Raw genomic sequence first — 84,709 nt, 5'->3', positions numbered from 1 at the left:
CACCGAACTCCACGACGCCTTCGTCTCCCTGGCCTGCAGCCTCATCTGCTGGAGACGCCTCAACAAGCCCGAATCATGATCGTGTTACGAGCTCTAAGCACATTATTGCGGGATCACGTCACTCATACGGGAGCGACCCTGTATCCTCCGCTGACGTCACGAGCGGCGTGACGTCAGCGGATCGGTGAACTCAGCGTGAAATGAACAGGATCGAGCGGTCCCCCGTCAATGGCGTGAAACAGGGATCATGGGGAGTTCGCTGGGCTGGGGTATTCCTGCTGGGAGTTCACGCACCGTCACGCCTGGGGCGGGGACCAGCTTCCACCGGGAGGCCACGGTCGCCACCGCGGTCAGGATCTCCGCCACGGCGAACGCATCGCCGATGCACTTGTGCTGGCCCGCCCCGAACGGGATGAACCGGTGGGGCCGCGGCTTTTCGTCCCCGTCTTCCTGCCAGCGGTCCGGATCGAAGGCCGTGGGATCGCGGAACAGCGCGGGGTCCCGGTGCAACGCGTACGGACTGTAGGCCAGTTCCGCCCCGGCCGGGATGGAGACACCGCCCAGGGTGAGGGGCTCCAGCGACCGCCGGGTGAAGAGCAGTGGCGAGTGCAGGCGCAGAGCCTCCTGGAACACGTTGTTCGTGTACGTCAGCCGGGGTAGGTCGTCGGGGCGGACGGGGCGCGGACCCACCACCGCGTCGACCTCGGCGTGGAGGCGCTTCTCCACCTCCGGGTGCCGGCCGAGTTCATGGAAGATCCAGGCCAGGGTGGTGGCCGGGGTCTCCGTCCCCGCGAACATGATCGCGATGACCTCGTCCCGCACCTGCTCGGTGCTCATCCTCGCGCCCGTCTCGGCGTCCACGCTCGACAGCAGCAGGGACAGGAGGTCGTGCCGGTCCTCCTGCTCGGCGCCGTACCGTGCGATCACCTGGTCGATGACGCGGCGCAGGCGGGCGGCCGCCGTGTCGAACCGCCGGTTGGGCGGGACGGGCAGCCGGTCCAGGGACTTGGGCATGACCACACGCAGCAGCATGCCCTCCAGGACGATGGGCAGCGAGCGGTGCACCTCTGCGATCGCGGCCCCGCTCAGGCCTCCCGAGAAGGTCATCTCGGCTACCGAGGACAGGGCGTACCGTCGCGTCTCCGTGAGCATCGAGACCTCGCGGCCCGCTGTCCACGAGGCGCACATCGCCTCCGCCGCCCGGCCCATCACCGCGGTGTAGTCGGCGATGTGGTCGCGGTGGAAGGCCGGTTGCACCATGCGGCGCTGTTTGCGGTGGAAGTCTCCATCGGTCGTCACGATGCCGTTGCCGAACATCGGACGGAGCCGCTCGAAGATCCTGCCGCGGCCGAACTGCTGGGCATGCTGGACCAGTACGGCGTGGACGTGGTCCGGGCTCGTGAGCACGTGGACGGGCCAGGTGCCGATGTCGAGGCGGACTATGTCGCCGTGCTCGCGCAGCGATTCGAGGAAGGCGATCGGCTGCCGCCACAGGGGGATCGCGTGGCCCAGGAGCGGTAACCGTCCCGGGGCCACGGGGGCGTGGACCACAGGGCCGGGATGTTCCGCGTGGGTCATGGACCGACTCCCTGTCATGCCACCGAGACCAGGTCCGGGCGGATGTACGCAGACTCCAGCCCGGCTGCGAACCGTTCGTCGCTGTACCGTGTGCACTCGTAACGCTGCCACAGATCCGTGCCGATCATCCAGTCCTCGTAACTCCGCACGCACCGGGTGACCGCAGCACGTACGGCCGGGTCCGTCTCCCCCTCGGCGTCCATGACTTGAAACAGACGCCGTTCCGCTGCCACGTAGTCCTCGATGCGGACCTGGATGCGGCCCCAGGCCGCCTGGACGGCGTCCGGGAGGGAGCGTCCCTCCCATGAGGAGATGAGCGAGACGAGGTTGTTGTTGTCCCCGCAGGCGTGCTCCTTCGGCAGGGAGAACACGTCGTTGCCCCACGAGATGATGTCGACGGCGCTCTCGACGACCGCCTGGAAAGCGGGGAGGTCGTGGATGCGCTGTGGCACCTCGATTCCCAGCCCGGCCTCGACCATGTCCATCATCGGCAGCAACTGGGAACTGTGCCGGCGCATGAGGACGTAGTCCTGGATCGAGGGACGACCGCCGGTGCCGCGATTGCCCGCCTCCTGGTCCAACGAGCGCAGCATCAGCGGGACATGGGCCCGGTACCGGGCCGCGGTTCCCGGGGTCATCCCGGCGAGGATCCGGTCGCACAGGTCGACGAATCCCTTCACCAACGGATTGCGACGCGATGACGCCCTGGTGGTCCTGCCCGTGTCCAGATACTCCGTGATGGCATCGGTGACGGGCCGCCAGGCCGCAAGTTCACCCGTCCTGATGAGATGGTCGTGCTGATCGTCGAGGACGAACGACCAGGCCATCCACTCGGCGAGCAGGACGATGGTGTCGTACGGCACCTCGCCGCTCACCCGGCCGGCAAGGTGCCCGCAGCCGATGGCGGCGAACTGCTCCGCGGCCTCGGTGACGAGCTCGTGGCGCAACGCCCATGACGTGGCCTCGGTGTTGGCCCGCGCGGCCAGTGGATGCTTGGAGTTCCCGAACGGGAGATGGAAATCGGGAACAGGGAATGGGTCGAGCCGGGCCATTGATCCCCCCACGGAAGAGTCGGATTCGCCAATACCCGCTCAATGTACGATCGTGATGGCACGTGCGATTTCAGAGCACCCTGCTGCTGCGGTGCCGCCACGGCTCCACAACCGCGACTGTTCGGAATGAACCGGTCGCCAAGTGGCCAGATCTCGCCCACGCACGACTACATCAGGCCACCCGTGAACTAATTAACTCGCAGGGCGCAGCGCACTGTCAATGTAGGAAGTGGGGAGATGCCGAATTCGCGGTGTAATTACCGAAGGAATATTCACGGCAGATATGCGGGGGGCATAGTCGCCCGAGCGCAGGTTCGCGCGAGGGGCGCGGGGGACTCCCCGGACGGGGACCCGGTCGACGCACGACCCGACCCGGAGCTGCTCATAGACCTCTTCAGGCCACTGATGCGAGCGCGGGCGCGCCGGCGCGGGGAGCGCAGGTGCGCAGCGTGGGGCGGCTGCTGCGCGCGGGGCGCGCGACCTCCTGTGTGACCGGGCCCTTGCCCCATCCGGCGGACGTGAACTCCACTGGGATCAACGGCTCTTGCACATGGCGGAAACGACCCGGCGGTGCCAAGTCGAGGGACCGTGCAGCGGGTTGGAGGATGGCCGAAGACCGCCGTGCACGTACTGGACGCTCCCTACACTGCGGAGGGACGCGGCCGTCCGGGAAAGGGCGGGGAACATGATCGAGCACCATGCGGCAGACCCGGGGGACGGTCAGGAGGACGATGTTCTGGGCCCTTACCTGGAGGTCCTGCGAGCACGTCTGAACGGGGAGCGGTTCGAGGTGCTCATCAGGGCCGTCCAGGCCACCTGTGCACTGCTGGCCGACGGACGGGAGGCCGTCCTCGAGGTGCCGGGCGAGACCGACCTCGCCCCCGATCTGCAGCGCGAATACCTGTCCCTCATGGCGGTCATGATCACGGGCCACCTCGACCACCGTCTCGTCGAACTGGCCGCCCCCGACGGTGGCAAGGGCTGGGCGGTCGTGGACAACACCCGCCCCGACCAGCAGCACACGCCGGCGGGGTCCTTGCCGCCCTGTGATGCGGCCGAGCAGGCCTGGATCGCCAGGGAACTCGACGGTATCGCCCGTGCCACCGACGACACGGGCAGCGCGCAGGGCAGCTGACCACGCCCCCACACCCGGGCCTGCACGGCGCCGGGAGCGCCCGCCCTGCCGTAGAGGTCCCAGGCGACGAAGTCGCCCTTGGAGTTCTTGAAGCCGAAGGCGATCGCCCGGCCCCGCCGTGCACTTGCCGGTTCTGCCCGGCACCCTTGCTGCCCTTGCCGGCGGGCGGGAAGTCGACGATCGTGCCGTCGCCGTCCCTTTCGGGTTCGGCGCGCCGAACGAACTGCCGGGCGAGTAGGGGAGTGCTCCGGAGGCTGGCCGAATCCGCTGCACGGCGCCCGCCGAAGGCCTACCGGGCCGAAGGGCAGGACCGCGTGGTCCACCTGCCCGGGCTCCACGCAGCCGACGGTCACCAGCAGGCCCCCGACCAAACCCGGGATCAGCAGGGCGGGTCGGCCCTCGAACGGGTTCGGCTGCCTCCGCCGGGCACGGGAGGCAACGGGCCGCCGAAGCCGGGTGGTTGCCCCGGATGCCGTGACCACCACCGGGCCACGGCGGTGACGGCGGCAGTGGCTGCGACTGCGGTTGCGCGTACGGGTTTCCGGGCGTCGGTCCGGAACCAGGCGACGGTGCCTGGTAGTTGGTGCCATAGCTGGGCTGAACGGCGGGCGGCCGACCAGCTTCCTGCAGTTCACCGAAGTCGCGACCGGCCATGGGCCAAGTGCGCGGCAGCCGCGGTTCGCGCCATGGGGTCAGCCGCCCAGCCGTTCGTGCAGGAAGGCGGTGACGTCCGTCCGGGCCTTCAAGGCGGGGTGGCCCGCCGGGGTTTCGCGGACCTCCAGGGTCAGCACGGCATGGGCCAGGCGGCCGAAGCCGTCGTCGTTGCCCGGGTCGGAGCTGAGCCGGATGACCTTGAAGGCGTCCCCGAGCCGGGAGCGCAGGGTGTCGAAGCGCTCCTCAGGGGCCATCCAGTCCCCACTGAAGCGAAGCCCCATGACGCAGAGGCCGTTGTTGCGGGTGCGCCCGACGACGCGCTGGAGCTCGTCCTCGGAGACTCCGGCGTCCGCGCGCCGTGCGGCGGTCAGGGCGATCGGGGCCGAGGGCTGGCTCATGACGGGGGCCAGAACGGAGTCGTCCACGGCGGCGGCCAGGGCGAAACCGCCCGTGAAGCAGAGGCCGATGACTCCGACCCCGGCGGCAGGGGTACGGGCCGCGAGGTCGCGGGCGAGGGCACGGAGGTAGTCGGCGACGGGCCGGTGGGCGTTCGTGGCGAAAGCCCGGAACTCCGCGGAGACGCAGATGCGGGCGAAGACGGCCGCGGTCCGGGCGACGGAGACGGGCTTGCCCGGCGTACCGAACAACGACGGCATCACGACGGTGAACCCCTCTCCCACCAGGTGCTCGGCGAGGCCGAGCACCTCGGGCGTGATGCCGGGCAGCTCCGGCAGGAGCACCACGCCGGGGCCCTCGCCCTTCTCGAAGCAGTCGTACGTGAGCCCCTCGGCGGAGAAGGGGGCCCGGCGCCATCCGGCGAGGGTGGCGGTCGGTGCGGTGCCTGTCATCGCTCCTGCTTTCGGTCGGCGTCGAGGGTGGTCGGGTCCTGGCGTCGGCAGCCGACTGTACGCCGCGTCCATGCCAAGCATTGCGCCGGGCGACTTCTGCGGGATCCCGTTGAGTCCCACCGTGCAGGCCGGCACGCACGTGTCATCGAGCACGTCGCGCCGCCCCTCGCCGTCGTGCGACGGAGGGCGCGGGCGGGGTGCGTCAACCGGGAGGAGGCGGAGTCATCCTCCCGGGCGCGGCCAACCCCGTCGGGTGAACCGGGCGCCTGCCGGATCCGCCGACGGCCGCGTGGGCAGGGCCCGCGAAGGGGCCCGGGCCGGGGTCCGCACGCGGGCTGACACGCGGAAACGAGCGTCCGGCCGCGCGGAAAGGATCACATTCGGTGCCACCATTCCCCCGCACACAGCGGGCAAGGCTGCGAAGCCGCTGCACACGGATGAGAGGTAGGAAAGTGGCGCCTCAGGTGGTCGACGAAACGGCTCAGCGTCTCCCCACGCGGAAGGGCCCGGATCCCGCCGCCCAGAGCGCGGCCCCGGTCGTACCCGCTCAGGCCGCCCCCGGACCGGCCCCGGTCCCGGCTCCGGAGCGGATCGACCCCGAGCTCCTCATCGCCGCGTCGGTCCTGCTCGCGGACGCGGCCCTGACGGCCAAGCAGTCCGGCGCGGAGCTCACCGGAGCCCTGTTCAGCTGGCGGTTCGGGCTGGAGGCGCTGCAGCGCCCCGGCTGGGCGCTCGGTACGGCCGCCTCGTGCGCCCGGGCGCTGACCGCCTCCAACGGACTCGGGTTCGGGGCCAACGGCGGCCTGATCGGCGAACTCGCCCGGATGGCCGGGAGCATGACGTACCGCCGTCCCGCCAAGGTCGCCATGGCCGTGGACGCCTTCGCCCTGCGGATCAAGGCTGCCGCGGCCGATCACCCGGGCCTCGCCTCCCCGGCCGCACGCCGCCTCACCGACGCCATGGTGGCCGGGAACCGGCTCGAGGCACTGCGGGCGATGTACGCGCTGATCGAGCTGCTGGGCGTGACCCGCGCCCTGACCACGGTGAGCCCCGTGATCATGGAGCTGATGGCCCTGCTCGGCCTGCTCGACGAGAACCCGGTCAACGACGACTTCTCCTGGGTGACGCTCGCCGGCGGCGTGCCGACCACCGATCCCTTCCTCGGGCTGCCGAGTTCGGTCCTCAAGTTCCTCAACCCCGGGCCCGGCCGCGCCGAACGCACCGAGCCGGACCCGATCCTCGCGAAGGTGCTCGCCACCTCCCGCAACGACATCGTCAGCTACGTGGGCGACATCGGAGCCCTCGGCAACCACGGCCTGGTGCTGCTGCGCCGCGTCGCGTGCGCCGATGGCGCCGTACGGTACGTGCTCCTGCTGCCCGGCACGAGCTTCGGGCTGCTGAGCAACAGCACCCCACAGGACCTCGTCGGCGCGTTCGACGGACTGCTGCGCACCGACACGACGTACACCCGTGCCGCGAAGAAGCTGCTCCGGCGGGCCGGGTTGCCCACCGGCGCGGAGCTCATGATCGTCGGGCACAGTCTGGGCGGTATGACCGCCATGAACCTCGCGAGCGACGTGGAGGTCTCCTCCACCTACCGGGTCACGCACGTGGTCGCGATCGGCTCCCCGATCGACGGCAAGCGGCCCGCCGACCACACCACCCAGGTGATCAGCCTCGTCAACAAGCACGACGTGATCCCGGGGCTGGACGGGCGCGGACCGGCCTCACCCAACGACATCCCCGAGAGCTGGGTCGAACTGGCCTGGCTGGACGAGTCGTACGACTACCCGCTGTCGCACGCGCCGCAGGCGTACTCCGACGCGCTGCGCGGGGAGTTCACGCACCACCGGGACCAGGTCAACAAGCTGATCAGCGCGTACGACGGCGAAGTCGTCGGCAACCAGCCCTACATGCTGCGCGACAAGTGACCCACGAGGGAGACCGACCGATGACCACTGCCGACAGCCCGGCCACCACGGCGCGACGTCCCGCGACGGCCTGGCCCCTGGAGAACGCCGTGTTCAGCGCGGCGATGGCCGCCCAGCGCCTGCCGTGGGCGGACGCCCCCGCCCGCGCCCTCGGGCTGGACATGCTGACCCGGGACGGCGTGACGCGCGCGCTGCTGGCGTTCCTGCGGCGCACCCGCTCCGGCCGCCCGGTACAACTGCGCACCCCCTTCGGGCCGTTCCTCCTGCCGCTGGCCGCAGCCGACGCCGCGGGCCTGCTCGCGGCGGCGGACGAGGCGGGGGCCCTCGCACCCGCGGTCGGCCTCACGGCCGGCGGCCGGCGGTACGGGCTTTCGCCGCACGTGCCGCTGCCCCGGGACGCGGCGGTTCCGGCCGGCGAGCTGGGCGCCCTGCTGGCCGAGTACGTGGACCGGGCGGTCCCGGCCCGGCGCGGGGACGGCACGCTGGAGTGGCACCACTGGCAGCGCGGCATGCAGCGGCTGGCCCGGCGCGTGGTCGCGGGCGCCGCAGCCGTCGAGGACACGCTGCTCAGCGAGGTGCTCGCGGCGGCCACGGCGGCTGCGGACAGCAGGTCGTACGAGGGCCGGGCCGAGGCGCTGCGGCGCCGCCTGGCACCGTACCTCGCCGACCCGGACCCCGCCTCGCTGGCGGGCCGGATGACGGCGCAGGGCGCGGGCCGCGAGGGCACCGAGCCGGAGGCCGCCGGCCCGGCCGTCGCGCACGCGCTCGCGCTGGTGTCCGAGGCCGCCGCCGGGACCGTGCTCCAGGCGCTGGCCCTGCTCGCGGTGGGCGCCGCCGCGTCCCCGGAGGCGGCCGTGGGCGAGGCGCTCCGCCGCTGGCCGCCCGTCGCCTCGGCGGTGTACCCCGTACGGGCCGACTTCGTGTGGCAGGACCTGGCGGTCGAGGCCGGGACCGAGATCCTGCGGGTGCCCGGCTGGCTGCGCCGCCTGGACGGCGAGGGCAGCCCGGAGCCGGGGCCGTCGGGGCCGTCCGCGAGGGCGCAGACTTCGGGGATGCCGCCGCTGTGCGGGGCACCGACCGGATGCGCGGCGACGCGGTTCGCCGCGCTCGTCGCCGAGCAGATCGTACGGACCGTCACGGAGGCGGCCCGCCCGGTGGTGATCACCCCGCAGATCACCGCGGACCGGCTGCCGGACACGCTCGATCCGCGGACGCTCGTCGTGGCGCTCGAGGACCTCGCCGCCCGGCCGGGCGGCGGGAGCGTGACGGCCGGAATGCCGACGGCGGTGCCGGTCGCGGCGTTCGGATACGCCCCGGCGGCGTACGGCGCCCTGGCGCACGCCAGCGCCGACCGGCTGGAGCGGCACGCGGAGAGCCTCGCGGCCTGTGCCGGGAACAGCGGCTGGAGCACCGACGAGGAGGGGGAGCGGTTCCGCATGGTCCTGCTGGGCCACGCCGAGCGGTGCGCGACGGCGGCCGACGGGGTACGACGGGCAGCCAAGCGGCTGACGGACTGAGGCGACCGGACTCCGTGCACACTTCGGCAGACGCCCCCGCGGCCGGGCCCCTGCCCGCGTCCGCACCCGCACGCGGCCGCGGCGCCGTCCTCGCCGCGCCCGGCGCGTACGTCCGCCGCGCGTCCTCACCAACGCCGAGCCCCGCGGGCAGCGACCCGTCGGCGACGAGTGGATCCGCACCCGCATCGGTGTGACGAGCCGGCGCACCGCCGACGGGGAGGCCACCGCAGACCCTGGCCGTACGGGCGGGCCGGCACGCGCTGACGGCGGCCGGGGCGTCCGCCGTCGACGCGGTCATCCCGGTCACCGTCTCCCCGGACCGCCCCCTGCCGTCCGGAGTGCCGGAGGCCGTGGCGCGGCTGGCCCAGGTGGCCGCCGGAACACTGGTGCCGGGGCAGCGGGTGGCGCTCACCGCATACGGCGCGGGGCTGGCCTGGGGGTCCACCACCCTGGTCTGGCCCGAGGTGCGGGCGGTGGCGAAGGGCTGATCCGGCCCCCGGCGCCTGGGGCTACCAGAACGGCGTGTCCCGCCTGCGGCGCTCCCGGTCCACCAAGGCCTGCACGGCAGCCTGCGACGCGGCGCACGGCAGGCGGGCCGCAGCCGAGCGGGCGGCGTAGGACTCGGGCCGCCGGGGTGCGGGGATCGGCTCGCCGAGGGTCACGAGCCACTTCGAGGGCAGCGGGAAGGCCGGGGTGATCGGGAAGTAGAAGTACCGGGGTGATCGGGAAGCAGGGGAGGCCGAAGAGGCATGTCAGGGCCGGGATCTCGCCGAGCCGGGGGCACGCCTGCTCGGCGCCGATGACGGACACCGGCACGACGGGGGCGCCGGCCCGGACGGAGGCCACCGCGAACCCGGGGCTGAAAGGGGGGAGCCGGTAGCGCTTGCGAAAGGGCTTTTCCAGAGGGGAATTCGCCGCATTCGTCGACGCACGGCGCACGGACGGCTGAACCGGCGTCGCGCGGCTGCTGCCGGGGTGGGCGGCTCCGCGGCCGGGCCCGCATGCCCCTGACCGCGCCGGGAAGCGGTCCCGGGCCCCCGGAGCGACCATGGGGGTGTGGAGGCCGGATGAACGAGCAGACGCCGATCGAGGATCTGATCAGCGGCGCCGCCCAGGATGCCGGCGGGTGGCTCGGTTCGCTGACCGTCGCGCAGCTGGCCACCAGCGCGGACGGCACCATCGTCCGCTGGAACCGCGCGGCGCAGGAACTGCTCGGCTACACCCCGCCACAGATCGTCGGCCGGCACATCGCCGACCTGCTCCACCCCGGAGCCGACCGCAGCCTCGGCCGCGCCCTATGGGAGACCGCCGTGACCGGGCGCGGGGTGATGGGCACCGTGACCGCCTGGCACCGGGACGGGCACCCGCTGGAGGTGGAGATCTGGGCCGGCCCGGTTCCCGGACGGCGCCACGGCGCCTCCGCGGTCCTCGTCTTCGCCGCCGATGCCCACGCGGCCCGCCGGATCCGGGGATCGTCGGCGGTCTGGGACGGGCTGTTCGCCCGCTCGCCCGTCGGCATCGCCATCCTCGACACGCAACTGCGATTCCTCCAGGTCAACCCGGCCCTGGAGGCGATGAACGGCCTCTCGGAGTCCTCCCACGTGGGACGCCGCCTCGCCCAGGTCCTGCCCGAGGTGAACGCCGAGGACATGGAGGACGAGATGCGGCTGGTCCTGGCCACCGGGGAGCCGGTGCTGGACCGCCGCCGCACGGGCCGTACCCCGGCCGACCCGGCCCACGACCGGGTGTGGTCGTGCTCGTACGTCCGGGTGGAGGACCCGGGCGGCCGCCCGATCGGCGTGATCGCCTCCCTGCTCGACATCACCGAGCAGCAGCACGACCACATCGAGGCCGAGGCCGGCCGCCGCAGGCTGGCCCTGCTCAGCGAGGCCAGCGTCCGCATCGGCGCCAGCCTCGAGCTGGAGCGCACCGCGCAGGAGCTGGCCGACCTCGCCGTACCGCAGCTCGCCGACGCCGCCACCGTGGACGTACTGGACACCCTCGCCCGCGGCGACGAGCCCGGCCCGGGACTGGCCGGGGGCGTGGCCCTGCGGCGCCTGGGCAAGGCCCCGCTGACCGGCTCCGCCGTGATCGGCATCCTCGCCCCCCTGGGCAGGACCCTGGTCTTCCCGGCGGCCGCCCCCTACACCCAGGCCCTCGCCGCCCGCCGGCCCTTCCTGATCGCCCACCTCGACGAGCAGGTCGTCGCCCCCGCCGCCCGCCACACGAATCGGCCCGCACAGCTCCTGCCCGTCGGAGTGCACTCGTTCCTGATGGCGCCGCTGATCGCCCGGGACCTCGTGCTCGGCGTCGCCACCTTCTACCGGACCAGTCCCGTCGGCCCCTTCGGGCCCGACGACGTCACCCTCGCGGGCGAGCTCGCCGGCCGCGCCGCCATCAGCATCGACAACGCGCGCCTGTACCACCGCGAACACGAGACCGCCGTCATCCTGCAGCGCAGCATGCTGCCCCAGCACATCACCCCGCCGCCCGGCATCGAGGTCGCCCACCGCTACCTGCCGGCCAGCGACGTCAACGAGATCGGCGGCGACTGGTACGACGTCCTGCACCTCCCCGGGGGCAAGGCAGCCCTCCTCATCGGGGACGTCATGGGCCACGGCATCTCGGCCGCGGCGGTCATGGGACGGCTCTCCGCGAGTGTGCGCGCCCTCGCCCGGCTCGACCTCGCCCCCGAGGACCTGATGCACCAGCTGGAAGCCACCCTGGACGATCTCGCCGAGCCGATGATCGCCACCTTCCTGTACGTCGTGGCCGATCCGGAGACCGGCCGCTGCCGGATCACCCGCGCCGGGCATCCGCCGCCCGTGGCCGTGGAGCCCGACGGCACGGTCCACCTCCTCGACCTGCCGCCCGGCACCCCGCTGGGGGTCGGCGGTACCACCTTCACCACCACCGACCTCACCCTCGCGCCGGGCAGCCTCCTCGTCCTGTACACCGACGGCCTCGTCGAAGCCCGCGGCAGCGACATCGACGAGCGCCTGACCGAACTCACCCGCCTGCTCGCCGAACCGCACGGCTCGCTGGACCACCTGTGCGACTCGCTGATCACCCACCTGGTCCCGGCCTCCGCGGACGACGACATCGCCCTGCTCGTCGCCCGCGTCGGCACCGACCCCCACACGCTCCCGCCGCCGGCCGGGGCCTGAGCTGCACCCGGCACCCGCCCGGCACCCGCCCGGTCCGGGCAGGATGGGCGGATGGATTTCACCGAACTGGAGCGGCGCGCCCGCGCGCTCGCGGCGTCGGGCACCCGCCGGATCCTCGGCATCGCCGGGCCGCCCGGAGCCGGCAAGTCGACCCTGGCGGCCCGCCTCGCGCAGGTGCTCGGCCCCGAACTGGCCGTGGTCGTACCGATGGACGGGTTCCACCTCGCCCAGACCGAACTGGAACGGCTGGGCCGGGCCGACCGCAAGGGAGCGCCGGACACCTTCGACGCCGCCGGGTACGCGGCGCTGCTGAGGCGGCTGCGCACACCGGCGCCCGCAGCCGTCTACGCTCCGGCTTTCGACCGCTCGCTGGAGGAGCCGGTCGCGGGCAGCATCCCGGTGGACCCGGCGGTGCACCTGGTGATCACCGAGGGCAACTACCTGCTGTACGAGGCGGGGGAGTGGGCGGCGGTACGGGCGCTCCTCGACGAGGTCTGGTTCCTCGCCCCCGACGACACCGTGCGGGTCCGGCGGCTGGTCGACCGTCACGTCCGCCACGGGAGGGCTCCGGCCCACGCCGAGGAGTGGGTGACGCGCTTGGACGAGGCGAACGCCCGGCTGATCGCCGCGGGCCGGACGCGGGCCGACCTGGTGGTGGAGTAGGGGCGTACGCGGCGGCAAGGGGGCGCGCAGCGGAGCAGATGCGCCATTTCCCGAAAGATTTCCGTCGACAGCCGTGCACATTCGGGCGGCTTTTCCGATGGGGTGGTGTTGGGGGAGCAGCCGGTCCGGCCGGCTGCTGGATGTGGGGGGCAGGCATGCCCGTTCCGTTCATTTCACCGGAAGGCTTCCCGCCGACATGAATCCTGTCCAGACCGTGACTCCCGTGCTGATACTCGTCGCTTTCGATGCCGTCAGGAGACACCCACGCCACCCGGGTTCCAGGGCCCGGGCCGCGACCGCTCATACCGGCGACGACCGGCATCCCTGGAGGAGCGTATGAGTGAGGGCGAGCTCGACCCGTCCGGGGACCGGGCGGTCTCCAGCGAGCTGGCCGGCGTCCTGCCGGTGGAGTTCAGTGCGTTCCACTCCCAGCACCACCGCGCCTACCTGCGCTACGCACACCTGCAACTGGGCTCCCGCGAGGACGCCGAGGACGTCGTCGACGACGTGTTCACGTTCCTGCTGAAGGTGTGGCGCCAGGCGCTCAAGGAGGCGAGCCTGCACGGCTTCGCCTGGGCGGTGCTGCGGGAACACGTCGCGCGCAGGCTGGCGGTCCTGGGCCGGCCCGCGGCGATGGTGGAAACGGCCTGGTTCGCCGCCCTGCGCCGCGCCTCCCGGCACCGCATGGAACTGCTGGAGTCCAAGCTCGGCCTGTACGCGGCGATCGCGTGCCTGCCCGAGCGGCACTACGACGTGGTACTGCTGGCCTTCCTGCTGGGGTACGACAGCGGAACCGTCGGCCGGATGATGGGGATCTCCCCCGCGACGGTCCGGTCCCACATTCGAGGCGCAAGCCGAATCCTGAACCAGAAACTCGGGGCGGACTGGGCTCCTGGAGAGGAGAAGGGCCAGTGAGCGACACGACGGCCGACCGCGACGCCGTGCAGGGGGAGGAGCTGGCGGCGGCACTGGGGCGGGCCCAGGTGCTGGTGGAGGAGTACGCCGGCTACGACGAGGATGCCGCCCGGCGGCGCATCGCCCGCCGTATCGCGGCGGACCGGGCCCGCTCGGCGACCGGCGCCACCGGCCGGGGCGCCTTTCCGGCACCGGCCTCCCTCACCGGACCGGCGCCCCTGCCCGCGCTGGTGCCCACCCCGGCCGACGACCTCGTACTGGACGCCGCCTGCCACGTACGGGCCGCAAGACTCCTGGACGACCTGGCCTGGTTCCTGGCGGAGAGCCGCCCCTTCGCCGAACTCGCCCTGGCCGCCGGAACCTGGCCCCACGGTGCGGAACCGGCGCTCCTGTTCGGCTGCCTCCTGCACCTGGCCGACCGGATGGAGGGCGCACAGTTCTGGCTCCAGTACGCGGCAGGAGCCGGCTCGCAGACCGCGGCCCGCCTGCTCCACCTCCACCACCTCGCACGCGCCGAGGTGGCCACCGCCCGGCACTGGAAGGCGCTGGCCGAGGTGCTGCCGCCGGACGAGGGTCTGCCGCACCTGCCGGAGGTCCCGGAAAACCTGGAGGAGGCCCTCGGCGCCTCGGTCATCTGGACCTCGCCGCCGATCACCACCCAGGACCTCACCGCCCTGACGGCGGTACAGGGCCACGGCGGGCGGCCCCCCTACCGGATCCCCGCCCGGCTGCGCCGGGCCGTGACCGCCTGCAGCTGGACCGACGACCACGATCTGGGCGAGGTGTTCCTCCTCGGCCCGCAGGTGGCCGTGGCGGTGGCCCAGCACGCCCGGCTGAACCTCCTGCACCTGACGGACGAGGCGAACGCCTGGGCGCTCGAGGCCCTCGGGCAGCCGCAGCCGGCCCCGGCCGGCCGCAGCGGATCCGAAGCGCGGCCGGCTCCCGTCGCGATGGAGACCGTCCACCGGGCGCTGCGCGTCCTGGAGGTCGTCAACCGCTACTCGGGGGGCGTGAGCCTCGCGCAGATCGCCCGCGAGACGCGGTTGCCGCAGCTGGTGCTGGCCCGGGTGATGGAGCAGCTGGTCCGGGTGAACCTGGCCGACCCGGCCGGCCCCGGCGCGTACATCGCCGGCCGGGCGCTCTTACTGACCGAGACGGCGTCCGGCGACGGGCGCGGACATCTGCAGGAGGCCCTCGCCTGGGTACGGGACGCGGTCGGCGCCGCCGTCTACGTGGCCCGCTACACCGACGGTGAGGTGTGCATCACCCAGTACGCCGACGGTCCGGCGACACCGCTCGTGGAGGAGTGGGTCGACTTCCGGGCCGCCGCCCACGCCTCGGCCGTCGGCAAGGCCCTGCTGGCGCAGCTCCCTCCCGACGGCCGCAAGGACCACCTGTCGCGGCACCGGGCGGAGCGGTTCACCGCCCACACCCTCACCCGTCAGGAGGACCTCTTCCGGCAGCTCGACGGCCGCCGGCCGGGCACCCCCCTGCTGGACCTGCAGGAGTACGCCCTGGGCACGGTCTGCGCGGCCGTCCCGATCACCTCGGGCCCCAACGCCGAATGCCTGGCCCTGTCCCTCCCGGCTCCGGACCCGCACCGCCTGGTGCAGGCCGCCCGGATCCTGCAGAGCGAGGCCGCGGCCGTCCTGCTCGCGCTCATCGTGGCGGGCACCGGCCCGGGCGCACCCCGGACGGCGCCGCAGCAGGAGGAAGGAGCGGGCGAGCCGGGCGGCCTCCTCATCACGGCCACGTAGCCGGCCGTCCGGGATCCCGGACGGGAACGGTCGGGGGGACCGCCGCGGGATCCGCGGTGGCCCCCCCGACCCGTACGCCGCAGGCCCCGTACCGCTGCGTCACCCGACCGCGCCGCCCCGCTGGCACGCGGGCCCGGCGGGCGGCTTGCTGGAGCCATGACACAGGGAGCAGCGGGGACGACCCGGGAACAGAACCTGAGCACCCCCAAGGCCGCAGGCCTGGCCGGGGTCGTCTTCGCCGTCCTGCTCGCCGCGGCGATGGTGCTCGCGCGGCTCGCGCTGCCCGAAGGGGGCGGCGGCGACCAGGTGGAGATCGCCCCCGGCAGGCGGGGGGAGCTGCAATGGGCGATGGAGCTCGTCCCGTTCGCCGGGATCGCCTTCCTGTGGTTCATGGGCGCGCTGCGCCAGCACACGGGGGACGCCGAGGACCGGTTCATCGCCACCGTCTTCCTGGGCAGCGGACTGGTCTTCGTCGCCTGCCTCTTCGGCGCCGTCGCGGCTGCCGGGACCGTGCTCGAAGCCGAGGATCCCACGGGCTTCGGCCGGCATTTCGCGTACACGCTGCTCACGACGTACGGGATGCGGATGGCCGCCGTCTTCGTCCTCGCGACCTCGACCATCGGACGCAAGCTCAGGGTCTTCCCCAGGCCGCTGGTCATGGTCGGGACCGTGGCGGGGCTGCTCCTGCTGGTGGTCGGCTCCAACCTGCCCTGGTGCGAGCTCGTCTTCCCGGCCTGGGCCCTGCTCCTGAGCCTGTACATCCTGCGTGCCGCCCGCCGCACCCCGTGACACCTGCCCGGCCGTCACCCCAATGGCCTTGCCGGACGGGCCCTCCCGGTCCGCGCGCCGCACGCTGGCCGGGAGTCGGAGGGGCCAACGAAAGGACTGGACCTTGCTGAGGCTTGTCGTCGATCTCAACCGGTGCCAGGGATACGCGCAGTGCGCCTTCCTCGCACCCGACGTCTTCGCGATGCACGGAGACGAGGGCCTGCTCTACGACCCGCAGGCGGAGGACGCCCACCGCGAGCGGCTGGCCCAGGCGGTCGCCGCCTGTCCCGTCCAGGCCATCCTCGTCGACGAACTCGACATGGCCGCGGCCGCTGCCGGCGCCGGCGGCGGGGAGACGTCCGATGGCTGACGCAGCTCTGGAACGCCTCAAGGCGGACGGCCGGATCGTCGTCGTCGGAGCCTCGCTCGCCGGTCTGCGCGGCGCCGAGACCCTGCGCGACAAGGGCTTCAAGGGCTCGCTGACCATGATCGGCGACGAGCCGTACGAACCGTACGACCGCCCGCCCCTGTCGAAGCAGGCCCTCCTCGGCAAGGGCACGGCCGAGCGCACCGCGCTGCCCCGCCGTCGAGAGATCGACGCGGAGTGGCGCCTCGGCGTACCGGCCAGCGGCCTGGACATGGCGGCCAGGCGGGTCAAGCTGGCCGACGGCGACGAGGTGCCCTACGACCGGCTGCTGATCGCCACCGGCGTCCGGGCCCGGCCCTGGCCCAACCCGGCCGAGGCGGAGCTCGACGGCGTGTTCGTCCTGCGGACCCGCGACGACGGCGCGGCCCTGGCCCGGCGGCTCGACGCCGGCCCCCGCCGGGTCCTCGTCATCGGCGCCGGGTTCACCGGCTCCGAGATCGCCTCCGCCTGCCGCGAGCGCGGACTCGAGGTCACCGTCGCCGAACGCGGCGACGCGCCCCTCGTCGGCGCTCTGGGCGGGGTCGTCGGCGCGGTCGCCGCCGAGATGCAGCGGGAGAACGGCGTCGACCTGCGCACCGGTGTGATGGTCACCGGCCTCGAGGGCGACACCAACGGACGGGTCCGCGCCGCGCACTTCTCCGACGGCACGTCCCTGGAGTGCGACGTCGTGGTCGTCTCGCTCGGCGCCCAGCGCAACACCGAGTGGCTGACCGGCTCCGGGCTCGGCGCCGGCCCGCGCGGCATCGCCTGCGACGCGGGCTGCCGGGCCTTCGACATCCGTGGCATCGTCACCGACGACATCTTCGTGGCGGGCGACGTCGCCCGCTCCCCGCACCCGCTGTTCGGCTACCAGTTCCTGTCCCTGGAGCACTGGGGCAACGCCGTCTCCCAGGCCGAGACCGCGGCCCACAACATGCTCAGCGAGAGCACCGAGCGCCGCCCCCACATCTGGGTGCCTGCCTTCTGGTCCACCCAGTTCGGGGTGAACATCAAGTCGGTCGGCGTGCCCTCGATGGGCACGGAGATCATGATCACCCAGGGCTCGCGCGCCGAGCGCCGTTTCACCGGCGTCTACGGATACCAGGGCCGCGTCATCGGGGCGGTCACCTTCGACAACTCGCGCTGGCTGCAGTTCTACGAGCAGCAGATCGAGGCCACGGCCCCGTTCCCGCCGCCGTTCCCCACGGTCGACCGGCGCCCCGAAGGGCAAAAGCCCCTCCCCGCGGACTTCCCCGACCCGTCCGTGCCCACGCACGGGCCGACCATCACCCTCAGCGGATATTCGCCGGCCGACCGGCGGATGACGTTCACCCCCGCCGGGCACTGACCCGCCCGCCCTCCGGAGGACCCGGCATGAAGCAAGGCATCCTGAGCGACATCCTCGACTACTCCAACCGCGCGAACCCGTACCCGCTGTACGAGGAGCTGCGCAAGACCCCGGTGTTCCACGACGGGGGCGGCCCGTACGTCATCAGCAAGTACCACGACATCCAGAGCCTGCTGCACGACCCGCGGCTCAGCTCCGAGGCCCGCAACCTGGCCGCGACGGCGGGGGATCCGCTGGCCGGGAGCGAGGACGAAGGGGCCGCGGCCCTGCCGCCGAGCTTCCTGAAGCTGGACCCCCCGGAGCACGACCGGTTGCGCCGGATGACCAACCGGCCCTTCGGGCCGCCGCATTCCCCGCACCGCATCGACGGGATGCGCGACGACCTGAAGGGCATCGTCACCGGTCTCATCGACAGCCTCGGCGACCCGGCCCGGATCGACCTGGTCGACCAGTTCGCCTACCCGTTCCCCGTCACCATGATCTGTCGGCTGCTCGGTGTGCCGCGCGAGGACGAGCCGCGCTTCCACGTCTGGGCCGACACCCTGGCCGCGAGCCTGGACCCCGATCCGGACGCCGACCCGAAGGAGCGCGACAAGATCACCCACGACGCCCGGATGGAACTCGGCATGTACCTGGCCGGGCTGATCGAGGGGCGCCGCAAGAACCCGGGCGACGACATGCTCTCCCAACTGGCCGTCGGGCACGGCCAGGACGAGTCGATGAGCACGATGGAACTGCTCAGCACGGCAGCGCTGCTGCTGATCGCGGGCCACGAGACCACCGTCAACCTGATCACCAACGGGATGCTCACGCTGCTGCGCAACCCGGACGCCCTGAAGCAGCTGCGCGAGACGCCGGAGCTGGCGGTGCCGATGGTGGAGGAACTGCTGCGGTTCGAACCGCCGGTGCAGCTGCTGCCGCAGCGCACCCCGCTCGTCGACATCGAGGTCCGCGGGGTCACCATCCCCAAGGGATCCTCGATGTGGCTGATCCTCGCCTCCGGCAACCGGGACCCGGACCGCTTCGAGAACCCCGACCGCTTCGACCCGTACCGCAAGGACATCCAGCACCTGGGCCTCGGCAGCGGCATCCACAGCTGCTTCGGCGCCCCGCTGGCCCGGCTGGAGGCGCAGCTCGCGCTGAGCGAGCTGGCCCGCCGCCTGGAGAACCCGCGCCTGGTGGAGGACCCGCCGCCCTACCGGCAGAACGCGGTCCTGCGCGGCCCGCGTCACCTCCAGGTCACCTGCGACGGGATCCGCCCCTGACACGGGCCGCAGTCGGGAGCCGGCCGCCTGCGCGGAGGCGGCCGGCCGCGTTGATCCGGACTAGGAGAGCTTGCCGTCGTAGTCCGGCAGCTTGAAGGTGCGCTCCGCGTGCCCGCCGACCAGGTCGCTGTTGTTGTTGCCGATGTTCGCGATGATCGTGTAGCCGCGGGCCTCGATCTCGGCGCGCTTGGCCGTCTTGTAGGTGCTGACCTCGCTGAAGAGGTCGGGCAGGTCCCGGACGTACAGGTCCGAGACGGGGTAGCCGACCGCCTTGAGGTTGTGCTCGGTGAGGGAGTGGATGATCCCCGGGCGGGCGGTGACGAAGATGATGGCGACACCGTGCTCGTCGGCGTACCGGGTCAGGTCGCGGACCTCGGCGATCGCCGGGGTCGGAAAGGTCCAGAACCAGTGGAAGTCCGTCTCCAGCGAGGAGTTGTCGATGTCGAGGACGATCGCGGGCTTCTCGCCGGCGGGCGACCGGGCGATGCGCTGCTCGACGTACGGGCGGGCCGTGGCCATGACGGCGGCGATGTCGCGCTTCCACGTGCCGTAGTCGATACCGCGGATGAGCGCGTTGCCACCGGGAGCGGAGGCCGTTGCCGCGGCCGGGGTGGGGGCCGGGGCGGCCTGGGCGGAGGCGGCGGGGGCCAGCATCAGGACGACGGTGGCCGTTGCCGTGCCGGTGGCGGTTGCGAGCGTGCGGATGCGGGCGCGGGTGCTGCGCATGTGGGGGCGCTCCTCAGGGGCTTCGTTGGCTGGAATGACATGTACGGGGCCAGAATCCGCATGCTCGACCTCCCTGTCTACTGACCGGTAGTTAATTTTTGGTGGCCGGGCCGTTCACGTGGCGGTCCATCCCCCGTCGAGGGGGAGCGAGGTCCCGGTGAGGTAGCCGGCGTGCGGCCCGCACAGCCACACGGCGGCCGCCGCGACCTCCTCGGGCTCGATCAGGCGCTTGAGCGCGGACCGGGTGAGCAGCACCTCTGACAGCACGTCGCCGGGCCCGATGCCGTGCGCGGCGGCCTGCTGCTCGATCTGGGCCTCCACCAGGGGCGTGCGCACGTAGCCGGGGCTGATGCAGTTGCTGGTCACGCCGTACGGGGCGCTCTCGAGCGCGGTGACCTTGCTGAGCCCCTCCAGGCCGTGCTTGGCGGCGACGTAGGCGGACTTGTAGGCGCTGGCGCGCAGCCCGTGCACGCTGGAGATGTTGACCACCCGGCCCCAGCCGGCCGCGTACATGTGCGGCAGCACGTGGCGCAGCAGCAGGAACGGCGCGGTGACCATCACCTGCTGGATCCGGGCGAACCGCTCGGCCGGGAAGTCCGTGATGGGGGCGACGTGTTGCAGGCCCGCGCTGTTGACCAGGATGTCCACCGCTGCGGGCAGCCCCTCGATCGCGCCCGGGTCGGCGAGGTCGACGACGTGCGCCTGCCCGCCGACCAGTGCGGCGACGCTCCGGGCCGACTCCTCGCCCATGTCGACCACGTGGACGGTGGCGCCCGCCTCGGCCAGGGCGATCGCGCAGGCCCGTCCGATGCCGCTGCCGCCGCCGGTCACCAGTGCGACGCGCTCCCGCAGGAAAGGAAGTTGGCTCGTCATGGCTGAACAGTAGGGAGGGCGGGCAGCCGCGCCCATGGCGGCGCGCACCACACTCGGTGACCCAGGTGTGGTGCGCGCCGCCATGCGCATCGTGCCGAGGCGACGGCTGCCGTCAACGCCGCCCGGCGGAAAGGAAGTCGAGCACGGTGCCGCTCGCATCCAGTGCGGTGCTGACGGGGCCGAAGCCCGCGGGCGGCGGAACGGCCGAGCCGGGCCAGGTGTGGCCCGCGCCGTGCATGACGAGCAGCCGTACGGTCGCCCCCGCGGGGCCGGGCCGCCAGGTGACCGAGTCGTAGCCGGGCTTCCCCTCCTCGGCGGGATCGCCGGCCCCGCCTGCGGCGGCGAACGCCTCCGCGCTCGCCCGGGCGGACATGGTCGCGGTGATGGGTTCCTCCCCGGGACCGGCCGGCCCGGGACTGGGCAGGCCGGCCAGCGGCCGTACGGGATCCTCGGCCCCGTAGACGATCAGCACGGGGACCGGACCGGTGGGCTTCACGGCGGCGGCCCCGGTGGGGAGTTCACCGGAGACCGAGGCCGCGCCCGCGACCAGGTCCGGACGCTGCGCGGCCACCCGCAGGGCCATGGAGCCGCCGTTGGAGAACCCGGCGACGTAGACCCGGTGCGGGTCGGCCCGGCCGGTGCGCACGAGCTCGGTGACCAGGGCCTCGGTGAACCGGACATCGGCGTCCGGATCCGGCCGCTGCGCGGAGGGAGCGGTGCCGGCGCCCCAGGCCTTGCCCAGGGCCTCGGGGTACACGACGAGCATGCCGCGGGCCTCGGCGGCGCGGTCCAGGCCGCTCTGCTTCCGCAGGTTCTCGGCGTCGGCGCCGCGCCCGTGGAAGGCGATCAGGAGCGGCCGGGGTCCCGCGCCTTCGGCGGCGGAGCGGTGCATCAGGTACTCCCGGGTGCCGCCGTCGACGGTCAGCCGCTCCCGGCTGTCGGCGGCGGCGTGGGCGGACGCGGATGCGGACGCGCTCGCGCTCACGGTCGGCCCGGCCGCCGCGGGTGGCCGCGGGCCCGCCGTGCAGCCGGTGAGCGTGGCGGTCAGCGCGAGGCCGAGGGCCAGGGCGGCGGTGCACGCGGCGCGCCGGGTGCACCCGGAGCGGTGGGGGGACGGCAACGAGGCCGAGGGGTTCGTGAAGTTCGAGGACATGCCGTGAGCACAACACCGACGCCCGGCCGCCGTCCAAGATCCCTATCGGTCCAGGATCCATCAATCTCCGATATCGTTGCTGGCCGTGGACCTGATCCGGCATCTGCAGTGCTTCGTGGCTGTTGCAGAAGAAAGACATTTCGGCCGTGCCGCCGAGCTGCTCGGCATGGCCCAGCCGCCCCTGTCCCAGCGCGTCCAGCGCCTGGAGCGCGAGCTCGGCGTCCGGCTCTTCGAACGCACCAGCCGCCAGGTGACCATCACCGCGGCCGGCACGATGCTCCTGGAGGACGCCCGCCTGCTGCTGGCCCGGGCCGACGCCCTCGCAGCCACGGCCCGCCGCATCCGCGACGGCGAGAGCGGACTCCTGCGCGCCGCGCTACCGCCCGACCTCGCCGGCGAGGCGATCGCCGCGATCCTGGCCGCCTTCCGGCAGCACCACCCCGGCGTGGAGCTGGAGCTCCACGAGCTGTCCACCGCCGAGCAGCTGGCCCGCTTCGCCTCACGGGAGCTGGACGTCGGGCTCGTCCGGCACCCCTGCGACCTCGCCGGGCTGGAGCTCGGGCCGGTCCTGCGGCGCGAACTCGGCGTGCTGCTGCCCCGCGAGGCCCCGGCCGCCGCGCTGGAAGAGGTGCCCCTCGCCGCCCTCACCGGACACGGCCTGGTCCTCTTCCCGCGCGCCGAGGCCCCCGCCCTGCACGACGACGTGCTCAACACCTGCGCCCGGGGCGGCTACACCCCCGCCACCGTGCGGCAGGGCCGCGGCGCCGGCTTCGTCCGCGGTCTCGTCCTCTCCACGAACGCCGTGGCCTTCGCCCCGCGCGACACCGGGTCGGCCGATGCCGCGGGGCCGTGTGCGGACATCGTCTGGCGGCCCCTCGCCGGCTCCCCGCTCGCCTGGCGCCACAGCGTCGCATGGCCGCAGGGCCGCGGCGACGCCGCCGTCGGCTCCTTCACCGAAGCGACCTCGCGCGCCCTGTGGAACACTGCGGCGGTGACCGCCGACGTACCCGCACGGCCGCTCCACCTGCGCCCGGCAGCGGAGTACTGGCTGTGAACCACACCCTCCACCGCATTCGCGCAGCCTTCGCCGAAGCCGGCGTCACCGGCCGCCTGCACGCAGTCGACATCGATTCCGGTACGGAGATCGACGCCGGAGCGGACCAGCCGGTCGTCACCGCCAGCGTGCACAAGCTCTGCCTGCTCGTCGCCCTCCACGAGCACGCCGCGGCCGGCCGGGTCGACCTCGGCGAACAGGTCGAGTGCCCGCCGGGCGACCGCACCGCCGGCCCCACCGGACTGGCCGCCATGCTGGATCCCGTGCGCATGTCCCTGCGCGACGCCGCGTACCTGATGACGGCCGTCAGCGACAACGCCGCCGCCGACCTGCTTCTCGCCCGCATAGGCCTCGACGGCGTCAACGAGGCCACGGCCCGGCTCGGCCTCACCCGTACCCTCGCCGTCCACACCTTCCGCTCGCTCTTCGCCACCGTCCGGGAGGACGCGGGGCCCGCCGGCGCCCAGGCCCTCACCGATCCGCACGTCATCGCCCGGCTCCGCGCCCTCGACCCGGCCCACAGCAACCGCAGCACGCCCCGCGACATGACACGGCTGCTCGCCGCCGTCTGGCGCGACGAGGCCTGCATCCCCGAACACGGCGCAGCGATCCGCCGACTGCTCGGACTCCAGGTGTGGCCCCACCGGATGGCCGCCGGGTTCCCCTTCGACGACGTCCACGTCGCCGGGAAGACCGGCAGCCTGCCGACCCTGCGCAACGAGGTCGGCGTCATCGAATACCCCGACGGCGGCCGCTACGCCGTCGCCGTCTTCACCCGGGCCGCCAACCCCGCAGCCACCCTCCCCGCGGCCGACGCCGTGATCGGCACCACCGCCCGCATGGCCGTCGACGCCCTGCGCGCGACGTAGCCGGTTCAAGACCGCAGGCCCGCCCCACGCGGTGGACGTACTCCACCGGGAGTACGCCCGATCGGCCCGCCCGGCGGACGACGACGGCGCCCCCGGCGGTCTAGCGTGGCCGCATGGCGGAGCGGCGGCGGGATCACTGGGCGGAGCGGCGGCGGGATCACTGGGCGGAGCGCGCGGGCGCCGGGCGGCTGCCCTGGCGGTCCTCGCTGCTCGTGGCCGTGTTCACCCAGGCTGCCACCGGGTGGGTCCACCACCTCCAGCCCGACCGGGAGCCGGTCGGCGCGCTCGGCCGGCTCCTGCTGCTCCTCGGGCCGGCCCTGCTGCTCCTGCGGCACCGGTACCCGGTGCCCGTCGTGTACGGCGTCTGCGCGGTCACGCTGGCCTACCTCGCCGGCGGATACCCGTACGGGCCCGTCTTCATCAGCGTCGCCCTGGCCTGTTTCGCCGCCGTCGTCGCCGGACACCGCTACGCCGCCTGGGGCGCGGTGGGGGCCCTGTGGGCCGGCCATCTGCTCATCGGGCACTGGCTGTACCCCTGGCTCCCGCCGCCCGGCGACGGCCCGGCGCCGTGGGGGACCGAGGGCGGCGTCACGGCCTGGGTGATCGCCGTACTCGCCGCGTCCGAGGCCGTCCGCGTACGCCGGGAGCAGTGGGCCCGCGACCGGGCCGAGCGGAAGGCCGCCGAACGCCGCCGGGTGGACGAGGAGCGGCTGCGGATCGCCCGGGAGCTGCACGACGTACTGGCCCACAGCATCTCCGTGATCAACGTGCAGGCGGGCGTGGGCCTCGCCCTGCTCGACACGGACCCCGAGCAGGCCCGTACGGCACTCACCACCATCAAGGCGGCCAGCAAGGAGGCGCTCGGCGAGGTCCGGCAGGTCCTGAACACCCTGCGCGCCCCCGGCGAGGCACCCCGCACGCCCGCCCCCGGACTCGGCCGGCTCCCCGAACTGGTCGACCAGGCGGCCTCGGCCGGGCTCACCGTCTCGGTGGAGGGGGAGGCCGCGGCCCGGGAGCTGACGCCGGGCACGGATCTCGCCGCGTTCCGGATCCTGCAGGAGGCGCTCACCAACGTGGTGCGCCACTCGGGCTCCCGGACCGCCAGGATCCGCATCACCCGGCCGCCCGGCGTGCTCGAACTGCGTGTGGACGACGACGGGCCCGCCACCGGCGGCGACGCCGGCGGCAGCGGCGCCGGCCTGATCGGGATGCGCGAGCGGGCCGCCGCGCAGGGCGGCACCATCGAGGCCGGCCCCCGGCCGGACGGCGGCTTCCGGGTACTGGCCCGGCTCCCGCTGGGAACGGAGGAGGACCCGTGATCCGCGTACTGCTCGCCGACGACCAGGCGCTGGTACGGGCCGGCTTCCGCGCGCTGCTCGACGCGCAGCCCGACATCGAGGTGGCGGGCGAGGCCGCCGACGGGGACGAAGCCGTCCGGCTGGCGCGCGAACTGCGCCCGGACATCGCCCTGATGGACATCCGGATGCCGGTGCTCGACGGCCTGGCCGCCACCCGCACGATCACCGGGGACCCGGGGCTGACCGCGGTGAAGGTGGTCATGCTGACCACCTTCGAGCTCGACGAGTACGTCTTCGAGGCGATCCGCTCCGGCGCGTCCGGCTTCCTGGTCAAGGACACGGAACCGGAGGAACTGCTGCGTGCCGTGCGGGCCGTGGTGGCGGGAGACGCGCTGCTCTCGCCCGGGGTCACGCGCCGGCTGATCGCGGAGTTCGCGGCCCGGTCGAAAGCGCCCGGGGCGGCGGAGCTGGAGCGGCTGACCGAGCGGGAGCGCGAGGTGATGGCCCTGGTGGGCCTCGGCCTGTCCAACGAGGAGATCGCCCGCCGGCTGGTGGTCAGCCCGCTGACCGCGAAGACGCACGTCAGCCGGACCATGATCAAGCTCGGCGCCCGGGACCGGGCCCAGCTGGTGGTGCTGGCGTACGAGTCGGGGCTGGTCAGGCCCGGCTGGCTGGGCTGACGCCACTTCCGCGGTGGGCTACTCCCGCGGTCGTACCCGGACTGCCGCCGGCCGTACGACGACCCGGGCACCCTCCCGGGGCGAGTCTCGGAAGTGACAAGGCAACCCCTTCCGAGGAGCTGAACCGAGATGAACACCCTGGCGTACGAGGGGCCCGGCCCGTGGATCCTGTTCGTCCCGCTGATCTGGGCGGCCGTCGTCTTCGGCGTCGTCACGGTCCTGCGCCGTACGGTGTGGCGCGGCGGCCGCGGCCCGCGCGGACCATGGGCCGCGACCCGCGACCCGCGGCTCGTACGGCGAGAACTCGCCGATCGCGATCCTGGGCCGCCGGTTCGCCACCGGCGAGATCGACGAGGACGAGTACTGGCGCCGGCTGTCGGTCCTCGACGAACAGTTCGGCCGCACCCGTCTCGACGGCAAGGACGGCCCCGTCTGACCGTGCCGTCCGGGAGCGTCAGCGCGACGGGGTGACGAGGTCCGCGCACCCGCGGACCTCCACTCCCGTCCCGCGCATCACAGGACCCGGCGCATGCAGATCCGCGGCCAGCGGTCCAGGCCGTGTTCCGCTTCGCGGTCGCGGATGGCCTTCAGGCCGGGGCTGAGCTCCCCGTCGGCGAGGCGCTCGAAACCGCAGCGGGCGTAGTACGGGGCGTTCCACGGGACGTCCTCGAACGTGGTGAGGGTCAGCGCCGGTATGAACTCGGCTGCCGCCCGGGCCGCCAGGTGTTCCAGCAGCGACCGGCCGATGCGGCGGCGCGCACCGTCCGGATGCACGGATACCTGCTCGACGTGGAAGTTGCCGTCGACGCGGTCGGCGATGAGGTAGGCCAGCGGAGCATCGGCCTCCGTGACCGCGGCCCAGGCCAGTCCGGCCCGCTGGTAGCGGGCGAGTTCGTCGAGCGGCAGCGGTTCGTCGTCGGCGATCTCCGGCATGCCGATGCCGCGGAAGCATTCCCCGGCCGCCCTCTCGATGGCCTGGAGGAGGGGCAGTTCATCGATGTGCACTGCTCGCATACGCATGGCGCCCATTGTCCCCGCCGGGCGTGCGGTGCCTCCGGCGGGGACCGGCCGTCCACAGGCTGAGACGTGCGTCTCGGCGTGTTTCGTTTCGGCCGGATCCCGGCGGGCATCCCGCCATTCCTTCCGTCGCCCGGCCGGGTGGCCCGTACGCCGGGTTACGGTCCCGCGATGTATTCGAACACGCAGACAGTCGAGGCCCCTTCGCCCAGCCGTCGCGGCCTGCTCCGCGCCGCCGTGGCGGGCTCGGCGGCCGTCGGGTCCGTCCTCACCCTCGGTTCCGCCTTCCCCGCCTCCGCCGCTCCGGCTCCCGCTCCTGCACCCGCCGCGCCGGAGACCGCCGGGCGGCCCGTCTCCCCGGAGGAGGCCCTGCGCCGGCTGACCGCCGGAAACCGGCGCTGGCGCACGTACCACCAGGAACACCCGCATGAGTCGCCGTCCGTACGGCTCCAACTCACCCGGGCCCAGCACCCCTTCGCGATCATCCTCGGCTGCGTCGACTCCCGCGTCCCGCCGGAGCTCGTCTTCGACCAGGGGCTCGGCGACCTCCTGACGGTGCGCTCCGCGGGCGAGGTGCTCGACGAAGCCGTCCTCGGCAGCGTCGCGTACGGGGTGCTGGAACTCGAGATACCGCTGGTGCTGGTCCTCGGCCACCAGTCCTGCGGGGCGGTCCGCGCCGCCGTCCACGCCGACGAGACCGGCGGGCAGCTGCCCGCGCACATCCAGTACCTGGCCGACCAGATCCGGCCCTCCATCGACCACGGCCAGCAGGGCGAGGCCCGTATCGCCGCCACCATCGACGCGCACGCCCGGCGCACCCGCGACCGGCTCGCCGCCGAATCCGACATCGCCCGCCGCATAACCACCGGCAAGCTGGCCGTCGTCGCCGCCCGCTACGACCTCGGCGACCAGAGAGTCCGCACCCTGGTGTAGACCAGGCTCCCCGGGGGCGCTGGAGCGCCGTCGTGCGCCCCTGGTGGAGACGGCCGGCCGGCCCCCACGCTGGAACCCGGTACACCCACCAGGACGGGGGTCATGGGCGATGTCGACGTCGATGGAGAACCAGGGGAAACCGGTCACCACGCACGACATGGTGGTGGTCCACCGGATGTTCCGGCGTGAGTTCCGGGAGGCGGCGGGCCGGGTGCGCGGGGTGCGCCACGGGAGCCGCGCTCAGGTCAGGCTGGTCGCCGACCGGGTGGCGCTGCTGCTGGACACCCTGCACCACCACCACGAGGGCGAGGACCGGCTGCTGTGGCCCAAGCTGGCCGAACGCGCGCCCGGGCACCGCGAGTTGTGGACGCGGATCCAGGGCCAGCACGCCGACCTGGCGGCCCACCTCGAACGGGCGGACGCCCTCCTCGGCCCATGGACGGCCGGCGGGGCGAGCGCACGGGGAGAGGAGCTGGCCGCCGTGCTCGAGCAGGTGTCACAGGCCGTCGAGGAGCACTTCGACCAGGAGGAACGCGAGGCGCTGCCGCTCGTCCCGGCAGTGGTGTCGCAGGCGGAGTGGGACGAGATCGGCGACGCGGCCATCGCCGCCCTGCCCAAGAGCAGGCTGCTCACCGTCCTCGGAATGATCCTCAAGGACGCGGACCCGGGGGAGCAGATCCTGATCATGGCGCACCTGCCGCTGCCTCCCCGGGTGGTCTGGCGCGCGGTCGGAGAGCGCAACTTCCGACGGCTGGAAGAGCGCCTGGCGGCGGCGGTGGGGCACGGTTAGGGGCGTCGTCAAAGTCCCGTCCGGCCGGCCCTCACGGGCGGACGACGCTGCTTCGACGACCCCCCTAGCGGTAGACGCGGAGGTCCGAGACCTCGTACGACATCTCGGAGACGGCCGGGTCGGGGGCCGGGTGGTAGCGGCCCGCGCTCACCGACAGGTTCACGATGATGTACGCCCGCCAGCGCCGGCCCACCCCGCTGTGATCGGCGTACGCGCGGGTGCCGTTGACCCACCACACGACCGAGGTCGCACCGAACTTGACCTTGAGGTCGACCCATGCGCCGGGCTGCACGGCGGCGTCGCGGAAGTAGTGCGATCCGCCGCCCCTGACGTGGTTGGAGAGTTCCAGCAGGTCCGGGTTGTCGGGGTGGTACTCGAAGACGTCGACCTCCTGGCCGCCGTCCCGCCAGGTCCAGATCGCGGGCCAGGCGCCGGCCGCCTCCGGCAGTCTGACCCGGGCTTCCAGCACGTCCTCCGCGCGCAGCAGGAACCCCTCGTCGCTGCCCTCGGTGGTCAGCAGGCCGGTGTCCCAGTTGCCGTCCGGGCGCCGGGTGGCGCGGAAGGTCCCGCTGCGGCTGTAGGTGGGATCGTCGGTCAGGTGATCGAGTTTGCTGTCGCCCGGATTGACCGGACCGCCGTCGGGATAGGCCCAGGACCGCCCGGCGACCCACCGGGACGTCGAGCCGAAGTCGGCCGAGAAGACGAGTGCGCCGGGGCGCCGGATTTTGGCGAGGATTTGCGAGATCACCCTGCAGCTCTGCCCGCGGCGCGCCGTCCGCATTCCGGTGATCTCCACCCGATCGGCCCGGAACGGGGCACTTCGGGGCATCGGCGGCGCCCGCGGCGCACGCCGGTCAGGAGTCGGACCGCTGGGTCCGCTCTGCGCGCTCCGCGTGCTTCTCCTTGATGCGGACCGCTTCCTTGCGGACCTCGGCCTGGGTGGCGCGCTCCTTCTGGAGCCACTCCGGGTTCTCCTGCTTCAGCGCGTCGATCTGCTCCGTGGTGAGGGCCTCGGTGACCCCACCGCGCGCGAGGCCGGCGATCGAGACGCCGAGCTTGGCCGCGACCACCGGCCGGGGGTGCGGGCCGGACCGTCGCAGATCCTGCAGCCACTGGGGCGGCTCGGCCTGCAGCGCGTTCAGCTCGCTGCGGGTCACGACCCCCTCCTGGAACTCAGCGGGGGTGGCTTCGAGGTACACACCCAGCTTCTTCGCCGCGGTGGCGGGCTTCATGGTCTGGGTGGTCTTGTGCGACGTCATGGGGTCAAGAGTATCGAGCGTGTGCGCTACTTCTGACCACGGCCGGTAACCTGGCCGGGTGACAGGCTCGGAAGCATCTCCCTCAGCATCTCCTTCGTTCCGGCTCGCGTACGTCCCCGGGGTGACGCCCGGCAAGTGGGTGCGGATCTGGAACGAGCGCCTGCCCGACGTCCCGCTGACCCTCCTCCAGGTGTCCGCCGCCGAAGCCCCCGACATGCTGCGGGGCAGGGACGCCGACGCCGGGTTCGTGCGGCTGCCGATCGACCGGACGGGCCTGGCCGCGATCCCCCTCTACACCGAGACCACGGTCGTCGTGGTCCCGAAGGACCACATCGTGGCCGCCGTGGAGGAGGTGTCCACGGAGGACCTCGCCGACGAGATCGTGCTGCACCCCCTCGACGACACGCTGGACTGGGAGAGCCTGCCCGGGCGGCCCGCGCTCGATCGCCCCGCCACGACGGCGGACGCGATCGAGCTGGTGGCGGCCGGGATCGGCGTCCTCGTGGTGCCGCAGTCCCTCGCGCGGCTGCACCACCGCAAGGACCTCACGTACCGGACGGTCACGGACGCCCCCGAGTCCCGGGTCGCGCTGTCGTTCCCGGACGGCGACCCCACCGACCTGGTCGAGGAGTTCATCGGGATCGTGCGCGGCCGGACCGTCAACAGCACGCGCGGCCGCGGCGCCCCGACCCCGCCGCAGCCGAAGCAGCGCAAGCGCCCCGAAGCGGCCGGCGCAGGGCGTAAGCCCACGGCCGGCAAGTCGGGCGGCAAGAACCCGCGCGGCGCCTCCGGCGGAGCGAAGGGCGGGGCCAAGGGCGGCAAGAGCAGCAAGGGCGGAAAGCCCCGCCGCACGGGTCGCTAGGCGCCGATCCTGACCAGCGCCAGCGTGATGTTGTCGGGGCCGCCGGCGTCGATGGCGGCCTTCCACAGCTCGAACGCGGCCTTGCCGTCGTCGTGCACCCGCAGCAGCTCGTCGAGCTCCTCGGGCGGCACCGGGTCCGTCAGCCCGTCCGAGCACACCAGGTAGCGGGCTCCGGCGGACAGCGGCTCCGTCGAGACGTGCGGCGTGATCGCGCTGCGCCGGCGGGCGCCACCGAGCGCCTGGGTCAGCAGGGAAGTGGTGCGCTGCCCCGGCTCCAGGGGCGGATTGTCGTCCACGCTCAGCTGCCGGAGCTCCTCCGCCGTGGCGTCGAACACCCTGCTGTCGCCGACGTTGAAGGAGATCAGCGAGTCCTCCAGTACGACGGCACCCGCGACCGTGGTGCCCATGGTCGCCAGCTGCGGATCGCTGTCGGCAGCCGCGTACACCGCCTGGTTGCACAGGACGAGCGCCTCGCGGACGGCTGCCTCGCTGTCCAAGGAGGGCCCGAGCATCGCGAGTTGGCGGGCGACCAACGCGCTCGCCACCTCGCCGGCAGGCTGTCCGCCGATCCCGTCGGCGACCGCGACGACGAGCGGCGAGCCCGTCGGGAACACCAGCGTCTGCGGATTGCGGGTCACACCGGCGCACAGCGTCCACGGCCCGACGACGAGGCTGTCCTCGTTGTGGTCCCGTACCAGCCCGGCATGGCTCAACGCGCTCACGGCTATGTACGTCATCGCACCCCCATTGTCGCGCCGCACACCCGAAGCCGCGCTCGGAGCCGCGCTCGGAGCCGGACCGCCGGAGCCGCCGCCCCCGGCGGCCACCGCTTCACTCCGGCTCCCGGCCGCCGCGCAGCGTCTGCCGCTGCACGAGCCGGCTGATGTCCTTCGCGGTGACGATCCCCACCAGCCGGCCCCCGTCCAGCACCAGGACCGGCAGCCCGGTCCCCGGGCGCAGCCCGTCCAGGGCCTCGCCCAGCAGGTCGTCCGGGGCGGCGACCGCGCACTGCGCCAGCGGGGTCGCGACGTCTCGTACGCGCAGCGCGTCCCGCTGCGCGTCCTGGATCCGGGCCAGCCCGCGCAGCTGCACCACCCCGCTGGGCCGGCCGTCGAAATCGAGCAGCGGCAGTGCGGAATGCCGGGATGCCACGGCCACCTCGTCGATGAACCGCCGCACGCTCAGCCAGTCGGCACCGGTCGCCACCGGGCTGGACATGGCATCGGCCACGCGCACGCCCCGCAGCCCCGTACGCAGCACGGCGTGCTGGCGCTCGGCGCCCGCGACGAACGTGACGAAGAGCCCGGTGAAGACCAGCCACAGCCCGCTCGACGACCCGCGCAGGAAGGAGATCCAGCCCACGGCCGCCATGAGCACGCCCAGGACCTGTCCGCTGCGCGAGGCCGCCCGCTCCGCCCGCTCCCGGTCGCCCGTACGCCACCACAGCAGCGCCTGCAGCACCCGTCCGCCGTCGAGCGGCGCGGCCGGCAGCAGGTTGAAGACGCCGAGGAACAGGTTCGTCCAGCCGAGCCACACCAGCACGGCTGCGGGCACCGCCCAGCCGAGCAGGGCATGCAGCCCGAACCCCGCGCCGAGTGCGGCGCCACCGAGCACAAGGCTCGCGAGCGGCCCGCTCACCGCCACCACGAAGGCCGCCGCGGCGGTCTGCGGCCGGCCCATTCTGGTCATCCCGCCCAGCGCCCACAGGGTGACGTCCTCGACGGAGATCTTCTTCCTGCGGGCGGTCGCGGCGTGCGCCGTCTCGTGCAGCAGCAGGCTGCCCATGAGCAGCAGGGCGCCCACGACACTGGCGACGGTGTACACGGCGTTCGAGCGCCCCGGAGTCCACACGGGAAGGGTCTGGCGGCCGAGCCCGTAGGCGAACAGCACCACCAGCAGGGGCACGCTCCAGTGCATGCGCAGCGGCACCCCGACAACACGTCCGATAGGGACCGAGCCGTTCATCTTCGTCTCCTGCCGGCCCGGCAGCGGGTCCACACACCCATTGTCACTCCGGGGGGCGGACCTGCGCCGGGTGCCGCCCCGGCCCGCGGACGCGGTCGGCAGGGGGCGGCACCCGGCGGGGCTCAGCCCTCCGTGGTGGCGGCCGGAGCGGCCAGGACCTCGTCGAGCTCCCACGCGTGCCGCTTGAACTCGCGCAGGAAGTCGGTGTGGTCCTCCCACTGGCGGGCGATCCCGCGCAGCACGTCCCAGTGGTGCTCCACCGACTGGTCGATGACCCGGCGCAGTGCCGGCTCGGCTTCCGCCCGCTTCTCGAGGAGCCCCTTGACCGCGGAGGCCTCCAGCACCGCGTTGCGCAGTGCGCGCAGGGCACGGGAGGTGTCGTCCATCGCGAAACCGCGCTCGCTGCCGGTGGTCTCGTCGAACAGCGGGGTGAGCCGCGCCTCGATGAATGCGGTGATCCGCTCGAAGTGCTGCACGTCCATCGGGACTCCATCTCCTGCCGCGCACGGTGCGGCCCGGCACATCGGGTGTTGCATCAGCTTCCAGGCGTTCTGGCCCCGCCTGCGTGGACGCAGAATATCCGTTGAAGATCGACCGCAGGATCCGCGCAGGGAGCTGCGTGCGGTCCCCGGAATTCCGGGAAGGAGATCCGCGCCATTCACCGTCGCTCCGCGTCTTCCCGGTGTTACCTTCCGTTCCGTCGGCGCGTGCGTCGCACTTTCGGTTGGGGGGCGGGGAAATGGTGAGCGCAACGGCGGAGCTCGGCCATGCGGAGGGGACCGACGCTTTTCTTCGGCACATGATCTGGCGGTACCCGGACCAGCGGCAGCCCGTGGTGGCGCTGCTCGGACCCCGGCAGTCGGGCAAGACCACGATGCTTCGCTCCCTGTCCCAGGGCTGCGGCTCCACGGTGGTCCACGCCCACCTCGACTTCCACGAGAACCCGCTCGACCCTGTGTCCGCCGCGGCCTTGGTGGCCTTCCAGATGATGCGCGGCTGGGACACGCTGCGCCGCAGCCCCGTCTTCCACCGGTTCGCCCTCGGCCTGCTGGCCCTCAACGAGAACCTCGAGGCGGACCGCTCCCGGGCCACGGACCAGATCAAAGGCCTGATCCAGCAGTACACGCGCAACACCCGCCGCGGCCGGTTCGCCAGCCGGCTCGAGGAGGCCGTGGACGCCACGATGGACGTCGTGGTCACCGGAGCGCTCAGCCCGCTCGTCCAGGGGCAGGCGCGCGAAGTCGTCACCGCCGCACGGGAACGGGCCCGTCCGGTGATCGGATCGCTGCTGCAGAGCACCGCCCGCTGGGGTCTGCGCGACGCGCTGCGCTGGCACGTCGGCATCCCGGAGGCCGAGGCCGCGGGCTCCCTCGACGCGCTGATCAGGCTGAGTTCCGCGTCCCGGTCGGCCGCGGTCGGGCCGCTGCTGGCCGCGTTCCTCGCCGACGCCAAGGACCAGGCGGAACGGCACCCGGCACTGCGCTCCTCGTGCTCCTGCGAGCTGCCGGAGGAGTACGCCGGCCGGGCCGCCCGGCACGACCACGCATGGGTCCTCTTCGTGGACGGCGCCCAGACCCCGGCCGGCCGCCGGTTCCTCGCCGCACTCATCGCGGCACGCATACGCAACGAGCAGAACGAGCCGGGCTCCGGGTCTGCCGCCGACCCCATAGTCGTCCTCGCCGCCTGCGACCAGTGGCAGCCGGAATGGACGACCCGCTGGTGCGAGCCCTGGCGCACCTCCCCGCTGCCGGACACCCCGCAGCGCCGTGTTCCCCTCCTCAGCCGGGCCACCCGTACGGGCTGGACCCGGCAGGACGAGGCCGGCGCCGGACCGGACCCCGCCGCGGCGGCCCACTACTGGTATCCCGTGTGGCTCGATCCGATGTCCGAGGAGCGGGTCTGGTACCTGACCGACGACGCCGCGCCGCTCGCTGCACCCGTTGCGGCGTCCGTCGTCCACGCCCTCACCGGCGGCCACTGGGGCGCCGCCATCGCCCTGCAGGAGCAGCGCGAGAGCGCACCGCCGGACGCGGAGGCCGGCGTACCGGAGAGACCCCTGCCCGCCGCGGTCGACGCGAGCGGAAGACCGCTGTGGTCGCGGGCCCTGGAGACCAGCCTCCCCGAAGGGCTCGCCGCCCCCGCGCCGGGATGGACCAACCCGCCGCCCGTCGTCCTGGCGGCCGCCTACCTCGCCGACATGCGCACCGCCGACGACCCCCGCGTACCGCCGGACATAGCCGACCTGCCCCGCAGCCTCGAGCTGTTACGCCGCCACCTGTGGGTCAGCACCTTCTTCCACCGCCCGTCCCGGATCCGGGAGGTCGGCTGGGGCGAGGCGGACAGACCCCCCGTACTGCATCCCTGGCTGAGCCGCTGCGCGCTCACCGCCCTCTCCGCCGCCACCCCGGCCGGCGCACCCGCCGCCGCAGCGGAAGGGGAGCGTCCCGCCGACCCGTGGCAGGACGTGTTCACCCGCCAGGCCCGGGCCCTGGCCTCCCTCGCCGCCACCCACAACGGCAGCTCGGGCTTCGCACGCGAGGAACAGCAGCTCTTCTACGACCTGGCCCTGGGCCAGTTCGACCCCGTGGCCGAGGCGCTGGCCGACCGGTTCGACCGGGACCACCGTGCGTGGGTGCGCCTGCTCGACTACCTGGCGTCGGCGCCGTGCCGCCTGGTCCACGAGCAGTCCGCCCAGGAGTCGTACGCATTCCTCCTCGCCGGGATCGAGCAGAGCGGCCGGGACGTCGTGGCGGTCGCCACGGCCAAGCTCCTGGCGCTGCTGTGGCTGTACAACGATCCGCTCACCGAGCGCAGCCGGCGCTGGGACGCCCAGATCGAAGAGGGCTTCGAACGGCTCTCGCACAACTCCCGTCTGCTCGACGTCAGCGCCCTCCAGCAGGCGGGCGCGCTGTTCGCCTGACCCTCCGCGCCACGCCCTCGGCGTGGCCGGGCGCACCGCAAGGAGTCCTCATGCCCGCAGGTGTACGCAACCCACGGCTCGGCAGGCTGCGCCGCCATCCCGTGCTCTCGCTGACGGCCGCCCTCCTGCTCCTGGCCGGTGCCGTGCTCGGCGGCACGTGGGGCTACGGCGTGCTGTTCCCGCCCGCGCTGTCGTGCGGTCCCGGAATGACCGCCGCCGGCACGCCGTTGGCGTGCGTCGGCGTGAACCTGGACAGCAGGCCCTTCACGAAGGGTGAACCCGCGCGCATGCGCAAGCTGGAGGACACGATCCGCGCCGCCAACGAGGCGGTGCAGGGGAACTCCACCAGCGTGGTACTGATGCTGAACCTCTCGCCGGTCGATGACGTGGACACGCTGACCTACGAATCGCTCTACCACAACATCGAGGGCGCCATGGCCGCGGTCTGGCGTGCCAACAACACGGCCGCGTACGGCAGTACGCCCGGCGTGAAGCTGTACCTGGCCAACATGGGCAGTCAGTACGGGTCCTGGCAGCAGGCGGTCGCCAGCGTCAAGAAGAACGCCGCGGCCGAGCACATCTCGGCGGTCGTCGGCCTGGGCCAGAGCACCGAGCAGACCCGCCAGGCAGCCGCGGCCATTTCCGCCCAGCTGCACATCCCCGTCATCGGATCCACGGTGACCGGCAACTCGATGAACCTGGACCCCGCGGACCCGGCCGGCAAGCGGACCATCCCCGACATGTTCCGGGTCTCACCCACCAACTCCGACTCCGTGATCGCGGCCAACCAGTACGTGTCCGGGCTGCGCCCGGCCGTGACCTCGCTCGCCGTGGTGGCGGACAGCGTCGCCGACGACGACTACACGGCCACGCTGGCGGCGGAGGCGAAGACCCGCTTCCAGGCGCCGGACCGTACGGTGACGGTGCTCCCGTACACCTCGCCCCGGAGCCTCCCGAGCGGCGCCGGCCGCCAGGACTACCTGATCCAGCAGTTCAACCTGATGCACGCCAACCTGTGCCAGGCCGCACCGTCCGTCGTGTACTTCGCCGGACGCGGCCGCGACCTCGGGGCGTTCGTGCAGAACTGGGTGCAGGGCGCGCCCTGCGGCATCCCGCAGCTGCGCATCCTGGTCGGGGACGACGCCTCGGCGGCCATCCGCGACGACGCGGTGCTCAAGGGCCTCGCCTCCGGCCGGGTCACGGTGACGTACACCGCCCTGGCCAGTCCGGACGAATGGGGGACCGAATGCCCCGGATCGGACGCCAAGCGCAACTACGACCAGTTCTGGTCGGCGTTCACCGGCCGGCCCGACCCGTGCACGAAGCAGCCCCTGGCCACCCTGTCCGGCGCGGCACCCCTGGCCTTCGACCCCGCGGACCTCGCCAGCGGCCAGGCGATGCTCTCGCACGACGCCGCCGTCGCCGCGATCAGCGCGGCCCGGCACGACGAGGCGGGCGTCAAGAACCCGGGGCTGGAGACCGGCATCCTCCACCAGTTCTACTGCGCGCAGATGCTCCCGGGGGCGAGCGGTTGGCTCTCGTTCGGCGCCGACGGCAACCCGGTCGGCAAGCCGGCCCCCATCGTCCAGCTCAACGCGGACGGGACGACGAGGACGGTCACCCTCACCTGGCCGAGCTCCGCCCCCAACCTGAGTCTGCCGCAGCGCGGAGGCACGGGGGCCCCGGGCTGCTGAAGCGAGGCCGGCGACCGCGGACCGGTCCACTGACAGGAGGTGTCAGCGGACCGGTCCTACTCTGCGGCGATGATCGTCGAACTCAGGCAGTACACCTTGCACCCCGGCGCCCGGGACACCCTGATCGCACTCTTCGAGCGGGAGTTCGTCACCGGGCAGGAAGCGGCGGGCATCACCGTCGGCGGACGTTTCCGGGACCTGGACGACCCGGACCGTTTCGTCTGGCTGCGCGCCTTCCCGGACATGGAGCGGCGGGACCGCTCGCTGCGCGCCTTCTACGAGGGCCCGCTCTGGCAGGAGCACCGCGCCCGGGCCAACGCGACCATGGCCGACTCGGACGACGTCCTCCTGCTGCGCGGTCCGGGATTCGCCGCCCCGGCCGGCGCCGGCCCGGTCGCGGTGACCATCTGCCACCCCGCAGCCCCGTCCTTCGAGGGCGACTTCGAGCGGAGCCTGCGCCCCCGGCTGACCGCCGCCGGCTCCCCTCCGACGGCGGTCCACCGCACGGAACACGCCCCGAACACCTTCCCCGCCCTGCCCGTGCGCACCGGCGAGGACGTCCTGCTCTGGTTCACAGCCGGGGAGGCGCCGCGCCTCCCGGACCTCTCCGCATACCTGACGCGTCCGCCGCAGCACCTGAGGCTCGCGCCGGTCGGCTGATCCTGGCCACCTGCTCAAGGGCAGAGCCGGGCCACCTGCTCCAATTCGTCCGCCAGCAGCGCCGGGTCGCGCGGGCCGATGTGCGGGGCTGCCAGGGAGCGGACGCGGAAGCGGTTGTGCGGAGTCGTCTCGTCGGCCTCCCGGATCATCAGGTCCTGGAGCGCCGGCGGGATCGTCCGGTCCTCGGTGAACCGGAGGAACGTGCGCGGGACCCGGCCCCACTGCTGCGGCAGGCCCCGGGAGTCGCAGACCCCGATCGCGGCCGACTCGTCGGGTTCGAGGATGTTGAGAAGGGTCCGGACCTCGGTGTCGGAGTAGTCGGCGGCCAGCGCCTCCTTGGCGATCTGGAAGAACGCCGGGTCGCCGGTCCGCCAGTTGACCCGGGTGACCCCCAGCTCCGGCGGCGTGGGGACGGCGGTCATCTTGGGTATGGAGCTCGTGGCCGCCTCCGGGGCGTTCATCAGCTCCGCCACCGAGGCCCGCTTCGTGGGGCAGAAAGCCGAGATGTACACGAGGTGCGAGATCAGCTCCGGCACCAGGTTGGCCACGGCGTTGAGGGTGACGCCGCCCAGGCTCTGGCCGGCCAGCACGACCGGGCCGTTGCGGCGGGCCCGCCGCACGACCGCGGCCACGTGTTCGGCGGAGTCGGCCAGCGTCCTCCCCGAGAGGGGGGAGGGCTCCGTACGCAGTCGCTCCAGGTCCTGCGGAGCCTGGTACGAGAGCGGGAAGTACGCGCCGGGACCGTGCCCGGGCAGATCGACCGCGACCGCGCGCTGGCCGCGCAGCCCCAGCTCGGTCAGTACGGGTGACCAGGCGTAGGCGTTGCTGCCCGCCCCGTGGACCAGGACGAAGGTGACCGCCGCGTCGCGTGATGCACTTAAGTTACTCATGAGTAGATCGTGGCGCGCCGGCCCCCGTCCCGCGTACGTCGCCTATCCACCAGGTGGCGGCCCGCGCGCCCCCTTCCGAGTGACGCCCCCGTACGTCGAGCCGGCCCGCGCACGCCCGTGGTCGAGGATCTCCAGCGGCCGTACCTGTTGCGGCCGCAGATCGCCGGGGGCCGGACGCTTGGGAGATCACGTGCACATCCTGCTCGCCGCCAGCGCGTTCAACAGTCTCACTCAGCGTGTCCACGCTGAACTGAGGGACCGCGGGCACAGTGTGGCGGTCGAGCTCGCCCTGCCCGGCGTCTCCCTCGCCGAGGCCGTCGAGCGCCACCGGCCGGACCTCGTGCTCGCGCCGATGCTCAAGACGGCCATCCCCCGCGAGGTGTGGTCCGCCCACACCTGCCTGATCGTCCACCCGGGACCCGTCGGCGACCGCGGACCCTCCTCGCTCGACTGGGCCGTCACCGAGGGCGCGACCCACTGGGGCGTCACCGTCCTGCAGGCCGCCGAGGAGATGGACGCGGGCGACATCTGGGCCACCGCGGACTGCCCGCTGCCGCCCGTCGGCAAGAGCGACGCGTACCGCGGCGAGATCGCCGACGCCGCCCTGTCCGCCGTGCTGACGGCCGTCGACCGCTTCGCCTCGGGTACCCACGTGCCGCAGCGGCAGGGACCGGGCCGCGCCCGGCCCTACCTGCGCCAGGAACGGCGCCGGATCGACTGGCACCACGACTCCACGGAGAGCGTCGTGCGCGCGCTGCGCGCCGCCGACTCCCAGCCCGGCGTACTCGACGAACTGCTCGGCGGCCAGTGGTTCCTGCACGGCGGACACCCCGAGGACCAGCTGCGGGGCCGTCCCGGCGAGCTGCTCGCCACCCGGGCGGGCGCCATCTGCCGGGCGACCGCCGACGCGGCGGTGTGGATCCCCGAGCTCCGCGCCCGGCGCACGGCGGGCGAGCCGGCCCCCGTCAAACTCCCCGCCACCCTGGCCCTCGGCGACCGGCTGCCGCCGCTCCCCGAGCTCCCCGCGCCGCCGTACGCCGAAGAGGGCCCGCGCACCTGGTCCGACATCGGCTACCGGGAGCAGGGCGGGGCCGGCTTCCTCACGTTCGGCTTCCCCGGCGGCGCGATGAGCACCTCGCAGTGCCGGCGCCTGCTCGCCGCCTACCGGGAGGCCTGCACCCGCCCCGTCTCCGTCCTCGTCCTCGGCGGCGGCCGTGACTTCTTCTCCAACGGCATCCACCTCGGCGTCATCGAGGCGGCTGCCGACCCCGCCGAGGAGTCCTGGGCCAACATCAACGCCATGGACGACCTGGTCGAGGCCGTCCTCACCACCACCGACCGGTTCGTCGTGGCCGCCCTCGGCGGCAACGCGGCGGCCGGCGGGGCCATGCTCGCGCTCGCCGCCGACGAGGTGTGGTGCCGTACCGGCGTGGTGCTGAACCCGCACTACCGGCTGATGGGCCTGCACGGATCCGAGTACTGGACCTACACGCTGCCCCGCCGGACCGGGACCGGCGTCGCCGACCGCCTCACCGCCGACGCCCTGCCCCTCAGCGCCGAAGCCGCCCGGCGGCTCGGGCTGGTCGACCGTACGATCGACTGCGGCCCGCAGGCCTTCGCGGACGAGACCGCCCGGCTCGCCGTCCGGATGGCGGACTCGCCCGCCATCCGGTCCCGGATCGCCGGCAAGAAGGCCCGCCGCGACGCCGATGAGGGCGTCCGGCCGCTCGCCGCCTACCGCGAGGCGGAACTCGCGCGGATGCGGGAGACCTTCTTCGACCCGCAGGCCCCGTACCACGCCCTGCGCCGTGCCTTCGTACGCAAGGAGCTCCCGGACCGCACCCCGGCCCACCTGGAGCGGACCGTGCCCGGACGGCGGACCGCGCCCCTGCCCTCCCGGCGGCCCGCAGTCACTGGACCGGCCGAACAAGACAGGGCACCCGGCCCGGCCGGCTGCTAGCAAGAAGGGTGAGGCCGGCGCGGAGCACCCGCCCGTCCGCCGTCCCCGTCCCCGCCCCACCCACCCTCCCCGCATCCCTCCCCAAGGAGCGATCCTCATGGATGCAGCAACGCCGAGCACGGCGGTAGAGGACCCCACGATCCACATCCTCTGGATCAACGCCGGACTGAGCTGTGACGGCGACTCGGTGTCCCTGACGGCAGCGATGCAGCCCAGCATCGAAGAGATCGTCATGGGCGTCCTGCCGGGCCTGCCCAAGATCGCCGTGCACTGGCCGCTGATCGACTTCGAATGCGGACCGGTCGGCGGCGCCGACACGTTCATCGAATGGTTCTTCAAGGGTGAGCGCGGGGAGATCGACCCCTTCGTGCTCGTCGTCGAAGGCTCGATCCCCAACGAGAAGATCAAGCCCGAGGGCTACTGGTGCGGCTTCGGCGACGACCCGGAGACCGGCCAGCCCATCACCACCAGCGAGTGGATCGACCGCCTCGCGCCCAAGGCCCTCGCCGTGGTCGCGATCGGCACCTGCGCCACGTACGGCGGCATCCACGCGATGGAGGGCAACCCCACCGGCGCCATGGGCGTGCCCGACTACCTCGGCTGGGACTGGACCTCCAAGGCCGGCATCCCGATCGTGTGCGTCCCGGGCTGCCCGATCCAGCCGGACAACTTCTCGGAGACCCTCACTTACCTGCTCTACCAGGCAGCAGGCTCCGCCCCGATGATCCCGCTGGACGACAAGCTGCGTCCGACCTGGCTGTTCGGCGCCACCGTGCACGAGGGCTGCGACCGGGCCGGCTACTACGAGCAGGGCCAGTTCGCCCAGACCTACGACTCGCCCAAGTGCCTGGTCAAACTCGGCTGCTGGGGCCCGGTCGTCAAGTGCAACGTCCCCAAGCGCGGCTGGATGAACGGCATCGGGGGCTGCCCCAACGTCGGCGGCATCTGCATCGCCTGCACCATGCCGGGCTTCCCCGACAAGTTCATGCCGTTCATGGACGAGCCTCCGGGCTCGAAGGTGTCCGCCACCGCCAGCGGGGTCTACGGCACCGTGATCCGCAAGCTCAGGTCGATCACCGAGCACACCGTGGACCAAGAGCCGAAGTGGCGCCACCCGGGGCGGCAGCTGACCACCGGCTACCGCAAGCCCTGGTGACCCGGCCGCCCGCAGCCCCGTGTCCGTACCGCGTCCGTCCCACCACCGCTCCGCTTCCAAGAACCTCCAGCTCCCGTCTCCAAGAAGGGTCACGGCAGACAAGATGACACCGAAGACGAAGGCGGCCGGTGACGGCAGCGGCCTGGTGGAGATGGCCTGGGATCCGATCACCCGGATCGTGGGCAGTCTCGGCATCCACACGAAGATCGACTTCAAGCAGAAGAAGGTCGCGGAGTGCTACAGCACCTCGTCGGTCTTCCGCGGCTACAGCGTCTTCATGCGCGGCAAGGACCCCCGCGACGCGCACTTCATCACCAGCCGCATCTGCGGCATCTGCGGCGACAACCACGCCACCTGTTCCGTCTACACGCAGAACATGGCGTACGGAGTGAAGCCGCCCCACCTCGCCGAGTGGATCATCAACCTGGGCGAGTCGGCGGAGTACATGTTCGACCACAACATCTTCCAGGAGAACCTGGTCGGGGTCGACTACTGCGAGAAGATGGTCCGCGAGACCAACCCGGGCGTCCTCGAACTCGCCGAACGCACCGAGGCCCCGCACGCCGGCGACCACGGCTACCGCACCATCGCCGACATCATGCGCTCGCTCAACCCCATCGAGGGCGAGTTCTACCGCGAGGCCCTCCAGGTCAGCCGCTACACGCGCGAGATGTTCTGCCTGATGGAGGGCCGCCACGTGCACCCCTCCACCCTGTACCCGGGCGGCGTCGGCACCATCGCCTCCGTCCAGCTCTTCACCGACTACATGAGCCGCCTCATGCGGTACGTGGAGTTCATGAAGCGGGTCGTCCCGCTCCACGACGACCTCTTCGACTTCTTCTACGAGGCCCTGCCCGGGTACGAGGAGGTCGGCCGCCGGCGCGTCCTGCTGGGCTGCTGGGGCGCGCTCAACGACCCCGAGTACTGCGACTTCACGTACGCCAACATGACCGACTGGGGACGGAAGATGTTCGTCACCCCCGGTGTGGTCGTGGACGGCAAACTCGTCACCAACGACCTCACCGAGATCAACCTCGGCATCCGCATCCTGCTGGGCAGCTCGTACTACGACGACTGGGCGGGCCAGGAGAAGTTCGTCACGCACGACCCGCTGGGCAACCCCGTCGACGCCCGCCACCCGTGGAACCAGCACACCATCCCCGCCCCGCAGAAGCGCAACTTCGACGACAAGTACAGCTGGGTGATGTCCCCGCGCTGGTTCGACGGCAAGGACCACCTCGCCCTCGACACCGGCGGCGGCCCGATCGCCCGCCTGTGGTCCACCGCCCTCTCCGGGCTCGTCGACATCGGCTACGTCAAGGCCACCGGCAACAGCGTGGTCATCAACCTGCCGCGCACGATGACCAAGCCCGAGACGCGCTTCGAGTGGAAGATCCCGAAGTGGAGCAACGCGCTGGAGCGCAACCGCGCCCGCACGTACTTCCAGGCGTACGCGGCCGCGGTCGCACTGCACTGCGCCGAGCAGGGGCTCAAGGAGGTGCGCGCCGGACGCACCCAGACCTGGGAGAAGTTCGAGGTCCCGGACGAGTCCATCGGAGTCGGATTCACCGAGGCCGTCCGCGGCGTGCTCTCGCACCACATGGTGATCCGCGACGGCAAGATCGCCAACTACCACCCGTACCCGCCGACCCCGTGGAACGCCAGCACCCGCGACACCTTCGGCACCCCCGGACCGTACGAGGACGCCGTCCAGAACACCCCGATCTTCGAGGAGAACTCCCCGGAGAACTTCAAGGGCATCGACATCATGCGCGCCGTGCGCAGCTTCGACCCATGCCTCCCCTGCGGCGTCCACATGTACGTCGGCAGCGGCAAGACGGTGAAGCAGATGCACGTGCCCACCGGCCTGAGCGGACTGGGCGGATGAGCGTGGCTGCGACCGACGCCCGCGAGGCGGGCCGGCGGGTGGACGAGGTCCTCGACCGGCTGGCCGCCGGCGGCGACCGCGAGGCCTGCGCCGCCGCCGAGGAACTGGTGCGCGTGCTCATGGACTTCTACGGGGCCGGGCTCGCCCGGATCGTGGAGCGGCTCGGCGTGGAGCGCCTCGGCGGGCTGCTGGACGACGAGCTCGTCGCGAGCCTGCTGGCCCTGCACGACCTGCACCCCGAGGACGTCCACACCCGGATCGCCCGCGCCCTGGACTCCGTACGGGATTCCGTATCGCTGGCCGGCTTCGACGAGGCCACGGGCGTCCTGCGCCTGCGGTCCGCGCCGGGCGGCGGCTGCGGCTGCGGGTCCGCCGGCGACGCGGTGCCGCGGGGCGTCGAGGACGCCCTGGCCTGCTTCGCACCCGAGGTGACCGCGGTGGAACTGGAACCGGCCGGGGCACCGCTGCCCCTGCTCCAGATCGGCACCCGCCCGCAGGCCCCGGCACGGGCCCGGTGAGCGCGCGGCACCCCTGGGCACCGGTGGAGCCGCGCACGGGCTCCGCCGGTCCGGCCGGGCTGAGCGGCCCGCGCGGCCTGCGCCGGTTCACCGGGCCCCGGCCGCCCCGGCCCGAGCGCTGCGAACTGTGCGGGCTGGCCGTGCCCGAGGACGGCCACCGCCACCTGGTGGAGACCGAGAAGCGGGCGCTGGTCTGCGCCTGCACCGCGTGCGCCCTCCTGTTCGACCGGCCCGGCGCCGCCACCGGGCGCTTCCGCGCCGTCCCCGACCGCTACCTCACCGACCCGGAGCACCGGCTCGAAGAGGGCGCCTGGGAGCAGCTGCAGATCCCGGTCGGCGTCGCCTTCTTCTTCCGCAACGCCGCCCTCGACCGGCTGGTCGCGCTCTACCCGAGCCCGGCCGGAGCCACCGAGAGCGAACTCGACCCGGCCACCTGGCAGCACGTACTCGGCGGCGGGACACTCGCCGCGCTGCTCGAACCCGACGTGGAGGCGCTGCTGCTGCGCCGGGCCGAGGGACGCACCGAGTGCTACCTCGTGCCCATCGACATCTGCTACGAGCTGGTGGGGCGCATGCGGCTGCTGTGGCAGGGCTTCGACGGCGGGGCCGAGGCCCGCGCCGCGCTCAACGCCTTTTTCGCGCAGGTGGAGCGCCGGGCCAAGGTCCCCGCCGCGGCGGGGGAGGGGCGGGCATGACCGACTTCACCTTCGCCTGCACCGGGGTGCGCGCCGACCCGTACGCGGCCGGCCCCACCCTCGTGTTCCGGCTGCGCATCACCACCGCCGCCGACGAGCGCGTCCACGCCCTCGCGCTGCGCTGCCAGATCCGCATCGAGCCGGCCCGGCGCAGCTACGGCACCGGCGAGGCCGCAGCCCTCCACGACCTGTTCGGCGAGCGGGCCCGCTGGGGAACCACCCTGCAGCCCCTCCAGTTCGCGCAGGTCGCGGTGATGGTCCCCAGCTTCACCGGGGAGACCGAGACCGACGTCGTCGTACCGTGCACGTACGACATGGACATCGCCGCCGGCCGCTACCTCAGCGCCCTGGAGGACGGTGAGGCACCCCTGCTGATGCTGTTCTCCGGCACGGCCTTCACCGGCGCAGGGGGCTTCCGGGTGGAGCCCGTCCCCTGGGACCGCGAAGCCCCGTTCCGGATGCCCGCAGAGGTGTGGCGGGAGATGGTCGAGCAGCACTTCCCGGGCTGCGGCTGGCTGCGGTTGCCCCGCGACACCATGGCCGACCTGCTCGCCTACCGCTCCCGGCACGCACTCGCCTCCTGGGAGGCGACCGTACGGTCCCTGCTCGACGCGGCCGTGGCGGCAGAACCACCGCCCCCGGACCCCGCCTGGGCCGGCGCCGTACTGCCGCGGGCCGCCGAGAGGACGGCCCCATGACCACGACGGCCCTGCCCGAACCCCGGTTCGCCGTAGCCCGCCAAGTGGCCGACGCCGTCCTCTTCGAGGGCTACGTGCTCTACCCGTACCGGGCCTCGGCGGCGAAGAACCGGCTGCGCTGGCAGTTCGGCGTACTGGTCCCGCCCGCGTGGGGGCCCGCGCACGACGAGCACTCCTTCCAGCGCACCGAGCTGGTGATGGAACCGCGCGGTGCGGCGACCCTCGCCGTCGAGCTGCGCTTCCTGCACGCGCAGCGGCGTACGGTCGAAGAGGCCCGCCCGGACGGCTCGTTCGCGGCCGTGCCCGAACTGCACCTGCCCGACCGGGTCCTGGTCCCCTGGGACGAGGGAACAGAGGAACGGGTCGAGATGACGGTCCCCGTCGCCGAGTTGGAGGAGGCCGAGGTCTCCCTGCCCTTCGTCCGGCCGGCCCGCGAGGAGACCGAACCCGTCCTCGGCGCCGACGGCGGGGTGGTGGGCCGGCTGGTCCGGCGCACCGAGCGGGCCGACGGCGTGCTACGGCTGCGCGCCGAGCAACTGGCCGGTCCGTACCGGGCGTTCAAGCTCACGGTGGTGGTCGAGAACACGAGCGACTGGACACCGGGCGCTGAAGGCGCCGACGGGGCCGACGCCGCCGACCGCGACGCCGCCCTGCCGCGCTCACTCGTCGCGGCCCACCTCCTGCTGGGCCTCAGCGCCGGATCCTTCCTCTCGATGACCGACCCGCCCGAGTGGGCCAAGCCCGCCGTCGCGACCTGCGCCAACCTGCACACCTGGCCCGTGCTCGCCGGGGAACCGGGCAGCGCCGACGTGGTCCTCTCCTCGCCGATCATCCTCGAGGACCATCCCGGCATCGCCCCCGAGAGCATCGGGGCCATGTACGACGCCACCGAGATCGACGAGATCCTCGCCCTGCGCACGGCGGCCCTGACCGACCAGGAGAAGCGGGAGGCCCGCGGGACCGACGCCCGGGCGGCCGCCGTGATCGACCTGGCCGAGACCATGCCCCCGGAGGTGCTGGAACGCCTGCACGGAGCCGTCCGGGCGCTGCGGGAGATCACCGACCCCGGTGCGCCCGCCCCCGGATCGTTCCCCGAACTCTTCGACGAGGACGCCGTGTTCAGGCCGGACACCCCCTGGTGGGACCCGGCGCACGCCGACCCCGCCGACCCGGCACGCGACCGGATCCTGATCGACGGCACCTCGGTGGGCCCCGGCAGCAGGGTCCTGCTGCGCCCGGGCCTGCGGCGCACCGACGCCCAGGACCTGTTCCTCCAGGGCGCCGCCGCCCAGGTCGAGGCCGTCCTCCACGACGTCGACGGCGGAGTGCACCTCGCCGTCACCGTCGAAGGGGATCCAGGCGCCGACATCCGCCGCGAACAGGGCCGGTTCCTGTACTTCCAGCCCGACGAGGTCGCCCCCCTGGAGGACGCGTGAGCGGCCGCATCCTGATCGCCGGCATCGGCAACGTCTTCCTCGGCGACGACGGCTTCGGCGTCGAGACCGTCCGGAGGCTGGCCGAGCCCGGGTGCGGGCTGCCGGAGCACGTCGAGGTGGTGGACATCGGCGTACGCGGGGTCCACCTCGCCTACCAACTCCTCGACGGCTACGACACGCTCGTCCTGGTGGACGCCACCGCGCGCGGCGGAGCCCCCGGCACCCTGTACCTGATCGAGGCCGCCGAAGCCGGCTCCATCGCCCCGCAGGGCCCCGTACTCGACGGGCACCAGATGTCGCCCGACGCGGTGCTGGCCCTGCTGGACACACTGTGCGCCGGAACCGGCGGGACACCGCCCCGGCGGATCTGGGTCGTCGGCTGCGAACCCGGCTGCCTGGACGAGGGCATCGGGCTGAGCGCCCCGGTGGCCGCAGCCGTCCCGGAGGCCGTACGGATGGTCCTGGACCTGGTCCGCCGACCGGACCAGGAGCTGCTCGACGAAGAGCGCAACGCCACCGCCAACTGAGGAGAACCCCATGAAGAAGGCCACCATCATCGGCGGCGCGGCCGCCGCCGCCCTCGCCGCAGCACTGTGCGTGGTGCTCCCCGACGTCCAGCGCTACCTGAAGATCCGCCGCATGTGACCCGTGACTGCAGACCCCTCATGTGCGACCGCCCCGGCGCCCGAATGGCGTACGGGGCGTCGGCGCGTCGGCGTGCCCGACCGCCCCGTACGGTGCCGGCCGGTCTAATGAGGCCCGGCAGGACGGAGTCCCATGCACGAGATGTCGATCGCCATGGCCGTGGTGGCCCAGGTGGAGGAAGCCGCCGAGGCCGGCGGCGCCGGCGCCGTCACCTCGGTCCGGCTCCAGGTCGGTGAGCTGGCCGGGGTGGTGCCCGACGCCCTCGCCTTCTGCTTCGAACTGGCCTGCGCCGGAACGCTCCTGGAAGGCGCCGAGCTCGTGACGGAGCCCGTTCCGGCCCGCGCGCACTGCCGCTCCTGCACGGGCGACTGGGCGGTCGGCATGCCGCCCCGGCTGGTCTGCCCCGGCTGCGGGCAGGCCACGGAGGTCCAACTCCTCGCCGGACGCGAGCTGCAGATCCTCAGCGTGCACTGGGAGGACGGCCCCGCCTGCGACCGGCCCCCCGCCCCCACCCGCGAACCGATCTCCGAGGAGCGCTGAACCATGTGCCGTGTGGTCGACCTGAAGCAGGCGGTCCTCGCCAAGAACGACTCGGCCGCGCACACCCTGCGCGCCGAACTCACCGCCCGCGGCACCACGGTGGTCAATCTGCTGTCCAGCCCGGGGAGCGGGAAGACCGCCCTGCTGGAGCGCGAACTCGGCCTGGCGCGCGAGCGCGGCGTGCCCGTCGCCGCGCTGACCGCCGACCTCGCCACCGAGAACGACGCGCTGCGACTGGCGCGTTCTGGCGTCCCCGTCAAGCAGGTGCTCACCGACGGGCTCTGCCACCTCGAGGCCGGGATGCTCGGGCGGCACCTCGACGGCTGGATGCCCGAGGACACCCGGCTGCTGTTCGTGGAGAACGTCGGCAACCTCGTCTGCCCCGCCTCGTACGACCTGGGGGAGACGCTGCGCGTCGTCCTGGCCTCGGTGACGGAGGGGGAGGACAAACCGCTCAAATATCCGACGGCGTTCGGGCTCGCCCACCTCGTCGTGGTGACGAAGACGGACATCGCACAGGCCGTGGAATTCGACGAAGCCGCCTTCCGCGCACACGTCCAGCAGGTCAACCCCGGGGTGGAGGTGGTGCTGACCTCGGCCCGCACGGGCGAGGGCGCGGGCATCCTGCTCGACCGGGCGCTGGCGGCCGGCGCAGGTGGCGCGGTGCACGCCCCGGTCATGGCACAGCAGCACCCCACGCACCACCATCACGGTCACCACGCCGGGGGCCACTCGCACTCCGCCGTGGTGCCGACCCGCTGATGGAAGCCGTACAGCGCCGCCGGGTCGTCGTGCGCGGAGTGGTGCAGGGCGTGGGCTTCCGGCCGTACGTGTACACCCGCGCGACCGGGCTCGGCCTCGCCGGGCACGTCACCAACACCCCGGAGGGAGTCGTCGCCGAGGTCGAGGGTGCACCGGCGGCCGTATCGGCCTTCTGCGAGCGGCTCGCGGCCGACGCCCCGCCCCTGGCGGTCGTCGACGCCGTCGACCACTGCGAGGTCCCCGTCGCAGGCGGCGCCGGCTTCACCATCGTCGCCTCCCGGTCCGGCGGACCCGCACGCACCCTCGTCTCCCCGGACGTGGCCACGTGCGCCGACTGCCTCGCGGAGCTGGCCGATCCCGCCGACCGGCGCCACCGGCACCCCTTCATCACCTGCACGCACTGCGGCCCCCGCTTCACCATCGTCACAGGGCTCCCGTACGACCGGGTGCACACCACCATGGCCCGCTTCCCCCTGTGCCCCGACTGCGCCCGCGAGTACGCCGACCCCGCCGACCGGCGCTTCCACGCCCAGCCGGTGGCCTGCCCCGCCTGCGGACCCCGGCTGCGGCTCCTCGCCGGCTCGCCCCCGCGCGAGGTGGCGTACGCCGACCCGGTCGCCGGGGCCCGCCGGCTGCTGGCCGACGGGGCGATCCTCGCGGTCAAGGGCCTCGGCGGCTACCACCTCGCCTGCGACGCCGGGCACGCCGGCGCCGTGGCCGAGCTGCGGCGCCGCAAGGCCCGCGGGGACAAGCCGTTCGCCCTGATGGCCCGGGACCTCGCCGACATCGAGCACCTCGTCCACCTCGGCCCGGCCGAACGGGAGCTGCTCAACGGGCCCGTCCGGCCCATCGTCCTGCTGCGCCGCCGCCCCGGAGCCGCCGCCGAGGAGCTCGTCGCCGACGCCGTCGCCCCGGGCGGCCCCGACCTGGGCGTGATGCTCCCGTACACGCCCGTGCACCACCTGCTGCTCGGCCTGCCCGGCGACCCGCCCGGCCCCCGCCTGCTCGTCATGACCAGCGGGAACCTGTCGGGCGAGCCCATCGTCACCGACGACACCGAGGCCCTGGACCGGCTCGCCCGGCTCGCCGACGGCTGGCTCACCCACGACCGGCCGATCCACGTCCCGTGCGACGACTCCGTGGTGCGCGTCTGCGACGGCGAGGTGCTGACCCTGCGCCGCTCCCGCGGATACGCGCCGCTGCCCCTGGATCTGCCGCTGCCCGTACCGGCCGCCCTCGCCGCCGGAGGAGACCTCAAGAACGCCTTCTGCCTCGGCGAGGGCCGCAAGGCCTGGCTGTCCGCGCACATCGGCGACATGGACGACCTGGCCACGCAGTACGCCTTCGAACGCGCCGAGCAGCAGCTGGAGTCCATCACCGGCGTACGCCCCGGACTGCTCGCCGCCGACCGGCACCCCGGCTACCGCTCCGGCCGCCTGGTCCGGGACCGGGCCGCCGGCCGCCCGGTCGTCGGAGTCCAGCACCACCACGCGCACCTTGCGTCCGCGATGGCCGAACACGGCCTCGACGGCGCCCGCCGGGTGATCGGCGTCGCCTTCGACGGCACCGGATACGGCGACGACGGGGCCGTCTGGGGCGGGGAGGTGCTGCTGGCGGACTACGCCGGGTACACCCGGTTCGCGCACCTCGCCTACGTCCCGCTGCCGGGCGGCGATGCCGCCGTGCACCGGCCGTACCGGATGGCCCTGTCCCATCTGCGCGCCGCCGGGCTCGACTGGGACCCGGACCTGCCCTGCACGGAAGCCTGTCCGCCCGACGAACTGCGACTGCTCCGGCGTCAGTTGGAGCGCGAACTGCACTGCGTCCCGACCTCCAGCATGGGCCGCCTCTTCGATGCCGTCTCCTCCCTGGCGGGCGTCTGCCAACACGCCGGGTACGAGGCCCAGGCCGCCATCGAGCTGGAGAGCGCGGCGCTCGCGGGCTCCGGGACGGAGGCGGACGGCGGGTACGCCTTCGCGCTGCACCTCGGGGGACCGCGCGGCGAGAGCCCGGTCACGGCCGACCCGGCCCCCGTACTGGCGGCGGTCGTGGCCGACGTACGGGCGGGTACGACCCGGGCGTTGATCGCCGCCCGCTTCCACGCGGCCGTGGCCGACCTCGTGTGCACGCAGGCCGTCCTCGCACGCGAGCGGCACGCGCTCGACACCGTCGCCCTGACCGGCGGGGTGTTCGCGAACACCGTGCTGTCCTCCGCCTGCGCCCGCGGACTGCGCGAGCGCGGCTTCACCGTACTGCGCCACCACCGCGTCCCGCCGAACGACGGCGGGCTGGCCCTCGGCCAGCTCATGGTGGCGGCCTGTGCCCCGCACCACCCACAGCAAGGAGAGGGCCATGTGCCTGGCGGTACCCGGCAGAGTGCTTGACATCGGGGAGAAGGACGGCACCCGCATGGCGACCGTCGATTTCGGCGGAGTGGTCAAGGAGGTGTGCCTCGAATACCTGCCGGACCTGCAGGTCGGCGAATACGCCATCGTCCACGTCGGCTTCGCCCTGCAGCGCCTCGACGAGGAGTCGGCCAAGCAGACGCTCGAACTCTTCGCCCAGCTCGGCGTGCTCCAGGAGGAGTTCGGCGATCCCTGGGAGCGGGCCGCGGCCGAGGCGGGCGCAGGTGACGGGGACTGGCCCTTCGCCGACGACATCGCGCAGCAGCCGCACACCGGGGACGCCGTACAGGAGGCGCAGCAGCAGTGAAGTACATCGAGGAATTCCAGGACCCCGAGCTGGCCCGCCGCCTGCTCGACGACATCCACGCCACCGTCACCCGGCCCTGGGCGCTGATGGAGGTCTGCGGTGGCCAGACCCACACCATCATCCGGCACGGGATCGACCAACTACTGCCCGAACAGGTGGAGTTGATCCACGGCCCGGGCTGCCCGGTGTGTGTGACCCCGCTGGAGGTCATCGACAAGGCGCTGGAGATCGCCTCCCGCCCCGAGGTGATCTTCTGCTCGTTCGGCGACATGCTCCGCGTCCCCGGGACCGGCCGCGACCTCTTCCAGGTGCGCAGCGAGGGCGGCGACGTACGGGTGGTCTACTCCCCGCTCGACGCCCTGCGGATCGCACAGCAGAACCCGGCGCGCGAGGTGGTGTTCTTCGGGATCGGCTTCGAAACCACCGCGCCGCCCAATGCCATGACGGTCCATCAGGCCAAGAAGCTCGGCATCCCCAACTTCAGCCTCCTCGTCTCCCACGTCCGGGTGCCCCCGGCCATCGAGGCGATCATGACCTCCCCGAGCTGCCGGGTGCAGGCCTTCCTCGCCGCCGGGCACGTGTGCAGCGTGATGGGCATGGGGGAGTACCCGCAGCTGGCCGCGCGCCACCGCGTTCCGATCGTGGTCACCGGCTTCGAACCGCTGGACATCCTCGAAGGCGTACGCCGGGCCGTACGGCAGCTGGAACGGGGCGAGCACACCGTCGACAACGCCTACGCCCGAGCCGTCCGCCCGGAGGGGAACCCGGCCGCCCTCGCCATGCTGGAGGACGTCTTCGAGGTCACCGACCGCGCCTGGCGCGGCATCGGCGTCATCCCCGCCAGTGGCTGGCGGCTGTCCGCCCGCTACCGCGACTACGACGCCGAGCACCGCTTCTCGGTGACCGACATCGCCACGCAGGAACCCGCCGAGTGCCGCAGCGGTGAGGTCCTCCAGGGCCTGATCAAGCCGCACGAGTGCGAGGCCTTCGGCACCACCTGCACCCCGCGCACCCCCCTCGGCGCCACGATGGTCTCCAGCGAGGGCGCCTGCGCCGCGTACTACCTCTACCGGCGCCTCGACCTCGCGCCGGCCCGGACCGCACCGCTGGAGGCGAGCCCCGTTGTCTGAGACCGTGTCCGACGCCGTGTCCGCGACCGCACTCGACGTCACCGGCTGGACCTGCCCGGCCCCGCTGCGCGACCGCCCCCGGGTGGTGATGGGCCACGGAGGCGGCGGCGCCCTCTCCGCCGAGCTCGTCCAGCACGTCTTCGCACCCGCCTTCGGCGGCGAGGTGCTCGCCCAGCTCGGCGACTCCGCCTCAGTCACCCTGGGCGGGACCCGGCTGGCCTTCTCGACCGACTCGTACGTGGTGCGGCCGCTGTTCTTCCCCGGCGGCAGCATCGGCGAGCTCGCGGTCAACGGCACGGTCAACGACCTGGCCATGAGCGGGGCCCGCGCCGCCTACCTCTCCTGCGGGTTCATCCTCGAGGAGGGCGTGGAGATCTCGGTGGTGGCCCGAGTCGCCGAGGCCCTCGGCGCGGCCGCGCGCGCCGCGGGAGTCGAGGTGGCCACCGGTGACACCAAGGTCGTGGAGGCCGGTCACGGCGACGGCATCTACCTCAACACCGCCGGCATCGGGCTCATCCCCGACGGGGTGGACCTGCGCCCGCAGCGCGTCGTACCTGGTGACGTCGTCATCGTCAGCGGGGAGATCGGCCTGCACGGCGTGGCCATCATGAGCGTCCGCGAGGGCCTCGAATTCGGGGTGGACGTCAAGAGCGACTGCGCACCACTGGGCGGGCTCGTCCAGGCCATGCTCGCCGTCACCCCCGACCTGCACGTGCTGCGCGACCCCACGCGCGGCGGGCTGGCGGCCGCCCTGAACGAGATCGCGGCAGCCTCGGGCACCGGGGTCGTCATCCAGGAGGGCCGGGTCCCGGTCCCCGAGGCCGTGGGCAACGCCTGCGCGATCCTCGGCCTCGACCCCTTCTACGTGGCGAACGAGGGCAAGCTGGTCGCCTTCGTACCCCGCGAGCACGCGGACGCCGTCCTCGACGCCATGCGCGCCCACCCGCTGGGCCGCCGCGCCACGGTGATCGGCGAGGCGGTCGAGGCGCACCCGGGTCTCGTCGTGGCCCGCACCGGCCTCGGCGGCACCCGCGTGGTCGACCTGCCGATCGGTGAGCAGCTGCCCCGCATCTGCTGAGGCGGGCCCTACGGATTGGCCGGCAGGGTGCGCAGGTCGCTGATCCGGTGGCCCCGGGAGCGGACCGCGTCGATGATCTGCGGCAGGGCCTGTACGTCGAGCACGGGGCCCTGCCCGTCGAGCGAACCGACGTGCATCCGTACGATCCCGCCCGGCGCGAGCACGTCCAGCGCCCGCTTGACGGCCCGCTGGGTGGTCATGCCGCCCGCCGTGCCGCGGTAGCCGTTGGTGTCGGGAACGGCAGCGCCGCCGGCCCGCCGACCTGCCGGATCGCCCGGTCGGCGACCGTCACCTCCTGCGCCCGCTCCCCTGAGGGCGCGCGCAACGGGGTCATCCTGCGGCGGTGATCCGTGACATCAGGGCAGCTCGGGGATGAAGGGGAGGTAGTCCTCCGTCGCCGTGGAGGGCACGACGGCGTAGCTCGCCTCGGGGAGTTCGTTCCACACGCCAGGGAGGTCGCCCAGCGGTTCGGAGACCACCAGCCGGGTCGCGTCGGAGACCTCCCGCAGGAACGGCAGTTCCGGGTACAGCTGCCGTACGGTCTCGGCCTTGCTGCTGTAGTAGAGCGACCGCGACTGGCCCGCGCTGGAGTAGCGGAAGGCCCACACGCGCTCGCCGTCGCTGACCGCGATCGTCATCTGCAGCGGGTCCGCGACGCCGTGCTCCTTGCCGAGCCGCTCCACCAGGCCAGCCATCCGGGCGACCGCACCGGGGACGTCCTGGTCGAGGCCGAACGTGACGGCCAGGTAGAACATCACTTCGGAGTCCGTGGAGCCCTCGATGCACGAGAACAGGGCCGGGTCGACGGCCATGTACAAGTCGCGCTGCAGACGGTGGAAGTCGGTGATCGCGCCGTTGTGCATCCACAGCCAGCGGCCGTGCCGGAAGGGGTGGCAGTTCGTCTGCTGGATCGCCGATCCGGTGGAGGCGCGGACATGGGCGAAGAACAGCGTCGAGCGGACGTGCGCGGCCAGTTCCCGCAGGTTGCGGTTGTTCCAGGCCGGCCCGATGTCCCGGAAGATCGCCGGGGTCGCCCCGCCGTCGACGCTGTACCAGCCGATGCCGAAACCGTCGCCGTTGGTCGACTCGACACCCATCCGGGCGTGGAGGCTCTGGTCGATCAGCGAGTGTTCCGGCTGGTAGAGAACCGCGTCGAGCAGCATCGGCGAACCGGAGTAGGCGAGCCATCGGCACATCAGCATCATTCCTCTCCTGAGGCTCGTACGAGCCTATCGCGGCCGGAGTCGCGCTGCTCCGTGGCTGTCACGCGGCCGCATCGGCGGGCTTGACCCGCACGGGTGACATCTCCCGCGCCGGGCGCCGGTCCGGGGCGCGGGTGGCGGACCGGTGCCGAGAATCTGTGTCTGCGGCCCAGGGAAGGGGAGACAGGTGCGCGGCACGGCGGTCGAGATCCTGGTGTGGTGGGCGGTGCTGATGGGGGCCACGCTGGTGTCGATCAGCTCACCGGGACCCGTCGAACTCCTGGTGGCCGGTGCCGCGGCGGCCGGTGCCGCCGTGACGGCAAGGCTGGTGCGGCGGACGGCGGACGTGCGGGTCCGGGGAGCCTCCGGGGCGCTGCGGGCGGTCGTCGGGCTGCCCCTGGCCGCCGCGCAGGGTCTCGCCGTACTGGTGGGTGTACTGGCCAGGCCGCGAGCAGGCGCGGGCAGGGGCCGGACCCGGCGGATCCGGCTGCGCGAGGGGGCGGACCCGGGGTGGGCCGGGGTGGCGCTCGGATGGTCCGCCGACACCTGCGTGACCGACCTCCCGGACGACGGGCGCGCGGAGGCCGTCGTGCACACCTTCCGGCCCGCGACGGCCCCCGGCGGCCCGGAGCGAGCGGTGGCCCGCCCGGACGGCACGCGGTGAGCGCCGTCCCGGTTCCCGCCTGGTCGGCGGCCTCGCTCGTGCTGCTCGCGGCCGCCTGGCCCGCCTGCCTGTGGGCGGCGGCCCGCGGCAGTGCCGTACGGCGGCTGGCAGGGCTGTGCATGGCGGGCACGGTGACGGGCGCCGTGCTCCTGCTGCTGCCCATGGCGTACGGCCGGTCCTCCTACCAGGACGTGGCCCTCGTGTGCGCGGTGCTGTCGCCGGCCGGGGTGCTGGTCTTCACCCGCTTCGCGGGCGCCGGAGCGGGAGCCGGCGCCAGAGCCGGCGCCGGTCCGGACGCGGACGCCGGGAACGGCTGAGATGGCCGTGGCGCACGTGGCGCACGTGGCGGCGTCCGTACTGCTGTGGCTGGGCGTCACCTGCCTCCTCGCGGGCGCGGGAGCACTGGTGCTGCTGCGCGGGAGCCTCGAACGGCTGCATGCGCTGGCCCCCGCCAACGGGCTCGGCGTACCGCTGATCGCCTGCGCCGTGGCCCTGGAGCAGGGCGCGGGCCGGGCAGCCGTGAAGACCCTCCTGATCGGGCTGCTGTTCTCCGTCGGCGGGACCGTGACCACCATCGCCGTGGGCAAGGCCACCGCAGAGGAGCAGAAGGGCCGGCCCCCGCATGGATGACGCACTGACCGCCGTCGCCCTGCTGCTCGTCGTGGCGGCCGCGACCCTCGCCGTCCTGTGCCGGGAGCCCGTGCGCCAGGCCGCTGCCCTCGCCGTGCTCGGGTTCGCGCTGACCCTTCTGTTCGTCGTACTCCAGGCCCCTGACGTGGCCCTTTCGCAGCTCGCGGTCGGCACGGCGCTGACACCGCTGCTGATCCTGCTCACCGCGCGCAAGGTCCGCCGCCCGCCTGCCGAGGAGTCCGCCCCCGAGGACCGCGGGCAGCACGGCGACCGGGACGGCCGTCGCCACGCCCCGCAGGACCGGCCGTGAGGGACCGGACCCGGCTGCTGCTCCTCGGGTGCGCCGCCGCGGTGATCGCCGGCTTCTTCACCGCCGCCTGCCCGCGGCTGCCCGCCTTCGGCACCGGCTTCCATCCGTACGGGGACCGCGCCGTGGCCGCCGCGCTGGCCCGCCAGACCGCCAACGTGGTGTCCTCGGTCAACTTCGACCTCCGGGCGCTCGACACCCTCGGTGAGGAGACGATCCTCTTCGTCACCGTCCTCGCCTCGACCCTGCTGCTGCGGCTGGCCCGTGACGAGCGCAAGGCGCCGCCCCGGAGCGAGCGTGCCCTGCCCACCACCCGGCTGTTCGGGGCCGTCCTGCTGCCCGTCGCCCTCGTGGTGGGCGTGTACGTGGTGGCGCACGGGCAGCTCACGCCCGGCGGCGGATTCCAGGGAGGCGTCGTCCTCGCCACCGCCCTCCACCTGGCCTACCTCGCAGCCGACTACCGGGTCCTGGAACGGGTCCGGCCGCTCGAGGCCCTCGACGTCACCGACGCGCTGGCCGCCGTGTCGTTCACGGCGCTGGGTCTGGCGGGCCTCGCGGCCGGCGGCGCGTTCCTGGAGAACGTCCTGCCCTTCGGCTCCTTCAACCAGATCACCTCGGGCGGCCTCGTCCCGCTCCTCAACGTGGCCGTCGGAATCGAGGTCGGTTGCGGGCTGATCGTGCTCCTGGCCCACTTCCTCGACCAGGCCGTCGAGATCACGGAGCCGGACGGGCACCACCCCCGTCCCGGGGGCCGCCCCCACCGCCGGTCCGCCACCGCTCCGCAGGAGGACGAGAACTGATGGGTGTCCTGCCCTTCCTGGCCTCCGGCTGGGTGCTGCTGACCGCCCTGTACGGGCTGGTCACCAGCCGCAACCTCATCCACGCCATCGGCTGCCTCGCCGTTGCGCAGTCGTCCACGTACCTGATGCTGCTGGGCGTCGGATACCGCCGTGGGGCCACCGCGCCCGTGTACGGCGACCTCGAGCCCGGCAGCCGGCCCGTCGTCGACCCGGTCGTCCAGGCCCTGACCCTCACGGACATCGTGGTCGGCGCCACCGTGACCGCCCTCCTGCTCGCCCTCACCATCCAGCTGCGCAAGCGCCACGGAACGGTTGACCCCCGGGCGCTCACCGCGCTCAAGGGCTGACGCCGTGGCGGACGCCGAGGCGCTCCTCCCGCTGGCCGTCGCGATCCCGCTGATCGGGGCCGTCCTGCTGGCCGTGGCCGGCCGGTGGCTGCCCCGGCTCGGCTGCGACCTCCTCGCCACCGCGACCGCGGCGGCCGGCCTCGGCTGCCTGGTCGCCCTGTGGCCGCACACCGCGGACCGGGCGGCCGCCCGGATCGGCGGACACCCCGCGGACATCGGGATCGTCCTGCTCGCCGACCCGCTCGGCACCGGACTGGCCCTGCTCGCCGCGGTGCTCGTCCTCGCCGTGATCGTGTACTCCTGGCGCTACTTCGACGAGCCGGCCGGGGACCGGGCCGGGGTCTTCCCCGCGCTGATCCTGCTCTTCGAGGCGGGCATGGTCGGCTTCGCGCTGACGGCCGACCTGTTCAACGCCTTCGTCTTCTTCGAGCTCATGAGCGTCGCCGCGTTCGCGCTCACCGGCTACCGCATCGAGGACCCGAGGCCGCTGCAGGGCGCCCTCACCTTCGGGATCGTCACTTCCTTCGCCGCGTACGGCTCCCTCCTCGGCATCGCCATGCTGTACGCCCGTACCGGGGAGCTCAACCTCGCCAGGCTCGGGGAGCGGCTCGACGGGCAGCCCACGGACGCCCTGACGGTGGTCGCCTTCGTCCTCGTCGTCACCGCGTTCCTGGTCAAAGCCGCGGCCGCACCCTTCCACTTCTGGCTGCCCGATGCGCACGCCGTCGCCCCGACACCGGTCTGCATGCTGATGTCCGGGGTGATGGTCGAGCTGGGCGTGTACGGGGCCGCCCGCGTGTACTGGGCGGTGTTCTCCGGGCCCGGCGGGATCCCGCACACCGCGTTCCGGGCCACCTTCGTCGCGGTCGGCGTCGTCACCGCGCTGCTCGGGGCCCTCATGTGCTGGCCGCAGCGGCACTTGAAGCGGATGCTGGCCTTCTCCACCGTCAGCCACGTCGGGCTGTTCCTCGTCGGCGTCGCCCTCCTGACCCCGGCCGGCACCGGCGCCACGGCGGTGTACGTGGCCGGCCACGGCTGCGCGAAGGCGGCGCTGTTCGGGCTGTGCGGGGTCCTGCTCGACCAGTACGGATCGGTGGACGAGCACGGGCTGCACGGCAAGGCGCGCGCCCACCGGGCGGTGGGCCTGCTGTTCGCCCTGGGCGCCCTGGTCCTGGCCGGACTCCCGCCGTTCGGCGCGGGGCTGGGCAAGGCGCTCGGCGAAGAGGCGGCGGGCCATGCGCTGTTGCCGGTGTTCCTCCTGACCTCCGCGGTGACCGGAGCCGCGCTGCTGCGCGCCACGGCCCGGATCTTCTGGGGAGCCGGGCCGCCCCCGCGTACGGCACCCGCAGACGCCGAGACCACCGGGGAGGGGGAGGAACCGGAGGTGCGCGCCGCCCGGCAGTCACCGCGTCCGCCCATGGTCGCGGTGCCGGCCGCGCTGCTGCTCCTGGGCCTGCTCGTCGGCACGGTACCGGCGGTCGCCGAGAGCCTGGGCCACGGCGCGGAGCTCTTCACCGACCGGGCGGGCTACGCCGCGGCCGTGGGCGGCGACCGCCTCCGGGGCGGCGCGGCCCCGGAGGCGGTCGCGACGCAGTGGACCGGGGTGGGCGCCGGACTCGGCGTGGCCTCGGCAGCCCTGGCCTGCCTGCTGGCCGGGGCCGCGCTCTGGTGGCCGGGCGGGGCCGCCCTGCGGCGGGTGGCGGCCGCCGGGGTCCTGCCGCTGCGCCGCCTGCATTCGGGGCTGGTCGGCGACTACCTGGCCTGGCTGGCCGTGGGCATGGCCGCACTCCTGCTGGCCGTTGCCCTCCAGGCGCAGGGGGCATGACCGTCCGTCAGCGAGGACGGCGGCGACGGCAACGCGCTCACCCGGGACGGCTAGGGTGGCCGGGCGACGAGGACGGGCCACGAAGTTGGGTACCCTCTCGGTTGGCTTCGGGGCTTCGGCGGGCTGAACTGCCGTGACAGGGGATGGATTTTCATGAGTACACCTTCCAGCGACCTTTTCCAGCCGCTCAGGCCCGACGACCCGGCCGCGGTGGGCGGTTACCGTCTGACCGCCGTGCTGGGCGCGGGCGGGATGGGCAAGGTGTACCTCTCCTATACGCCGGGCGGGCGGCCCATCGCCCTCAAGGTGATCCGGCCCGAGTTCAGCGAGGACCCCGAGTTCCGGCGGCGCTTCCAGCAGGAAGTGCGGGCGGCGCAGCGGGTGCAGGGCCTCTACACCGCGCCCGTCATCGACTTCGACACCGAGGGCTCCCAGCCCTGGCTGGCCACGGCGTACGTGCCGGGCCCCTCCCTCGCGCACGCCGTGGCCCGGCACGGGCGGCTGCCGCTGCGCAGTGTGCTGCTGCTGACCGTCGGGGTCGCCGAGGCGCTGCACGTCATCCATGGCGCGGGCATCGTCCACCGTGACCTGAAGCCGGCGAACGTACTCCTCGCCGCCGACGGTCCGCGCGTGATCGACTTCGGCATCGCCCGTGCGGCGGACGCCACTTCCCTGACCGGCAGCGGCGTCAGCGTCGGCACGCCCGCGTTCATGGCACCCGAGCAGGCCTCCGCCGGTACGGTCACCGCCGGCACCGACATCTTCGCCCTCGGCCAGATCGTGGCGTACGCGGCGATCGGTTCGCCCGCCTACGGTGAGGGGTCCTCGCACGCCGTGCTGTACCGCATCGTGCACGAGGATCCCGACCTCAGCGCGCTGCCGGAGGAGCTGCGGCCCCTCGTGACGCGGTGCCTCAGCCGTGACCCGGCGGACCGGCCCACCCTGACCGAGGTCATCCAGATGTGCCACGACCTCTCTCCCGTCCCGCTCCGCCAGGGCGAGGACTGGCTGCCCCAGGCGGTCGCCGGGTCCATCACCGAGCGCCTCCAACTGCCCGAACCGGCGAAGACCCCGCCGCCGCAGCCCGCCGTGGCCCCGACGCCGACCGAAGTCTCCCCGCAGCCTCCGGCGCAGGGCGCGTCACCGTACCCGCCGTCCGCTCCTGGCGTGGCCGCCGCGCCGACGCAGAGCGCACCCGCCGCCCCGGCGCACGCACCGACCGCTCCCGTCGCTCCGGGCGCGGCGCCTTCCGCTCCGCCGCGTGCCGCGCCTGCTCCCGTGCCTCCGGGCGCGGTGCCGCCCGGTTACCAGACGCCTCCGCCCGGTTACCAGACCCAGCCCGGCTACCAGACCCCGCCGCCGGGCCACCAGACCCACCCTGGTTACCAGACCCCGCCGCCCGGGTACGTGGCCGGCTACCCGACCCCGTCGCCGGCCCACCACCCCGGGTACCCGCCCCCCGCGCCGCAGGGCAAGCCGAAGGGTCTGATCATCGCCGGAGCCGTGGTGGCAGCGGTGATCGGCCTCGCGGTCATCGGTTCCCTGCTGCCGGACGGCTCCGACGACAAGGCCAAGGGCAGCTCGGCCTCCACGGGCGGAAGCCCGAGCGCCGCAGCCCCCAGCGGCGGCTCCCAGGACAAGGGCCAGAAGCGCTCCGACCCCGCCCCGGCCTCGTACCAGGGCATCAACCTGACGGCCAACTACCAGCTCATGCTGGCCGACAACCCGCCGCGCCCCGCCACCGGCGGCAACGCCGGCGTGATGTACAACCACGGCGACCTCTACTTCTACGTCGACACCCTCTTCGGGGACACGAAGCTCGGCACCAACAACGGCAAGCTGGTCGTGCTGAACAACTCCCAGAAGGGTTCGCTGGAGACCTGCCGCGCCGAAACCCGCTACACCGAGAAGATCGGCCTCGACCAGCTCTCGGACGGGACGGAGGTCTGCGTGCTCAGCGACGCGGGCCACATCGCGGTGGCGACGTACCGCGGCAAGTCGGGCGCGAACGACCCGAGCAACTACATCACGCTCGACCTCACGATCTGGCGCAACGCCGAGGAGCCGAAGAAGAGGAGCTGAGGCTCCGGGGCACTCGCGCGGCGAGTGCCCCGGGCGCGGGCCCTCCCGGCTCTACAGCCGCTCCTCCATGCCGATGGCCGATTCCAGGTCCTCACGGGCCCTGCTCTCGCCCTCCTTGCCCTCCTGCTGCTCCAGCAGGGCCGCGGCGATCGCGTCGAGCTTGCGCTGGATGGCGTGCTCGGCGCGGCGCTCGGAGTTCTTCAGCAGGGCGAGCAGCAGCAGGGACACGGCAGCCATGGCGTCGCCCGCGAGGTGCTGCCACTCCGTGGACAGCCCCGCCACGTGGGTGACCACGTAACCGGCGACCAGGAGCACGCACAGCAGGGAGAAGACGGCGGAGCTCGTGAAATTGGAGGCGAGCTCGGCCAGCTTCTCGAAGCGGGCGGCACGCCCCTCGCGCTTGCGTTCCCCCGGGTGCTGCAACGCCATGCCCTGCGCCTGCCCAGCCCGTACGCCCGCACACGCTCCTTCCGGTCATTGTCGTGCCACGGCCGTGCGCCGGGTTTCCCGGGCGGGGCGGGGGAGCGGGGCTGATGGGCGGGGGCGGGGGACTGCTGCGGGGATTGCGGAATTCGGCCAGGGCGGGCGGGCCGGGGGCGTTGTCCATATCGCGTCCTTCCCAGCACGCACCCACTGTGGTGGCATGTGCATGGCGAATTCCGGTTCCGCAGGACGAATGTCTCCGCGGGACGAATGAATGGAGAAACGAAGATGTTGCTCCGCAGACTCACCGTCGGCGCGGCGGTCGCGGCGTTATCCGCCCTGGCCCTGCCCGCTCAGGCCCATACCGCATCCACGCCGCCCGGAAGAATCACCGTCGACGTGGTCGGCGTCAACGGATCAGGATGCCCGCAGGGGACCGCGAGCGTCGCCGCGGCCTCCGACAACACGTCGTTCACCGTCACGTACAGCAACTACCTGGCCCAGGCCGGCGCCGGTTCCGGCGGCACCGAGTTCCGCAAGAACTGTCAGCTCGCCCTGCAGGTCCACGTACCGCAGGGGTTCACGTACGCCATCGCCCGCGCCGACTACCGCGGCTTCGCCCACCTCCAGCGCGGGGCCTACGGCCAGGAGCGCGCGAACTACTACTTCCAGGGCATGGCGCAGACGGCCCGTACGACCCACCAGTTCAACGGCCCGTACTCCGACAACTGGCAGGCGAGCGACCAGACCGAGTACCAGGACCTCGTCTATGCGCCCTGCGGCGAGGAGCGCAACCTCAACGTCAACAGCGAACTGCGGGTCTACTCGGGGACGTCGAACCCGCAGGCCCTGAGCTTCATGAGCATGGACTCGACGGACGGCAGTGTCGGCACGATCTACCACTTCGCGTGGAAGGAATGCCCCGCGGTCTGACGCGGCGTGAGCGAGCGCAGGACACACCGACCGATGATCAGGAGTGACAACGATGTCTCATTCCCTGTCTCGTACCCTGCTCACCGGCGGCGCGGCGGCCGTGCTGATCGCCTCGGCGACGACGTCCGCCGGTGCCGCCGGCCCCACCCCGCAGATCACCGCGCCTCCCGACAAGATCGTGATCGAACTCGCCACGGTCAACGGATCCGGCTGTCGCGAAGGCACAGCCGAGGTGGCCGTCGCCCCGGACAACACCGCCTTCACGGTCACCTACAGTGAGTACCTCGCCCAGGTGGGCCCCGGTGCGCCGCCGACGGCATTCCGCAAGAACTGCCAGCTCAATCTCCGCGTCCACGTTCCTTCGGGATTCACCTATGCGATTGTCCAGGCGGACTACCGCGGATTCGCATTCCTCCAGCCCGGGGCATGGGGGCAGGAGCGCGCGAACTACTACTTCCAGGGAATGCCCCAGACCACACAGCGCACCCATCAGTTCAACGGGCCGCACAACGACAACTGGCAGGCGAGCGACAAGACGGAGTACGCGGATCTGGTCTGGGCTCCGTGCGGAGAGAAACGAAACTTCAACATCAATACGGAACTGCGCGTGAATGCGGGCACGTCCAACCCGCAGACTTCCACCAGCTTCATGGCCATGGACTCCACGGACGCGAGCGTGAGTACCCTCTACCACCTCGCCTGGCAGGTCTGCCCCACACCGAGGCACCCCTGACGAGCCGGTACGCGCTGTACCCGGGGGATCCGCCGGGTACAGCGCATGCCTCATCGTGCCGTCATGTCAGGGGCCGCAGCCGGGACGAGGCATGGCGCGACACCGCCGGGACGGGCACGGACGTGAGGGAGCTGCCCGCCTGCCAGGACCGCCAGTCCAGGTTCCAGTCGCCGAAGCCGTTGTCGAACGGCGCCATCGGCTCGCCGCCGCTGTTCACCACCTGCACGATGTCCCCCTCGCGTACCGTCTGGAAGAACCAGGCGGCGTCCGCCGTGCTCATGCCGGTGCAGCCGTGGCTCACGTTCTCCTCACCCTGCGACGCGACCGACCAGGGCGCGGCGTGCACGTACTCGCCGCTCCACGTGACCCGCGTCGCGTAGAACACCGGCAGGTCGTAGAACTCGCTCGTGCCGGGTCTGATGCCGACGGTGTCCCCGCGCATCCGGACCTGGTACTCCTTGCGCAGCACGACCTTGACACCGCTGCGGGTCCGGAACCCCTCCTTTCCGGTGGTGACCGGGATCGTCCGGATGACCCGGCCGTTGCGGCGTACGGTCATCTCGTGGGCGGCGGAGTCGGTGACCGCCTCGATCCGGTCCCCGATGGTGAACTCCGTGGAGTCCGAGGGGCCGCCGTAGCCGTGCTCGCCGACCTCGACCCCGTCGAGACCGCTCGTCACGTGCACCTCGGCGTGCGCCGGCCAGTACGTACGGGGGCGATAGTGCAGCGTCGAGTCGTCCACCCAGTGCCAGCCGCCCTCGACCACCGGCTCCGAGGTCACCTGGAGCGCCCGCTCCACCCGTGCCCGGGCGGTCCGGTCGGTGGCGGGAACCGGCCGGCTCAGGGCGGCGGTCACGATCTGCCCCGCGCCGTACGTCCCGGGCCTCGGCCCGAACTCCACCGTGAGCCTGCCCCCGTCCGGAGGCGGCGCGGTCCGGAATGCCATGGTGGCGCCGACCGGCGTCCCGGCCGCGTCCTGGGCGCCGACCCGTACGGTGTAGAGCTCGCCGGCGCGCAGCGGCTCGGTGTTGGCCCAGCGGCGGTTCTTCGGGGCGAGTGCGCCGGCCACGTAGCGCCCGTGCCCGTCGCGGACGGTGACGTCCGTGAGCTGACCCGCCTCGGCGAGCGCGATCTCGAGCGGACCGCCGGCGTTCGTGGGGAGGACGACCGTACGAACCGACCCGTCGGCCTCGCGGGACGCGGGGCCCCGCAACACCGACCCGGCGCCCCGGGCGGTGGCCCGTACGCGCTGCTGCCGCCAGCCGGTGCACAGGCCGTCCCGGAAGCCCTCCACCGTGCACCGGGCGGCGATGCCGCCTTCCCCCTCGTCCAGGGCCCGGCCGACCAGCAAGGTCACGGAGGCGTCGGGGCCGCCGGCCGCCGACCCCTTGCCGTCCTGCTCCGGCGCCCGGTCCGGCGCCGCGACGACGACGAGGACGGCGCCGGTCACGGCGGCCACCACACTCCACGCCCTGATCCTTCGTGCCCGTCTCGCCTTTCGCTCCTGTTGTCCACGGTGCGTCGATGACATCGCCACGCAGCCCTCCCAGCTCGCCCACGGCCCGATGGGAGTATCAAAACGATTGCGCGGCTAAATGATGATCATGCGCTCGGAGCGTGCGACCGAACGGGCACGCAAGAGAACTCGTACGGAGCAACGGAGCAACGGAGCAACGCGGCAACGTCCGCGGCCGGGCCGCCCTTTACCGTCCCGCCGAGAGCGCGCATTCAGGGCAGCGGCCTGACCCGGACCACGCGGGCCGGGTTCTGGCCGCCACCGGAGGCCAGGACGCGTACCTCGTCCTGGTCGCTGATCTCCGCCCGGACGATGCCGGTCGCGTCCGTGTAGACCGGGTGGCCGCCCGGACCGGCCTGGCCGGTGGCCGTCACCACGACGACGTCCTCGCTCGTTTCCGGTCCCTCGGAAAACACCAGCTCGTAGCGCTCGGAACTCATCCGCGCCCTCCTCTGCCGGGCGAAAGGGATTTCCCCACCACCATGATGCGCGCAACGCCCGGCGCGCGCCGCCTACGCGTGGACGATGGCGTACCGGCCGCGGGCCCTCGTGCCGTCCGGCAGGCTCCAGTCCGCAGTGACGTGCCCCAGCAGCTGCCCGGTGGCGGTGTCGGCCTGCGCCGGTACGGGCCGCAGGACGCGCTGGACGCTGATGGTCAGCTTCCCGGCGGAGGTCTGCACGCGCACATCGGACGTGTCCGGACCGCCGGACACCTCCAGGACCGAGAGAGGCCCCGGGCGGGCGGCGCCCGCGGACCAGCCCGTGACGGACGGGTCGGGCGTGTCGCTCTCGCTCTGGGCCTGCGCCTCGGCCTCGCCGAGCACGAGCGCGTACAACCGGTCGACGAGGACCGGGTCGTGGGTTCCGTCGTAGATCCACCGGCGCCCCAGCACCCCGTGCTCGGAGGTGCCGATGAAGGCGTGCTCCGCCCCGTCGAGCGGGGCTCCGCGGTAGGTGAGGGGCACGAGGTACGTGACCGGCCGGTCTCCCGCACCGTCGGTGACCGCCATGAACTCGATCCCGACCTCGCCCTGCGGGTCGTCGAGCCGGAAGCCCCCGGCCTTGGCCGGCCGCGGCGCACTTCCCGCGTCCGGGCCCTGGTACCAGGGCTGAGTGGGAAGCCAGGAAGCGAGCAGCTCCAGCTTGCCCGGGGTCATCGTGGTCCGGTGGACGACGGCCATGGTGCGGCACCTCTCTCGGTCGACTGGTGATCATCCTGCCAGCGGTGTCACCCGGTGCCTCAGGTTACGTCCGCACGAAGCGCGGGCGGCATCCGGGCCACGGACTGTGCATCCACGGTGAACAGGCAGGAAACTCAACGGAGTTGGCGTTGACGGTCACCGCTCTACGCGCGTCATCATGGGCCGCATGAGAATCCCCCCACCCTTCGTGGCCCTCGCCGGCGCCGCGGCGGTCGCCGCCGCGCTCCTCACCGGACCAGCCGCCTCTGCGGCCTCCGCTCCCGCCTCCGCACCCGTCTCCGTCGCGGCCGCCTCCGCGGCAGCGGCCGGCAGCGTCTGCCACTCGGCGCTGCCGTCCCAGGCGCACCACACCCTCGACCTCATCGACGAGGGCGGTCCGTTCCCCTACTCCCAGGACGGCGTCGTCTTCCAGAACCGTGAGCGGCTGCTGCCGGTCCACGGCAGCGGCTACTACCACGAGTACACGGTCGTGACGCCGGGCTCGCCGACCCGCGGGGCGCGCCGGATCATCACCGGACAGCAGGGGGAGGAGGACTACTACACCGCCGACCACTACGCGACGTTCCGGCGCATCGACTTCGGCTGCTGACCCGCCTGTCCGCACGGCCGCCGGGCGACGTCACTCGAAGCGCGTGGTGTCGCCCGCTCCGCGGCGGACGATCTCGGTGTCGCCGCCGGAGAAGTCGATGACGGTGGTCGGCTCGGTCCCGCAGTCGCCCGAGTCGACCACGACGTCCACCAGATAGTCGAGCCGCTCCTTGATCTCCCAGCCCTGCGTCAGCGGCTCCGGCTCGTCGGGCAGGAGCAGGGTGCTGGACAGCAGCGGCTCGCCCAGCTCGGCGAGCAGGGCCTGGGTCACCGCGTGGTCGGGAATGCGTACGCCGACCGTCTTCTTCTTGGGGTGCAGCAGCTGGCGCGGCACTTCCTTCGTCGCGGGCAGGATGAAGGTGTAACTGCCCGGCGTGGACGCCTTGATCGCACGGAACACGTCGTTGTCGATCTGCACGAACTGGCCCAGCTGGGCGAAGTCCTGGCACACCAGCGTGAAGTGGTGGCGGTCGTCCAGGTTGCGGATGGACCGGATCCGGGCGAGGCCGTCACGGTTGCCGAGCTGGCAGCCCAGCGCGTAGCAGGAGTCCGTGGGGTACGCGACGAGCGCGCCGGAGCGGATGCTGTCAGCGACACTGCCGATGGTGCGCTGCTGAGGGTTGTCGGGGTGCACGTCGAAGTACTTGGCCATTGGCCGAGCCTACGCGATCAGGCCGCTGCCGGTGCGCGAGCGACGGGCGCTCGATGTCCAGCCCTGCTGCCGGAGGCGTTCGAAGCCGTCCAGGAGCAGATCCAGCGCGAACTCGAATTCGAACTGATCGTCACACCCGCCGCCCACGACGGAATCGCCGTCGTGGGCGGCGGCCATGGCCAGCTCCGTGACGTGGGGGTAGGCCGCCGCGGCCGCCGGGGGCACGGCCGGCTGTCCCTCGGGACCGGAGTCCGGGGCGGCGTCGAACAGCTCCTGGGTGAAGCCCAGCACGCGGCTGCCCAGTGCATGCATCACGTGATGGGTGAGATCGACCGAGAAGCCGCCGCCGCGGAACATCCCGATCACCGAGTCCACGTACGCGAGCACCGCCGGGGTCGGGCCGGTGCGTGACCGGATCACCTGAGCCGCCCAGGGGTGCCCCAGCAGGGCCGCCCGAGCCGAGAGGATCCGCTGCCGGACCGCGCCCTGCCAGTGGGATCCGGGGGCCGGGGGGTCGATCTCGCCCACCACGGCCTCCACCATGCCGTCCAGGAGCTGTTCCTTGTTGGCGACGTGCTTGTAGAGCGCCATCGGCACCACGCCCAGCTCCTGGGCGAGCCTGCGCATGCTCAGCGCCTCGATCCCGATGCCGTCGGCCAGCGCGACGGCGGCGCGCAGCACCCGGTCCCTGCTCAGGGGCGTCCGGGGCGCCGTTTCCGTCTGCCGGGTCATCTCGATCAGCTCCCTCGTGGTCCGTCCGGGCGGGACCCCCGGGTTGACGAGTGTACGGCGTACACCTAACGTACGGCCTAGGTGTACGCCGTACACCTAGGGAGAGGGGTCGGTTCCGCATGAGCTCAACCAGGAAAATCGCCGTCGTGACGGGTGTGCTGTTCCTCGTCACCGAGGTCGCCGCGATCGGCGGGCTCGCGCTCTACGGCCCCGTGCGGCACGACGCCGACTACGTCCTCGGCGCCGGCGCCGACACCCGGGTGTTCCTCGGGGCGCTGTTCGAGTTCGTCCTCGCGCTGGCGGTCACGGGAACCGGAGCCGCCCTGTACCCGGTCGTCAGGAGGCAGAACGAAGGCGCCGCGCTCGGCTACGTCTGCGGCCGCCTGCTGGAGGCCGCCGTCATCCTCGTCGGCATCATCAGCGTGCTTTCGGTGGTGACGCTACGCAGGGAATCCGCGGGAGCGGCGGGAGCCGACGGCCCGTCCCTGGTCACGGCCGCCCACACCCTCGTGGCGATCCACGACTGGGCCTTCCTGCTCGGTCCCAACTTCGTCCTGGGCGCCAACACCCTCGTCCTGGCCTGTCTGATGTACCGCTCGCGGCTCGTCCCGCGGCCCGTCGCCGTACTGGGACTGGTCGGCGGCGCCCTGATCTGCACCTCGGCGACCGCCGTGCTGTTCGGCCTTTACGAGCAGCTCTCGGTAGCCGGATCGCTCGCCGCCCTCCCGGTGTTCGCGTGGGAAGTGACCTTGGCCGTACGGCTCCTCGCCAAGGGGTTCAGCGGGCCCGTTCAGCCCGCGAACACGGTCGAGAAGTGGGCGAGCAGCCCCGCGGCGGTCGGCGGGCACAGCCTGGCACCGAGGTAGCCGTCCGGCCGGACCACGAACGCCGCCGGCTCCCGTACCCCGTACATCCGGGCGAACTCGCCCCGGCCGTCCCGGTACACGGGCACCGGCGCCGGCCGGTCCGCCTCGGTGTCCCTGAGGATCGCGCACACCCCGACCCGGCCCGTTGCGAAGCCCCGTACCGCGGACGTGAGTTCGGCGAGGCCGTCCAGCGCCGGGCCGGGCCCGTACAGCAGCAGCACATGCTCGCGGCCGCGCAGCAGGTCGTACAGCCGCAGCGAATAGGCGGCGATGTCCCCGGCGAGCCCGCCGCAGTCCGGCGCCCGGTCGCCGGGCTGCGGCCCGTCGCCTGCACCGGCCTCCGGGTCCGCCCGCTGCACCACGGGGCTGCCCCGGTAACCGACGAGCAGCTGGGCCTGGCGCTGCATCAGCGTCTCCGCGTCCTCCGGATCCGCCTGGACGCCCTCGGCTGCGTGCCGGACGGTACGGCCGACGACCTCCTCGCCCACCGGCCGGCGCTCGGCGTCGTAGCTCGCGACCAGCCCCGGAGCCGCGGCACCCTCCACGGCCAGCGCCAGCTTCCAGGCCAGGTTCCAGGCGTCCTGGATCCCGGTGTTCATGCCCTGTGCGCCGGTCGGCGGATGAATGTGCGCCGCGTCGCCGGCCACGAAGACCCGCCCGTCCCCGTACCGGTCCACCAGCCGGTGACTGATCCGGAACACGGACGACCAGCGCATGGCCGACGCGGTGGTGGGCTGCGGCGACAGCCGGTCCAGGACGGCCTGGACATGGCCGAGTTCGGGGGCGCTGCTGCCCTCCAGGCCGTGCACCACCCCGTCGCCGCCCTCGGGCGGAGCGGCGGAGAGCTCGGGCGGAACCATCATCGACACCCGGTAGCGGCGGTCGCCCGGCAGCGGGATGCACACCAGCACGTCGTCGACGGCGCCCGAGGCGTCGTGGTGCATGGCCCGCACCCCGTACGCGTACGGCAGGTCCCAGTCGACCTCCACGTCGGCGAGCATGTACTCCTCGGGGAAGGCGCCTCCCTCGAAGGTCAGGCCGAGCCCCTTGCGGACGATGCTGTGCGCTCCGTCGCAGCCCACCAGGAAACGGGTCCGGACCTCCTCCTCCCCGTGGGGAGTCGTGAGCCGGCTGGTCACCCCGTCCGCGTCCTGGACGAACGACACGAGCTCGCTGCCCCGCTCGATGCGCGTACCGAAGCGCTCCAGGAACTCCTCGATGATCCGCTCGGTTTCGTACTGCGGCAGCGCGGCGAAGCCGTACGGCACCTCGGGCGGCAGCACAAGGTCCAGCCGGGGCTGCTCCACGCCGTTCACGTACGTCAGTTGCCCGCGCATCGGGACGGCTGCCTCGAGGGCGGCCTGCACGAAGCCCATCCGGTCCCAGATCTCCAGGGTCCGCGGCTGGATCCCCACCGCCTTCGCGTACGGCAGCCTCGCGGGGAGCCGGTCGACGATCCGGCAGGCGATCCCGCGCCGCCGCAGCTCGGCGGCCGCCGTCAGCCCGACCGGGCCGGCGCCTGCCACCAGGACGTCCGCAGCTGCTCCATCGGTGTGCACCATCGGCGCCTCCCGGGCGGGGTCCCCCTGTGAGCGATCTCCCTCCATGGTGGCCCGGAGGCCCGCTCCCGGCGATCGGACCGGAGGCCGGACCGCACCGGCCCGGCATCGTCATCCGGACCGGCGGGCAAGGTCAGCGTCGCGAGCGCCGCCGTCCTCCCCGACGCGGACGTCCGCCGCCGGCCCGGCCCGCCGTACGCAGGCGGCGACGAGCGGGCCGAGGAGGCACGGGACGAGGCCGGGCTGCTCGGCTCCCGCATCCAGCCGCGCTCATCGTGGGCGGACCGGGACACCGGCCGGCCGGCGGACCGACCGGTTCCCGCCCCCTCTCGCTAGCCGCCGATGTCGCGGCGGCGGAAGTCGTCGAGGGTCTCGCGGCGTACGAGGAGCCGGGCCGTGCCGTCGTCGACCGCGACGACCGGGGGACGGCCGACCATGTTGTAGCCCGAGGCCATGGACTGCTGGTAGGCGCCGGCCACGGGCACGGCGAGGAGGTCTCCGGGGTGGACGTCGCCGGGGAGTTCGACGTCGGCGGCGAGGACGTCTCCCGCCTCGCAGTGGCGGCCGACGACGGTGGCGGTGCGGGGTTCGGCGGTGGAGGGGCGGCCGATGAGGCGGGGTGCGTAGCGCGCCCCGTAGAGGGCCGGGCGGGGGTTGTCGCTCATACCGCCGTCGACGGCCACGAACACCCGCTCCCCGGTGCGTTTCACGGCGAGGACACGGTAGAGGGCCACTCCGGCGGGGCCGGCAATGGCACGGCCGGGTTCGATGGTGAGGCGGGGGACGGCAAGTCCGGCCGCTGCGCAGCTCGCCACGAGCTCGGCGCGGAGCCGGCGCGCGAGGGTGGTGAGGTCGAGGGCGGGCTCTCCGGGGCGGTAGGCGATGCCGTGGCCGCCGCCCATGTCGAGCTCGGGGAGCGTGATGCCGTGGGTGTCGCGGACGCGGGCCATGAGGCCCACCATCCGGCGCAGGGCGCAGAGGTACGGCTTCACCTCGGTGATCTGGGAGCCGATGTGGCAGTGCAGGCCGACGAGTTCGAGCGGGCGCTGGCCGAGGATGCGGGTGATGGCGTGCTGGGCGGAGCCGTCCCTGAGGGACAGGCCGAACTTCTGACCGTCGGTGCCCGTGCGGATCTTCTCGTGACCGCCGGCCGAGATGCCGGGCACCACGCGGACCAGGACCCTCTGGTGTCCGTTCGGGCCGACGGCGGCGGCGAGGCGGGCGATCTCGGAGGGGCTGTCGATGACGATCCGGCCGACGCCGAGGCGCAGTGCGGTGTCGATGTCGCGGGGTGATTTGGCGTTGCCGTGCAGGAGGATGCGCTCCGGCGGGAACCCGGCGGTGACGGCGAGTTCGAGTTCGCCGGCCGAGCAGACGTCGAGACCGAGGCCTTCCTCGGCGATGCGGTGGGCCATGGCGCGGCACAGGAAGGCCTTGGCGGCGTAGAGGACTTCGGCGTCGGGGAAGGCGTCGCGGTAGGTGCGGCAACGGGCTCGCACCTCGCCCTCGTCCAGTACGTAGGCGGGGGTGTCGAAGCGGTCGGCGATCTCGGCCAGCGAGACCCCGCCGACGGCGAGGCCGCCGTGCGGGAGACGGGTCGTCGACGCCGGCCAGACGGACAGCTCGTCCGCGCCCGCGGCGATCTCGGACAGAGTGGCAGCGGTCATGGAACTCTCCCCCCCCTCAGACGGCCTGGACCGGGAGCCGGCCAGGCTGGAGCGGCGCGGCCGCAGCCGCCGGAGCGGGCGCCGGAGTGGCCGACGCAGCGGACAGCGTCGGGTCGACGGTGATCAGGCTCGCGCCCAGCGGCTCGCACAGCTCACGCAGCACCCACTCCGACAGCCGGATCCAGCCCTGGCCCTCGCCGAGCGTGGCGGCCAGCCGGCCCGTACTGGTGAATCCGACGGCCGTACGGGCGCCCAGCGCAGTACGGAACAGCCGGATCACGGCCCCGGCTCCGCTTCCCGGCCGGACGGGCACGTACAGGATCCCGGCCGGGGCCCGTTCCTCGGGCTCGGGATCGTCTTCGTACCGGAACAGACACATGGGGCCCTCCCTGAGGAACCGCAAGCAGCGACGGATGGCGCCCCGAGTGCGGGGAGGCAGTCCGGGGCGCGACACCGAAGCTATCCCCGCCCGCCCCTCCTTCGCGCCGGCCCCTGACACGCCCTTGACGGAAAAGGGCCGAGTCCATACACGCCGCTGACACGCGTCCGCCCGGCTCCGAGAGCCGGGCGGACGGTGCGTGGGCGTGCCGGTCAGGCGCCGACGTAGGCCGCGAGGTGCTCGCCCGTGAGGGTGGAGCGGGCGGCGACGAGGTCGGCCGGTGTGCCCTGGAAGACGATCCTGCCGCCGTCGTGGCCGGCGCCGGGGCCGAGGTCGATGATCCAGTCGGCGTGCGCCATGACGGCCTGGTGGTGCTCGACGACGATGACCGACTTGCCCGAGTCCACCAGCCGGTCGAGCAGGCCGAGCAGTTGCTCGACGTCGGCGAGGTGCAGGCCGTTGGTCGGCTCGTCGAGGACGTAGACGCCGCCCTTGTCGGACATGTGGGTGGCCAGCTTGAGCCGCTGCCGCTCGCCGCCGGACAGGGTGGTGAGCGGCTGGCCGAGGCTGAGGTAGCCGAGCCCGACGTCGGCGAGCCTGCCCAGGATGCGGTGCGCGGCCGGGGTGTGCGCCTCGCCGGCGCCGAAGAACTCCTCGGCCTCGGTCACCGACATCGCCAGCACCTCGCTGATGTCGCGGCCGCCGAGGTGGTACTCCAGCACCGATGCCTGGTAGCGCTTCCCTTCGCACTCCTCGCAGGGTGTGGCGACCCCGGCCATCATCGCCAGGTCGGTGTAGATGACGCCCGCGCCGTTGCAGGTCGGGCAGGCGCCCTCGGAGTTGGCGCTGAACAGGGCCGGCTTCACGCCGTTGGCCTTCGCGAACGCCTTGCGGACCGGCTCGAGCAGCCCCGTGTACGTCGCCGGGTTGCTCCGCCGCGAGCCGCGGATCGCGGTCTGGTCGATCGACACCACTTCCTCGCCCGCAGGCCCCGGTTTTCCAGGCAGTGATCCGTGGACGAGCGAGCTCTTGCCCGAGCCGGCGACTCCGGTCACGACCGCGAGCACCCCGAGCGGGATGTCGACGTCGACGTCCTGCAGGTTGTTCGCCGTCGCCCCGCGGATCTCCAGCGTGCCGGTCGCCGTGCGCACCTTCTCCTTGACGGCCGCCCGGTCGTCGAGATGGCGGCCGGTGAGCGTCCCGCCGGCCCGCAGCCCCTCGACGGTTCCCTCGAAGCAGACGGCGCCGCCCGCTTGACCCGCGCCGGGGCCGAGGTCGACGACGTGGTCGGCGATCGCGATCATCTCCGGCTTGTGCTCCACGACGAGCACCGTGTTGCCCTTGTCCCGCAGCCGCAGCAGCAGGTCGTTCATCCGCTGGATGTCGTGGGGGTGCAGGCCCGCCGTGGGTTCGTCGAAGACGTACGTGACGTCGGTCAGCGAGGAGCCGAGATGGCGGATCATCTTGACGCGCTGCGCCTCACCGCCGGACAGCGTGCCCGCCGGCCGGTCCAGCGCCAGGTAGCCGAGCCCGATCTCCACGAACGAATCGAGGGTCTGCCGGAGCGCGTCGAGCAACGGCGCGACCGAGGGCTCGTCGAGGCCGCGGACCCATTCGGCCAGGTCGCTGATCTGCATCGCGCAGGCGTCGGCGATGCTGATCCCCTTGATCTTCGAGGACCGGGCCCCCTCGCTGAGGCGGGTGCCGTCGCACTCCGGACAGGTGGTGAACGTGACCGCCCGCTCCACGAACGCCCGGATGTGCGGCTGCATCGCCTCCTTGTCCTTGGACAGGAACGACTTCTGCAGCTTGGGGATCAGCCCCTCGTAGGTGAGGTTGACACCGTTGACCTTCACCTTGACCGGCGCGCCGTACAGGAAGGCCTGCATCTCCTTCTTGGTGTACTTGCGGATCGGCTTGTCCGGGTCGACGAAGCCGGACTGGGCGTAGACCTGTACGGTCCACTGGCTGTCCGACTTCCAGCCGGGGATCGTGAACGCGCCCTCGGAGAGCGACTTGGAGTCGTCGTACAGCTGGGTGAGGTCGATGTCCGAGACCGAACCGCGACCCTCGCAGCGGGTGCACATGCCGCCGGTGCGGTTGAAGGTCGCCTTCACCGTCTGCCTGGCACCGCGCTCGACGGTGATCGCACCGCTCGCCCGGACCGAGGGGACGTTGAACGCGTACGCGCTGGGCGGGCCGATGTGCGGGGTGCCGAGCCTGCTGAAGAGGATGCGCAGCATCGCGTTGGCGTCGGTGGCGGTGCCGACGGTGGAACGCGGGTCGGCGCCCATCCGCTGCTGGTCCACGATGATCGCGGTCGTCAGTCCTTCGAGGACGTCGACCTCGGGCCGCGCCAGCGTCGGCATGAAGCCCTGTACGAAGGCGCTGTAGGTCTCGTTGATCAGCCGCTGCGACTCCGCGGCGATCGTGTCGAACACCAGGGAGCTCTTGCCCGAGCCGGAGACGCCCGTGAACACCGTGAGGCGGCGCTTGGGGATCTCGATGCTGACGTCCTTGAGGTTGTTCTCGCGCGCGCCGTGCACGCGGATCAGGTCATGGCTGTCGGCGCCGTGCAGCGCAGGCGACTGCGCGTCCGTCCCCGTGGCCTTGCTCATCGTGTCTCCATCTGCTCAGCGGAGGCCGCCTTCGTGGTCTCCGTCGTCGTCGCCCGGCTCGATCCAACCAGCTTCCGGCCCGTACGTCCGGTCCTTCTGCGCTGCGGCCCGTACGGCCGCCGACGCCCCGGCCGCGTGGTGCGCCCGGCCGGGGCGCCGCAGGACGTGCGGTCCTCAGCTGTCCTGGAGCAGCCCGAGCACGTTGCCGTCGGGGTCGGTGAAGGTGGCCACCAGGCGGCCGCCGCCGACGTCGTGCGCGGACTCCTTCACGGTGGCGCCCGCAGCGGTCACCTCGGCGAGCTTCGCCTCGATGTCCGCCACGTGCCAGTAGGCCACCGGCGAGGTCATGCCCTGCGGTCCGCCGCCCGGCACCAGTCCGATGTGCTGGCCCCCGGCCTCGAAGCCGACGTAGTACGACGAGTCGGCCTGCGGCTCCACGCCGAGCAGCGCGGCGTAGACCGCCTTGGCCTTCGCCAGGTCGGAGACGGGGTGCAGCACGGTCTTGATTCCCTGGGTGGAAGAGCTGGTCATGGTCGCTCCTGAAGTCGCGGGGGTGGGGGGACGGTGACGTCCATGACGGCCACGCTAGCCGCGGCCGCCGGGCCCGCGCTTCTCGAATCCTGACCGGTCCGGTCGTCCGTTCCTCACCGGCCGCCGTGGTGCGCGAGGACCGCGTGCGGGTCGCCGCGGTCGGCGGTGTGGTCGATGTGGACGGTGGCGGCGGTCAGCCGGGGAACGGCGTGGATGAGCGCGTGCTCGGCTTCGACGGCCAGGGCGTGTGCCTGCACCACCGTGAGGTGCGGGTCGACGACGATGTCGGCCTCGGCGCGCAGCGCGTGCCCGATCCACCGCATGCGGACCTGCCCGGTGCCCCGTACGCCGGTCACGCCGAGCAGCGCGTCGTGCGCGGTGTCGACCAGCGCCGGATCGACCGAGTCCATCAGGCGCCGGCAGACCTCGCGGGCGGCATCCCGCACCACGAAGAGGATGGCCGCGGTGATGAGCAGGCCGACGATCGGGTCGGCGCTCTGCCAGCCGAGCGCCGTGCCGCCGGCGCCGAGCAGTACGGCGAGGGAGGTGAACCCGTCGGTGCGGGCGTGCAGCCCGTCCGCGACGAGCGCAGCCGACCCGATCCGGCGGCCGGTGCGGATCCGCAGTCGGGCCACCCACTCGTTGCCGAGGAAACCGGCCACCGCGGCGCCCGCGACGGCCCACAGCCCGGTGATCTCGCGGGGGTGCAGGAGCCGGTCCACGGCCTGGTAGCCGGCCAGGGCGCAGGAGGCGGCGACGGTGAGGACGACGACGATGCCGGCCAGGTCCTCGGCGCGCCCGTAGCCGTAGGTGTAGCGGCGGTTCGCCGCGCGCCGGCCGAGGGCGAAGGCGATGCCGAGGGGTACGGCGGTCAGTGCGTCGGCGGCGTTGTGGACGGTGTCGCCGAGCAGGGCCACCGACCCGGACACGGCGACGACGCAGGCCTGGACGGCCGTGGTCAGGCCCAGGACGCCCAGGGACAGCCACAGCGTGCGCATGCCCTGGCGGGAGGTCTCCAGCGCCGGGTCGACCTTGTCGGACGCCGCGTGGCTGTGCGGGGTGAACGCGTGCGCGAGGTGCGAGAGCCGGTGCCGCAGCCGCGCCCGGAACGACCCCTGGTGGTGCTCGTGGTGGTGGCTCACAGCGCGCTCGCTTCCGACGCGGACGACAGGGCAGGGTGGATGCACGCATCCACCCTGCCTATTGTGTGCGTATGAGCGCACGCATGCACCTATCACCTGCGCAGGGTTCGCACCCGCAAGAACCGGGCCCGTCGGCCTTCGAGGCGGCGGCAGGGATCCTGGGCCTGCTGGCCGACCGCACCCGCCTCGCCCTCCTGCACGCCCTGGCCTCGGACGAGGCCGATGTCGGCAGCCTGGCCGCGGCGGTGGGAGCGGCCCGGCCGGCCGTCAGCCAGCACCTTGCCCGGCTGCGGATGTCGGGGCTGGTGACCACCCGCAAGGAGGGCCGCCGCGTGGTCTACGCCCTGACCGACGACCACCTGCGGCGCCTCGTCGCCGAGGCGCTCGCCGCAGCCGCGCCCGATCGCTCCGGCCACGGCAGGGTATGACCCGGGGTGGGTGTCCGCAGGACGCCAGGTCCTGGCGGCTGCGGTCACCGTCGTGGCAACGCTCACGGCTACGGATGGCGCTACGGCGAGCGCGGCCGGCCCCGGCGTCAGCGGGTGCGTGCGGCCGCGTCCAGTTGCTCCGCGGACCGCGCCAGGCCGGCCGCCGCCGTCGCGCAGCGGTCGGCCAGGTCCTCGATCCGCCACCGGAAGGCCTCGGCCTGCGGACCCTTCCAGTCCAGCGCCACGGCCCCCGCCCGCAGCCGCTGCGCGTGCCGGAGCAGCGCCGCGGAGTGGGCTCGCAGCCCCTCGGCGGGCTCGTACCGCTGCTGCTGCTCCGTGCGCGGCGCGGGAATGGCGGTCACAGGGCCCTCCAGGGCGCGAAGGCGTTGGTCACGCCGTCGAGGGCCGGGGCCAGTTCGGGGTGGTGGCGCAGCAGGACGGACACCATGCCGTTCCGGTCCACCCACTCCAGGCCCTCCGCCGTGTAGACCTCGGGCCGGTAGTCGGTGGTGAAGAAGCGGTCGCTCTTGAGTCGCCTGCTCGCCATCAGGATGAAGATCCGGAACAGCGAGTCGCTGAAGCCGAAGCCGGCCGGCCGCGGCTCGGCGAGATTGCCGACCAGTGTGTCCACCCGGTCCAGGCGCCCCTCGTACAGCTCCTTGAGCAGCGGCGTGTCGCCCGGGTGCCCGCCCGTCAGCTCCTCGAAGGAGGTGACCGGGCGCTTGCGCAGCATCTGCCGGTACGCGTTGTAACGGGGGATCCCGCGCTCGCGGTCGCGCAGGATGTCGACGGTGCCCAGGTCGATGTGCTCGCCGGTGAGCCGGGCCAGATTGCGCAGTGCGTCCGGGTGGTTGTGCAGGACGAGGGCGCCGGGGTGGGCGGTGCCGAAGCTGTAGAAGAGGTCGCTCATGCCGTACGCGTCGACCGACGAACGGGTGGTCGCGCCCTGCATCTCGTCGAAGCCGATCGTCGAGCGCACCGCGCCCGCGCGGTGGTCGCGGACGGCCAGCTCGTCGGGGATCAGCGGGTGCAGCCGGTACGCGGAGACGAACTCCTCCGTCATCGAGAACGGCGCCGCGTGGTGGTCGGTCGGGGAGCCCAGGATTCCGCTGAGCATCTCGCCCTTGCCGACGCGTCCGTACGTCCGGCGGACCCAGCGCGGCAGCACCCCGTACCAGTTGGCGTCCATCGCGTGCCGCAGCACCGGGGTGTCGAGGATGCCCGGCGTCCACTCCACCGTGTGGATCTTCGCCATGAGCGCGGTGTTGACCAGCCGCGCGGTGTGGAAGAGCCGCTCGTCGTCCCAGGCCGGGTAGTGGGCGCGCAGGTAGTCGCAGATCGCGTTGTGCTCCTTGGCGAACAGCGTGTGCAGCAGCGACAGGCCGGCCCAGTAGTCGCTGTTCATGCCCGTCCAGTCCAGGCAGGACTTCCCGGGCCGGGGATCGGCGGGCAGCCGGCCGTCCTCGACGATGAGCCGCCCGTGCTCGCCCGTGCGCAGCGCCCGGCAGCGGGCCTCGTCGGAGCCGTAGACCTGCGAGCCGTCCCACCAGTGCGTGACGGTGTTCTCGTACGTGGGCGGCACGTCGGCCGCGGTGTGCGCGACCGGGTCGGGGCGGGTGCGGTTCACGCGCATCGGGCAGGTGCCGCCGTGCTCGGCCCAGTCGTCGTCCTCGGCGAGCGGGACGGTGAACGGCTCGGCCTCCTCGTTGTCGCCGTGGTTGGCCCAGCCGTGGTTCTCGAACTGGATCCAGGCCGCGGCCAGGAGGTTGAGCGTGGGCGCGGGCACGAACCCCTTGCGGGCCAGCAGCTGCCTGCTGATCTCGCGCGGGCTCGGCGACAGCAGCTCCTCGTCGGAGTCGGGGAACACCAGGTGCAGCGGGGCGTTGCGGTCGAGCCGGGTGCCGACCCGGCCCATGTCCTCGTCGTACGGGTCGTAGCCCGAGCCGTCGTACGAGCGGTAGGGCGCGAGCGCCCGGGTCGGACGCCTGCGGCGCTCCCCGCCCGCGTCGTACGTGTCGTACAGGTTCTTGCGGCGCAGGTCGTCGCGGAGCACCCGGAGGTTCAGCAGCCCGAGGGGGAGCGGCAGTTCGTGCCATTCGCGGGTGCGGTTGACACGGGCGAAGGCGGCCGAGCCGAGGCGTTCGAGGAGCCCGGGCGGGCCGTACGCGGGGGTCTGGCCCGGGCGGGTGGCCTGCGCGGGGACGCCCGCGTCGGCGGCCGGGGCCGCCGGGATCCCCTCGCGCGGGGCCGCGGTGTGCTCGGTGGAGGTGGAGTCGGTCATGGGTGTTCTCCAGCGGAAGGCGGACAGGGATGGGCGGGGCGGGGTCGGCGGCGCCGCGGTCAGCGGTCGTAGAGCCGGAAGAAGCGGGTGGCGGTCACCCGGCCCCGGAAGGGCGCGAGGTCCGCGTCCACGAGCGCGCTCGCCTCCGGAACCTCGTACTCGAGGTTGTGCGCGTACCGCTCGGCGGCATGGCACAGCGGGAAGGCGTGCGTGTCGTCGGTCCAGGTGAACTCGGTGAACTGCGCCGGAAGCGCGTACGGGGAGACCGACGAGCGGCCCTCCAGGCTGGGCACCACGTCGTGCTCGTTGACCAGCGAGTACACCCGCGTCCGGGGATCGGCGGGGCGCTTGCCGTCGATGGGGGAGCCGACCGCGACGACGTGCGTGACCTGGTGGATGCCGCAGAAGTCCCGGTCGGCGGCCAGGTTCATGGCGGTGATCCCGCCCAGACTGTGGCCCACCAGGGCCAGTTCGCAGCCCGAGGGGATCAGCTGGCGCAGCGCCTTGGCGACGGCCCTCGAGTAGGGGGTGGCCGGCCTCGCGACCGCGTGCACCGCGCCCAGCAGGTCCTGGGGGCTCTCGTCGCTGACGCCGGACATGCCGGCGAGCTGGACGACGTACCGCTGGACGCCGTCGGGTCCCACGACCTGCTGGACCAGCAGCGTTCCATCGGTGCCCACCGCGTCGATGTTGCGGACGTACCCGGTGATGGTGCCGGTGGTGTCGAGGCACTCGGCGAGCCGGGGGGAGGGCACGAACGGTTCGGCCCGGCCGGGGCCCCGGTCGAGGAGGGCCCAGACCCGGCCGCTGACGCCGAGGATCGGATCGGCGCCGGCCAGGGTCCGGCCCGTGGCGACCTCCCAGCCCGCCGCGTCGTTGAGGGGGTTCTCGTCGGTGAGGGCGCTCCACGCGAGGATGTCGGCGAACGAGGGGGCCAGCAGGGCGAAGGCACGCTCGGCGCCCTTGTTCCCGAGGAGGGAACGGAAGACGCGGATCGCCTCCCGCTGGCGGTCTCCCTCGACGGCTCTCAGGACGCGCGCGGTGTCGGGGTCGCCGAGCAGCTCGGGGTGGGTCACGGCGGCGGCCCGGATCCGGGCCTTGAGGCCCGTCACGGCCAGGCTCACCGCGAGGCTCTCGCGGCTGGTGAACACCCCGGCGAGCCAGCCGATCCGGGCGAGCCCGCGGCCGCGCGGGGCCCAGCCCAGCCCCTTCGGGTCGGTGATCGTCCGCAGCAGGGTGCGCCGGGCGGCGCCGCCGCGGGCGGTGCGCGGCAGCCGCGTGCCGAGGGCGAGTTCGGACGCGTACCGGGAGGCGTCCCCCACCCCTTCGGCGGCCTCCGCGAGCAGGCGGCACAGGTGGTGCAGGGACTCGATCTCCGGTTCCGGCCCGGTGACGGCGGTCATGGCATCGGTCATGCAGGTGCCCTCCGGGGCATGGTGGGGAGCGGTGACGGCCGTGCGGTCGCGGGAAGCGGCGGCTGCCGGTCCCGCGCCGCCGCACGTGGTCAGCGCTGGGCGAGGGTGAGCCGGATGCCCGCCGAGATGATGCCGGGCAACGGAAGGCACGGGTCCACCGCGGGCCGGCCGCCCGTCACCCGGTGGCCCCGCAGCACCGCCGCGGCCAGCTCGGCCGCCGTCAGCACGCCCAGGTGCTCGCCGGGGCAGCGCCCGCCGCCGTGGCTGAAGGGCGCCATCCGGATGTCCTGGGCCGCGCCGGGCCGCAGCCACCGGCCGGGCACGAACTGGTGCGCGGCCGGGATGTGTTCGGGATCCCGCTGGTGGAACAGGGCGGGCACCAGTACGGCCGTCCCCGCCGGGTAGTGGACCCCGCGCCACTCCGTCTCGGCCCGGGTGACCCGTACGAGGTCGGGCACGACCGGGAACAGCCGCAGCGTCTCCTGTACGCAGGCCCGCAGCCGGGGGAGCTCCGCACCCCCGCCGTCCACCTCGGCCCGCAGCGCCTCCTGCTCGGCCGGATACGCGGCGAGGAGCAGCAGGGTGCGGGCCACGATCGGGGCGACGGCGTCGAGGGCGAGCAGCCAGTGGTGGGCCTGGCCCACCGCGTCCAGCGCGGCCGCGTCCGGTCCGGCGGCGGCGGGGTGGCTGCGGGCGAGCGCGGCCAGGGTGTACGGCTCGGCCCGGGCGGCGTACTCCTCGACGCGGGCGGCGGCCTTGCGGTACAGCGCCTCGGCGGCCACGGCACGCCCCTTGCGCATCCGCATCCAGTTGGCCTCCTCGCGGATCACCAGCAGCCACCGGGCGAGCTCCTCGTCGCCCGCGGCCGCGTCGCCGAGGACCATCCGGCGCCCGATCCGGGCCACCGTCCGGCGCAGCAGCGGGAAGTCCAGCTCGGAGCCCTGGATCAGGGCGGGCGCCTCCTGCGCGATGACGGCCTGGAACTCCGTGCACGAGGGGTGCACGGGCCGGTCGGCCGCGAGCACCTCGTCGTTGAGGCGCCGGCGCTCCTCGCGGGTGTCGCCGTGGGAGCAGATGACGCCCGTGGGCTCCAGCAGCGACAGGCCCTTGTACTTGTCGGGCGCGTCCATGGCGAGGGTGCGCACCGGCAGTTCGTAGAACCGCCGGACGTCGGCGGGGTCCAGCAGGACCAGCAGGGTCCCCGACAGGCCGCGCACCTCCACGGGCGCCCCGCCGTGCCGGGCCCGCATGGCCCGCAGGGTCGCGGCCGACCAGCCCTGCTGGCCGAGGGCCGCGTACGCCGCCACGACCCGGGGCCGCACCTGGAAGGCCCCGCGGACGAACGCGGGCAGCGTGTGGGTGGCGGCGAACCGGACGGTCTCCGCGCGCCCGGCCCGGGCGGGCCGCGGTACGGCGAGGGCGGGGGCGGAAACCTGGCCGTCGGTCTCGGCCGGGGGCCCGGCGGTGGTCTCGGCGGTGGTCTCGGCGGTTCCGGCGTCGGTTCCGGCGGCGGTGGTGCGTTCCGTGGCCTCGGTCATGCCTCCACGACCTTGCCGGGGTTGAGCAGGTTCTTCGGGTCGAAGAGGCGCTTGAGTCCGCGCTGCAGCTCCAGGCTGACCGGGTCGAGTTCGCGGGTCAGCCATTCGCGCTTGAGGGTGCCGATGCCGTGCTCGCCGGTGCTGGTGCCGCCGAGGGCCAGGCCCGCGGCCATGATGTCGTCGTACGCGGTCTGGGCGCGGCGGAACTCGTCCGCGTCCGATTCGTCGAAGACGACGGTCGGGTGCAGGTTGCCGTCCCCCGCGTGGCCGAGGGTGAAGATCCGCAGCCGGTTCCGTACGGCGATCTCCTCGATGGTGCCCATGAACTTGGCGAGTTCGGAGCGGGGCACGGCCACGTCCTCGATGAAGGCGGTCGGCCTCCCGCCGAGGGTGGCGGCGAACGCTCCCAGGGCCGGGGTGACCAGCCGCCGGGCCTCGATGACCTGCCGGGACTCCTCGGCGCTGGAGGCGGTGACCAGGTTCCGGGACCCGGCCTCCTTGCACAGGAGGGCCATCGCCGCGAGGTCCCGCCCGGGGTCGGCGGTGTCGCTCTCGATGATCAGCGTGGCGGCGGCGCCCGGGGTCAGCATCGGGTGCCCGTGGTCGGCGACGGCCTGGGAGGTGGCCCGGTCGAGGAGTTCGAGGGCGGACGGGACGTGCCCGGCCGTGGTGATCGCGGCGACGGCGTCCCCGGCCGCCGTCAGGGTCGGGAACTGGGCGAGCAGGGCCAGGGCGGGCGGCCGTACGGGACGCAGCGCGAGCGTCGCGCCGACGATCACGGCCAGGGTGCCCTCGGAGCCCACGAGCAGCCGGGTCAGGTCGTAGCCGGCGACCCCCTTGGCCGTGTCCCGCCCGGTCCGCATCCGGCGGCCGTCGGCCAGGACGAGGTCGAGGCCGCGGACGTAGTCGGCGGTGACCCCGTACTTGACGCAGCAGATGCCGCCGGCGCCGGTGGCGATGTTCCCGCCGATGGTGCAGTGCTCCCAGGACGCCGGGTCGGGCGGGTACGAGAGCCCGTACTCGGCGGCGGCGTCGTTCAGGCGCTTGGTGACCACGCCGGGCTCGCAGCGCACGAGCCGGTTGGCGGGGTCGATCTCGAGGATGCGGTTCATCCGGGCGGTGCTCAGGACGACACAGCCGTCGATCGCGTTCGCGGCGCCCGCGAGACCGGTGCGGGCACCCTGCGGGACGACGGGGACGCCGAGTTCGTACGTGGTGCGCATGATGTGCCGGACCTGCTCGGCGGTGCGCGGGAAGGCGACGACGGCGGGCGTGCCGGCCTCGGAGAACGGCGCCGCGTCGCGGGCGTGCGCGGCGAGGGTCTCGGGGTCGGTGTGCAGGACGTCGGCGTGGTCGGTGAGGAGGGTGCGCAGGCGGGACAGGAGGGGGGTGTCGGGGGACATGTGGGGGCCTTCTGGTGATGGTGGGGGCTGGATCCGGGCTCAGAGGGAGGGGAGCTCGGTGGTCACGGGTACGTCGATGAGCACCGGTCCGTCCTGCTGGGCCGCGGAGTCCCGTACGAGCTTGGTGAGTTCACCCGCTCCGTGGGCCCGGTGGGTGCGCACCCCGTAGCCGTCGGCGACGGCCGTGATGTCGAGACCGGGGATGTCGAGGCCGGGCGCGCCCTGGGCGTGCTCGAGCTGCGCGAACCACTGGAGGATCGCGTACTTGGCGTTGCTCAGGACGACGAAGGTGACGGGGACCTTGTACATGGCCGCGGTCCACAGGGCCTGCACGGCGTAGTGGATGGACCCGTCGCCGATGACGCAGACCACGGGCCGCCC

The 84,709-nt window shown here is 73.1% G+C and carries 84 protein-coding genes and 1 pseudogene (1 of these 85 running past the window's edge); 51 read left to right on the top strand and 34 right to left on the bottom strand.

Annotated elements, in window-relative coordinates; translation table 11 throughout:
* Nucleotides 1-225 precede the first annotated feature (225 nt).
* Together IF09_RS0109130 and IF09_RS0109125 are read right to left on the bottom strand one after the other, a co-directional pair.
* A complete protein-coding gene (locus tag IF09_RS0109130; RefSeq protein WP_030293794.1) occupies nucleotides 226-1,578 on the bottom strand; it encodes a cytochrome P450 in 1,353 nt (450 codons plus the stop codon).
* Between the two features lie 14 nt (nucleotides 1,579-1,592).
* Nucleotides 1,593-2,630 carry a terpene synthase family protein gene (locus IF09_RS0109125; RefSeq protein ID WP_030293792.1) on the bottom strand — a complete coding sequence of 346 codons (1,038 nt, stop codon included), beginning with the start codon at nucleotides 2,628-2,630 and terminating at the stop codon, nucleotides 1,593-1,595.
* Between the two features lie 685 nt (nucleotides 2,631-3,315).
* Here IF09_RS0109125 and IF09_RS45520 point away from each other — a divergent pair.
* Nucleotides 3,316-3,765, top strand: a complete 450-nt coding sequence (locus IF09_RS45520) for a hypothetical protein (RefSeq protein ID WP_030293790.1) — start codon at nucleotides 3,316-3,318, stop codon at nucleotides 3,763-3,765.
* Between the two features lie 692 nt (nucleotides 3,766-4,457).
* On the opposite strand, the gene IF09_RS0109115 is transcribed toward IF09_RS45520, so the two are convergent.
* Nucleotides 4,458-5,267: a dienelactone hydrolase family protein gene (locus IF09_RS0109115; protein WP_030293788.1), complete on the bottom strand. Its 810-nt coding sequence runs from the start codon at nucleotides 5,265-5,267 to the stop codon at nucleotides 4,458-4,460.
* Nucleotides 5,268-5,719: 452 nt separating this feature from the next.
* On the opposite strand from IF09_RS0109115, the gene IF09_RS0109110 reads away from it, so the two are divergent.
* From IF09_RS0109110 to IF09_RS45515, 3 genes are all read left to right on the top strand, one after another.
* On the top strand, nucleotides 5,720-7,198 hold the full coding sequence (locus IF09_RS0109110) for a lipase family protein (protein ID WP_158709937.1): 1,479 nt from the start codon (nucleotides 5,720-5,722) through the stop codon (nucleotides 7,196-7,198).
* Nucleotides 7,199-7,218: 20 nt separating this feature from the next.
* Nucleotides 7,219-8,715: a hypothetical protein gene (locus tag IF09_RS0109105; protein WP_030293784.1), complete on the top strand. Its 1,497-nt coding sequence runs from the start codon at nucleotides 7,219-7,221 to the stop codon at nucleotides 8,713-8,715.
* Nucleotides 8,716-9,065: 350 nt separating this feature from the next.
* Nucleotides 9,066-9,203, top strand: a complete 138-nt coding sequence (locus IF09_RS45515; RefSeq protein ID WP_158709936.1) for a hypothetical protein — start codon at nucleotides 9,066-9,068, stop codon at nucleotides 9,201-9,203.
* Between the two features lie 21 nt (nucleotides 9,204-9,224).
* Here IF09_RS45515 and IF09_RS45510 read toward each other — a convergent pair whose 3' ends face one another.
* Nucleotides 9,225-9,377: a hypothetical protein gene (locus IF09_RS45510; RefSeq protein WP_158709935.1), complete on the bottom strand. Its 153-nt coding sequence runs from the start codon at nucleotides 9,375-9,377 to the stop codon at nucleotides 9,225-9,227.
* A 405-nt stretch (nucleotides 9,378-9,782) separates the two neighbouring features.
* Here IF09_RS45510 and IF09_RS0109090 point away from each other — a divergent pair, with 405 nt between their 5' ends.
* The 8 genes from IF09_RS0109090 to IF09_RS0109050 all read left to right on the top strand — a co-directional run bounded on the left by IF09_RS0109090 (nucleotide 9,783) and on the right by IF09_RS0109050 (nucleotide 19,004).
* Nucleotides 9,783-11,882 (top strand): SpoIIE family protein phosphatase, encoded by a 2,100-nt coding sequence (locus IF09_RS0109090; RefSeq protein WP_051832254.1) that lies wholly within the window; start codon nucleotides 9,783-9,785, stop codon nucleotides 11,880-11,882.
* 51 nt (nucleotides 11,883-11,933) lie between these two features.
* Nucleotides 11,934-12,545: a nucleoside/nucleotide kinase family protein gene (locus IF09_RS0109085; protein ID WP_030293780.1), complete on the top strand. Its 612-nt coding sequence runs from the start codon at nucleotides 11,934-11,936 to the stop codon at nucleotides 12,543-12,545.
* Between the two features lie 336 nt (nucleotides 12,546-12,881).
* A complete protein-coding gene (locus IF09_RS0109080) occupies nucleotides 12,882-13,460 on the top strand; it encodes an RNA polymerase sigma factor (RefSeq protein ID WP_234320927.1) in 579 nt (192 codons plus the stop codon).
* Between the two features lie 950 nt (nucleotides 13,461-14,410).
* A complete protein-coding gene (locus IF09_RS0109070) occupies nucleotides 14,411-15,217 on the top strand; it encodes an IclR family transcriptional regulator (protein WP_078613150.1) in 807 nt (268 codons plus the stop codon).
* A 156-nt stretch (nucleotides 15,218-15,373) separates the two neighbouring features.
* A complete protein-coding gene (locus IF09_RS0109065) occupies nucleotides 15,374-16,006 on the top strand; it encodes a hypothetical protein (protein WP_030293775.1) in 633 nt (210 codons plus the stop codon).
* A gap of 106 nt (nucleotides 16,007-16,112) precedes the next feature.
* Nucleotides 16,113-16,355 (top strand): ferredoxin, encoded by a 243-nt coding sequence (locus IF09_RS0109060; RefSeq protein WP_030293773.1) that lies wholly within the window; start codon nucleotides 16,113-16,115, stop codon nucleotides 16,353-16,355.
* Nucleotides 16,348-17,739, top strand: a complete 1,392-nt coding sequence (locus tag IF09_RS0109055) for an NAD(P)/FAD-dependent oxidoreductase (RefSeq protein WP_030293772.1) — start codon at nucleotides 16,348-16,350, stop codon at nucleotides 17,737-17,739. Before IF09_RS0109060 ends, IF09_RS0109055 begins: the two co-directional genes overlap by 8 nt.
* Nucleotides 17,740-17,765: 26 nt before the next feature.
* Nucleotides 17,766-19,004 carry a cytochrome P450 gene (locus tag IF09_RS0109050; protein WP_030293770.1) on the top strand — a complete coding sequence of 413 codons (1,239 nt, stop codon included), beginning with the start codon at nucleotides 17,766-17,768 and terminating at the stop codon, nucleotides 19,002-19,004.
* A 60-nt stretch (nucleotides 19,005-19,064) separates the two neighbouring features.
* On the opposite strand, the gene IF09_RS0109045 is transcribed toward IF09_RS0109050, so the two are convergent.
* From IF09_RS0109045 to IF09_RS41665, 3 genes are all read right to left on the bottom strand, one after another.
* Entirely contained in the window at nucleotides 19,065-19,730 is a 666-nt protein-coding gene (locus IF09_RS0109045) for an HAD family acid phosphatase (protein ID WP_030293766.1), read from the bottom strand.
* 114 nt (nucleotides 19,731-19,844) lie between these two features.
* Complete coding sequence (locus IF09_RS0109035) at nucleotides 19,845-20,603, bottom strand: 3-hydroxybutyrate dehydrogenase (protein WP_234320926.1); 759 nt, start codon at nucleotides 20,601-20,603, stop codon at nucleotides 19,845-19,847.
* A 112-nt stretch (nucleotides 20,604-20,715) separates the two neighbouring features.
* A complete protein-coding gene (locus tag IF09_RS41665; protein ID WP_078613142.1) occupies nucleotides 20,716-21,756 on the bottom strand; it encodes an alpha/beta hydrolase family esterase in 1,041 nt (346 codons plus the stop codon).
* Nucleotides 21,757-21,841: 85 nt separating this feature from the next.
* Between IF09_RS41665 and IF09_RS0109025 the strand changes: the two genes are divergently transcribed.
* The 5 genes and pseudogenes from IF09_RS0109025 to IF09_RS46860 all read left to right on the top strand — a co-directional run bounded on the left by IF09_RS0109025 (nucleotide 21,842) and on the right by IF09_RS46860 (nucleotide 26,093).
* On the top strand, nucleotides 21,842-22,810 hold the full coding sequence (locus IF09_RS0109025; RefSeq protein ID WP_234320925.1) for a LysR family transcriptional regulator: 969 nt from the start codon (nucleotides 21,842-21,844) through the stop codon (nucleotides 22,808-22,810).
* Complete coding sequence (locus IF09_RS0109020) at nucleotides 22,807-23,679, top strand: serine hydrolase (RefSeq protein ID WP_234320924.1); 873 nt, start codon at nucleotides 22,807-22,809, stop codon at nucleotides 23,677-23,679. The genes IF09_RS0109025 and IF09_RS0109020 overlap by 4 nt, the downstream gene beginning before the upstream one ends.
* A 113-nt stretch (nucleotides 23,680-23,792) precedes the next feature.
* Nucleotides 23,793-24,998: a sensor histidine kinase gene (locus tag IF09_RS0109015; protein ID WP_051832253.1), complete on the top strand. Its 1,206-nt coding sequence runs from the start codon at nucleotides 23,793-23,795 to the stop codon at nucleotides 24,996-24,998.
* Nucleotides 24,995-25,657 carry a response regulator transcription factor gene (locus tag IF09_RS0109010; RefSeq protein ID WP_030293754.1) on the top strand — a complete coding sequence of 221 codons (663 nt, stop codon included), beginning with the start codon at nucleotides 24,995-24,997 and terminating at the stop codon, nucleotides 25,655-25,657. The genes IF09_RS0109015 and IF09_RS0109010 overlap by 4 nt, the downstream gene beginning before the upstream one ends.
* Nucleotides 25,658-25,786: 129 nt before the next feature.
* Nucleotides 25,787-26,093, top strand: a pseudogene (locus IF09_RS46860) (SHOCT domain-containing protein).
* Nucleotides 26,094-26,170: 77 nt separating this feature from the next.
* Here IF09_RS46860 and IF09_RS0109005 read toward each other — a convergent pair.
* Nucleotides 26,171-26,677 (bottom strand): GNAT family N-acetyltransferase, encoded by a 507-nt coding sequence (locus tag IF09_RS0109005; RefSeq protein WP_030293752.1) that lies wholly within the window; start codon nucleotides 26,675-26,677, stop codon nucleotides 26,171-26,173.
* 168 nt (nucleotides 26,678-26,845) lie between these two features.
* Here IF09_RS0109005 and IF09_RS0109000 point away from each other — a divergent pair, with 168 nt between their 5' ends.
* Nucleotides 26,846-27,607, top strand: coding sequence for a carbonic anhydrase (locus IF09_RS0109000; protein ID WP_037634338.1), 762 nt, complete (start codon nucleotides 26,846-26,848; stop codon nucleotides 27,605-27,607).
* A gap of 109 nt (nucleotides 27,608-27,716) precedes the next feature.
* The gene (locus tag IF09_RS0108995) at nucleotides 27,717-28,397 is read left to right on the top strand and encodes a hemerythrin domain-containing protein (protein WP_051832251.1); all 681 of its coding nucleotides are present in this window, start codon (nucleotides 27,717-27,719) and stop codon (nucleotides 28,395-28,397) included.
* A gap of 64 nt (nucleotides 28,398-28,461) precedes the next feature.
* Here IF09_RS0108995 and IF09_RS0108990 read toward each other — a convergent pair whose 3' ends face one another.
* Both IF09_RS0108990 and IF09_RS0108985 read right to left on the bottom strand, forming a co-directional pair.
* Complete coding sequence (locus tag IF09_RS0108990) at nucleotides 28,462-29,145, bottom strand: family 16 glycosylhydrolase (RefSeq protein ID WP_051832276.1); 684 nt, start codon at nucleotides 29,143-29,145, stop codon at nucleotides 28,462-28,464.
* A 106-nt stretch (nucleotides 29,146-29,251) separates the two neighbouring features.
* Entirely contained in the window at nucleotides 29,252-29,656 is a 405-nt protein-coding gene (locus tag IF09_RS0108985) for a DUF5997 family protein (RefSeq protein ID WP_030293748.1), read from the bottom strand.
* 58 nt (nucleotides 29,657-29,714) lie between these two features.
* Here IF09_RS0108985 and IF09_RS0108980 point away from each other — a divergent pair, with 58 nt between their 5' ends.
* Complete coding sequence (locus tag IF09_RS0108980) at nucleotides 29,715-30,518, top strand: LysR family substrate-binding domain-containing protein (RefSeq protein WP_030293747.1); 804 nt, start codon at nucleotides 29,715-29,717, stop codon at nucleotides 30,516-30,518.
* Here the strand turns inward: IF09_RS0108980 and IF09_RS0108975 are convergent.
* From IF09_RS0108975 to IF09_RS0108965, 3 genes are all read right to left on the bottom strand, one after another.
* Entirely contained in the window at nucleotides 30,515-31,255 is a 741-nt protein-coding gene (locus IF09_RS0108975) for a PP2C family protein-serine/threonine phosphatase (protein ID WP_030293745.1), read from the bottom strand. The genes IF09_RS0108980 and IF09_RS0108975 overlap by 4 nt on opposite strands.
* Before the next feature lie 94 nt (nucleotides 31,256-31,349).
* On the bottom strand, nucleotides 31,350-32,483 hold the full coding sequence (locus IF09_RS0108970) for a site-2 protease family protein (RefSeq protein WP_030293744.1): 1,134 nt from the start codon (nucleotides 32,481-32,483) through the stop codon (nucleotides 31,350-31,352).
* Nucleotides 32,484-32,605: 122 nt separating this feature from the next.
* The gene (locus tag IF09_RS0108965; RefSeq protein WP_030293742.1) at nucleotides 32,606-32,965 is read right to left on the bottom strand and encodes a hypothetical protein; all 360 of its coding nucleotides are present in this window, start codon (nucleotides 32,963-32,965) and stop codon (nucleotides 32,606-32,608) included.
* A gap of 317 nt (nucleotides 32,966-33,282) precedes the next feature.
* On the opposite strand from IF09_RS0108965, the gene IF09_RS0108960 reads away from it, so the two are divergent.
* The 3 genes from IF09_RS0108960 (at nucleotide 33,283) to IF09_RS0108950 (ending at nucleotide 37,757) form a co-directional block, all read left to right on the top strand.
* The gene (locus tag IF09_RS0108960; RefSeq protein ID WP_030293738.1) at nucleotides 33,283-35,403 is read left to right on the top strand and encodes a hypothetical protein; all 2,121 of its coding nucleotides are present in this window, start codon (nucleotides 33,283-33,285) and stop codon (nucleotides 35,401-35,403) included.
* 50 nt (nucleotides 35,404-35,453) lie between these two features.
* Nucleotides 35,454-37,097: an ABC transporter substrate-binding protein gene (locus IF09_RS44490; protein WP_030293736.1), complete on the top strand. Its 1,644-nt coding sequence runs from the start codon at nucleotides 35,454-35,456 to the stop codon at nucleotides 37,095-37,097.
* A gap of 69 nt (nucleotides 37,098-37,166) precedes the next feature.
* Nucleotides 37,167-37,757 carry an NIPSNAP family protein gene (locus tag IF09_RS0108950; RefSeq protein ID WP_030293734.1) on the top strand — a complete coding sequence of 197 codons (591 nt, stop codon included), beginning with the start codon at nucleotides 37,167-37,169 and terminating at the stop codon, nucleotides 37,755-37,757.
* A gap of 14 nt (nucleotides 37,758-37,771) precedes the next feature.
* Here the strand turns inward: IF09_RS0108950 and IF09_RS0108945 are convergent, their stop codons facing one another.
* Nucleotides 37,772-38,647: an alpha/beta fold hydrolase gene (locus tag IF09_RS0108945; protein WP_030293731.1), complete on the bottom strand. Its 876-nt coding sequence runs from the start codon at nucleotides 38,645-38,647 to the stop codon at nucleotides 37,772-37,774.
* Nucleotides 38,648-38,837: 190 nt separating this feature from the next.
* On the opposite strand from IF09_RS0108945, the gene IF09_RS0108940 reads away from it, so the two are divergent.
* From IF09_RS0108940 to hypE, 15 genes are all read left to right on the top strand, one after another.
* The gene (locus IF09_RS0108940) at nucleotides 38,838-40,607 is read left to right on the top strand and encodes an enoyl-CoA hydratase-related protein (protein ID WP_051832250.1); all 1,770 of its coding nucleotides are present in this window, start codon (nucleotides 38,838-38,840) and stop codon (nucleotides 40,605-40,607) included.
* Nucleotides 40,608-40,704: 97 nt separating this feature from the next.
* Complete coding sequence (locus tag IF09_RS0108935; protein ID WP_030293727.1) at nucleotides 40,705-41,763, top strand: hydrogenase expression protein HypE; 1,059 nt, start codon at nucleotides 40,705-40,707, stop codon at nucleotides 41,761-41,763.
* Between the two features lie 103 nt (nucleotides 41,764-41,866).
* Complete coding sequence (locus tag IF09_RS0108930; protein WP_030293725.1) at nucleotides 41,867-43,651, top strand: nickel-dependent hydrogenase large subunit; 1,785 nt, start codon at nucleotides 41,867-41,869, stop codon at nucleotides 43,649-43,651.
* Nucleotides 43,648-44,169 carry a hypothetical protein gene (locus IF09_RS0108925; RefSeq protein WP_030293723.1) on the top strand — a complete coding sequence of 174 codons (522 nt, stop codon included), beginning with the start codon at nucleotides 43,648-43,650 and terminating at the stop codon, nucleotides 44,167-44,169. The genes IF09_RS0108930 and IF09_RS0108925 overlap by 4 nt, the downstream gene beginning before the upstream one ends.
* A gap of 23 nt (nucleotides 44,170-44,192) precedes the next feature.
* The gene (locus IF09_RS0108920) at nucleotides 44,193-44,864 is read left to right on the top strand and encodes a DUF5947 family protein (protein WP_051832248.1); all 672 of its coding nucleotides are present in this window, start codon (nucleotides 44,193-44,195) and stop codon (nucleotides 44,862-44,864) included.
* Nucleotides 44,861-45,562 carry a DUF6084 family protein gene (locus IF09_RS0108915; RefSeq protein WP_030293719.1) on the top strand — a complete coding sequence of 234 codons (702 nt, stop codon included), beginning with the start codon at nucleotides 44,861-44,863 and terminating at the stop codon, nucleotides 45,560-45,562. The genes IF09_RS0108920 and IF09_RS0108915 overlap by 4 nt, the downstream gene beginning before the upstream one ends.
* Entirely contained in the window at nucleotides 45,559-46,998 is a 1,440-nt protein-coding gene (locus IF09_RS0108910; RefSeq protein ID WP_030293716.1) for a hypothetical protein, read from the top strand. Before IF09_RS0108915 ends, IF09_RS0108910 begins: the two co-directional genes overlap by 4 nt.
* Nucleotides 46,995-47,525, top strand: a complete 531-nt coding sequence (locus IF09_RS0108905) for a hydrogenase maturation protease (protein WP_030293714.1) — start codon at nucleotides 46,995-46,997, stop codon at nucleotides 47,523-47,525. The genes IF09_RS0108910 and IF09_RS0108905 overlap by 4 nt, the downstream gene beginning before the upstream one ends.
* 10 nt (nucleotides 47,526-47,535) lie before the next feature.
* Nucleotides 47,536-47,643, top strand: coding sequence for a DUF6893 family small protein (locus tag IF09_RS48440; RefSeq protein WP_418953027.1), 108 nt, complete (start codon nucleotides 47,536-47,538; stop codon nucleotides 47,641-47,643).
* 132 nt (nucleotides 47,644-47,775) lie between these two features.
* The gene (gene hypA, locus IF09_RS0108895) at nucleotides 47,776-48,183 is read left to right on the top strand and encodes a hydrogenase maturation nickel metallochaperone HypA (protein ID WP_030293713.1); all 408 of its coding nucleotides are present in this window, start codon (nucleotides 47,776-47,778) and stop codon (nucleotides 48,181-48,183) included.
* A gap of 3 nt (nucleotides 48,184-48,186) precedes the next feature.
* The gene (gene hypB, locus IF09_RS0108890) at nucleotides 48,187-48,945 is read left to right on the top strand and encodes a hydrogenase nickel incorporation protein HypB (RefSeq protein WP_037634335.1); all 759 of its coding nucleotides are present in this window, start codon (nucleotides 48,187-48,189) and stop codon (nucleotides 48,943-48,945) included.
* Entirely contained in the window at nucleotides 48,945-51,329 is a 2,385-nt protein-coding gene (hypF, locus tag IF09_RS0108885) for a carbamoyltransferase HypF (protein WP_051832246.1), read from the top strand. Before hypB ends, hypF begins: the two co-directional genes overlap by 1 nt.
* A complete protein-coding gene (locus IF09_RS40020; protein ID WP_030293709.1) occupies nucleotides 51,298-51,657 on the top strand; it encodes a HypC/HybG/HupF family hydrogenase formation chaperone in 360 nt (119 codons plus the stop codon). The genes hypF and IF09_RS40020 overlap by 32 nt, the downstream gene beginning before the upstream one ends.
* Nucleotides 51,654-52,787 (top strand): hydrogenase formation protein HypD, encoded by a 1,134-nt coding sequence (gene hypD / locus IF09_RS0108875; protein ID WP_030293707.1) that lies wholly within the window; start codon nucleotides 51,654-51,656, stop codon nucleotides 52,785-52,787. Before IF09_RS40020 ends, hypD begins: the two co-directional genes overlap by 4 nt.
* A gap of 88 nt (nucleotides 52,788-52,875) precedes the next feature.
* Entirely contained in the window at nucleotides 52,876-53,865 is a 990-nt protein-coding gene (gene hypE / locus IF09_RS0108870; RefSeq protein WP_418953029.1) for a hydrogenase expression/formation protein HypE, read from the top strand.
* 8 nt (nucleotides 53,866-53,873) lie between these two features.
* Here hypE and IF09_RS44485 read toward each other — a convergent pair whose 3' ends face one another.
* Nucleotides 53,874-54,065, bottom strand: coding sequence for a hypothetical protein (locus tag IF09_RS44485; protein WP_030293703.1), 192 nt, complete (start codon nucleotides 54,063-54,065; stop codon nucleotides 53,874-53,876).
* Nucleotides 54,066-54,221: 156 nt separating this feature from the next.
* Complete coding sequence (locus IF09_RS0108860) at nucleotides 54,222-55,061, bottom strand: class II glutamine amidotransferase (RefSeq protein WP_030293701.1); 840 nt, start codon at nucleotides 55,059-55,061, stop codon at nucleotides 54,222-54,224.
* A gap of 193 nt (nucleotides 55,062-55,254) precedes the next feature.
* On the opposite strand from IF09_RS0108860, the gene IF09_RS46855 reads away from it, so the two are divergent.
* The 8 genes from IF09_RS46855 (at nucleotide 55,255) to IF09_RS0108820 (ending at nucleotide 61,722) form a co-directional block, all read left to right on the top strand.
* Nucleotides 55,255-55,731 carry a hypothetical protein gene (locus tag IF09_RS46855; RefSeq protein ID WP_030293699.1) on the top strand — a complete coding sequence of 159 codons (477 nt, stop codon included), beginning with the start codon at nucleotides 55,255-55,257 and terminating at the stop codon, nucleotides 55,729-55,731.
* A complete protein-coding gene (locus tag IF09_RS0108850; protein ID WP_063607334.1) occupies nucleotides 55,728-56,048 on the top strand; it encodes a monovalent cation/H+ antiporter complex subunit F in 321 nt (106 codons plus the stop codon). The genes IF09_RS46855 and IF09_RS0108850 overlap by 4 nt, the downstream gene beginning before the upstream one ends.
* A gap of 1 nt (nucleotide 56,049) precedes the next feature.
* Nucleotides 56,050-56,361 (top strand): monovalent cation/H(+) antiporter subunit G, encoded by a 312-nt coding sequence (locus IF09_RS40015; protein WP_037634333.1) that lies wholly within the window; start codon nucleotides 56,050-56,052, stop codon nucleotides 56,359-56,361.
* Complete coding sequence (locus IF09_RS0108840; RefSeq protein ID WP_030293695.1) at nucleotides 56,354-56,671, top strand: Na(+)/H(+) antiporter subunit B; 318 nt, start codon at nucleotides 56,354-56,356, stop codon at nucleotides 56,669-56,671. The genes IF09_RS40015 and IF09_RS0108840 overlap by 8 nt, the downstream gene beginning before the upstream one ends.
* On the top strand, nucleotides 56,668-57,468 hold the full coding sequence (locus IF09_RS0108835) for an MnhB domain-containing protein (RefSeq protein ID WP_051832245.1): 801 nt from the start codon (nucleotides 56,668-56,670) through the stop codon (nucleotides 57,466-57,468). The genes IF09_RS0108840 and IF09_RS0108835 overlap by 4 nt, the downstream gene beginning before the upstream one ends.
* Nucleotides 57,468-57,815 (top strand): sodium:proton antiporter, encoded by a 348-nt coding sequence (locus IF09_RS0108830; RefSeq protein ID WP_030293692.1) that lies wholly within the window; start codon nucleotides 57,468-57,470, stop codon nucleotides 57,813-57,815. Before IF09_RS0108835 ends, IF09_RS0108830 begins: the two co-directional genes overlap by 1 nt.
* 4 nt (nucleotides 57,816-57,819) lie before the next feature.
* Nucleotides 57,820-59,640, top strand: a complete 1,821-nt coding sequence (locus IF09_RS0108825; protein WP_030293691.1) for a complex I subunit 5 family protein — start codon at nucleotides 57,820-57,822, stop codon at nucleotides 59,638-59,640.
* A 153-nt stretch (nucleotides 59,641-59,793) separates the two neighbouring features.
* The gene (locus IF09_RS0108820) at nucleotides 59,794-61,722 is read left to right on the top strand and encodes a serine/threonine protein kinase (RefSeq protein WP_030293690.1); all 1,929 of its coding nucleotides are present in this window, start codon (nucleotides 59,794-59,796) and stop codon (nucleotides 61,720-61,722) included.
* 51 nt (nucleotides 61,723-61,773) lie between these two features.
* On the opposite strand, the gene IF09_RS0108815 is transcribed toward IF09_RS0108820, so the two are convergent.
* Complete coding sequence (locus IF09_RS0108815) at nucleotides 61,774-62,151, bottom strand: low affinity iron permease family protein (RefSeq protein WP_030293688.1); 378 nt, start codon at nucleotides 62,149-62,151, stop codon at nucleotides 61,774-61,776.
* A gap of 282 nt (nucleotides 62,152-62,433) precedes the next feature.
* Here IF09_RS0108815 and IF09_RS0108810 point away from each other — a divergent pair, with 282 nt between their 5' ends.
* Nucleotides 62,434-63,078, top strand: coding sequence for a DUF4360 domain-containing protein (locus IF09_RS0108810; protein WP_030293686.1), 645 nt, complete (start codon nucleotides 62,434-62,436; stop codon nucleotides 63,076-63,078).
* Nucleotides 63,079-63,142: 64 nt separating this feature from the next.
* Nucleotides 63,143-63,811 (top strand): DUF4360 domain-containing protein, encoded by a 669-nt coding sequence (locus IF09_RS0108805; protein ID WP_030293684.1) that lies wholly within the window; start codon nucleotides 63,143-63,145, stop codon nucleotides 63,809-63,811.
* A gap of 61 nt (nucleotides 63,812-63,872) precedes the next feature.
* Here IF09_RS0108805 and IF09_RS0108800 read toward each other — a convergent pair whose 3' ends face one another.
* The 3 genes from IF09_RS0108800 to IF09_RS0108790 all read right to left on the bottom strand — a co-directional run bounded on the left by IF09_RS0108800 (nucleotide 63,873) and on the right by IF09_RS0108790 (nucleotide 66,508).
* Nucleotides 63,873-65,261, bottom strand: coding sequence for a L,D-transpeptidase (locus tag IF09_RS0108800; protein ID WP_234320923.1), 1,389 nt, complete (start codon nucleotides 65,259-65,261; stop codon nucleotides 63,873-63,875).
* A 278-nt stretch (nucleotides 65,262-65,539) separates the two neighbouring features.
* Nucleotides 65,540-65,767 (bottom strand): DUF6296 family protein, encoded by a 228-nt coding sequence (locus IF09_RS0108795; RefSeq protein WP_030293680.1) that lies wholly within the window; start codon nucleotides 65,765-65,767, stop codon nucleotides 65,540-65,542.
* A 72-nt stretch (nucleotides 65,768-65,839) separates the two neighbouring features.
* Nucleotides 65,840-66,508, bottom strand: a complete 669-nt coding sequence (locus tag IF09_RS0108790; protein ID WP_030293678.1) for a maltokinase N-terminal cap-like domain-containing protein — start codon at nucleotides 66,506-66,508, stop codon at nucleotides 65,840-65,842.
* Between the two features lie 187 nt (nucleotides 66,509-66,695).
* Between IF09_RS0108790 and IF09_RS0108785 the strand changes: the two genes are divergently transcribed.
* Nucleotides 66,696-67,118, top strand: coding sequence for a ribonuclease domain-containing protein (locus tag IF09_RS0108785; protein ID WP_030293677.1), 423 nt, complete (start codon nucleotides 66,696-66,698; stop codon nucleotides 67,116-67,118).
* A gap of 30 nt (nucleotides 67,119-67,148) precedes the next feature.
* Here the strand turns inward: IF09_RS0108785 and IF09_RS0108780 are convergent, their stop codons facing one another.
* Together IF09_RS0108780 and IF09_RS0108775 are read right to left on the bottom strand one after the other, a co-directional pair.
* Nucleotides 67,149-67,769 carry an L-threonylcarbamoyladenylate synthase gene (locus IF09_RS0108780; RefSeq protein WP_030293676.1) on the bottom strand — a complete coding sequence of 207 codons (621 nt, stop codon included), beginning with the start codon at nucleotides 67,767-67,769 and terminating at the stop codon, nucleotides 67,149-67,151.
* 9 nt (nucleotides 67,770-67,778) lie between these two features.
* A complete protein-coding gene (locus tag IF09_RS0108775) occupies nucleotides 67,779-68,501 on the bottom strand; it encodes a TetR/AcrR family transcriptional regulator C-terminal domain-containing protein (RefSeq protein ID WP_030293675.1) in 723 nt (240 codons plus the stop codon).
* 119 nt (nucleotides 68,502-68,620) lie between these two features.
* On the opposite strand from IF09_RS0108775, the gene IF09_RS0108770 reads away from it, so the two are divergent.
* A complete protein-coding gene (locus IF09_RS0108770) occupies nucleotides 68,621-69,367 on the top strand; it encodes a DUF4386 domain-containing protein (RefSeq protein ID WP_030293674.1) in 747 nt (248 codons plus the stop codon).
* Here the strand turns inward: IF09_RS0108770 and IF09_RS0108765 are convergent.
* From IF09_RS0108765 to IF09_RS0108740, 6 genes are all read right to left on the bottom strand, one after another.
* Nucleotides 69,292-70,929, bottom strand: a complete 1,638-nt coding sequence (locus IF09_RS0108765; protein ID WP_030293673.1) for an FAD-dependent monooxygenase — start codon at nucleotides 70,927-70,929, stop codon at nucleotides 69,292-69,294. The genes IF09_RS0108770 and IF09_RS0108765 overlap by 76 nt on opposite strands.
* A gap of 329 nt (nucleotides 70,930-71,258) precedes the next feature.
* Complete coding sequence (lysA, locus tag IF09_RS0108760; protein ID WP_030293672.1) at nucleotides 71,259-72,593, bottom strand: diaminopimelate decarboxylase; 1,335 nt, start codon at nucleotides 72,591-72,593, stop codon at nucleotides 71,259-71,261.
* Between the two features lie 16 nt (nucleotides 72,594-72,609).
* Nucleotides 72,610-72,972: an SAV_915 family protein gene (locus IF09_RS0108755; protein ID WP_030293671.1), complete on the bottom strand. Its 363-nt coding sequence runs from the start codon at nucleotides 72,970-72,972 to the stop codon at nucleotides 72,610-72,612.
* Between the two features lie 212 nt (nucleotides 72,973-73,184).
* The gene (locus IF09_RS0108750) at nucleotides 73,185-75,590 is read right to left on the bottom strand and encodes an ATP-binding cassette domain-containing protein (protein ID WP_030293668.1); all 2,406 of its coding nucleotides are present in this window, start codon (nucleotides 75,588-75,590) and stop codon (nucleotides 73,185-73,187) included.
* A gap of 174 nt (nucleotides 75,591-75,764) precedes the next feature.
* Nucleotides 75,765-76,121, bottom strand: a complete 357-nt coding sequence (locus tag IF09_RS0108745) for a VOC family protein (protein WP_030293667.1) — start codon at nucleotides 76,119-76,121, stop codon at nucleotides 75,765-75,767.
* Nucleotides 76,122-76,234: 113 nt separating this feature from the next.
* Nucleotides 76,235-77,263: a cation diffusion facilitator family transporter gene (locus IF09_RS0108740; protein ID WP_234320922.1), complete on the bottom strand. Its 1,029-nt coding sequence runs from the start codon at nucleotides 77,261-77,263 to the stop codon at nucleotides 76,235-76,237.
* 71 nt (nucleotides 77,264-77,334) lie between these two features.
* On the opposite strand from IF09_RS0108740, the gene IF09_RS0108735 reads away from it, so the two are divergent.
* Complete coding sequence (locus IF09_RS0108735) at nucleotides 77,335-77,691, top strand: ArsR/SmtB family transcription factor (protein WP_030293664.1); 357 nt, start codon at nucleotides 77,335-77,337, stop codon at nucleotides 77,689-77,691.
* A gap of 107 nt (nucleotides 77,692-77,798) precedes the next feature.
* Here the strand turns inward: IF09_RS0108735 and IF09_RS0108730 are convergent, their stop codons facing one another.
* The 6 genes from IF09_RS0108730 to mdlC all read right to left on the bottom strand — a co-directional run.
* Nucleotides 77,799-78,053, bottom strand: a complete 255-nt coding sequence (locus IF09_RS0108730; protein WP_030293662.1) for a hypothetical protein — start codon at nucleotides 78,051-78,053, stop codon at nucleotides 77,799-77,801.
* Complete coding sequence (locus IF09_RS0108725) at nucleotides 78,050-79,972, bottom strand: peroxidase family protein (protein ID WP_078613134.1); 1,923 nt, start codon at nucleotides 79,970-79,972, stop codon at nucleotides 78,050-78,052. Before IF09_RS0108725 ends, IF09_RS0108730 begins: the two co-directional genes overlap by 4 nt.
* A gap of 59 nt (nucleotides 79,973-80,031) precedes the next feature.
* The gene (locus IF09_RS0108720) at nucleotides 80,032-81,387 is read right to left on the bottom strand and encodes a lipase family protein (protein ID WP_234320921.1); all 1,356 of its coding nucleotides are present in this window, start codon (nucleotides 81,385-81,387) and stop codon (nucleotides 80,032-80,034) included.
* A gap of 89 nt (nucleotides 81,388-81,476) precedes the next feature.
* Complete coding sequence (locus IF09_RS0108715; RefSeq protein WP_030293657.1) at nucleotides 81,477-82,925, bottom strand: cytochrome P450; 1,449 nt, start codon at nucleotides 82,923-82,925, stop codon at nucleotides 81,477-81,479.
* Complete coding sequence (locus IF09_RS0108710; RefSeq protein ID WP_030293655.1) at nucleotides 82,922-84,328, bottom strand: FAD-binding oxidoreductase; 1,407 nt, start codon at nucleotides 84,326-84,328, stop codon at nucleotides 82,922-82,924. Before IF09_RS0108710 ends, IF09_RS0108715 begins: the two co-directional genes overlap by 4 nt.
* Before the next feature lie 39 nt (nucleotides 84,329-84,367).
* Nucleotides 84,368-84,709, bottom strand: partial view of a benzoylformate decarboxylase gene (mdlC, locus tag IF09_RS0108705; protein ID WP_030293650.1) — the final stretch only. 1,266 nt of this gene lie beyond the right edge of the window; only the last 342 of its 1,608 coding nucleotides appear in the window; its start codon lies beyond the right edge, outside the window; it ends in the stop codon at nucleotides 84,368-84,370.

This window comes from Streptomyces katrae (assembly GCF_000717655.1).
GTDB classification, from domain to species: Bacteria; Actinomycetota; Actinomycetes; order Streptomycetales; family Streptomycetaceae; genus Streptomyces; species Streptomyces katrae_B.
The sequence above is the reverse complement of the archived record's forward strand: the minus strand, read 5'-3'. Positions and strand labels throughout refer to the sequence as shown.

What these genes read in the sequence shown, in the direction of transcription:
- IF09_RS0109130 (WP_030293794.1), bottom strand. Translation starts at nt 1,578, where the DNA reads ATGACCCACGCGGAACATCCCGGCCCTGTGGTCCACGCCCCCGTGGCC.
- IF09_RS0109125 (WP_030293792.1), bottom strand. Translation starts at nt 2,630, where the DNA reads ATGGCCCGGCTCGACCCATTCCCTGTTCCCGATTTCCATCTCCCGTTC.
- IF09_RS45520 (WP_030293790.1), top strand. Translation starts at nt 3,316, where the DNA reads ATGATCGAGCACCATGCGGCAGACCCGGGGGACGGTCAGGAGGACGAT.
- IF09_RS0109115 (WP_030293788.1), bottom strand. Translation starts at nt 5,267, where the DNA reads ATGACAGGCACCGCACCGACCGCCACCCTCGCCGGATGGCGCCGGGCC.
- IF09_RS0109105 (WP_030293784.1), top strand. Translation starts at nt 7,219, where the DNA reads ATGACCACTGCCGACAGCCCGGCCACCACGGCGCGACGTCCCGCGACG.
- IF09_RS0109090 (WP_051832254.1), top strand. Translation starts at nt 9,783, where the DNA reads ATGAACGAGCAGACGCCGATCGAGGATCTGATCAGCGGCGCCGCCCAG.
- IF09_RS0109085 (WP_030293780.1), top strand. Translation starts at nt 11,934, where the DNA reads ATGGATTTCACCGAACTGGAGCGGCGCGCCCGCGCGCTCGCGGCGTCG.
- IF09_RS0109080 (WP_234320927.1), top strand. Translation starts at nt 12,882, where the DNA reads ATGAGTGAGGGCGAGCTCGACCCGTCCGGGGACCGGGCGGTCTCCAGC.
- IF09_RS0109070 (WP_078613150.1), top strand. Translation starts at nt 14,411, where the DNA reads ATGGAGACCGTCCACCGGGCGCTGCGCGTCCTGGAGGTCGTCAACCGC.
- IF09_RS0109065 (WP_030293775.1), top strand. Translation starts at nt 15,374, where the DNA reads ATGACACAGGGAGCAGCGGGGACGACCCGGGAACAGAACCTGAGCACC.
- IF09_RS0109055 (WP_030293772.1), top strand. Translation starts at nt 16,348, where the DNA reads ATGGCTGACGCAGCTCTGGAACGCCTCAAGGCGGACGGCCGGATCGTC.
- IF09_RS0109050 (WP_030293770.1), top strand. Translation starts at nt 17,766, where the DNA reads ATGAAGCAAGGCATCCTGAGCGACATCCTCGACTACTCCAACCGCGCG.
- IF09_RS0109045 (WP_030293766.1), bottom strand. Translation starts at nt 19,730, where the DNA reads ATGCGCAGCACCCGCGCCCGCATCCGCACGCTCGCAACCGCCACCGGC.
- IF09_RS0109035 (WP_234320926.1), bottom strand. Translation starts at nt 20,603, where the DNA reads ATGACGAGCCAACTTCCTTTCCTGCGGGAGCGCGTCGCACTGGTGACC.
- IF09_RS41665 (WP_078613142.1), bottom strand. Translation starts at nt 21,756, where the DNA reads ATGTCCTCGAACTTCACGAACCCCTCGGCCTCGTTGCCGTCCCCCCAC.
- IF09_RS0109015 (WP_051832253.1), top strand. Translation starts at nt 23,793, where the DNA reads ATGGCGGAGCGGCGGCGGGATCACTGGGCGGAGCGGCGGCGGGATCAC.
- IF09_RS0109005 (WP_030293752.1), bottom strand. Translation starts at nt 26,677, where the DNA reads ATGCGTATGCGAGCAGTGCACATCGATGAACTGCCCCTCCTCCAGGCC.
- IF09_RS0109000 (WP_037634338.1), top strand. Translation starts at nt 26,846, where the DNA reads ATGTATTCGAACACGCAGACAGTCGAGGCCCCTTCGCCCAGCCGTCGC.
- IF09_RS0108995 (WP_051832251.1), top strand. Translation starts at nt 27,717, where the DNA reads ATGTCGACGTCGATGGAGAACCAGGGGAAACCGGTCACCACGCACGAC.
- IF09_RS0108985 (WP_030293748.1), bottom strand. Translation starts at nt 29,656, where the DNA reads ATGACGTCGCACAAGACCACCCAGACCATGAAGCCCGCCACCGCGGCG.
- IF09_RS0108975 (WP_030293745.1), bottom strand. Translation starts at nt 31,255, where the DNA reads ATGACGTACATAGCCGTGAGCGCGTTGAGCCATGCCGGGCTGGTACGG.
- IF09_RS0108970 (WP_030293744.1), bottom strand. Translation starts at nt 32,483, where the DNA reads ATGAACGGCTCGGTCCCTATCGGACGTGTTGTCGGGGTGCCGCTGCGC.
- IF09_RS0108965 (WP_030293742.1), bottom strand. Translation starts at nt 32,965, where the DNA reads ATGGACGTGCAGCACTTCGAGCGGATCACCGCATTCATCGAGGCGCGG.
- IF09_RS0108960 (WP_030293738.1), top strand. Translation starts at nt 33,283, where the DNA reads ATGATCTGGCGGTACCCGGACCAGCGGCAGCCCGTGGTGGCGCTGCTC.
- IF09_RS44490 (WP_030293736.1), top strand. Translation starts at nt 35,454, where the DNA reads ATGCCCGCAGGTGTACGCAACCCACGGCTCGGCAGGCTGCGCCGCCAT.
- IF09_RS0108950 (WP_030293734.1), top strand. Translation starts at nt 37,167, where the DNA reads ATGATCGTCGAACTCAGGCAGTACACCTTGCACCCCGGCGCCCGGGAC.
- IF09_RS0108945 (WP_030293731.1), bottom strand. Translation starts at nt 38,647, where the DNA reads ATGAGTAACTTAAGTGCATCACGCGACGCGGCGGTCACCTTCGTCCTG.
- IF09_RS0108935 (WP_030293727.1), top strand. Translation starts at nt 40,705, where the DNA reads ATGGATGCAGCAACGCCGAGCACGGCGGTAGAGGACCCCACGATCCAC.
- IF09_RS0108930 (WP_030293725.1), top strand. Translation starts at nt 41,867, where the DNA reads ATGACACCGAAGACGAAGGCGGCCGGTGACGGCAGCGGCCTGGTGGAG.
- IF09_RS0108925 (WP_030293723.1), top strand. Translation starts at nt 43,648, where the DNA reads ATGAGCGTGGCTGCGACCGACGCCCGCGAGGCGGGCCGGCGGGTGGAC.
- IF09_RS0108915 (WP_030293719.1), top strand. Translation starts at nt 44,861, where the DNA reads ATGACCGACTTCACCTTCGCCTGCACCGGGGTGCGCGCCGACCCGTAC.
- IF09_RS0108910 (WP_030293716.1), top strand. Translation starts at nt 45,559, where the DNA reads ATGACCACGACGGCCCTGCCCGAACCCCGGTTCGCCGTAGCCCGCCAA.
- IF09_RS48440 (WP_418953027.1), top strand. Translation starts at nt 47,536, where the DNA reads ATGAAGAAGGCCACCATCATCGGCGGCGCGGCCGCCGCCGCCCTCGCC.
- hypA (WP_030293713.1), top strand. Translation starts at nt 47,776, where the DNA reads ATGCACGAGATGTCGATCGCCATGGCCGTGGTGGCCCAGGTGGAGGAA.
- hypB (WP_037634335.1), top strand. Translation starts at nt 48,187, where the DNA reads ATGTGCCGTGTGGTCGACCTGAAGCAGGCGGTCCTCGCCAAGAACGAC.
- hypF (WP_051832246.1), top strand. Translation starts at nt 48,945, where the DNA reads ATGGAAGCCGTACAGCGCCGCCGGGTCGTCGTGCGCGGAGTGGTGCAG.
- IF09_RS40020 (WP_030293709.1), top strand. Translation starts at nt 51,298, where the DNA reads ATGTGCCTGGCGGTACCCGGCAGAGTGCTTGACATCGGGGAGAAGGAC.
- hypE (WP_418953029.1), top strand. Translation starts at nt 52,876, where the DNA reads ATGGGCCACGGAGGCGGCGGCGCCCTCTCCGCCGAGCTCGTCCAGCAC.
- IF09_RS44485 (WP_030293703.1), bottom strand. Translation starts at nt 54,065, where the DNA reads ATGACCACCCAGCGGGCCGTCAAGCGGGCGCTGGACGTGCTCGCGCCG.
- IF09_RS0108860 (WP_030293701.1), bottom strand. Translation starts at nt 55,061, where the DNA reads ATGTGCCGATGGCTCGCCTACTCCGGTTCGCCGATGCTGCTCGACGCG.
- IF09_RS40015 (WP_037634333.1), top strand. Translation starts at nt 56,050, where the DNA reads ATGGCCGTGGCGCACGTGGCGCACGTGGCGGCGTCCGTACTGCTGTGG.
- IF09_RS0108840 (WP_030293695.1), top strand. Translation starts at nt 56,354, where the DNA reads ATGGATGACGCACTGACCGCCGTCGCCCTGCTGCTCGTCGTGGCGGCC.
- IF09_RS0108830 (WP_030293692.1), top strand. Translation starts at nt 57,468, where the DNA reads ATGGGTGTCCTGCCCTTCCTGGCCTCCGGCTGGGTGCTGCTGACCGCC.
- IF09_RS0108820 (WP_030293690.1), top strand. Translation starts at nt 59,794, where the DNA reads ATGAGTACACCTTCCAGCGACCTTTTCCAGCCGCTCAGGCCCGACGAC.
- IF09_RS0108815 (WP_030293688.1), bottom strand. Translation starts at nt 62,151, where the DNA reads ATGGCGTTGCAGCACCCGGGGGAACGCAAGCGCGAGGGGCGTGCCGCC.
- IF09_RS0108810 (WP_030293686.1), top strand. Translation starts at nt 62,434, where the DNA reads ATGTTGCTCCGCAGACTCACCGTCGGCGCGGCGGTCGCGGCGTTATCC.
- IF09_RS0108795 (WP_030293680.1), bottom strand. Translation starts at nt 65,767, where the DNA reads ATGAGTTCCGAGCGCTACGAGCTGGTGTTTTCCGAGGGACCGGAAACG.
- IF09_RS0108790 (WP_030293678.1), bottom strand. Translation starts at nt 66,508, where the DNA reads ATGGCCGTCGTCCACCGGACCACGATGACCCCGGGCAAGCTGGAGCTG.
- IF09_RS0108785 (WP_030293677.1), top strand. Translation starts at nt 66,696, where the DNA reads ATGAGAATCCCCCCACCCTTCGTGGCCCTCGCCGGCGCCGCGGCGGTC.
- IF09_RS0108780 (WP_030293676.1), bottom strand. Translation starts at nt 67,769, where the DNA reads ATGGCCAAGTACTTCGACGTGCACCCCGACAACCCTCAGCAGCGCACC.
- IF09_RS0108775 (WP_030293675.1), bottom strand. Translation starts at nt 68,501, where the DNA reads ATGACCCGGCAGACGGAAACGGCGCCCCGGACGCCCCTGAGCAGGGAC.
- IF09_RS0108770 (WP_030293674.1), top strand. Translation starts at nt 68,621, where the DNA reads ATGAGCTCAACCAGGAAAATCGCCGTCGTGACGGGTGTGCTGTTCCTC.
- IF09_RS0108765 (WP_030293673.1), bottom strand. Translation starts at nt 70,929, where the DNA reads ATGGTGCACACCGATGGAGCAGCTGCGGACGTCCTGGTGGCAGGCGCC.
- lysA (WP_030293672.1), bottom strand. Translation starts at nt 72,593, where the DNA reads ATGACCGCTGCCACTCTGTCCGAGATCGCCGCGGGCGCGGACGAGCTG.
- IF09_RS0108755 (WP_030293671.1), bottom strand. Translation starts at nt 72,972, where the DNA reads ATGTGTCTGTTCCGGTACGAAGACGATCCCGAGCCCGAGGAACGGGCC.
- IF09_RS0108750 (WP_030293668.1), bottom strand. Translation starts at nt 75,590, where the DNA reads ATGAGCAAGGCCACGGGGACGGACGCGCAGTCGCCTGCGCTGCACGGC.
- IF09_RS0108745 (WP_030293667.1), bottom strand. Translation starts at nt 76,121, where the DNA reads ATGACCAGCTCTTCCACCCAGGGAATCAAGACCGTGCTGCACCCCGTC.
- IF09_RS0108735 (WP_030293664.1), top strand. Translation starts at nt 77,335, where the DNA reads ATGAGCGCACGCATGCACCTATCACCTGCGCAGGGTTCGCACCCGCAA.
- IF09_RS0108725 (WP_078613134.1), bottom strand. Translation starts at nt 79,972, where the DNA reads ATGACCGACTCCACCTCCACCGAGCACACCGCGGCCCCGCGCGAGGGG.
- IF09_RS0108720 (WP_234320921.1), bottom strand. Translation starts at nt 81,387, where the DNA reads ATGACCGATGCCATGACCGCCGTCACCGGGCCGGAACCGGAGATCGAG.
- IF09_RS0108715 (WP_030293657.1), bottom strand. Translation starts at nt 82,925, where the DNA reads ATGACCGAGGCCACGGAACGCACCACCGCCGCCGGAACCGACGCCGGA.
- IF09_RS0108710 (WP_030293655.1), bottom strand. Translation starts at nt 84,328, where the DNA reads ATGTCCCCCGACACCCCCCTCCTGTCCCGCCTGCGCACCCTCCTCACC.